87 protein-coding genes and 1 pseudogene are annotated in these 109506 nt (G+C 32.1%); 34 read left to right on the top strand and 54 right to left on the bottom strand.

The window, feature by feature from the left end; translation table 11 throughout:
• Nucleotides 1-371: 371 nt before the first annotated feature.
• Complete coding sequence (locus tag Q4Q35_RS03600) at nucleotides 372-647, top strand: helix-turn-helix domain-containing protein (RefSeq protein WP_303276564.1); 276 nt, start codon at nucleotides 372-374, stop codon at nucleotides 645-647.
• 76 nt (nucleotides 648-723) lie between these two features.
• On the top strand, nucleotides 724-1827 hold the full coding sequence (locus tag Q4Q35_RS03595; protein WP_303276563.1) for a Fic family protein: 1104 nt from the start codon (nucleotides 724-726) through the stop codon (nucleotides 1825-1827).
• 244 nt (nucleotides 1828-2071) lie between these two features.
• Here the strand turns inward: Q4Q35_RS03595 and Q4Q35_RS03590 are convergent, their stop codons facing one another.
• The 19 genes and pseudogenes from Q4Q35_RS03590 to Q4Q35_RS03500 form a co-directional block, all read right to left on the bottom strand.
• Nucleotides 2072-3676, bottom strand: a complete 1605-nt coding sequence (locus Q4Q35_RS03590; RefSeq protein WP_303276562.1) for a DUF4407 domain-containing protein — start codon at nucleotides 3674-3676, stop codon at nucleotides 2072-2074.
• Nucleotides 3673-5256, bottom strand: coding sequence for a protein kinase domain-containing protein (locus Q4Q35_RS03585; protein ID WP_303276561.1), 1584 nt, complete (start codon nucleotides 5254-5256; stop codon nucleotides 3673-3675). The genes Q4Q35_RS03590 and Q4Q35_RS03585 overlap by 4 nt, the downstream gene beginning before the upstream one ends.
• A complete protein-coding gene (locus Q4Q35_RS03580) occupies nucleotides 5237-6109 on the bottom strand; it encodes a protein phosphatase 2C domain-containing protein (RefSeq protein WP_303276560.1) in 873 nt (290 codons plus the stop codon). Before Q4Q35_RS03580 ends, Q4Q35_RS03585 begins: the two co-directional genes overlap by 20 nt.
• Complete coding sequence (locus tag Q4Q35_RS03575) at nucleotides 6110-7006, bottom strand: vWA domain-containing protein (RefSeq protein WP_303276559.1); 897 nt, start codon at nucleotides 7004-7006, stop codon at nucleotides 6110-6112. It abuts the gene before it with no gap.
• Between the two features lie 4 nt (nucleotides 7007-7010).
• Nucleotides 7011-9257 (bottom strand): hypothetical protein, encoded by a 2247-nt coding sequence (locus Q4Q35_RS03570; protein ID WP_303276558.1) that lies wholly within the window; start codon nucleotides 9255-9257, stop codon nucleotides 7011-7013.
• Nucleotides 9257-11632 carry a hypothetical protein gene (locus tag Q4Q35_RS03565; protein WP_303276557.1) on the bottom strand — a complete coding sequence of 792 codons (2376 nt, stop codon included), beginning with the start codon at nucleotides 11630-11632 and terminating at the stop codon, nucleotides 9257-9259. The genes Q4Q35_RS03570 and Q4Q35_RS03565 overlap by 1 nt, the downstream gene beginning before the upstream one ends.
• Nucleotides 11633-11645: 13 nt before the next feature.
• Nucleotides 11646-12161 carry a toll/interleukin-1 receptor domain-containing protein gene (locus tag Q4Q35_RS03560; protein ID WP_303276556.1) on the bottom strand — a complete coding sequence of 172 codons (516 nt, stop codon included), beginning with the start codon at nucleotides 12159-12161 and terminating at the stop codon, nucleotides 11646-11648.
• Nucleotides 12162-12206: 45 nt separating this feature from the next.
• Nucleotides 12207-13151, bottom strand: a complete 945-nt coding sequence (locus Q4Q35_RS03555; RefSeq protein ID WP_303276555.1) for a caspase family protein — start codon at nucleotides 13149-13151, stop codon at nucleotides 12207-12209.
• 2 nt (nucleotides 13152-13153) lie between these two features.
• On the bottom strand, nucleotides 13154-13573 hold the full coding sequence (locus Q4Q35_RS03550) for a TIR domain-containing protein (protein WP_303276554.1): 420 nt from the start codon (nucleotides 13571-13573) through the stop codon (nucleotides 13154-13156).
• 281 nt (nucleotides 13574-13854) lie between these two features.
• Nucleotides 13855-14739 (bottom strand): type I glutamate--ammonia ligase, encoded by an 885-nt coding sequence (locus Q4Q35_RS03545; RefSeq protein ID WP_303276553.1) that lies wholly within the window; start codon nucleotides 14737-14739, stop codon nucleotides 13855-13857.
• A gap of 20 nt (nucleotides 14740-14759) precedes the next feature.
• The gene (locus Q4Q35_RS03540; RefSeq protein ID WP_303276552.1) at nucleotides 14760-16082 is read right to left on the bottom strand and encodes a type IV secretory system conjugative DNA transfer family protein; all 1323 of its coding nucleotides are present in this window, start codon (nucleotides 16080-16082) and stop codon (nucleotides 14760-14762) included.
• Nucleotides 16079-17716 (bottom strand): tetratricopeptide repeat protein, encoded by a 1638-nt coding sequence (locus tag Q4Q35_RS03535; protein ID WP_303276551.1) that lies wholly within the window; start codon nucleotides 17714-17716, stop codon nucleotides 16079-16081. Before Q4Q35_RS03535 ends, Q4Q35_RS03540 begins: the two co-directional genes overlap by 4 nt.
• A 155-nt stretch (nucleotides 17717-17871) precedes the next feature.
• Nucleotides 17872-18414 carry a toll/interleukin-1 receptor domain-containing protein gene (locus Q4Q35_RS03530; protein ID WP_303276550.1) on the bottom strand — a complete coding sequence of 181 codons (543 nt, stop codon included), beginning with the start codon at nucleotides 18412-18414 and terminating at the stop codon, nucleotides 17872-17874.
• A 12-nt stretch (nucleotides 18415-18426) separates the two neighbouring features.
• Nucleotides 18427-19221, bottom strand: a complete 795-nt coding sequence (locus tag Q4Q35_RS03525; protein ID WP_303276549.1) for a hypothetical protein — start codon at nucleotides 19219-19221, stop codon at nucleotides 18427-18429.
• A 130-nt stretch (nucleotides 19222-19351) separates the two neighbouring features.
• The gene (locus tag Q4Q35_RS03520) at nucleotides 19352-19978 is read right to left on the bottom strand and encodes a response regulator transcription factor (RefSeq protein WP_303276548.1); all 627 of its coding nucleotides are present in this window, start codon (nucleotides 19976-19978) and stop codon (nucleotides 19352-19354) included.
• Nucleotide 19979: 1 nt separating this feature from the next.
• A complete protein-coding gene (locus Q4Q35_RS03515) occupies nucleotides 19980-22109 on the bottom strand; it encodes a tetratricopeptide repeat-containing sensor histidine kinase (protein ID WP_303276547.1) in 2130 nt (709 codons plus the stop codon).
• Nucleotides 22110-22182: 73 nt separating this feature from the next.
• Complete coding sequence (locus tag Q4Q35_RS03510) at nucleotides 22183-22311, bottom strand: hypothetical protein (protein ID WP_303276546.1); 129 nt, start codon at nucleotides 22309-22311, stop codon at nucleotides 22183-22185.
• 763 nt (nucleotides 22312-23074) lie between these two features.
• Nucleotides 23075-23215, bottom strand: a pseudogene (locus Q4Q35_RS03505) (transposase); the annotation flags it as partial.
• A 166-nt stretch (nucleotides 23216-23381) separates the two neighbouring features.
• Nucleotides 23382-24989, bottom strand: coding sequence for an arylsulfatase (locus Q4Q35_RS03500; protein WP_303276545.1), 1608 nt, complete (start codon nucleotides 24987-24989; stop codon nucleotides 23382-23384).
• A gap of 281 nt (nucleotides 24990-25270) precedes the next feature.
• Between Q4Q35_RS03500 and Q4Q35_RS03495 the strand changes: the two genes are divergently transcribed.
• Both Q4Q35_RS03495 and Q4Q35_RS03490 read left to right on the top strand, forming a co-directional pair.
• Nucleotides 25271-29380 (top strand): ATP-binding protein, encoded by a 4110-nt coding sequence (locus tag Q4Q35_RS03495; protein ID WP_303276544.1) that lies wholly within the window; start codon nucleotides 25271-25273, stop codon nucleotides 29378-29380.
• Nucleotides 29381-29647: 267 nt separating this feature from the next.
• Complete coding sequence (locus tag Q4Q35_RS03490; RefSeq protein WP_303276543.1) at nucleotides 29648-30790, top strand: T9SS type A sorting domain-containing protein; 1143 nt, start codon at nucleotides 29648-29650, stop codon at nucleotides 30788-30790.
• Between the two features lie 75 nt (nucleotides 30791-30865).
• On the opposite strand, the gene lpdA is transcribed toward Q4Q35_RS03490, so the two are convergent.
• The 3 genes from lpdA to Q4Q35_RS03475 all read right to left on the bottom strand — a co-directional run bounded on the left by lpdA (nucleotide 30866) and on the right by Q4Q35_RS03475 (nucleotide 35710).
• On the bottom strand, nucleotides 30866-32266 hold the full coding sequence (lpdA, locus tag Q4Q35_RS03485) for a dihydrolipoyl dehydrogenase (RefSeq protein ID WP_303276542.1): 1401 nt from the start codon (nucleotides 32264-32266) through the stop codon (nucleotides 30866-30868).
• An 81-nt stretch (nucleotides 32267-32347) separates the two neighbouring features.
• On the bottom strand, nucleotides 32348-33928 hold the full coding sequence (locus tag Q4Q35_RS03480; protein ID WP_303276541.1) for a S41 family peptidase: 1581 nt from the start codon (nucleotides 33926-33928) through the stop codon (nucleotides 32348-32350).
• Nucleotides 33929-34225: 297 nt separating this feature from the next.
• Nucleotides 34226-35710 carry a T9SS type A sorting domain-containing protein gene (locus Q4Q35_RS03475; RefSeq protein WP_303276540.1) on the bottom strand — a complete coding sequence of 495 codons (1485 nt, stop codon included), beginning with the start codon at nucleotides 35708-35710 and terminating at the stop codon, nucleotides 34226-34228.
• Between the two features lie 285 nt (nucleotides 35711-35995).
• On the opposite strand from Q4Q35_RS03475, the gene smpB reads away from it, so the two are divergent.
• Nucleotides 35996-36454: an SsrA-binding protein SmpB gene (gene smpB, locus Q4Q35_RS03470; RefSeq protein WP_303276539.1), complete on the top strand. Its 459-nt coding sequence runs from the start codon at nucleotides 35996-35998 to the stop codon at nucleotides 36452-36454.
• A 107-nt stretch (nucleotides 36455-36561) separates the two neighbouring features.
• Here smpB and Q4Q35_RS03465 read toward each other — a convergent pair whose 3' ends face one another.
• Nucleotides 36562-37731: a T9SS type A sorting domain-containing protein gene (locus Q4Q35_RS03465; RefSeq protein ID WP_303276538.1), complete on the bottom strand. Its 1170-nt coding sequence runs from the start codon at nucleotides 37729-37731 to the stop codon at nucleotides 36562-36564.
• A 285-nt stretch (nucleotides 37732-38016) separates the two neighbouring features.
• Here Q4Q35_RS03465 and Q4Q35_RS03460 point away from each other — a divergent pair, with 285 nt between their 5' ends.
• The 6 genes from Q4Q35_RS03460 to Q4Q35_RS03435 all read left to right on the top strand — a co-directional run bounded on the left by Q4Q35_RS03460 (nucleotide 38017) and on the right by Q4Q35_RS03435 (nucleotide 42986).
• Nucleotides 38017-38412: a hypothetical protein gene (locus Q4Q35_RS03460; RefSeq protein ID WP_303276537.1), complete on the top strand. Its 396-nt coding sequence runs from the start codon at nucleotides 38017-38019 to the stop codon at nucleotides 38410-38412.
• The gene (locus Q4Q35_RS03455) at nucleotides 38399-38542 is read left to right on the top strand and encodes a hypothetical protein (protein WP_303276536.1); all 144 of its coding nucleotides are present in this window, start codon (nucleotides 38399-38401) and stop codon (nucleotides 38540-38542) included. The genes Q4Q35_RS03460 and Q4Q35_RS03455 overlap by 14 nt, the downstream gene beginning before the upstream one ends.
• Nucleotides 38543-38558: 16 nt before the next feature.
• Nucleotides 38559-40412: a Xaa-Pro dipeptidyl-peptidase gene (locus Q4Q35_RS03450; RefSeq protein WP_303276535.1), complete on the top strand. Its 1854-nt coding sequence runs from the start codon at nucleotides 38559-38561 to the stop codon at nucleotides 40410-40412.
• Nucleotides 40413-40487: 75 nt separating this feature from the next.
• Nucleotides 40488-41690, top strand: coding sequence for a MopE-related protein (locus Q4Q35_RS03445; protein ID WP_303276534.1), 1203 nt, complete (start codon nucleotides 40488-40490; stop codon nucleotides 41688-41690).
• A gap of 146 nt (nucleotides 41691-41836) precedes the next feature.
• Entirely contained in the window at nucleotides 41837-42373 is a 537-nt protein-coding gene (locus Q4Q35_RS03440; RefSeq protein ID WP_303276533.1) for a Crp/Fnr family transcriptional regulator, read from the top strand.
• Nucleotides 42374-42425: 52 nt separating this feature from the next.
• On the top strand, nucleotides 42426-42986 hold the full coding sequence (locus Q4Q35_RS03435) for a DinB family protein (RefSeq protein ID WP_303276532.1): 561 nt from the start codon (nucleotides 42426-42428) through the stop codon (nucleotides 42984-42986).
• Nucleotides 42987-43003: 17 nt separating this feature from the next.
• Here the strand turns inward: Q4Q35_RS03435 and Q4Q35_RS03430 are convergent, their stop codons facing one another.
• A complete protein-coding gene (locus tag Q4Q35_RS03430) occupies nucleotides 43004-43645 on the bottom strand; it encodes a protein-L-isoaspartate(D-aspartate) O-methyltransferase (RefSeq protein ID WP_303276531.1) in 642 nt (213 codons plus the stop codon).
• A gap of 158 nt (nucleotides 43646-43803) precedes the next feature.
• Between Q4Q35_RS03430 and Q4Q35_RS03425 the strand changes: the two genes are divergently transcribed.
• The 10 genes from Q4Q35_RS03425 (at nucleotide 43804) to Q4Q35_RS03380 (ending at nucleotide 53956) form a co-directional block, all read left to right on the top strand.
• Nucleotides 43804-44763, top strand: coding sequence for a Gfo/Idh/MocA family protein (locus tag Q4Q35_RS03425; RefSeq protein ID WP_303276565.1), 960 nt, complete (start codon nucleotides 43804-43806; stop codon nucleotides 44761-44763).
• A gap of 10 nt (nucleotides 44764-44773) precedes the next feature.
• A complete protein-coding gene (locus Q4Q35_RS03420; protein WP_303276530.1) occupies nucleotides 44774-45664 on the top strand; it encodes a 3-hydroxybutyryl-CoA dehydrogenase in 891 nt (296 codons plus the stop codon).
• A gap of 57 nt (nucleotides 45665-45721) precedes the next feature.
• A complete protein-coding gene (locus Q4Q35_RS03415; protein WP_303276529.1) occupies nucleotides 45722-46087 on the top strand; it encodes a four helix bundle protein in 366 nt (121 codons plus the stop codon).
• A 57-nt stretch (nucleotides 46088-46144) separates the two neighbouring features.
• Nucleotides 46145-47383 carry a DUF1015 domain-containing protein gene (locus Q4Q35_RS03410; RefSeq protein WP_303276528.1) on the top strand — a complete coding sequence of 413 codons (1239 nt, stop codon included), beginning with the start codon at nucleotides 46145-46147 and terminating at the stop codon, nucleotides 47381-47383.
• A 92-nt stretch (nucleotides 47384-47475) separates the two neighbouring features.
• Nucleotides 47476-48144: a YggS family pyridoxal phosphate-dependent enzyme gene (locus tag Q4Q35_RS03405; protein WP_303276527.1), complete on the top strand. Its 669-nt coding sequence runs from the start codon at nucleotides 47476-47478 to the stop codon at nucleotides 48142-48144.
• A 35-nt stretch (nucleotides 48145-48179) separates the two neighbouring features.
• Nucleotides 48180-49544 (top strand): exonuclease domain-containing protein, encoded by a 1365-nt coding sequence (locus tag Q4Q35_RS03400; protein WP_303276526.1) that lies wholly within the window; start codon nucleotides 48180-48182, stop codon nucleotides 49542-49544.
• A gap of 2 nt (nucleotides 49545-49546) precedes the next feature.
• Nucleotides 49547-51505: a DUF3858 domain-containing protein gene (locus Q4Q35_RS03395; protein ID WP_303276525.1), complete on the top strand. Its 1959-nt coding sequence runs from the start codon at nucleotides 49547-49549 to the stop codon at nucleotides 51503-51505.
• Between the two features lie 24 nt (nucleotides 51506-51529).
• Nucleotides 51530-52378, top strand: coding sequence for an ion transporter (locus Q4Q35_RS03390; protein ID WP_303276524.1), 849 nt, complete (start codon nucleotides 51530-51532; stop codon nucleotides 52376-52378).
• Nucleotides 52329-53273 carry a tRNA (adenosine(37)-N6)-dimethylallyltransferase MiaA gene (gene miaA, locus Q4Q35_RS03385; RefSeq protein ID WP_303276523.1) on the top strand — a complete coding sequence of 315 codons (945 nt, stop codon included), beginning with the start codon at nucleotides 52329-52331 and terminating at the stop codon, nucleotides 53271-53273. The genes Q4Q35_RS03390 and miaA overlap by 50 nt, the downstream gene beginning before the upstream one ends.
• Nucleotides 53273-53956 (top strand): GNAT family N-acetyltransferase, encoded by a 684-nt coding sequence (locus Q4Q35_RS03380; protein ID WP_303276522.1) that lies wholly within the window; start codon nucleotides 53273-53275, stop codon nucleotides 53954-53956. Before miaA ends, Q4Q35_RS03380 begins: the two co-directional genes overlap by 1 nt.
• A gap of 51 nt (nucleotides 53957-54007) precedes the next feature.
• On the opposite strand, the gene Q4Q35_RS03375 is transcribed toward Q4Q35_RS03380, so the two are convergent.
• From Q4Q35_RS03375 to Q4Q35_RS03365, 3 genes are read right to left on the bottom strand one after another with little or no spacing between them, the layout of a single operon-like run.
• The gene (locus Q4Q35_RS03375; RefSeq protein WP_303276521.1) at nucleotides 54008-55498 is read right to left on the bottom strand and encodes a hypothetical protein; all 1491 of its coding nucleotides are present in this window, start codon (nucleotides 55496-55498) and stop codon (nucleotides 54008-54010) included.
• Nucleotides 55499-55508: 10 nt separating this feature from the next.
• Nucleotides 55509-56084 (bottom strand): hypothetical protein, encoded by a 576-nt coding sequence (locus Q4Q35_RS03370; RefSeq protein WP_303276520.1) that lies wholly within the window; start codon nucleotides 56082-56084, stop codon nucleotides 55509-55511.
• Nucleotides 56068-56619: an RNA polymerase sigma factor gene (locus Q4Q35_RS03365; RefSeq protein ID WP_303276518.1), complete on the bottom strand. Its 552-nt coding sequence runs from the start codon at nucleotides 56617-56619 to the stop codon at nucleotides 56068-56070. Before Q4Q35_RS03365 ends, Q4Q35_RS03370 begins: the two co-directional genes overlap by 17 nt.
• A gap of 336 nt (nucleotides 56620-56955) precedes the next feature.
• Here Q4Q35_RS03365 and Q4Q35_RS03360 point away from each other — a divergent pair, with 336 nt between their 5' ends.
• Nucleotides 56956-57510, top strand: coding sequence for a DUF2911 domain-containing protein (locus tag Q4Q35_RS03360; RefSeq protein WP_303276517.1), 555 nt, complete (start codon nucleotides 56956-56958; stop codon nucleotides 57508-57510).
• Nucleotides 57511-57616: 106 nt separating this feature from the next.
• Nucleotides 57617-58687 (top strand): methylmalonyl Co-A mutase-associated GTPase MeaB, encoded by a 1071-nt coding sequence (gene meaB / locus Q4Q35_RS03355; protein WP_303276516.1) that lies wholly within the window; start codon nucleotides 57617-57619, stop codon nucleotides 58685-58687.
• Nucleotides 58688-59021: 334 nt separating this feature from the next.
• Here meaB and Q4Q35_RS03350 read toward each other — a convergent pair whose 3' ends face one another.
• Together Q4Q35_RS03350 and Q4Q35_RS03345 are read right to left on the bottom strand one after the other, a co-directional pair.
• Nucleotides 59022-60176, bottom strand: coding sequence for a hypothetical protein (locus Q4Q35_RS03350; RefSeq protein WP_303276515.1), 1155 nt, complete (start codon nucleotides 60174-60176; stop codon nucleotides 59022-59024).
• 124 nt (nucleotides 60177-60300) lie between these two features.
• Nucleotides 60301-61602: an MFS transporter gene (locus Q4Q35_RS03345; protein WP_303276514.1), complete on the bottom strand. Its 1302-nt coding sequence runs from the start codon at nucleotides 61600-61602 to the stop codon at nucleotides 60301-60303.
• A gap of 217 nt (nucleotides 61603-61819) precedes the next feature.
• Here Q4Q35_RS03345 and Q4Q35_RS03340 point away from each other — a divergent pair, with 217 nt between their 5' ends.
• Nucleotides 61820-64153: a TonB-dependent receptor gene (locus tag Q4Q35_RS03340; protein WP_303276513.1), complete on the top strand. Its 2334-nt coding sequence runs from the start codon at nucleotides 61820-61822 to the stop codon at nucleotides 64151-64153.
• 21 nt (nucleotides 64154-64174) lie between these two features.
• On the opposite strand, the gene Q4Q35_RS03335 is transcribed toward Q4Q35_RS03340, so the two are convergent.
• From Q4Q35_RS03335 to mnmA, 7 genes are all read right to left on the bottom strand, one after another.
• Nucleotides 64175-64744, bottom strand: a complete 570-nt coding sequence (locus Q4Q35_RS03335; RefSeq protein WP_303276511.1) for a phosphatase PAP2 family protein — start codon at nucleotides 64742-64744, stop codon at nucleotides 64175-64177.
• A 15-nt stretch (nucleotides 64745-64759) separates the two neighbouring features.
• Nucleotides 64760-64987, bottom strand: coding sequence for a DUF8828 family protein (locus tag Q4Q35_RS03330; RefSeq protein ID WP_303276510.1), 228 nt, complete (start codon nucleotides 64985-64987; stop codon nucleotides 64760-64762).
• A 107-nt stretch (nucleotides 64988-65094) separates the two neighbouring features.
• Nucleotides 65095-65523: a DUF1330 domain-containing protein gene (locus tag Q4Q35_RS03325; RefSeq protein ID WP_303276509.1), complete on the bottom strand. Its 429-nt coding sequence runs from the start codon at nucleotides 65521-65523 to the stop codon at nucleotides 65095-65097.
• Nucleotides 65524-65552: 29 nt separating this feature from the next.
• Nucleotides 65553-66944, bottom strand: coding sequence for an MATE family efflux transporter (locus Q4Q35_RS03320; protein ID WP_303276508.1), 1392 nt, complete (start codon nucleotides 66942-66944; stop codon nucleotides 65553-65555).
• 317 nt (nucleotides 66945-67261) lie between these two features.
• On the bottom strand, nucleotides 67262-68206 hold the full coding sequence (locus Q4Q35_RS03315; protein ID WP_303276507.1) for an NAD(P)H-dependent flavin oxidoreductase: 945 nt from the start codon (nucleotides 68204-68206) through the stop codon (nucleotides 67262-67264).
• Entirely contained in the window at nucleotides 68207-69826 is a 1620-nt protein-coding gene (locus Q4Q35_RS03310) for a S8 family serine peptidase (RefSeq protein WP_303276506.1), read from the bottom strand. It abuts the gene before it with no gap.
• A gap of 27 nt (nucleotides 69827-69853) precedes the next feature.
• The gene (gene mnmA, locus Q4Q35_RS03305) at nucleotides 69854-71041 is read right to left on the bottom strand and encodes a tRNA 2-thiouridine(34) synthase MnmA (RefSeq protein ID WP_303276505.1); all 1188 of its coding nucleotides are present in this window, start codon (nucleotides 71039-71041) and stop codon (nucleotides 69854-69856) included.
• Between the two features lie 180 nt (nucleotides 71042-71221).
• Here mnmA and Q4Q35_RS03300 point away from each other — a divergent pair, with 180 nt between their 5' ends.
• Nucleotides 71222-72637, top strand: coding sequence for a fasciclin domain-containing protein (locus Q4Q35_RS03300; protein WP_303276504.1), 1416 nt, complete (start codon nucleotides 71222-71224; stop codon nucleotides 72635-72637).
• 233 nt (nucleotides 72638-72870) lie between these two features.
• Here Q4Q35_RS03300 and Q4Q35_RS03295 read toward each other — a convergent pair whose 3' ends face one another.
• The 3 genes from Q4Q35_RS03295 to pyrG form a co-directional block, all read right to left on the bottom strand.
• Nucleotides 72871-73572: a toxin-antitoxin system YwqK family antitoxin gene (locus Q4Q35_RS03295; RefSeq protein WP_303276503.1), complete on the bottom strand. Its 702-nt coding sequence runs from the start codon at nucleotides 73570-73572 to the stop codon at nucleotides 72871-72873.
• Nucleotides 73573-73767: 195 nt separating this feature from the next.
• Complete coding sequence (gene yidC, locus Q4Q35_RS03290; RefSeq protein WP_303276502.1) at nucleotides 73768-75672, bottom strand: membrane protein insertase YidC; 1905 nt, start codon at nucleotides 75670-75672, stop codon at nucleotides 73768-73770.
• Between the two features lie 99 nt (nucleotides 75673-75771).
• On the bottom strand, nucleotides 75772-77412 hold the full coding sequence (gene pyrG, locus Q4Q35_RS03285) for a CTP synthase (protein ID WP_303276501.1): 1641 nt from the start codon (nucleotides 77410-77412) through the stop codon (nucleotides 75772-75774).
• A 182-nt stretch (nucleotides 77413-77594) separates the two neighbouring features.
• On the opposite strand from pyrG, the gene Q4Q35_RS03280 reads away from it, so the two are divergent.
• From Q4Q35_RS03280 to Q4Q35_RS03270, 3 genes are all read left to right on the top strand, one after another.
• Entirely contained in the window at nucleotides 77595-78515 is a 921-nt protein-coding gene (locus Q4Q35_RS03280; protein WP_303276500.1) for an amidohydrolase family protein, read from the top strand.
• A gap of 195 nt (nucleotides 78516-78710) precedes the next feature.
• Nucleotides 78711-79142 carry an SRPBCC domain-containing protein gene (locus Q4Q35_RS03275; protein WP_303276499.1) on the top strand — a complete coding sequence of 144 codons (432 nt, stop codon included), beginning with the start codon at nucleotides 78711-78713 and terminating at the stop codon, nucleotides 79140-79142.
• The gene (locus Q4Q35_RS03270) at nucleotides 79135-79959 is read left to right on the top strand and encodes an RNA polymerase sigma factor (protein WP_303276498.1); all 825 of its coding nucleotides are present in this window, start codon (nucleotides 79135-79137) and stop codon (nucleotides 79957-79959) included. Before Q4Q35_RS03275 ends, Q4Q35_RS03270 begins: the two co-directional genes overlap by 8 nt.
• Before the next feature lie 107 nt (nucleotides 79960-80066).
• On the opposite strand, the gene Q4Q35_RS03265 is transcribed toward Q4Q35_RS03270, so the two are convergent.
• The 6 genes from Q4Q35_RS03265 to bshC all read right to left on the bottom strand — a co-directional run bounded on the left by Q4Q35_RS03265 (nucleotide 80067) and on the right by bshC (nucleotide 87874).
• Nucleotides 80067-80297, bottom strand: coding sequence for a DUF3820 family protein (locus Q4Q35_RS03265; protein WP_303276497.1), 231 nt, complete (start codon nucleotides 80295-80297; stop codon nucleotides 80067-80069).
• A 4-nt stretch (nucleotides 80298-80301) separates the two neighbouring features.
• Nucleotides 80302-80841, bottom strand: a complete 540-nt coding sequence (locus tag Q4Q35_RS03260; RefSeq protein ID WP_303276496.1) for a DUF922 domain-containing protein — start codon at nucleotides 80839-80841, stop codon at nucleotides 80302-80304.
• A 154-nt stretch (nucleotides 80842-80995) separates the two neighbouring features.
• Nucleotides 80996-82936 carry a LysM peptidoglycan-binding domain-containing protein gene (locus Q4Q35_RS03255; protein ID WP_303276495.1) on the bottom strand — a complete coding sequence of 647 codons (1941 nt, stop codon included), beginning with the start codon at nucleotides 82934-82936 and terminating at the stop codon, nucleotides 80996-80998.
• A 268-nt stretch (nucleotides 82937-83204) separates the two neighbouring features.
• Nucleotides 83205-84740, bottom strand: a complete 1536-nt coding sequence (guaA, locus tag Q4Q35_RS03250) for a glutamine-hydrolyzing GMP synthase (protein WP_303276494.1) — start codon at nucleotides 84738-84740, stop codon at nucleotides 83205-83207.
• 60 nt (nucleotides 84741-84800) lie between these two features.
• Nucleotides 84801-86171, bottom strand: coding sequence for a pyridoxal phosphate-dependent decarboxylase family protein (locus Q4Q35_RS03245; RefSeq protein ID WP_303276493.1), 1371 nt, complete (start codon nucleotides 86169-86171; stop codon nucleotides 84801-84803).
• Nucleotides 86172-86281: 110 nt separating this feature from the next.
• Nucleotides 86282-87874, bottom strand: a complete 1593-nt coding sequence (bshC, locus tag Q4Q35_RS03240; protein ID WP_303276492.1) for a bacillithiol biosynthesis cysteine-adding enzyme BshC — start codon at nucleotides 87872-87874, stop codon at nucleotides 86282-86284.
• A 307-nt stretch (nucleotides 87875-88181) separates the two neighbouring features.
• Between bshC and Q4Q35_RS03235 the strand changes: the two genes are divergently transcribed.
• The 3 genes from Q4Q35_RS03235 (at nucleotide 88182) to Q4Q35_RS03225 (ending at nucleotide 93159) form a co-directional block, all read left to right on the top strand.
• The gene (locus Q4Q35_RS03235) at nucleotides 88182-89711 is read left to right on the top strand and encodes a PhoX family protein (RefSeq protein WP_303276491.1); all 1530 of its coding nucleotides are present in this window, start codon (nucleotides 88182-88184) and stop codon (nucleotides 89709-89711) included.
• A gap of 4 nt (nucleotides 89712-89715) precedes the next feature.
• Nucleotides 89716-91524, top strand: a complete 1809-nt coding sequence (locus Q4Q35_RS03230; protein ID WP_303276490.1) for a cytochrome-c peroxidase — start codon at nucleotides 89716-89718, stop codon at nucleotides 91522-91524.
• 336 nt (nucleotides 91525-91860) lie between these two features.
• Complete coding sequence (locus Q4Q35_RS03225; RefSeq protein WP_303276489.1) at nucleotides 91861-93159, top strand: carboxypeptidase-like regulatory domain-containing protein; 1299 nt, start codon at nucleotides 91861-91863, stop codon at nucleotides 93157-93159.
• Between the two features lie 102 nt (nucleotides 93160-93261).
• Here Q4Q35_RS03225 and Q4Q35_RS03220 read toward each other — a convergent pair whose 3' ends face one another.
• From Q4Q35_RS03220 to Q4Q35_RS03210, 3 genes are read right to left on the bottom strand one after another with little or no spacing between them, the layout of a single operon-like run.
• Nucleotides 93262-95262 carry a hypothetical protein gene (locus Q4Q35_RS03220; protein ID WP_303276488.1) on the bottom strand — a complete coding sequence of 667 codons (2001 nt, stop codon included), beginning with the start codon at nucleotides 95260-95262 and terminating at the stop codon, nucleotides 93262-93264.
• A gap of 12 nt (nucleotides 95263-95274) precedes the next feature.
• On the bottom strand, nucleotides 95275-95919 hold the full coding sequence (locus Q4Q35_RS03215; protein WP_303276487.1) for an outer membrane protein: 645 nt from the start codon (nucleotides 95917-95919) through the stop codon (nucleotides 95275-95277).
• A 1-nt stretch (nucleotide 95920) separates the two neighbouring features.
• Nucleotides 95921-96418 carry a T9SS type A sorting domain-containing protein gene (locus Q4Q35_RS03210; protein ID WP_303276486.1) on the bottom strand — a complete coding sequence of 166 codons (498 nt, stop codon included), beginning with the start codon at nucleotides 96416-96418 and terminating at the stop codon, nucleotides 95921-95923.
• 312 nt (nucleotides 96419-96730) lie between these two features.
• On the opposite strand from Q4Q35_RS03210, the gene Q4Q35_RS03205 reads away from it, so the two are divergent.
• The gene (locus tag Q4Q35_RS03205) at nucleotides 96731-97849 is read left to right on the top strand and encodes a hypothetical protein (RefSeq protein ID WP_303276485.1); all 1119 of its coding nucleotides are present in this window, start codon (nucleotides 96731-96733) and stop codon (nucleotides 97847-97849) included.
• A 495-nt stretch (nucleotides 97850-98344) separates the two neighbouring features.
• Here Q4Q35_RS03205 and Q4Q35_RS03200 read toward each other — a convergent pair whose 3' ends face one another.
• From Q4Q35_RS03200 to Q4Q35_RS03185, 4 genes are all read right to left on the bottom strand, one after another.
• Entirely contained in the window at nucleotides 98345-100996 is a 2652-nt protein-coding gene (locus Q4Q35_RS03200; protein WP_303276484.1) for a DNA gyrase/topoisomerase IV subunit A, read from the bottom strand.
• A gap of 29 nt (nucleotides 100997-101025) precedes the next feature.
• Entirely contained in the window at nucleotides 101026-101205 is a 180-nt protein-coding gene (locus Q4Q35_RS03195) for a hypothetical protein (protein ID WP_303276483.1), read from the bottom strand.
• A gap of 2 nt (nucleotides 101206-101207) precedes the next feature.
• Nucleotides 101208-103067: a DNA topoisomerase IV subunit B gene (locus Q4Q35_RS03190; protein ID WP_303276482.1), complete on the bottom strand. Its 1860-nt coding sequence runs from the start codon at nucleotides 103065-103067 to the stop codon at nucleotides 101208-101210.
• A gap of 110 nt (nucleotides 103068-103177) precedes the next feature.
• Nucleotides 103178-104089 (bottom strand): DMT family transporter, encoded by a 912-nt coding sequence (locus Q4Q35_RS03185; RefSeq protein WP_303276481.1) that lies wholly within the window; start codon nucleotides 104087-104089, stop codon nucleotides 103178-103180.
• Nucleotides 104090-104423: 334 nt separating this feature from the next.
• On the opposite strand from Q4Q35_RS03185, the gene Q4Q35_RS03180 reads away from it, so the two are divergent.
• Nucleotides 104424-105713 carry a transglutaminase domain-containing protein gene (locus tag Q4Q35_RS03180; RefSeq protein ID WP_303276480.1) on the top strand — a complete coding sequence of 430 codons (1290 nt, stop codon included), beginning with the start codon at nucleotides 104424-104426 and terminating at the stop codon, nucleotides 105711-105713.
• A gap of 46 nt (nucleotides 105714-105759) precedes the next feature.
• Here Q4Q35_RS03180 and Q4Q35_RS03175 read toward each other — a convergent pair whose 3' ends face one another.
• Together Q4Q35_RS03175 and ychF are read right to left on the bottom strand one after the other, a co-directional pair.
• Nucleotides 105760-106215, bottom strand: coding sequence for an SRPBCC family protein (locus Q4Q35_RS03175; protein WP_303276479.1), 456 nt, complete (start codon nucleotides 106213-106215; stop codon nucleotides 105760-105762).
• 175 nt (nucleotides 106216-106390) lie between these two features.
• Nucleotides 106391-107485 (bottom strand): redox-regulated ATPase YchF, encoded by a 1095-nt coding sequence (gene ychF / locus Q4Q35_RS03170; protein WP_303276478.1) that lies wholly within the window; start codon nucleotides 107483-107485, stop codon nucleotides 106391-106393.
• A 316-nt stretch (nucleotides 107486-107801) separates the two neighbouring features.
• Between ychF and Q4Q35_RS03165 the strand changes: the two genes are divergently transcribed.
• Nucleotides 107802-109277 (top strand): carboxypeptidase-like regulatory domain-containing protein, encoded by a 1476-nt coding sequence (locus Q4Q35_RS03165; protein ID WP_303276477.1) that lies wholly within the window; start codon nucleotides 107802-107804, stop codon nucleotides 109275-109277.
• The last annotated feature ends 229 nt before the right edge of the window (nucleotides 109278-109506 follow it).

Raw genomic sequence — 109506 nt, 5'->3', positions numbered from 1 at the left:
ATTTTGTACCTAATCCTTTTAAAACCTCTAATATTTTATCGTAATTTGCTTTAAAGTTGTGCATCGCTAATTGTTGTGTCGTAACTACAATTTACTGCTATTTAGTAGTTTGCACAACTTTTTCTAAATGCACAACGGGTTTAATAAAATCTAATTGTTTAACTTTTGTGTAAATTAAAATATTTGAGTTACCCTTTTAGTTACTTCAAAGTCTTTAAAGAAAATATTCCTTAATTTTACTGAGAGAACCCATATAGGTTCCGGATGATGGAGTAATAGTAATATTGATTAATACCCGATAAAGAAGACAAGGACATTAGTATGGATATTTAAATTATATTTTAGAGATTTAATCATTAATCTCCGAAAATATGAAAGTAATCTGTATTGAAAAAAAAGCTTTTTACAAAATCATTGATAAAGTTATTGACCATGTTGAAAACAGGTGTATTACCAAAAATGAACAATCTAAATGGGTTAGTGGCAAGGAAGTCATGAAATTGCTCAATATTAAATCAAGAACAACTTTACAAAAATTACGTGATGAGGGAAAAATTCGTTTTTCTCAGCCACAAAGGAGAATTATTCTCTATGATCGTTACTCCATAGACGATTATCTAGAACAACATGCTAAAGAAGTTTTTTAGATATGAGCCGATTAATTTTGTTAATCGGCTCACTATTTTATGTATTTTTGAGCCAATTATGTAATATTATCGGCTCATGAAATATAATTGGCAACAAAAAAATTGGACAAAATTCAGCTATGATATAAGCAAGCTGGAAGAACGAATATATGCTTTTGCTGAAAAATCTGGTCGTATTAGTGGGATTCTAAAAACAATGCCCAAAGAAGCCCATGTGCAAACGACAATTGATATTCTAGTTGCTGAAGCCATTAAAACATCAGAAATTGAGGGCGAATATCTAAGTCGAAAAGATGTTACCTCTTCCATACGAAATAATTTAGGTCTTAATATCAAAGCAGAACAAGTTAAGGATGAAGAAGCCAAAGGTATGGCGACATTGATAACAGATGTCCAAAATAGTTATGCTGAGGCCTTAACTAAAGAAAAGCTATTCAATTGGCATAAAATGGTGTTTCCCAATGTTAAAAATATTAATACTGGGGCGTGGCGTACCCACGAAGAGCCCATGCAAGTGGTATCGGGTAGAATAGATAAACCAACGGTACATTTTGAAGCACCACCTTCTAATAGAGTGCCTTTAGAAATGGAGAATTTTATCAATTGGTTTAATGAGACTTCTCCCAGTGGAAGTAATCCAATTAAACATGCCCCCATACGGTCAGCAATTTCTCATTTGTATTTTGAAACGATACACCCTTTTGAAGATGGGAACGGTCGAGTTGGTCGAGCCATAGCAGAAAAAGCATTATCCCAAACAGTTGGTTACCCTCTACTTTTAAGTCTTTCTGTCGCTATAGAAGCTAAGAGAAAAGATTATTACAATGCTTTGAAACTTGGACAAAGTAGCAACGAAATTACAGCTTGGTTAGAATATTTTATTGATGTTATATTACAAGCACAAAGTAATTCAGAAGCTTTGATCGATTTTATATTAAAAAAGACAAAACTATTTGATATTTACCAAGACCAACTTAATGACAGGCAATTAAAAACTATAAAGCGTATGTTGCAAGAAGGCCCAAAAGGCTTTAAAGGTGGTATGACAGCGAAAAAATATATGCGCATTACCCAAACATCTAAAGCCACTGCAACGAGAGATTTAAAAAAACTGTTAGAGTTAGGTGTTTTTAAAGTTCAGGGTGATGGCCGAAGTACATCTTATCAAATCAAGTTTTAATTTTTAGAATAAGAGTAACAAACCTTTTACAATATAGGTTCAGGATGAGGGTGTTCTATGATTTGTTGCTTAACATAACCAAATAAACTTGAAATACATAAAATAAATTACCCCTATTTGTCTTTTTCAAGAAAATGATATAAATGAATATTTTAATATGAACAATAATGCTGCAACAATAAACAATATCAAAGATTTTAATTAAAGGTAGTGTCTCACTAAAAGTATCATGTAGTTTCATTAATTATTCCTCCTCTTCATCACTAGTCTCTTTTCTTATCCAAGTGGTTAAATCAAACCCCAGAATTTCTTTTGCTAATTTGATAAAATCTTTTTCTTTTTCGGCTTCCAAAATTCTTTCCTCTATTTTGTACCCCCATGAGTCTTGGAGCTTTTGCAATAAACTTCCTCGAAAGGTTTCACTTTGCTTTGTCAAATCTAAAATAAGCTCTTCATAATCTTCGTCTTCTTTTATATCAATATTTGAGGCACTATATATTAAAGAATGATTTTTACTAAAATTAGCTTCTCTCTCAAGGTCATATTCACCTTTCTTACTCATAAGTTTAACGAAAATAGGACTTGTCTCAATAACTACAAACAATAGAATTATAGCTATATTCATCCAGAACATAGAATTATTGACTTCAATATAGTCATCTTTAAGTTTCGATACCGGATTAAGATTAGATTGAGCTTTTTGATTTTTTTCATGAGTTCTAAGGCTATCTTCCAATTTTGTTGTAGAAATGGGCTCCTCTCTTTTCTGAAGTACAGTTCCAGCTATCATATTCTCTTGTACAGACACAATATTTATATTAGCAACTGGGTTAGGTCTATACTTAGTTAAATGAGCTAACGCCTCTATTTGGGTAATAAAATTTTCTGAAAAAGCTCTTTTGTTAATGCTATCATACTTTTTCAATAATTCATTGTATGTATTCTTAATATTTTGCTCATCAGATTTATTACGTTCTTGTTGCGCTTTAAGTTCTTCAATTATTCCTTTCTGCTTTTCTCTAAATTTTTCCTTTATCTCCTTTATTTTCAAATTAATATTTAGGCTATCTTTTTTGAGGTTGTCTATTCTTTTTTTTGATTTGGTTATATTACCATATGTCCCTACAATTTTGTCCCATTCGCCTTCTCTCAAATGATTTTTCTTAGTAGGACGTATCATTTGGTTTGAGATGCTATCAAAAAAAGATGGCTGACTACGCCAAAAAGTCGTTTTCTTTTCTTTAAAATTCAATAACTCTTTTCTCTCTTTTATAAGGGATTTTGTGTTTGATTTTTCTTCAGCCTTTAAATCTATAAACTCTTGGTTTTTAGGATTTGCATTCAATTTAGACTCCTCTGTCTTTATTTCAGATTTAGTATTTTCCGTTTGAGTTTTATTTTCACTCTTACCCAAAAGAATATCGAGTTCTGATTTAATCTTATTTAACTGTAATATTTCTTTATCAGCTATAACGTTGGCGATTCGATCTTCAAAAATCTTAACTTCCAATGGTTTAGCTACCACTAGTGAAATTATTATAGCTAAAATAATTCTGGGGGATGCCGCTATCAATTCCTTCCTAAAATTGTCTTGTTTTTTAATGGTCATAATAATTAACCGATCTAAATTAAATATCATAAATCCCCATATTAAGCCTAACAAAATGGCTAAAAAGGAATTATGAAATATTTTATAAAAGGCATACCCCCCAGATAGAGCAGCAAATAACCCTGTAAATAAGACAGTTATTCCCATTGCCGTATAGCGCATTATTTCTGAGGGATATTTTCGTAAAAGATTAGTGTCTGCCCCTGCACAGATACATAAAAATTTTATAATAGGTTTCATATCTGACGTATTTTTAATGGTCTTTTATATGTTCTAAGCTCAGGTTGTTTTAAAACTCTGAGCATTGCTAGCTTTTTGACTGATTTTCCAATAATATTTTTAGCAACTAGGATAGTTTCTTTGTTTTTTAAAGCTATTTGAGGGATACTCCCTCCAATATGTTCCTGTCCTCCATCAATCCAAATATTTTTATAACCAGATATTTGCCATTTTAAACACACTTCAGATCCATATTTTGATAAACATCTAGAATATCTAAATTCCTTTATACGACATCTAGATAAATCAATTTTTAACTCTATATGCTCCGATGTGGATTTCCCAAAATAATTTCTGACTTCTAATATGTAAGTGGTATTTGTACATGTTGGAAGTGATATTTCATTTAAATAACTTACATTATTACCTTCTAAGTAAATACTATAGTGATTTTCAACTTGCCAGCTAAAATTTATTTCACTTTCATTTGTAATGACCGTTGGATGTACTTTAAATTCTATTATCCTCGGTGCAGTACTAATATCTCTAAATACTTTTACCCATTGATTTAAATCACAACGTGATGTCTTGTTAAAATACCCTTCATTAAAAGTAAGTTCAAAGGATTGTTGTATAGCTTTAGGAAGTTCATTGTAGCAATACTCTTGAAATGCCCGCGTACCATTCAATTCTTCTTTGTTAATAAAAGATTGAGTACTGTCAAAATTTGGCCATTTATTCTTATTGAAATAATTTTTTAAGGTATAATCAGACATCTCATTAAGGAAATAGTAAGGGTTAAATCCAAAAAATATGTAATACAGCATTACGTTGATTGACCAAGTGTCTGAAAAAATATTGACATTAGCTTCGAGGTTTCCTGCTTTATTGGTACTTAAAGAAGCTCTAATCTCTGGAGCTAGCCAATCTTGAGCGGCACCAAAAGTCGCCGGTTTATTATTATCATTAGTATTAAAAAAAGCACCACTATCGTAATCAATAAAAGCTGCATGTGAAGTATTAATATTAATAAAAATAGCATCAGCTTTAATATCAGCATGGATATATCTCAGGTTCCATAAGAAATTGATAGCATTCACCAAATCATAGGCCATTTTAAACTTTTTTGTCCAATCATATTCGTTGTAAAAAATGTCTCGAAAATCTTCAAAATCCTCACCCTCTAATATATCCTTAAAATCAACATATCCTTTTTCTTTCAAGTCATAAGCACCATACCCCTTAACTTCTTCATTATTTATTTTACCTTCGAAACTGAATAATGGAGCTGCAATTAATGCTGGGTATTCATCAAAAAATGAGCTATTTATAGCAGTCAACTGATTTTGTTTTAATTTGAAACATTTTTGTAATTTTTGAATTGTATGATGCCCTGGATGGTTATTTTCTAGATAAATTTTTATTAAAATCGGTTTAGAAGTTTTTTTTTGATTCATTTTAACACATGGAAATATCTGACCAAAACCTCCTTTAGGGTTTTTGCTATCGTCAATTTGAATTATTATGTCTTTAATGTTTTCAAAATCAATATGAAACCCCGTAGTTAGACAACTTAATATTTCAATCTTCTCCTGTCTCATCCTGGTGTTTTTTTTGATACTTCAGAGCTGTTTCTGTAATTATTATTCCAATAGCAAAATCATCGCTCACTATATCTTTTTCTAATTGTTGTTTATAGGTTTTAAGAAATAGTTTTAAAGATGTGTTACTATAATCTCCTTTTTTTAGATAATTTCGTAGCTTGTTTAATAAAATTCTCAGCGTTATACTGCCTTCTATCCATAAATTTTCGTACTCGTCTTCACCTACTTCCAAATGATCTTGTGAACTAATACCATCAGTGCATATTACGATTATATCCCCCGCATGTTCTAAATCTTTTTCTAAACTAATTACAGTTGGGACTGTCGGCACTCCCATCTTTTTCACCCCAAAGTGTTTAAATAAGGTAGGTTTCCCTTTATCTGGAATCGTATGAGGATTGAGATAATTAACACATACCCATGGCAAATAATAAACTGTCTCCTCAAACTCTGTAAAATTTCCACGAATATGGAATATAGCACCATTACCTACATAACCTATATGAATTTTATCTCTTGTCTCAATAGCAGTTATTAATGTTGAACCGTAATCTTTTTCCGTTATAATATTTTGATCTTTATCTATAAGAATATCAAGATGCCGTTGAATTTCTGAAAAGTATCTTTTTAGGTTGACTACAGCTTCCTTTTCTTTCTTAAAATATTTTATACCTTTATTGACGATCTCCTTTGATGCTCTTTCAGAAAATGCAGAGGTTCCAATACCATCAGCAACCATAATTATATTTTTATGTGCTATACTACAATCACTTGAAAAATCTTCATTTTTCTTTTTTACAGTACCGTAGCAAGATGCTACTAGGCTATGTGTGGATTTACTCTGATTCATTTATAAGCCTTTTGATAAGGAATTCTCAAAAAATGCCCTTAAAGTATTGACATCATATGTTTTTTCGAAACTTTTACCATCTGAAGCTATATTGCGCATTAAAATTTCTGCTTCTGCATTCGTTTTTTCCAAACCACTAAAAAAAGTGGTACAAATTCTAATTCTTTCACTTTTCTTTATTTCTACGGCTGTACTTATGGTCGTTTCTGGATTATGGCATTCACCATCGGAGAGTAATACTATTACTACTGATTTAGGGATATTGCCTTGTTCATTTTCTTCAAGGAATTTTTCAGCCAAGGTTTTAGCCTTAGCTAAACCTGTATAAACTTTAGTATTGCTATTATGCCCTTTAGTTGGGTCAAAATCCAGTTTGGAGTCAATATTTAATAAAGCTGTAGTATCCAATTTTAAAGTGGCCTTATCGTCAAAAAGTACCACTGCAAATGAAAAGTTTTTGGCACTTCTACTATCTTTAAATTTCGATAGTAATTGTCTTATAGCTTTATTAACTGCATCTTTTTTTGCAATATTTTCGGTAGTAAGATCATTCATACTATAACTACCATCTAAAACAAAAACTCCCAATTGGTCAAAAGTTTTAGGTGCTTTTGGGTTTGATTTAAGTTTTGGCCTTTTTTTTCCTCCTTGACTATTTGTTACTTCTTTTTCATTATTCAGTATTTCAATAATACTTCCAGAATTCAAACCCAGTCTGTCAAAAGTTGTATTTTTATCCAATACAGTTCCATCAGGCAGTTTAAAAATATTCCCCTTACTCACTAACCCCTCATTTATCATGGTCTCTAGAATCGAATTAAGACTGTCTTTAGAATTGACTTCTGCATCTTCAATACGCCCTGTAATCGTATTTTTAAAGGTTAACTGTAGTTCCATAGTGTTACTTTTTATTTTTATTTGTCCCTTTCTTTAACTTCTTTTTTACGCCTGATGACGAATGCAATAAGTTATCTTTGGTGATTTCGCCAGCTTCTAAATCTTTATATTTAGAATCGAGTTTTTCTCTCAGACTTTCATTTAATAATACCTTTCTTTTTTCTTCCAGTTCTTCAGGGCTTTTATAATCGGTTCTAAAATCCTTTAGTTCGGTTTCACCCAAGAGTTTGATCATCTCGATGTTATTGGTATTTATGGCATCCAACTTTTTTAATTCAGCGCCTCTGATTTTTTTATTTTTTTTCCTTTTGTGTTTTCTCTCAGCCTTAAGTTCTTCTCTCATATCTTTTTCAACAGAGGTCATACCCCTGCCAATGGATTTACTGAATGTGATACCCAATCCAAAATCTTCACTAATAGACTGCGCTGAAGCTCTCAAAAACTCAAAAAACCTAGTTTTGAATTCAACGTTCTTTACGGCAACAAAATCAAATCTAAACTCATCTAAGGCCGATTCTACATTGTCTTTTATTCTTTTAGCTATATCGTCTAGCATAGCTGTGGAATCTTGCTTTCCTAGTGTATCACATTTTGCTTTAAATATGTGCCAACCATCCTTAAATACACTAACAACATCGAACCTAACTGTTTCATTAATTTCTCCCGATTTACTTTCTATTTCTACCGTTTTAGTGCGCATATGAATTTCCCTGAACTTTTTCTCCAAATTGGTTTCGAGTGATTTACATATAAATGTATTTATAGCAATCCCGTATTTTACTTCTAGAAGTTTTATAATACGTTTTGTTATTTGTTCGCTTACCGCAGCCTCATTTGTATCTGTAGAAGGGTGATCAAAATGCATATAAAAATGCTGAGGCTCCATAGCATGGATGATAAGTCTTATTTCATTTACAACAGATTTTTTAATAAGCTCTACGATATCTTTTACTGCTTTTTTAGGATGCAAAATATCCTTCATTCTTTCAATCTCATTTACCTTTCCATTCACCTGGACTCCTATTTTGACCTTTACATCATTTCGTTTAGTTTCAAATTCCAAATCATCTCCAATTTCAATTTCTATAGTATCAGGAACTACTTTTTCAAGATCAGGAATAGTAATCAGCTGTTTTATTCTATACCCTTTATTTTCCAGAATTTTTCGCATTTCATCTCTAATCCATTGGTCTTGAAAATCAATGACTAATTCCGTGAAATTGTGTTCAAAAATATAATCTTGCGTTATTCGGGTCATCTCTTTTTTAACCCACGGTACTACTTCGGTAATTCCTGAAGAGTAGTATTTTCCCAAATCTTCAAGCGTAAGTATTATGGAATGATTTATAGAAATTGGGTAGGTGTTTTTCGTTTTGCCTTCTACAGTATAGTCAAATCGTTCTCTAAATAAGGGGACATTAGGTAAGTCGATTTTTAAATGGATAAATGTGAGTCTCAAGCCTTTTTTAGAAAGGTATTTTTCTAATTTATTTTCAATTTTGCTTCGTATACTCTTATTGATATCAAAATATAGCGTGTGTAGTTTTAAATTACCTATGCTTTCGATACTTTCCCTAATCTCTTTTCTAACTTCTCGTTTCAATATATCCTTTCTGACCAGGGATAATTTACCTCTTGGGATGTTATCTTCCTTTATCTCACAATCTAGTGTATAGTTTAAAGATACCCTACCGTAGTAATCGGATGTTTTAATATCTATGACTCCACTTATCTCATCATTATTTCGGTCTTCATTATCATCTAAAAGGGCAATTTCAAGTAGGATTCCTTTAGTTCGAGCAGTATCTCTCAGAGATTGTAACAATCTTTTCTTCGCTTGAAAAAAGTCAGAAATAAAATCAGGGTTTTTACTTAAAAACTCATCTATCCATCGGTTTAATCTTGATTCAAAAAATGTATGTAACGACCCTGAAGACATGATCTCCCGAAGAAAATGGATATCAATATCTGTCAATAACCTAAAATTGTAATTTATTTTTAAGGTAATTTCCATAGCATCGTCTAAACTCTCCAATTTCCTAAAATATCCTCGTTTTCCAACTGGGATACTACTATCTACTACTAAGTATTTCCATTTTCTTGATTTAAGAGAAAATCCTGGTTTCTCAGCATATAGCTCTCCGGTTTTTTCGTCCTCAAATACTAATTTCTCACCAGTATTTGGCGTATATCCCTTATAGGCTTCGAAGTAAGGTGGATTGATGTCTTTTTTGATTAGTTTAAAAGCCATTATTTTTTAGTTTTTAATGATGTTTCTATTTCTAATTTTAGGTGAAGTACAATAGTTTTTTTAGCATTAAAATAGCGGACTACTTTTTCTTTCTCAGGTTCACTACTTCTTAATGCTTTTCCAATTTCTTTAGTATAATTCTTAGCTAGTACTCCAAGATTGATTCGTATTTCGTTTAGCTGCGTTCTTGCTAAAACTTCTAAAAGTGCTTTTATAAATGCTTCATTGATATCGGTAGCTATTGATGTCTTTTCATTTACCTCAGTTCCTTGAATGACTAAACTCCAAGATTCTAATATATAGGTAAGATACTGTGTTACAGCTTCTTTTATATCAATTTGATGTGCCTCTTGATTTGAATTAAATGAACCAATCAATAAATTGTAAGAATGCTCATTAAAAAGCCAACTTATTAAAAAGATGAAATAGGCATTGTAATCATCAGCCTCATCAAGAGATTTAAATAAAGGGTGTTTGGAAGGCCATTCTCCATATTGTTCTATTTCCAACCTTAAATCGCTTATCTGATATAGAAAAGAGAATGCAGCAAAATGCGATGCTGTTAAATTATGTTCATGACCTTTAACTTCAGAGCCAATCCAAGAATTGATTTCCTTTAGCTTCTGATAGTTTTTAGAGCTTGTATTAGCGACATCATATATAAGTATTCTTAAAACCCGATTATAAACCTCTCTTTTAGGATTGGTATCCAGTATTTTCTTTGCCCAAAATATTGAATCTATTTCTCCCGATATAACAAATTCTTCTAAGGTATATAATAAGGTAGAAGAAAATTTGAATTCAAGCAAATAGTTTAAAAATGTTGTAATACTGTCTTTATACTTATCATCACTAGATAACACCAATATAAGCGACAGAATCCTACGGAATTTCGCATGGGCTATTATATCATGATCATTCTCCTGGATGACTTCATGATACATATTAATGAGGAGTTCTGCTGTATAAGTTGCCGGATTATAATCGAACATAGTTATAATGAGCGCATGCATGTTATCTAAAGTTTGCCCAGAATACTTTGTATCAAAAAATACTCCCTCCTTCTTTAAAATTTCAAACTGTTCAATAAAATACAAGGGTAGTGCATTTTGAAAATGTGAACGAATTTCATCCGCAATCCCTATTTTTGTAAAGTCTAAGCTTAAACGACTGTTGGCAGTTTGTCTTGCTTCTAGTTTGCAATTGCTGAGTAAGTCTTCACGATGTTCTTGCCAGATATCAAAAAGTTTAATTGTTTCGGTATTTTGAATCTTTTTGACCCTATTCTTTTTGTCAACAATTTGCTTAGTTATTTCTCGCTTAATACTCCGATTCCCTAAAAGGCACTCTAGTATATTCTGAAATTCCCAAACACTGATATTTTGAAAAAAGGCTGCAGTAAAAATGATACTTTTCTGAGGTTCTTCTGCTAATGGAAGACTATCAATAAAACTCTTTTTGGATTCCTCATAACTTGCTTTACCACGTTCAATAATTAAAGCCTTTACTACTTCTGGATTACAGTTATAGCCTTTCATGATTTGGCCGTAAAGTTCCTTCTGAGTTCTCTTAGATCCCCAAAGCCCTTTGGCGTGTTGCCCTCTTAATTTTCCGATAAGTATATCTACCTCTTTAGGAAAGTGATATTCGAAAAAAGTTTCTAGAAAAGAAATAGTTTGAAAAGGAAGTAAGTAGTCATTTTTTAGTTTCTGAAGAATCTCTTTGGAAGCTTGTGCTTGCTCATAAACTTTGCTTGATAGGCAGCAAATCAAAAAGATATTATTCCTCTCAAACTCTCCTATAATAGAATCATACTGACTTTTCTCATATTCAAAAAGCGAGTTTAAAAATCCAAGATTAGAAATGTCAATTCTTATAAATGTGGGAAGTTTTCTTTTGAAACTCGGATGAATTAAGGTGTTCAAATTAATATTATGAAATTCTAAACCTGTATTTATCCCTGAATTCCCTTTATTTACATTAATAAATATCCTTCGATTTGATTGAGTAAAGTTTTCAATATCTGATAATTTTTTAATTATTTTGTCAATACTGTCATCTAACAAGGTTTTATCCTCTCCATAAAGTATGAGACCACGATGAGATTTTAATTTTTCCGCATACGCTCTTATGTCCTTCTTATGAAGACTTACAGTGCTTTTCTGTTCATTTGGTGCCCAAATGATAGTGGGATCTATAAAAGTTTTTCCATGAAAATGCTTGTTGATTTGATTGCCAATTATTTGGCCAGAGTTTTCATCAACTTCTATTGTACTTTCATTTAGATATTCGTTGTTTACATTTGATACTTTTTGAGAAATTTTCTTATCTTTTTTACCTCCTTTCTTCTTGTTTTTATCATCTTCCTCTTCCATGTAGTTTTCTGTATTAATTATTTGTTTTGCTTCCAGTGATATTACCTTCGTTATTTTTAACTCTTATGTTGTTTGTAACGCTACCTAACGACTTCCTCCTTTTTTTATCATATTTCTTTTTAGATGTTTTCTTAAGCTTAAGTAAACTAAAAACTGATATAGCCGTGTGTGATGGTTTACCCTCCCAAATCATGTATTCAGTATTACTGTGCAGGCCTTCTAATGGAGTATTATCTAACCGAACAGGAATAATGTAGTCCCAATCTCGACGAACCCCAAGTATGATTTCCCATTCTTCTTTAGCCCATTTTTTCTTTGGGTAATTTTCGGATATAATGACCAAAGCATATTTAGATTTTTTCCTATAGATTTTCCAAGTTTTTAGCTTAATATCTCTACTAGGTTTTAGCTTATCCTCAAAAAAGTAGCATTTGACTCCTAACCGCTTCAATTCTTCTTTTATTGACCGAGCTATTTCTATATCTTCAATAGCACAGGACAGCGCAATATCAAATTCATATTGTTTCACTATATATAATATTAGTAGTTTGTCAGATTTATTAAGAAAAGTGTTTTAGATTCGTTCATTCTTTACCAGAGACCAATAATGCTGTCCTAATAAGGTCAAAGCACAACATTTTGAATCAACAGCAGCATAGTACATATGTTCCGTTCCCACAGGCACTACAAGTCCCACACCCTCATATCGTTGAAGAATAGCAAACTTCTTTGTGTTTTTGGTTATCGCCTCGTCACGAGTAGGTTCATAACTGGGATCTAATTGGAATTCTGAACCTTTCTCTTTAAATAATGAAGTAATTTGCATCAAATCATTCAATGCGATAGAGGGTTGAACATTTCGCAAAGAGATAAAGTTTTCAATGTTTGTTTTGAAAAGTGGACGTTGTTGCCATGGTCCTAGAGATTGATCTATATGTGCATACACACTTCCTGGTGTTATTTTCCCCATTAAATTGGCTGCTCCTCCACTTAATGCATCAACTAACAAGGTTGTAAAAACACCAGAACCATTAATTTCAGTAGCATATTGTTCTTTTGATGATGCTGTTAGAATAGTTGTTCCTTTAGATAGAAGTGCATTTTCTGATTGAAAATCTGATCCTGTATAACCACTATGACAACAATCCAAAATGATAATTTTATTCTTTGCTTTGGAATCATTGGCTATTTTCATTAATTCACTCATAGGCATACCTTCATCTCCTTTTGAACATTCCGATGTTATTAGGTATCCTCCTGTATCTTCTAAATGACCGTGACCAGAAAAGTAAAAAATGGCGTCACTCTCACTTTTGAATAATTCGATGATTTGTTGCTTTAGTTTTCTTTTTGTGACCACATTATTTTCACCTGTTGCTGTCAATAAATTTACATTGAAATTTATAGTGCCGTCTCCATGCCTTTCCAAAACCGATTTAACGGCATAGGCATCATTAACACACCCATACAAAGAGTTTCTTTTGTAATAATTAATCCCTACAATTAATGCTTTTCTCATAATTATGTTTTTGAATGATTTCTAATTGCTGTAACAATAGACTCAGTATTCCAATTGGCTATTTTTAATGCGTTATCTTGTACCACACTAGAAACATTTACTTGTCCCCTGGGTTTGATACCTATAATTGGTTTGGGAATTAAAAACTTATTGTTAGCTATTGTAATTTCTTTATTGATCCATTTGCTATATGTTGAATAAACCCCTCCTAGTATTAATACGACATGACATAGCCTCAACCGATTGTAGATCGCCTCTGTTAATTCTTTGTCCGTACCATTGGTATGGACCGGATCATCTTTAGGTACTGAATAATTATTATAGTAGAAGTAATCCCTATTATTCAATAAGTTACATAAACTATCGTATGCATTGGGATATTGCCAGGAATGACTAATAAAAAGGTTGTGCGTTTTTGTCATGGAGGTAATCTTTAAAATTTGTTAGTACAAACTTCAATGATTCATTGGTTTAACAACACCCCACTAGTATCGAATTTTATATCCTAGAAAGTAAGGAGATTTAGTGGGACAAACTGTCAATATATACGGAATAAATCATTTTAAGTTTTGCTCTCTATACAAATTTAGACCCTGTTCAAAATGTAGAATCTATAAACAGGGAAGTCTCTTATATAATAATAATTATTATTCTTAATAGCATAAAATGCTACTACTTTAAGGAAGTAAAAGTTTGAAAAGAGCTATTCAGCCGTTTTTTTGTATTTTTCAAAATTTAAACTTAATTGTTTTATTTTTTTTAACGCTCCAAATAACGATTTAGGGAAAGGTATTAAAGATGAATATTCCCTATCATAACTATTACCCATAACTTGCTTTGGAGGATTAATTTGTTCGAATATACCCCAATAAATGGCTCTGCTAATTGCAAATATTACAGCTTCTAAATCACAATCACTTCCTGAAATTCTGTGTTCAATATGATAGCAATTATTTTTATCTTTTATTATTCTTAAGGCAGTTGTTCGATTATTTACTCCCCAACTAACATTACTTGAAACATATTGCGCATATTCAGGCACTTGTTCAGATGAAAAATAGCTTCCTGTAAAAAACCTTTTATATGAATTTTCATTTGGAGCGAAAGATGTAAAGTCATAAATCATAAAGTGACAGAGCCCTCCTATTGAAAAAAGAAGAAGGTTAGAAAGGAAATTATTGTTTTTTGTGTATTCGTTTTTATTTAACTTATTTACTAAACTCAAATGAAAATGCATTCCATTTCCTGGTCTATCGGCAAATGGTTTAGCGGCATTAATAAATTTTAAGTTGCCTTTTTCCTGAGCATATTTCTTAAGTTTAAAGATAGAATCTTGAAAAACTTTTGAAATCTCTCTTGGTTTGCCATAATTGATTATCACTTCGAACTGATTAACTCCATCCTCTTCTTCGATAGCAACTAAAGATGAATTGAATAATTCTTGTAAATCTGAAAATATTCTTATATTACTTAGCTCAATTTCCTTGTATTTTGTCGAAAAATAAAATTCAAACTCAATACCCATCTTTAATGACAAACCAAATTCTCTTTGAAGTTTATCTATAAAAATGAAAGCATCTTTTTTCATCTCAAAACTATTTAACAATCTTAATAGGGCTGAAAACCAATATTCACATAGTATGGATTCTTTGAATACTTTTTTTCAAATTCTTTATCAGATAGATAATCAAATTTGCTAGATTTCAATGGTTTTCCATTAATGACTACAATCTGTTCACTACTCTTAAGGTCCCTTATATCATCTGAATCTATTCCTATAAGTTCTGAACAATCTAATGCAACGTTAAAATTATTAGTCCCGAAAATTTGTAAAACAGCACAATTGTTGACCATTGTAGACCATCCTACATCATATAACTTTTTAATCTGACTTAAATCTTGCCAAAAAGTCCATGCTTGTAATCCATATCCTCTACTTAGGGTAATGATAGATTCTAAAAAGGGAAAAGAACCTAATTGAGCACATTCATCTAAAATAAATAGTGTCCTTTGTTTAGGAATACGCTTCCTACTCATAATGGCTTTTAAGAAGGTCCCTACCCATAGTCGTAATATAGAACTATGACTTCGTAATTTATCTGGCGGTATAATAATATAAATTGAAATGGGGTCTCCATTTACAATCTCTTTTAAGTCAAAACTGGACTTATCCAATGCTTTAAAGACCAATTCACTTGAAAAAGCTTTTAGATAAGACGTAGCAGTTGACAAAACACCACTTCTTTCCTTATCAGCTTTTTGAAGAAAAGAAGCAATCTCAGCGTATGCCATTGGATGAATTTCTTTCCCAAGTGTATCTAAAACGACTGCTAAATTGTAAACCACATCATCGCTATGCAGTACATTATATAGTTTACTGTAGTTACGGTGCTCACTTTCGAGACCGGAACTAATATAACCAATCACTCCAGATAACAAAGCACATGCACTTATATCCCAAAATTTATGCTCTGAACTAGTATTATCAAGGGACATGAGATCGGAAAGCATTTGTGCATCTGAAACCAATTCAGAATTATTCAGGGCAAAAATATCCATTGGGTTGAGTCCGTCACTTTCAGAGTCCACAATATTAAATGGATCTAACTTATAAACTTTTTGCCCCATTTCTTTTCTTCTCTTTGATGTAACCATATAGTTTTCCCCTTTAGGGTCAATGGTTATCACAGGCCCAGTATAATTTAAAAGATTCGGTATAACTGCAGATCTGCCTTTTCCTGTTCCTGTGGGAGCAATAGTGATAAGATGACTATCATCTGAATAGGTCATATTTTCTTTTTCCCTATAGGATTGTAATTTCCAAGTCAATCCCGTTCTTCTAATTGAATCTAAGTTGTAGTTTCTGCTCTTTGTTTGATTATTTTCGGATGATTTCTTACCGAGCGGCTTACCTAATAAAATTTCACTCATTTTATAAAAGTATTTGTAGTTATGTGAGATTTAAGTCTTTCATACAAGGGTTCAATAAATGTTCTCCTATCTGTTCGAGTTAATTCGCCAACTTCGTCCAAACGATTTTCAAGTTCTTCATTACCAAGCCCAATATTTCTCATAGCCTGTTCACAAAGGAATTTTTGGCTTGCACCATGACTTGGACAATCAATAGCGAGCATAATACACTTGATTACTGTTTCACGATCGATAAAATCTGGTGTTTCCCTATGCATTTCATTTACACGCCATAAATTACGTGGTTGAACAATATCAGAAATAATTTTTGCTAATCGAGCAAAACATTCTGGCTCGTCTAAATCAAGAGAGCAAGCATAAACATGAGCTTCAAGAGCATCAATCAAACACCCTGCTTCTTCTAATGCAGCTCCATACCATAAAGCGCTATAATCTCCTGGAAATTCAACATTTATTGCTTTCTTATATGCTTCAAGAACCTCTTCTAAAGAAAATTTACCTAATTTATTCATCGCTCGTGCGTGATTTCTAAGAGCAATAGTATTTTCAGGAAATTGCTCAACTAGACTAGATGTTATTTCATAGGCCTGTTCATGTTGACCATCTCGATGATAAGCATCAAGCATTATAGCTAATAAATGCGTATTTTTTCCAAGAACTGAAATATCCTTAATTATTGTTTTACTATTTTCTTGTTTTATTCTAAAAAAATTTTCTACAATCTTTTTTGCCCTTTGTCTATCGTCTTTTTCAGTTGAATGTGCCAAGTATGTTACAAATGGCGTAATTAGAGTGCTGCTCTCAGGGAATATTTCTCTACCAAACTCCAAAATAGCTCTGATAACTCTGTTTCCTGCATCAATTCTTGTGGCCAAATAATACATATCCTTGAACTCACTGTCAGTTGGTTGGAACGTATTTAAGTTTATAAATACTTTGACACACTCAAGAAATTCAATTAACCGATCACCTCTTACCGCATCTTCAGCTTCGGCAATTAACTTTTTCGGAATCATATCAGATTCAGCTTCTTCTAAAGCCTCATTGACTATACCTTCAATATCTAACTTAGTATTTTTCTGGTTTAAATCTTTCGATTTCTCAAAAGTTGAAAAATCTTCTGTAATCTCTCTTTTCTTCTTAACTTTTTTACCGAGCCAATCATGAACAGGATTGTCACTTTTGGATTTATTTATCGAACTAGCTATTTGTTTGAAATATTTACCTAACTCAGATTTTAAATGAGTCAAACCTTGAGGATCCCCCTTATATTTAATTACCCTGTAGTTTGATAAATCAAAAGGAATATTAGGTGTTTTTGATTCGTCTAATATTAAAATAGTTCCCTTACTTACTAACGAGTGTCTAATACCTAACTCGTAAAGTACATTTGGATTTAGGTTGGTTAAATCGGCTATTACAATATCTGTATTAGCTAAATGTTCAATTAGATCAATCGTTATTGACCCAGGTTCAATAATGTCATCTCCTCTTAAAGCTACTCCTTCAGATTCTTCAATCGTTGGTTTTATATAATCGGTGTAAATTGATAAAAAGTGAGAATGCTCATCTGTACCATTTTCGCTGAATGGCATAATAACAAACACTGTACTTTTCTTTTTTCGTCTTGGCATAATAATGAGAGTTTGTTAGATTAATTTCAATATATTTCACCAGCATTATTACTCTGATATTAGCAATACATGTGAATGAGTATTTCGTTTTCCTAGTTATTTCAAATAATTAAATGACTTTATGTGTTTTTGACATTTTTTAATCATTTTTAGTATCACATCAGCCATTCACCCATAGTTTTATATGAGAAAGTACTTTCATATATTCTTAGGTTATTTTTACTATAATTGTTTCTTAAAGCATCTTTCTTGATATAAGGATAAACTGAGAGGAATTCTTGATCTGAAAAAGTTTGATCTTCATAATCTGTTATTGGCAAAATAGAACAGTGTGATGTATATCCATCCATATACCCCAACTCCCATGGCATCCATTTAGATTTGGATGCATTGTCAGAAGTCGCATAAATCAAGGACTTCGACTGCTTCATTCGATTTCTAATATGATTCACTGTCCCTTTTGTAATATTACTTCTATCTAAATGTGAATCGACAATCCAATCCACATAGACCCTAAATCCCATCTTAGTTAATTCATAGAAAAGACCTTTGATGTATTTTTTGTCATTATAACTATGTGATAAAAAAATATCAAAAGAATAGCTTTTTCTTGCTGCCCTAACAGATTCATTAAATACTGTAGAATCTCCATATTGACTTGTTAATGATTCTAGGTAACTTTTTGTATAAAAACTCATTTATTATGTTTATTAATCAATTAATAATTCTTCAATCTTTATCTGTTCAAATTTTATCTTATCCTCTTCATTGAATTTGATATTTTCTATACTTCTCTCATACTTTTCAGATTCAAAAACTTCTTTCTTAAATTTTACTACATCCATAAAAACAGTCACATCATTAGACCAATCTTTTATGAATATATCACCATTCTGTTTTTTGAAATTTAACTTTGGTTGTAAAGCCATTTCAACATTCCCTGACTGTATACCTTTTACATTACCCTCTATTATAAGATTTGAAGATTTTGAGCGAGATTGAATGATTAATGCTTTTTTAGCAACTGTTACAGAAGTAACCAAATAAGTGTCTTCCCAAAGCATTTTCTTGCCTCTAGAGTTTATTTCATTTTCTAAAGACAAAAGATCATTTAGTTCTTTCTTATCGCAGTCAATAGCTAAAAAATAAATAGCTCCTTCTGAAGAAAACTCAATATTAACACCACCCTCTCCTCCTGGTAAATTATCATTTCCCAAGTCTACATTTCCATTTATTTCACTTGTAAATTTCACAGTATTTTTACTGCTAAAATGATAGGTGTCAGGTGTTTTAGAAAATTTAGGCTCATCATAATTCACTCCTAATTTTTTTAATGAGGTAATCTTTTTAAATGTACCGAAAGGCTTAGGTTTACTGAACATTGATTTTCCATTAGGAAATGTAATAATATCACCAGTAGTAAGATGTTCACCAGGTAGATAAACTGCTATTTTTCCTAATTCTTTTGCAATCTCTTTTGAATATTTTATTTGTAATTTAGACATATGGTGATAATAAGTATTAATGTTGCTAAATTGAGCCATTTAGCACTTAATACCCACCATAGTTTTATGGAAACTTTTATCCTAAGAAATAAGGATACTTTATATGGAATTCTTTAAATCAAACAATGGCTTATTCATAGCCATTCTCAAAAGCAAATCTAATCAAAGCTTTTGAATTTTTCACTCCTGTTTTTTCTATCAGGTTTCTACGATGTGAATCAATCGTTGTATTAGCCCTACATAATTGCTTAGCAATTTCAGGAGTAGAATATCCTTTAGCAATTAATTTAAGAATTTCCTTCTCTTTTTTGGTCAAGATAATTTCTCCTTCAATAAATTTTGATCGATGCCCTGATATCAATGTTTTTGTAACTTTTTTACCGAAATAATCTTCTCCGAAATATATAGTTTTAATAGCTGTAACAAACTCTTCTTTCCCTTTATTCTTAAGGATATATCCATGAACTCCAACCTCAATAGTTCTTCTAATAAAACGAGGATCATCATGCATTGTAAGAATCAATATTTTAACTTTTGGGAAGTACTTCTTAATATAATTAGTCAACTCAATACCATCCATGATAGGCATACTAATATCTAAAACAGCTATATCTACTCTATTTTTTTCTAAGAGAGGAATTACATCTTTCCCATTATTCGCTTCTCCTACAATCCTTATTCCGTCTTCAGGTTTGATAAGAGAAATTAATCCTTCAACTACTATTTCATGATCATCAGCTATAATTATATTTATCATATTAAATCTTATTTAAAGGGATATTAATTGTTACAGTTGTTCCAATATTAATTGTAGAATCGATATTTAAGTCACCTTTCAAACCATATACTCTTGATTCAACATTCTTGAGGCCTATACCAAAATCTTTATTTTTATCCATTTCAAAACCTATTCCATCGTCTTCTATAATAATATTTAGATTATCCTCTGCATTTATTAACTGTATGGTAATTAATTTAGCATTTGCATGCTTTAATACATTATTAATTAGCTCCTGGATTATCCTATAAACTGTAATTTCAATGTTACTATTCAGTCTTTCTGTTAATCCATGAATAACAAATTCAACTTCTATTTGATTACTTTCTTCTAGAACATCTTTTAAATCTTCAAGTGCAGCGATAAGACCAAATTGAGAAAGTACACTTGAAGCCATATCATGAGATATTTTCCTTACTTCTTCGCATGCACTATCTAAAAGTTCATTTGCTTTTTCATATTGCTTAACGTTAGATATCTTTAACTGCTCGATATGATCTTCAACTGATTTGAAATGAACCTTTACCATTGAAAGCATACTTCCAAGTCTATCATGAAGATCCTTTGCTATTCGTAAACGTTCATTTTCTTGACCAGTCATCATAGCATCAATAGCTTTTAATTCTTGATTTTTTAATATTTCTTTTACTTTTTGATTTTCAATCTCTTTTTCTTGCTCTAAAATTTTAATCTTTTGTTTGTTTTGCTTAGCCCTAGAAATTAAAAAAAATACGGTTATTAATAATATCGTTACAATTAACAGGCCAATTATTATAGCTTTATTACGATTATTTTCAGCAAGAGATTTTTTTAAACTTATTTCCGTTAATTCTTTGTTTTTAATTAAAATAGCCTGTTCTTTTTCATAATTTTCTTTTAAGTATATAGCTTTCACATAATCTTTCTCCAAACTGTCATTTAGTTTTAGATACTCATCATTATATTGAATTGCAATTTTATAATCTTTTAATTTGATGTAAATATTCGATAAGTTTTTAAGTATTTTAAGTTTTAAAATTTTTTTACCTGAATTTTTAGTAACCCGCAAAGCTTCTTTATAATACTTAATTGCATTTATATAGTCTTCTTTTAAAAAATATATATCCGCTATATTATTGGTAACGTCAGCATATAAAATTTGATTTTTATTTTCGTCGTTTTGAATATTGAGGCTCTTGAGATAGAACTTCAACGCTCTATCAATTTCATGCTTTCTATAATATAATGAACCTAGATTATTATAGATATATGGATCATTAAGCCCTAATTCATTTTGAATAACTATGGCTCTATTAAAATAATTCAATGATTTGTCATAATCATTTAATTTTAGATAAATAATACCAAAATTGCTATAAATTTTTTCTAATTCATAGTGATCATTAAATTTTTCAAATATCTCTTCCCCTTTTTTTAAATAGTTCAGAGCTTTAGGGTAATCTTCATTTGTCATATAAAAACCTCCCAAATTTAAGTAAGAGAATGCCAGCCCATTTAAATCATCTAGTTTCTTTCTGATATCTATACTTAAAAGAAAATATTTAATTGACTCTTCTAAATTGCCTAAGTTCTTATGTAGCTCTCCTATATTATTCGAAACTAGAGCTATTAATCTATCTTTTTTTAACTCTTTAAAAATTTGTAATGACTTTAAACTATGTTGAAGAGCTTTATCATAATCACCTATGCTTCTGTAAATTTCCCCTAATTGATTATTTGCTCTAGCGATACCATATGGATTCCCTATACTTCTCTTTAAAACCTTTAAATAAATTTCTTCAGCTTCATCAAAATTACCTTCAAAAATTGCTATTGTCCCTAATCTATTAAGACTTGTTATACTTCCTTTATCAAAAAAGATTGAGTCTCCTAGCTTTTTTGCTTTCTTAGCAAATTTCTTCGCTTTAGTAAAATCAGTTTTTCTGTATTCCCAAGACAATTCATTAAGAGTATTTACTTTTGTAGTATCATTTATTTCTTGCTCTAAATGGAAAAGTAGACTATCTATCACTACTTTGTTTTGACTGAAAGAGTTCGAAAAAAAAGATATAAAAATAAATAGTAATAGCATTTTTGGGGTATTTATTATAGTTATATTCATTCTTTTCATATAAAAGGCTTTAACAACCCAAAGATAGTAAAGCCTTTATATAGAGCGCATTAAATTTTAATAACAAAATTTGTTATTTTTTAGAATCACCTTCTTTTTGCCAAGGTTTAACTATCTCACCTGCCGGTTTAGAAGGTGTAGAAGGGTCAGAGTCTTCAGCATTTGACTTGTTTTTTTCTTGGTTTTCGTTTTGACTAATCATAATGTTTTAATAATTAATTTGTTATACACAACAAAAATCATTTAAATATGTGACTCATATCTCATTAATAAGAACCATTTTAACCTACTAACTTTTGAGGATTATTATAATATTTATCATTCTTTTAAATTCTAATTACAATCTTCAATATTATTAAATATTAATCTATTCTCTTTTCCCTAGACGAATTTGCCATTCCATTAAACATAAAAATGGTACCCAAAAAAGTATTAATGAGGAAATTATGTCTACGAATACCTAAAGGGAAAATAGATTGAATACTATAAAAATGGGAAAATAGCCAGTGAAACTAAATATGACAGCTTTGGGAATATACTTATTTGGAAATGGTATAGCAATGAAGAAAGTATCGTAATGTTTGAATTAAAAACTATTAAAAAGACACCAAGGCAAAACTCTTAAAGATTTTCTCAGCCCTAAAAAGCGCTTTGAAATATAATTAAGGCATAACAGTAAAGATTATTTTATCCTTCAAAATAATTTTCTTTAATTTACATTAAAACATTTTGATATTAAAAAAGTGGTTACCCTATAAGTTACCCTAAGGCAACTTAAAATCTGGGAAACCTTGAAAATACTGAGATAAATTAAAGAGTTGCGGAGCCTCTTTACTCCACTGAAACGATGTTTCAAAAGAAACATGAAATTTCAAAAACCCTTTAAACTCAGTGTTTAAAGGGTTTTTCTTTTTTTGACTATTTTCAAATCGCACATAAAAATGGATCATGTGCAAAAGTTGTATTTATGCAAAAATTCTGGTTAATCTGAAAAGGAAGAATCCTACATTCTTGACACCTCTGAATTGACTTCTGAAGGCTTTAATTTTTGCATTAAAGGATTCTGCGGAAGCATTGGTACTTCTGTTTATAAAGTAATTTAATATTGATGTAGTTAATACTTATGGATTAACAATAATATTGAACACTCAAGAAAACTCATTACCTTATCCCACGTGAAAAATGGTCTCACTATCTGGCCTAACAACACAATCGATATAATCTGTTTCATTTATACTTACCAAACCCTCATCATTTTTTATACATAATAAACTAGTCCACATTTAAAAAAGTTTCTTGACTAAATGTAAAAACATCTGAAGGTGTTCTTGCTTCAAGAAAAAGAGCTTCCATCTGGTCAACAATTTCAGGAAACTGCGTAGCAACATTGTTTTCTTCACCTAAATCATTAGTAAGATTATAAAGTTCTAATGGTTTATTTGGCGTCTTTAATACATTATACTTTACAGCTTTCCAATCTCCCATTCTAATGGCTTGTCGTCCACCTTTTTCGTGAAACTCCCAATATAAATAAGCATGTTTTTTTTGCTCTTCTTTATTTCCTAAAAGCTCAGGTAAAAACGAAATTCCATCTATATCAATTGGAACTTCAACTCCTGTAATATTAGCAAAAGTTGGAAAAACATCCCAAAAGGCAGAAATATGATCTGTTTTACTACCTTCTTTTATTTTCCCTGGCCATTTAGCAATCATAGGAACCCGAATACCCCCTTCATACAAATCTCTTTTAGTTCCTTTAAAATCTCCATTACTATTAAAATATTCAGGATCTGCACCTCCCTCTCTATGAGGCCCATTGTCTGAAGTAAAAATAATAATAGTATTATCTGCAATCCCAAGTTCTTCAACTTTATCCATAATCTCACCTACTTGCTGATCTAGCACATCAATCATTGCTACAAAAGCTGCATGAGATTCACTTTGAGATCCATATGAACCATTTCGATAATCGGGACCATCATCAACCCCATTAAAAACTTTTTCTGGCAAAAACTTATTTCTATATTTTTTAATTAATGCTTCTGGAGCTGCAAGTTCTGCATGAGGAATAATTGAAGCTACGTATAAGAAAAATGGTTGCGATTTATTTTGCTCAATAAATTGTATCGTTTTTTCATGAATTAAATTGGGAGCATATACTTCTTTTGATAAACCTGAATTTTCTTTTAAAACGATAGAATCTTTATTAGACCATAAATGATTTGGATAGTAGTGATGTCCTAAACGCTGACAATTATACCCATAAAACACATCAAATCCTTGACTTGTTGGATCTCCTTCAGAACCCGGAAAACCAAGTCCCCATTTACCAAAAGCACCTGTTTTATAACCTGCACTTTTCATAACTTCTGCTAATGTATAAGTGTCATCTGGAATAGGATATTGTCCTTCAGGCTGTATTTCTTTATTTCCTCTAACCACAGTATGCCCTGTATGCATACCTGTAAGTAAGGCAGATCTCGAAGGAGCACAAACAGTACTACCAGAATAATGTTGTGAAAACAACATCCCATCAGATGCAAGCTTATCTATATTAGGTGTTTTAAATTTTTCTTGACCATAACACCCTAAATCTCCATACCCAAGATCATCGGCAAGTATATATATAATATTAGGCTGTTTTTCTTTAACTATACCTTTCTGTTTTTCAATAGAGCTATCTTCCTGTTTTTTACTTGAAAAATCGCACGATATAAAAATTAAAGTAGTAGCTAAAATTATTGTTTTTAAAGAAATTTTAATCATTGATTTGATTTGATTTGATTCATCTGTTATTGTACCAATAGATAATTGCGTAGAAATCGAACTAAAAATACTACACAATAACGATAAAGTAATCGGTTTCTTATTATATTTCATACAAAATTGATAATTTTATTTTTTTGTTTACTACGCATCCAAATTTACAAACATCAATAACGACAAGATTCTCTTTTACTACCTACATATGTTGCAAATCCTTTAAAGAGCCAACTTTATTACATTGCAACATTAACACTCTTTACTTGCAACATATTTAATCATAAAAAATATCGTTTTCATCAAAAAAAGCAAGATATTACGCCCTAATTAATATATATCCACTCAATCTATATATTTAGCTTAAAGGTTTTTAGGCTTATTAATTAAATAACGGGCTCATGTTTTTTAGTAATAAAATTCGAATATTAATATATGCATCAATATACCTTTTTATAATTAGCATTACATGCAGTTATTCACAATCTAACAAAACTTATTTTCATGAATTAGAAATACAAGGCATCCCTTTTAATAAAAAAGTTAACACACAATTTGTAGATAGTTTTGGGTTTCTATGGATTGGAAGTGATACAGGATTATATCGTTATGATGGGAATAATTTAGTCACATACCAATTAGACGCCTTTGACCCATACTCTATTCCTAATAATGGTATTAATTCTATAATAGAGGATGATAACAATAACTTATGGATTGGAAGCGAAAGTTATCTAATTTATTACAATAGAGAGGAAAACAAGTTTAAAGGTTTTTACAAAAACATTACCTCAACTGTATTGCATAAATCACCCGATGGAGATATATGGGCTAATTTGAGGTATACAGGGTTGGTTAAAATCAAACCAAGTAAAGAATTTGAAGAAGCTAATTTTGACACACAATTTAACTATACTAACAAATCAAACTTATTAAGGTTTGATAGACAAGTCAATTCCTTTGTTGAGGATAGTTTTGGACGATATTGGCTAGGCACACCAAAAGGAATCTTTATATTAAATGACAAAAACGAATACATTCAAACAAACTTCAATAAAAACATCAAGTCTATAAAACTATATGAAAACAATAAAATAATAGCCCTCACTACAAAAGGTCTTTTTGTACTTGGTTATAATAAAACCGATTTTAAAATAGAAATTTTAGAACGCTATCCTGATTTCATGAAGCCTTTTTCTTCTAATGCATCCGCAACTTCATTAACACTTAGTCTAAACAACGATGATATATGGATAGGAACAACAGGAGGTTTATTTAAAGCTATACGAAAAGATAACAACTATAATTTCGTCTATTTTTCACAGACTCCATCAAAGGGTAGTTTAAAAAGCAATCATATCATTAATACAACTTTTGATTCTTTTGGGAATTTATGGATTAGCTCTTTAAAAGGCATCAACAAATACTTAGGAAGAACATCTATTTTTAATTTTAATAAAATAGAAGCGAGCAATCATATTGATAATTCAATTGCTAGAAGTGTATTATCCTATTCACCAAATACAATTTTAGTTGGAATGAATGATGGTTTGTATCACTATAATCCAGAATTAAATAATTACTATAAAATAGAAACTGGGTTTAATAATATTAATATTATTAAACAAAATTTCGAAAAAGACAAACTTCTACTAGCTAATGGTAATAGTTTTTATATAACAGATACTTATAAACCTCACAAAAAAGATTTAAAATTAACTGAAATAAAGAAGTTTAAAAATACGATAACAGACATAGCAACTATTAGTAAAAATGAAACTTGGCTTGGTCTTTGGAGTGGTGGTATAGAGATAATAAATTCAGAGAATCAAATATCAAAATTTAAAAAAGATGTCAAAATTAAACTTGCCAATAGTCATACCTCTGTTTTACTTTTTACAAAAAATAATGAACTATGGGTTGGTACTCGAGGTGAAGGACTCTTTAAGATTGATTTTAATAATGAATCCATTGAAGAATATTTACCATCAATAGAAAATGGCTTAACATCAAATGCTATTTTAAGTTTATATGAAGATATAAATGAAAATATTTGGATAGGAACCAGGGGCGGTGGATTAAACCTATATCTTAAAAACTCTAATAACTTTAAGCACTTTGGCAAATCAAAGGGGGTTATGTCAAATACAATCTCTGCCATTCGACAAGATCAAAAGAAAAACTTATGGCTGAGTACAGACGACGGCTTGATACGCTTTGATTTAAAGAATGAAAAAATCAGGCACTTTGGCTTTGAGGATGGTATTAAAGAAAGTCAATTTATATATAATTCTAGTTCTTCAAATAAAATTGGTGACAATATTTATTTTGGCTGTTCTGATGGGTTTTATACTGTTTTTACAAATAAATTTTCTCAAAACAATAAGATTCCTTCAACAGTGATAACCAGTTTTACTACTCTGGGTGCCACAAAAGCAGATCAAACAAATTCAAAATCAAATGTATCAACTGTTGTTAAAATTGATTCTAAAACCCCTATTGTTTTACCTTATAATCAAAATAATATTGTTGTTTATTTTTCCTCATTAGATCTTACTAATCCAATTAAAAATAAGTATGCATATAAGTTAGAAGGTTTAAATAATTATTGGGTTTACACTAACGCATCTAATAGAAACGCAAATTATAACGACCTTTCCCCAGGTTCCTATACTTTTAAGGTAAAAAGTTCTAATAGTGATGGTGTCTGGAATGAGACTCCTACTATATTAAAATTTTCTATTAAAGCCCCTATTTGGAAAAGTAATTGGGCTATTTTTATATATTGTTTATTAGCAGCAATTATATTTTTTGTAAGTATTCTACTTATTAGAAGATGGTATAATTTAAAAAAGAATTTAGTCAAAGAAACTATAAGTAGAGAAAAAGACAACGAGCATAACAGAATGAAAATGGTCTTTTTCACCGACATTTCTCATGAGTTACGAACGCCTCTTTCTTTAATTTTTGGCACCATAGAAAAGGTTATAAAAGAAAAGAATTTCACACTAAGCCCGCTAACTTCTCAACGTATATACAATAATACCCTTAGAATGCGTAGGCTGATAAATCAAATAATGGACATCAGAAAATTTGAAGGTGGTAAATTCAAATTAAGTATATCTAAAAATGACATTGTTAAAGATATTAGCATCATAAAAAATGCATTTAATGATTTTGCAAAAATATATAATATTAAATACGAATTTATATCAAAAGAAAAAGAAATTAAAGGTTGGTATGATGTCGATATACTAGAAAAAATACTCTTTAATCTACTTTCAAATGCTTTTAAGTACACACCAGAACAAGGAGAAATAAATGTTAATTTAGAATTAATATCCGTTGATACTAAAAACTCAAACATTCTCAAACTTAAAAAAGGAATCTATATAAAATGTTGTGTTCAAGATAATGGTATTGGTATACCAGAGGAAGATTTGCCATTTATTTTTGATCGATACTATCAGGCAACCAAAACACATACTAACAACATCCCAGGAACTGGAATCGGAATGGAATTAGTAGAAAAACTAATAGAGAGACATCATGGCACTATAGCAGTTGAAAGCAAGAAAAACACATATACCAAATTTACTTTTCACCTACCTATTAACAAAAAAAGATATAGTAAAGAAGAACGCTTAGAGATGGCCGAGCCTTTAAAAAAGAACTTTATTAAAAACTCAGAGTTTCAAGTTATAGAGGAGGTTTACCAAGCTCATGATGCCAAAACCAAACAAAAATCTAACAAACCTAAAGTCTTAATTGTAGAAGACAACAAAGACTTAAGGCACATGATTAAAGAAGAGTTAAAAAATGACTTCAATATTAAAGAAGCCTCAAATGGTAAGGAAGGATACGACACTGTTTTAAACGAAAAACCACAACTTATAATTAGTGACATATTAATGCCTATAGAAGATGGTATATCTATGCTTAAGAAGGTTAAGAACAACCCAGAAGTAAACAACATTCCTGTATTTATGCTTACTGCAAAAAACTCTGAAGAAACCAAAATTGAATGTCTAAGTTTAGGTGCTGATGATTATATAGAAAAACCATTTAGTTTGGAATTCGTAAAATGGAAAGTAAAGAATGTATTAATAACCAGAAAACAACTTAAGGAGCAATACAGCAAGGTGATTACTGTCGAACCATCTGAAATTGATACCGATTCGAATGATGATAAATTTATTAGGAAATTGGTAACTATCATAGAAGACTCTATGAATGATAATTTATTAAGTGTAGAATACCTAGCTTCTGAAGTTGGCATGAGCAGAGCTAATTTATACAGAAAACTTCAGGCTATTTTAAATGAAACACCTGTAAATTTTATTAAAAAAATCAGATTAAAACGTGCGGAACAACTTCTTAAAAAGAATGAGTTGTATCTTTCTGAAATAGCTTATATGACTGGTTTTAATAATCAAAAATATTTTGGCAAATGTTTTCAGAAAGAGTATGGAATGAGTCCTACGGAGTATATTAAAAAGCACACAACTTAAAACAAAAGTAACAGTTCCTACTAAAAAAATCCAGATTAATCTTTAATATTTGAAAAGCAAAAAAGCAATTAATCTTTTATACATTATTTAAATATGACATACAAAATTTCATTTTAAATTGTTTAAATAAATAATTACTTTAATATACTGTAAACTACAACATTATTACCCCTTTATTGATACAATACTCGCCAATAAATCATTAAAAGTTTAAATAATTTAGCAACACATTAAGCTAATTAATAAAACAATTTAAACTTTATTGAAATGAAAAAAATTTACTCAACACTTTTACTTTTAAGTATTAGTTTTTTAACCTATTCGCAAGGTCCAGAATTTACAATAGATTTTGAAGGAGCAGATCCTCTTAACAATTTACCGGCTGGAGTTACCAGTATTGATCCTGATAATACAAGAGGAAATGCCGCGCTATTTGTAAATACAAATGGTTATATGTTTGAAACAGCTGGAGGAGCTATAGTACAACAAGATGTTGCTGCAGTTGAAGACCGTGCTCAATTTGCAAATACTATTTTTAATGATGCTGGGAACAATCTTTTACAGACAGATTATACTGGGCATATCATAATTAACGAAATAGCTTTAGGTACAGATAGTTATACTGTTCGATTAAATCTTCAAGTATTTGGTCATACTCAAAGTGGTACTGATTCTGGAATTTTTACTATAGTGGGTAATAATGGAGGTACTTGGGAAGCTGATTGGTTTACTTCAAGAAATGGTGGATTTGCCAGTGGTTTTGGTGATACAGGAGGAGTTGGTGGTTCTGATGGTTTTCAATACGGTACAGTAACACCTCCATACAGAGAAATAGTAATAACTTACAATGATACGGATAAACTTTACAGGATTTATATAGAAGGAGATTTACGTATAACCTCTGAAATAGCACAAACAAGTGGCGATTGGACTAACAGGAAGTTTTATATAGGTTTTGCAGGTAGAAACTCCATAGGTACTGCAGGAACATCAGGTCTTGGTGGTTTAAGCCATTTAGATCCAGGAACAGGAGAATTCACAGCTAATGCTATTAGAGGACAGGATGGAAGAAATGCAGATTTACAAATGAGAATGGATAATATAGAGGTGTATCAAAGAGCTATATCTGATGCAGATGTTTTAACACTGTTTAATGGAGGCTCTCTTTCAACTAATAACAAAACACTAGAAAGTTTTAATGCTTACCCTAACCCAGTAAACGACCGTTTATATTTTTCTTCAAAAAATATTTACTCAGTTGACATCTATAACATTTTAGGTTCTAAAGTATCATCTCAAATTGTAACAGATGGTGCAGATATGAGCAACCTTAATAAAGGTGTTTATTTAGTTAAGATTAAAGATAAAAGTGGATTAGAATTAGGTACAGTTAAAACTGTAAAAAAATAAAAACCACATATTTTAATAATAAAAAAGTCCGATTCGTTTGAATCGGACTTTTTTATTCACAATATTTTAATATAATTATATATGCAACGCTCGGTCTTCTGTAGCCGCAAGTGCAGCTTCTTTAATAGCTTCTGTAAAGGTTGGGTGGGCATGAGACATACGTGATATATCTTCGGCTGATGCCCTATATTCCATAGCCACAACAGCTTCTGCAATCATGTCAGCAGCACGAGCACCAACCATATGGACACCTAAAATTTCATCAGTAGTTTTATCTGCAAGAATTTTTACAAACCCATCTAAATCCATACTAGCTCTACTACGCCCTAAAGCACGCATAGGAAACTGTCCAGACTTATAAGCTATACCAGCTTCTTTAAGCTGCTCTTCAGTTTTTCCAACTGCAGCAACTTCTGGCCATGTGTAAACTACACCCGGAATTAAGTTATAATCTATATGTGGTTTTTGCCCTGCTAAAGTCTCAGCTACAAAAACACCTTCCTCTTCAGCTTTATGAGCTAGCATAGCTCCTTTCACAACATCTCCAATAGCATATATATTAGAAGCACTTGTTTGTAAATGATCGTTAACTTCTATTTGTCCTCTATCGGTCAATTTCACTCCAGCTGATTCTGCATTTAAACCATCTGTATATGGACGACGTCCTACAGAGACCAAACAGTAATCACCTTTTAATTCTACTTCTTCTCCTTTTTTATTATCTGCTTTTACAATCACTTCATCACCAACGCGCTCAACAGACTTCACTTTGTGAGATACGTTCATCTTAAATTTTTGCTTCTTCAAAACTTTATTAAGTTCTTTAGATAAGCCTGCATCCATAGTTGGAATGATACGATCCATATATTCTACAACCGTAACCTCAGCTCCTAACCTTTTATAAACTTGCCCAAGTTCTAAACCAATAACACCACCACCAATAACAATTAAGTGCTTGGGTATTTCTTTAAGCTTTAAAGCTTCTGTAGATGTTATAACTCTTTCTTTATCAATGGTTATAAATGGCAAACTTGAAGGTTTACTTCCAGTAGCTATAATTGTGTTTTTTGCTTCTATTTCGGTTGTTTCTTCCCCAGAAATTGTAATATGGGTCGCATCCTTAAAACTTCCTAAACCTTGGTATACGTCAATATTATTCTTCTTCATTAAAAAATCAATACCTCCAGTAGTTTGGTCAACAACTGCCTGTTTACGAGCAATCATTTTTTCAAGATTTACTTTAATCTCTCCGGGAATATCTATACCGTGTTCTTCAAAATGCTTAATAGCATCTTCGTAATGATGTGAAGAATCTAAAAGCGCCTTACTAGGGATACATCCTACATTTAAGCATGTACCTCCTAAAGTCCCATACTTTTCTATAATGGCAGTTTTCATTCCTAATTGCGCACATCGTATTGCTGCCACATACCCTCCTGGCCCTGAACCTATTACGGCTACATCGTATGAATTCATAAAATATATTTGATTATTCTATTAAAAAATTGAAAACAAAAATACAAATGTTTTACGTGAAGGCAATAAAAAATACGACTGTTATCGTTTACTGGCAATATCTTTTAAAACCCATTCAAACTCAGGGTCTTTTTTTACATTTCTGTCAATAATTGTAGGCAAAATTTCAACATCCGGTATTACGCCATAACCATCTGGGTTTTGTTTTTGAGGAGCTTCTACCTGCATCATACCCATACGTATTTTAAGCTTGGTATTAGGTAGTTCATATATTTTATAAATACCAGCAACGGTGCCATTATAAGCACCTCCCGTTTCTTCTCCTACAAACGTAGCTCTTTTTGTTGCTTTTAGGTGTGTAGAAATTAATGATGATGCCGAAAATGAATTCCCGTTAATCAGTACATAAATCTTACCAGTAAAATGTAAAGGTCTGGGTTCTCTAACTTTAGTTTGTTTAAACCTGTAATATAACTTACCATCTCGTTCTCGTATCCTCATTAAATTCTGAACAACAATTACTGGAGAAATTATACCTGATAATAGTTTTATGCTATTAGGTGTGGTATTGCTCATTAAAAATTTTAAGAACGGCACTCGACTGGTAACCTCACTATTTTCTATAAATTTATACTTTTCCTTAGTTAGATAAGAATATAGATAATCAATTTCGGCTATTCTACCACCACCATTATCTCTTAAATCCAGAATTAAATACTTTGTTTTTGCAGAATCTAATTTGGTAAAACTTTCCTTATAGAATCTTTTATAATTACCATTAGTAAAGCTTCTCAACTTCATATAAGCTAAATCTTCACTTTCTTCTATAAAACGAAAGTTTCGTGTGTATTCCTTATATTTTTTTATGAATCCATGTTTTCGGTTAAATTTTCGCTTCTTTTTGGCTGCAAACCGATTTTCTTTTTTTTGTTCTGAAGTTAGTTTTATACGTTTTTCCGTTTTAATAGAATCTTGCTTTTTAGGTTTTTCTTTCTTTTGCAATCTTCTAAAAGTTTTAACATACAAGGAATCTTCACACTTTAAAGTAACTTTTAAACTATCCACTCGCCCCTTATCCTTATAATAAAAACTAGAAAAATGACGCCCAACATATCTATTATGTAATGTGGTATTATAACCATCAGAAGCAAAACGTGTTTTATAAATATCTATTAAATCTGCGACTGAATCTTCTTCTATCTTAACCACTTCGCATCCAACAATTGTAGAATCTTTACCCCTAGTTCTTTTAATACGAAGTTTATTTTGTAAATACTCAAAATCTAAAGCATAAAACTCAAACTTGTTCTTAAGTAATTGTTTCCGTTCTTTCTTGGTGTACCATTTATTTGCTGAACTCAACGAAATATGACCTTGTTTTACTTGAGATACTACGGGTGCTAAAGCTTTATAGAAACCTCTAGAACTCATAGGCGTTGTAATAGCTTTTTTTAAGCTATCAAACTTAAAATCTAAAACTTCTTTCGGCGTATATTGGTATAATTTAGGGTGGTGTCTTTTTAACTGATTGTAAACCTTATCTACATCTTCATGCAAATCAATAACAGCATGCAATTTCGATATCTGTTCATTATGCTTTTCAATACTCTTACAAGAACTCAAAATCAATAAAACTGAAACTACTAAAATTACCTTTTGCATATAATACCTAAATTCTTCCTGCTAAAGTAATTGTATTTATTCAAAATATATAATCAATTAACACATTGTGCATTTAGATAAAATCCTGTTAATTCTAACACTATGGATAATAATATCCTTCAAAATACACGCTACTAGTGTTTTGTGTTTTTTATTGAAAAATTAAAAATTTATGTTATAGCAAAAAGGTCGTAGTGAAAGATAAAAAGAGGTTGCTTTACAATAATTTCTCAAGCAACCTCTTTAAAATAATATTTTTTCCTCTTAGTTTAGTTTGGAAACAGATGACTATACTATTTATAATTTGACAATTTTTTTAGTTAGTTTTTTAGATTTACTGTTTATCATTAAAACATAAATACCACTATATAGCTTCGACAAATCAAGTTTAACCAGATTGCTACTAGGTTTAGTTTGTATAACTTTTTGTCCGTTAACAGAATAAATTTCTATAACGGCATCCTTACTATAAGCATCATTAAGCTTAATAGTAAGCTCATTATTTACCGGGCTTGGAAATACATTAAAATCATCTATGTTCTCATCTGTTTCTTCAGTAGAAAGTTTTTCTCCAGAATTTTTGGATGTACTAACAGTATCAAATCGCCATTGCTGATTTTGATTCGTACTGCTTGAGGTCCATAAATAAACATTTTGATTAATGGCTCCTTGATTCCCTCCATCTATCGAGTAACTAGGAGCATTTCGCTTTTGCAAACGGTAATGGCCATTTCCTGCATTAATTTTTAGCCAATGTTGGTTTTGATTATTATTTCCACATTCCCACAAATAGACATCCTGCCCATTTGCTCCATTATTTCCTCCATCAATGCAGTAATTAGTACCATATTTTTGATAGGAATAGTACCCGCCGCCTCTATCTATTTCTATCCATCTTAAGTTATTATGGTTTATATTAGTGTATAATTCAATACTCTGACCATTAGCGCCTCCACTTCCTCCATCTATGGCAAATCCCGTAGAGTTACGCTTCACAAGTCGAAAGTTATTACCACTAGCAGCAGAAGGGTTCACTATAGAATAACCATTAGAACCACTGTACCAACTCACATTATCGTAATATACCGTTCGAGTTTCGTTATTAGTATAATTTGGGTCATCATAATTATACTGACCTATTTTTAAATCAACGTAAGAATATTGACTGGACTGTACATCGTTAGTCCAGCCTTCGGCATAACCAAAGTTTATATTATTCGCATAATATTCGCTTACACCATTAACCCAAATTTGGATTAATCCGTTATTTGAAGCCGATAATACAAAATGAATAATGATATCCATATTGGTGTTTTTTGGAAAATTAGGATAAATTACGGCATTAGTATTACCGCTTGTTCCGCCATTAGATCTATGTGTGATCTGTAGATCGCCATTAATAATATTTATCAATGCCGCCCATGACCAAAAAGTAGAACTATAAAACTGAAAAATTTGGGCGACCCCTGCCGTTTTATTAGTGGGGTAATCTGGGCCTAAATTCATAGTAAATCCCATCCAACCCTCTTTTCTGGTATTCCAATTATTGGCGCATACTTCAGCTCCTTTTGTTGTACGTGTACCATTATAAGATGACTCTTGCCAAAAGGTCTTTAACCGATTATTTACAACCGATGCATAATTTGGACTTTGCGTTGTGCAAACGAGAAAATCCCCAAGTCCGCCGTTGTTAAAATCATGAGACGCTAGTATTTGAGCCTGTAATGATTGGATAATACCAATTACGAACGAAATAGCAATTACTAGATATTTTTTTTTCATAATATAAATACTTAAAAATTAAACAATAATGGCCTACTCTTTTTTACAGGTTTTCAGCCTTAATCCTGACTGCTGTAATATCTAGTATATGACATAAAACTTATCTGTAACGGATAAAAACATGTTTTAGAAGGATAATTTATTGAACTATAATGATTTACAAACCTATTAAGATTGTACAAATGCGTTATAGCCGAATTTTAATTGAAGTTTTTGGCTATTATAAATACTTTGCCCTATTTTACTTTTTAAATCTATAGATAAATTTATGTAGTTTTGTCCTCCATGCAAAAAACCATTAACATACAGAACAAAAAGGCACGCTTTCAATACGAAATATTAGATAAGTATACAGCAGGAATTGTACTAACCGGAACCGAAATTAAATCGATACGTAGCAGTAAAGCATCTATTGCCGAAAGTTTTTGTGAATTTAATGAACAAGGGGAGCTTTTTGTTATAAATATGACCATTCAAGAATACGCTTTTGGAAATTACTACAATCATAAACCTAAAGCTACTCGCAAACTTTTACTAAATAAAAGAGAACTTAAAAAACTTAATAAAGAAGTTCAAAACACAGGACTTACCATTATTCCATTGCGTTTGTTTATTAATGATAAGGGCTATGCAAAAATGGACATTGCCTTAGCAAAAGGGAAGAAACTGTATGACAAACGAGAAACTATTAAAGATCGGGATAATAAACGTGATTTAGATAGAATCAAGAAAAACTTCAAATAATACCAATAAATTTATCGTAATAAAGTATTCATTTTTAAGATCGGTCGGTCATTAATCTTTTTTTGATTCTATCTAAATCATACTATTTTTATTTAATAAAGAAGTGTTTACTTTTTTACTATTTTTTTGCCAACAGACCCCATATCGGTTGTTATAGATACAAAGTATAAACCTTGAGACAGATTGGATACATCTATCAAATTGCTTCCTTTTATTAATTTGCCTTTTTGAAGTAATTGACCATTTACATTAGTTAATATATAATTGGCTTTTTCATTAAGAGCAATAGTGAAACCATTTGTAACAAATATAGGATACAAGCTAAGGGCAGACATATTATAATCCTTTGTACTTAAAGCTGCACAGTTTTCACTAAAGGTATGTGCGGGATCAATAGATGTCCAATTTGTTTCAGAATACGTAACATCATCTACTTCTATACAGGTTAGATTGGGGTTATTCAAACTTGTAAATAGAGTTAAATTTGTATTATTTCCATTTTTAACATTTAAACTTGTTAATTCATTATTATGACAATATAACCGCCTTAAGGCTGTATTTTGACTCAAGTTCAAGCTAGTTAATTCATTGTTGTAACAATTCAGAGTTGTTAATGCTATATTCTGACTCAAATCTAAACTTGTTAATTCATTATTATAGCAGGTTAACTGCGTTAAGGCTATATTCTCGCTCAAATCTAAACTTGTTAATTCGTTATCATAGCAGATTAACTGCGTTAAGGCTGTATTCTGGCTCAAGTCTAAACTTGTTAATTCATTATACTGAAGATTAAGGGTTTTTAAAACTTCATTTTGACTCAGATCCAAACTTGTAAATTCACATCCTTGACCAATAAACCTTTCTAATGCTATATTTTTACTTAAATCTATACTTGTCAATGGGTTAGAAAAACAAGTTAACTCGGTCAATGCTGTATTTTTACTAACATCTAAGCTGGTTAATTGAGTATCTTGACAATGTAATCTGGTTAATGCTATATTTTGACTTATATCTAAGCTGATTAATGCGTTAGAATAGCAGACCAGCGTAGTTAATGCAGTAAAATCTTCAATTCCCGTTAAATTAGTGATATTCTTACTTGCAACATCTAATTCCTTAATGGCAGCTATATTGACTGTAGGTACCGATCCGTCTACAGTACCTGTATCATATCCTTTATCAATCAATGCTTGTTCAAAATTAGAATCTGGTATCATGGTGGTTTGAGAAAAGCCTATAAAGTCGATTACAAATAATGTAATTAAAAAAAATCTCATTTTCATTTTTTGAATTATTTAACTGTTCAAAACTAATTTGGATCAAAAATACCATAAGCCATAAAGCTTTTTATCACTGTTTTCAGTGATATTGCGTAGAGTAAATACTTTTTCAATTGTTCAATTCTAAGTACATAATAGTATTCTCATTTTAAAATTAAGAGTTCCTCAATGTTAGAGTATTGATGAAATATTTTTAAATTTTAAATTTAAGAAAGCCTTAACGTTTCAAGACTAACAAAATATTTACTTTGTTAATCAAAAAAAGATTTACCATATTTAAGGATGAAAAAAATTATACCTATTATAGTATTGTGTGTTGTTTCACTATCTGTACAATCACAAGAAAAAACAAAAGACCACTCAGAAAAAGTACAAACATTGGATAGCACCATAAAAACACTATATGCCGTTATTTCCGGAGAAAAAGGCGTTGAAAGAGATTGGACGTTATTTAAATTTTTATTTAAACCAGATGCTAAATTAATTCCATCTGGAAAGAATAAAGAAGGAAACTATAAAGTACGTTACATGAAACCAGATGATTATATTAAAAGCTCTGGGAAATGGCTGGTTGAAAATGGTTTTTTTGAAAAAGAAATACATAGAGAAGTTGATATTTTTGGCAACATCGCACAAGTATTTAGTACTTACGAAGCTTTTAAAAGTGAATCGGGATAAACCGTTTATGAGAGGTATCAATAGTATTCAACTCTTAAATGATGGTGATCGCTGGTGGGTTATCAATATTTACTGGACCCAAGAAACAGAAGCAAAAACGATTCCGATAAAATATCTTCCAAAAAAATAATCCCTAAACAAAAAACATGAACAAATCTCTTAGGCTAAAGCCTATATTATTAGCTGGTACATTATTTATTATTAATGTCTTTTTAAGTATAGGGCAAGGGCCAACAACAAAAGCAACCCCAATTTTTAAAGATGGTGAAGCTCAAATCGTACCAGCATTTAAAAATCCTCTTAAATGGATTAGGCATGACTTATGGGTAGAAACAACTTTTGATACCGATGGTGATGGTAAATTAGACCGTATGCATGTAGCCGTTACCAGACCCGAACAAACAGAAAGTGAAGGGTTAAAACTCCCCGTTGTTTATATTTCTAGTCCTTATTTTGCAGGTGTAGCCCCTAATGTTGAAGGGCTTTTCTGGAATGTTAAACATGAACTTGGAGAAACCACCAAAGCCCGTACCCATGTTGAAGTAACACGCGTAGGTAAGCGACCTGTTATATCGCATTCCCATATAGCAAAATGGGTACCTAGAGGTTATATTGTTGTGCATTCATCGTCTCCCGGTACCGGATTATCTCAAGGAGCTCCAACTGTTGGAGGTAATAACGAATCCTTAGCCCCAAAAGCAGTTATAGATTGGTTATGCGGTCGGGTAAAAGGCTACACAGAACCTTATGGAGACAAAACTGTAGAAGCCTTTTGGAGTACCGGTAAAGTAGGAATGACCGGAACATCTTATAACGGAACCATTCCTTTAGCAGCTGCAACCACTGGTGTTGAAGGCTTAGAAGCTATTATTCCTATAGCACCCAACACATCTTATTACCACTATTATAGATCTAACGGATTAGTACGTTCTCCGGGAGGCTATCTAGGTGAAGATATTGATGTTTTATACGATTTTATTCATAGCGGAGATGAATCTAAAAGAGCCTATAATAATGCCAAAATAAGAGATACCGAAATGAAAAATGGTATGGATAGAATTACTGGCGATTATAACGATTTTTGGGCGAAACGTGATTATTTAAATCATATGAAACCTATGAAAGCAGCTTTGCTAATGTCTCATGGGTTTAATGATTGGAATGTTATGCCAGAGCACAGTTATCGTATTTACAAGAAAGCCAAAGCCATGGGGTTACCAACGCAAATATATTACCATCAACTTGGGCATGGTGGCCCACCTCCAACTAAAATGATGAATCGTTGGTTTACACGTTATTTGCATGGTGTGGAAAACGGAGTGGAAAACGATGCCAAAGCATGGATTGTTCGCGAAGAGGATGAAATATCCGAACCCACAGCATATAAAGATTACCCCAATCCGGAAGCTTCCAATGTAACACTGCATCTAACATCTGGAGGGCCTAATATTGGTGCATTAATTCCTACCAAATTAAAAAAACAAGGAAAAGAAACTTTAATAGATGACTACTCTTTTTCAGGGGCCGAATTGGCCAAAGCGAGCAATTCCAATCACCGTTTGTTATATGTTACCCCAAAGTTAACTAAAGACGTTCATATATCTGGAACACCAAAAATAACTGTAAATTTAGCGAGTAGTAAACCTGCAGCTAATCTGTCTGTTTGGTTGGTATCATTGCCTTGGAACGAGCAGGAAGATGCGGTCATTACTGATAACATTATAACACGTGGTTGGGCAGACCCACAAAATCACAAATCGTTAACAGAAAGCAAACCTTTAAAACCAGGAAAATTTTACGAGGTATCGTTTAATTTAATGCCGGACGACCAAATTATTAAAGCTGGACAACAAATAGGCTTAATGATTTTTTCTAGTGATAAAGAGTTTACATTGCATCCTAAAGCTGGAACCGAATTAACTGTTGATTTGGATAAAACCAGTTTGACGTTACCTGTGGTTGGTGGTACCAGTACCTTAAATAAGGCGTTGGGCAACTAAAGTTATCTATAAGTAATTCTAAGTTAAGCTAGCAATAACACCAAATAAATCAGTTATTTTTATCACAAAAATTCAATGAAAGAAAAAGCCCTATTTCTCTTATTAACTAGCGCATTGCTTTTTGCCTCTTGCAGTAATAATGAACAATCCTCTAATAGTGATGACGAACCTAGTTGCCAAGAGCAAACATGGTATCAAGATGCCGATAATGATGGGTTTGGAAACGAAGAAAATCAACTAAATTCATGTATCCAGCCAGATGGCTATGTTCCAAATAATGATGACTGTGATGATACCAATAATTTAATTCACCCAGACGCTCCAGAAGTTCAAAATAATATAGACGACAATTGCGATGGGATTATAGAACCTGCAGTAATTGAATGTAATTCAGACAGTGAATGTGCTGGAGTTTGTCTCAATAATGTCTGTGTCGATATTTCCACGCCTGTTCCTAGTGAATTTGTTAAACACTATTTCACACACGATTTAACCAATATAAATATCCCGTATCGCTTTTTCAGGCCACAAGGAGCCGATACAGCTAATACTGAATACCCTTTAATCATAAGCTTGCACGGGTCAGAATTTTTTGTAAGTCCAGAAAATATATTTTTGCAAGGCGATTTTGCTACCTATATGGCATTAGCCTGGATAGAAGAAGGTAATCAAGAAGAATATCCTGCTTACGTATTAGCTCCTAACCTAAACAGCAGTATAATAGGTGAAAACAGTGATTATTTGGGGTGGGGCACTAATATATCTTCAGATTTTATTGAAAAGTTATTGGATTTTATCATTCAAAACGAAAATATTGATGAAAGTAGAATCTATATAACTGGGCATTCAACAGGAGGAGTTGGTGCTTGGCAACTAGGCTCAAAGATGCATGATAAAATCGCTGCTATTGTGCCTCTTAGTAATGCATTTACCCCTAGTAGTCCGACTTTTGATGAAGTAGCATCTCAAATAGAAAACGATATATTTGAAAACCTGCCCGTATGGAGCTTTAATCATAGAGCAGACGATGGCTCTCCCGGTTCCAGAGCACTTTTTGAAGCATTGTCTAACAAAGGATACAATACAATAAACACGCATTGGGTAGACAATGTTGAGTATAACCTGTCTGAAAATGATATTCGAACACATATAGAAGCAGGTGAAAAATATTTTCAAACAGAATATAGTTATGCATGTTCTAATTGCCATTATGCCATGGACGTAGCATTAAAAGCCCCCTTACTATTTGAATGGCTTTTTAAGCAAAAAAAAGAATAAGCCTATTAGGAATACTGAAAAACGAAATTTATTTTAGATTTCTGTTCAGTTCCAAATAACCTAAAATTGGTACAGAAAAACATTTTCTGAATTTAAAAGTTATTGTATTCTGCAACTTATGAAATACCTAAAAAATCACTTTTATAATGAACCCAATTTCAACTCTAATAGAAAAACTAAACAGCCAAAATTTATGGCATAAAACATTAGAGTTAAAAAGAAACGAATACCTAAAAGTAAAAGGAAGTATAGACACCAATTTATATCTGGTTGTGACTGGTGCAGTAAGAATTTTTGTTTTAGATGAATACGAAGAACACACCATCAGATTTGGTTATAAGAATAATCTAATAGCAGCGCTTGATTCTTTTTTAAGCGAAAAACCATCCGATTTATATATCCAAGCTTTAAAACAGACTTCATTAAAAGTTATGGATAAAAATACTTATATGAATTTTGTATCAAGTTCTGTAGAAAACACCAAAATATGGCAACTTATTTTAGAAAATTTTGCACTACAACAAATGGAACGAGAGCGCGATATTTTAACAACATCTCCTGTAGAAAGGTATAACCGTGTTTTAAAACGGAGCCCTCAGCTTTTTCAGGAGATACCAAACAAGTATATTGCTTCATACCTAAGAATGACCCCAGAAACACTTTCAAGAATTAAAAAATCTTAATTTGAATCAATGTTTATATTGGTTTTAATTAAAATCTTTGTAAAAAAATATTATGAAGGTAACATCAGAAGCATTAATTTCAGAATTAATAGAAAAAACAAGGCAAAACATTAATCAAGTTGAAGCATTAAACCTAAAAGTAATTGATGAGCTTAATTGGAAAGCCAATAAAGATACTTGGAGTGCCTTAGAGTGTATTGAACACTTAAACTTATACAGCGACTATTATCTACCAGAAATAGAACAACGGATTATTAAAAGCACATTCAAACCCGAATATTATTTTAAATCGGGTGCTTTAGGTAACTACTTTGCTAAAAGTATGATGCCTAAAGAAAAGCTTAACAAAATGAAAACGTTTAAGGATAAAAACCCAAATGGTAGTAAACTCGACAAAACTACTTTAGAACGTTTTTTAATACAACAAGAAAAAATGCTTGAACTCTTAGACAAAGCAAGAAACGTAAGTTTAAACAAAACAAAAACAAGCATTAGTATTACTAAACTAATCAAACTTAAACTAGGAGATACCTTTAGAGTTGTTATTTATCATAACGAAAGACATATGGTTCAGGCCTTAAAAACATTGGGGAATTATAAAACGAATAATTGAACTTTCTAATTTTTTGGCTAATTCTTATCCTCCAACAAAGGCACAAAGCGAAATTCACCAAACTCATGCTGTTCAAATTCTTTAAGACCTTTTCTAATTAATAGTGTCATAATTTGCACATCTTCACCCACAGGAATTACAAGCCTTCCTTCTGGTTTTAACTGACTCAATAAAGGTTTTGGTACAAAAGGAGCACCCGCAGTAACAATAATACTATCAAATGGCGCATCATCAACCAAGCCTTTATAACCATCTCCAAAAATGAGTTTCTTAGCACGATAGCCTAGTTTAGGTAAAAATTTACTGGTTTTTTTAAACAATTCCTGTTGACGCTCAATACTGTAAACCTTAGCACCTAATTCACACAAAACAGCCGTTTGGTAACCACTTCCTGTACCTATTTCTAAAACTTTATCCCCTTTTTTAACTTTCATCAATTCACTTTGAAAAGCTACCGTGTAGGGCTGCGAAATAGTTTGATCGGCAGCAATAGGAAATGCTTTATCTTGATAGGCATGGTCTAAAAAACCAGAATCCATAAATAGATGTCTGGGTATTTTACTTATAGCGTTTAAAACATTTTCATCTGTTATTCCTTTGGCCTTTAAAATGTTAACCAGTTGTTGGCGTAAACCTTTATGCTTAAAAGTGTCTTTCAATGTTAGGGAAGTTTATAACGCTAAAATTAGTTAAACATTTGCAAGATGAAAACAAAATAAGCAAAATTTATTTTCGACATTGAATAAGCTAAAAAATTAGCTGTAAATAATCAAATTCGTGTTGTAAATATCTTATTTTTGTGGAAAACGTAAAATATATGCTTAAAATTGGTGTACTTGGTGCTGGTCACTTGGGTAAAATTCATTTAAGACTCCTTAATCAGTCTGAAAAATATGATCTTGTAGGCTTTTATGATGCTGATGAAACGAACGCAAACAAAGTAGAAACAGAATTTGGCTATAAATTTTTCAATTCCATAGAAGCACTTATTGATGCTGTTGATGTAGTAGATATTGTTACCCCCACACTCTCACATTACGACTGTGCAAAACAGGCCATATCTAAGGGTAAACATATATTTATTGAAAAGCCAATAACAAACACCGTAGAAGAAGCAGAACATATTAGAGAGCTACTGGCAGAACATAACCTTAGAGGACAAGTAGGCCATGTAGAGCGTTTCAATCCTGCTTTTATTGCTGTAAAAGGCGATATAAAATCTCCCATGTTCATCGAATCACATCGTCTAGCAGAATTTAATCCCAGAGGAACCGATGTACCAGTTGTCTTAGATTTGATGATTCACGATATCGATATTATTTTAAGCCTAGTAGGTTCTAAAGTTAAAAATGTGTCAGCCAGTGGTGTTTCAGTGATTAGTGATACACCAGATATTGCAAATGCCCGAATTGAATTTGAAAATGGCTGCGTAGCCAATTTAACTGCTAGTAGAATATCTTTAAAGAAAATGCGTAAAACGCGTTTCTTTCAAAAAGACGCTTATATCTCTGTAGATTTCCTAGAAAAAAAATGCGAAGTCGTTAAAATGAAAAATGCACCGGAACAACCCGGAGATTTTGACATGATACTTCAAAATGCCGAAGGCGTAAAAAAACAAATCTATTTTGATAATCCCAATATATTAGAAAACAACGCTATTCTTGACGAATTAGAAACGTTTGCTGATGCCATAAATAATAATACTCCCCCAATTGTAACGCTTCATGACGGTACAGAAGCACTAAGAGTAGCAACTCAAATAATAAATTGTTTTTAAAAATATTTACATGAAAAACATTGCTGTTATAGGAGCAGGTACCATGGGGAATGGTATCGCTCATACTTTTGCACAAAGTGGTTTTAAGGTTCAACTTATAGATATAAGTGAAACGTCACTCAAAAAAGGCTTAGAAACCATTACCAAAAATCTGGACAGAATGGTAATCAAAGAAAAAATTTCTGAAGCCGATAAAACCAAGACATTATCAAACATTACAGCGTTTACCGATATTTCGGAAGGTATTGCATCTGCCGATTTAGTGGTTGAAGCGGCCACCGAAAACGTGGATTTAAAGCTAAATATCTTCAGGCAATTAGACGACACCTGCTCTAAAGACACCATTTTAGCTACAAATACATCTTCGATATCAATTACGCAAATAGCTGCCGTAACATCCAGACCCGATAAAGTGATAGGGATGCATTTTATGAATCCGGTACCTATTATGAAATTGGTCGAAATTATTCGTGGCTATAATACCAGTGACGATGTAACTAAACGCATCATGGATATGTCTAAAACTTTAGGTAAAATCCCTGTTGAAGTTAACGACTACCCTGGATTTGTGGCAAATCGTATTTTAATGCCTATGATTAACGAATCCATTGAAACATTATACAATGGCGTGGCAGGAGTTAATGAAATTGATACGGTTATGAAATTAGGTATGGCACATCCTATGGGACCATTACAATTAGCAGATTTTATTGGTTTAGATGTCTGCTTGTCTATACTTCACGTGATGTACGACGGATTTAAAAACCCTAAATACGCTCCTTGCCCATTATTGGTGAATATGGTTAGAGCTGGTAAACTAGGCGTGAAATCTGGTGAAGGTTTTTATGATTATTCCGAGAGTAGGAAAGCGGAGAAAATTGCTTCGCAATTTTTGAAGTAATATAGTCGCAGTGGTCAGTGGTCAGTGGTCAGTGGTCAGTAAATGTAAAATTTTTTAATGAAATTTCAGGATTTATTAGCTTATAGAAAATCGTTTGATTTAGCAATGAATGTTTTTCATTTATCTAAATCGTTTCCTAAAGAAGAAACATATTCGCTTACAGATCAGGTTAGAAGATCTTCCCGAAGTGTTTCTGCTAATATTTCGGAAGCGTATCGCAAAAGACTATACCCTAAGCATTTTATAAGTAAATTAATGGATAGTGATGCAGAAAATTCAGAAACCCAAACATGGTTAGAGTTTTCTCTTTATTGTGAATATATTTCAAAAGAAACCTTCAGCGAACTTATGAGTAAAAGTAACGAAATTGGAAAGTTAATCAACTATATGATTCAAAACCCTGAAAAATTTGGATCTAAGTAGTTAATTGGCTGTTTACCTATAATCGAACACTGCTTACTGAACACTGAATACTAAAACATGGCTAAAATAATTCCATTCAAAGCTGTAAGACCAACTCGAGACAAAGTAAGCCTAGTGGCGTCTCGTTCTTACCAAAGTTATACTCAAGCAGAACTGGAAGCTCGTTTAGATTATAATCCGTTTTCATTTTTGCACATAGTAAATCCGGGTTACAAATATCATAAAGATATTACCGGAAAAGAACGTTACAACTTGGTTAAAAATCGGTATTTAGAATTTAAAGAAGATCATATTTTTATTCAAGACGAAACACCTTGTTACTATGCCTACAAAGTTGTTAATCGAGATGGTAATATGTTTTCTGGTATAGTAGCTGCTGCTAGTGCAGAAGATTACAAAAACGATGTTATTAAAAAACATGAAGACACCATAGAATATCGTGAAAATATTTTTAAAGACTATTTAAAAACGGTTGGCTTCAATGCAGAACCTGTGCTCCTAACCTATTCGGGTAACAGTACAATAAATAGTATTATCTCCGAAGTTCAAAAAGAACGTGCAGAATACGAATTTACAACGCACTTTAGAGACACACACTATTTATGGGTTATCGATAATGAAACGTCTATAAAAACCATCCAAAAAGAATTTGAAGATATAGATACGACATACATTGCAGATGGGCACCATCGATCTGCTTCTTCTTATTTGCTTTCAGAAGATTTAAAATCTGAAAACAAACAGCATACAGGAAACGAGGCTTATAATTATTTCATGGCCTATCTAATTCCAGAATCTGACTTAAAAATCCATGAGTTTAACAGGCTTGTTAAAGATTTAAATGGATTAACCAAAGAAGCTTTTTTGATACAGTTGGATAGATTATATCGTATAGAAAATAGAGGTAACGAATTATATAAACCAAATAAAAAACACCATTTTAGTATGTATCTGGATGGTGAGTTTTATTCTTTGTATTTAAGAAAAAGTAATTATACATTTAACAACGCTTTAGATGCTTTAGATACTCAAATTCTTTACAAAACCATTTTAGAGCCTATTTTAGGAGTTTCAGATTTACGTAACGATACACGAATCGATTACTCACATGGTAAGAATGATTTAGTTACTATAAAAAGCAAAGTAGATAGTGGTATATTTAAAGTAGGATTTGGCCTGGTTCCTATTACTATTGAAGAAATGAAAGCCATTGCAGACAATCATTTAACCATGCCCCCAAAAAGTACTTTTATAGAACCAAAGTTACGAAGTGGTGTTGCTATTTATGAATTCTAGTTCCTACGACATATGCTAAACTTGTTTCAGTAAAGCAGGAATCTCATCAAAAGAAACCATAATGTAATTATTATGACAAATTTCATTTAATAATGAGTATACAACAAAACCTTAAAAAGATAAAGTCATTATTGCCAGAGCACGTAACACTCGTTGCTGTTTCGAAAACAAAACCTGTAAGCGATTTAATGGAAGCTTATAATGCAGGGCAACGTATTTTTGGAGAGAACAAGATTCAGGAAATGGTGAATAAGTATGAAAACATGCCCAAAGATATTGAATGGCACATGATTGGACACGTACAAAGCAATAAAGTAAAATATATGGCCTCTTTTGTACATTTAATTCATGGTGTAGATAATTTTAAGCTATTAAAAGAAATAAATAAACAAGCTATAAAACATGGCAGAGTTATTGATTGTTTACTTCAAATAAAAATAGCAACAGAGGATTCTAAATTTGGAATGACACCAGATGAGGCTTCAGAAGTTATAAAATCAGATACATTTTCAGAATTAAAAAATATTAAGATAGTCGGACTCATGGGCATGGCGACATTTACCAATGACGAAAATCAAGTAAAAAAAGAATTCGATTACTTAAAAAGTACTTTTGAAAATTTAAAGCTGATAAACACCCACAACTACCAATTAAATACTATTAGTATGGGTATGAGTGGCGATTATCAATTAGCCATTAATTGTGGGAGTACTATGGTTCGTGTGGGAAGTAGTATATTTGGAGCAAGAAATTATAAATAAACATGTTTAAACAAAAATAAACGCATAAATATTTTTTGTACGCAATATTAGACATAGAAACTACTGGAGGTAAGTATAATGAAGAGGGCATTACAGAAATTGCAATCTATAAACATAATGGTCATGAAGTAGTCGATCAATTTATAAGCCTTGTTAATCCAGAACGTGAAATACAGCCTTTTGTAGTAAACCTAACAGGTATAAACAGTAATATGTTGCGCCATGCACCAAAATTCTATGAGGTTGCCAAACGTATCGTAGAAATCACTGATAATTGTATTTTGGTAGCCCACAACGCCCAGTTCGATTATCGCATTTTAAAAACAGAATTTAACCGTTTAGGGTTCGATTTTGAAAGAAAATCACTTTGTACTGTCGAGCTTTCAAAAAATTTAATTCCCGGTCAACCTTCCTATAGCTTAGGTAAATTAGTCAGATCTCTTGGTATTCCTGTTACAGATAGACATCGAGCCTCTGGAGATGCATTAGCAACAGTCAAACTGTTTAAAATGCTTTTAGATAAAGACACGTCTAAAAGTATAATTCAAAAATCTGTACGGTTAAATCCGAAACACCAATTAGAACCAAAGCATATAGATATTATAAAAGAATTACCTGCCATTACAGGTGTTTACTATATACATAAAGCGAACGGCGATATTATATATATTGGAAAAAGCAATAATATAAAAAAACGTATCAATCAGCATTTTACAAACACAAATCCAAAATCAAAAAAAATACAAGCACAGGTTGCCTCTGTAACTTACGAAGCCACAGGGAGTGAGCTAGTAGCTCTTTTAAAAGAAAGTGAAGAAATAAAACGTATTAAGCCTATACTTAACAGGGCATTACGTCGAACAATTTTTACTCATGCTTTATATAGTTTTAAAGACGAAAACGATTATATTAATTTAAAAATTGATATTGCCGACATGCGTAAAAAACCAATTACCACTTTTAGTAATAGACATAGTGGTAAAAATTTTATAATTAAAGCTATTGAGGAATATAGCTTATGCCAAAAGCTAACAGGTATATATAAAACAAATAACAGTTGCTTTAATTACGATATAAAAACGTGTAAAGGAGCTTGTGTACAAAAAGAACCTACAGAGTCTTATAATAAAAGAGTAGAATTATTATTGTCTAAAAACTGTTATTCCAACAAAAACATGGTGCTTATAGATAAGGGTCGCGATGTAGATGAACGTAGTGCCATACTAATAGAAAATGGTGTATTTAAAGGCTTAGGGTTCTTTAATCTTAACTATCAAATAAATAATATTGAGATTTTAGAGTCTATTATTACCCCCATGAACAACAATAGAGATACTCAGCATATTATTCAAAGTTACTTACGTAAAAACAAAAAAGTAAAACAAATTATATTGGATTAAACATGAAACAAATTACCCTGTTTTTTTTACTTCTCCTTAATCAAATGATTTTTTCACAATCAGATTTTAATTCTGAATCGTACAGAGTTAATTTAAGTGATATTGAAACTAATAGTTTTAAAAAAGATTCTACAGCTAATGCTTTAATAATATATGAACTCGGAAATAGTTATGTTGATAAAAATGACTATCGCTTAAGAACCGAGATTAAACGAAAAATAAAAATATTAAATAAAGAAGGTTTTAACAAAGCCAATGTTTCCATTCATTTATATAATAAAAAAGAAAGAAAAGAAAACGTAAAGAAAATTGTCGCAACAACTTATAACTTGATAAATGGTGAGGTCACTAAAACTAAGCTACAAGAAAAAGATATTTATAGAGAAAAATACGATGAAAATCATACCCTAGTTAAATTTACCTTGCCCAATATTAAAGAAGGTTCTGTAATAACCTATAGCTATACACGTATCTCTCCTTTTATGTTTAAGTATGAGGGATGGAATTTTCAAAGTGATATCCCAACTTTATACAGCGAATACAGAACAAGTATTCCAGGGAATTGGTACTATAATATTAAGTTAGTAGGTGGTAAAAAGTTAATCACAAATACATCAGAAATAAAAAAGAACTGCCTTGAAGGTGGTAGAGGTGCCAGTGCAGATTGTGGCAATAGTGTTTATGCCATGAAAGATATACCTGCTTTTATAGAAGAAGATTATATGACTGCTGAAAGTAATTATTTGGCACGAATAGAGTATGAATTACAAACATTTAAAGGTTTTGACGGTACAGTAAATGATTATACAAAAACATGGAAAACCGTTGATAAAGAATTTAAAACAGATAAAGATATAGGTAAACAGCTAAGAAAATCTATAAATATAGAAGATATACTGCCTGTTGAAATTATTAATGAAACCGATTTATTAAAAAAAGCAAACGCCGTTTATAGGTATGTTCAGGAAAACTACATATGGAATGGGGATTACAAAATATTTCAAGATGTTTCTATTAAAGATTTAATTAAAAACAAATCTGGAAACGTATCCTCAATAAACATTTTACTGCATAATTTATTAAAAGAATGTGGCATTATTGTAAAACCTATGTTGTTATCGACTAGGAATAATGGGTTTGCAACAACAATTTTTCCGGTTATTTCAGATTTTAACTATATAATCGTTCAGGCAACCATAGACGATAAAACCTATAATTTAGATGCTACAGACCCATATTTAAGCTTTGGTGATCTGCCATTTAGATGCCTAAATAATTATGGCAGACTTATGGATTTTAAAAATGGTAGTGAATGGATAGATATAGAACCTGCCAGGCCTTCAAACGTTATGTATCAAGTAAAATTAGAACTTGATGAAGATGAAGCTATTTCAGGAAACATCATATCAAAACGAACAGGATATCATGCCATTAATCATAAAAAATCATACTATCAAAACAACCAGGCATACCTTGAAAAACTGGAAAACAACTATCCATACATTGATATTTCAGATTTTGAAGTAACCAGTGATGGCACAACAAGTCAAGACTTTAAAGAATCATATCACATAGGTTATAATTATGAAGACACAGGAGACCATATTTATTTAAACCCCTTTTTTGTCACCTTTTTTAATGAAAACCCATTTAAACTTCAAGAAAGAACATATCCTATTGATTTTGGCTACAAAGACTCTTATTATTATGGATTTAAGCTTCATTTTGATGATAATTATACCATAGTAGAATCACCTAAAGACAAACAGATAACCTTACCCAATAACTCAGGCACAATCCTTTTTTCATCTCAAACTTTAGGTAATACTATTAGTATTATACTAAATATAAAATTCAATAAAGCTATTTATGAGCCGGAATATTACCCTTATTTAAAAGAGTTTATGAGCGAAATTGTCAATATTCAAACAAATTCACTTATACTTTTAAAGAAAAAGTAATCTATCTTTCTTACATTTGAATTCATGGATAAGCCAAAAAAAAAGCATTGGAAAATAAGACTTCATGACGTTATTTATGAAGCCGACACTTCCGCAGGAAAGCTATTTGATATTATTTTACTTGTAACTATTATAGCAAGTATTATCTTGGTGATGCTGGAGAGTGTTAAAACTTTCGATACTAAATATCACGATTTTCTTAACATATCAGAATGGGTTATTACCATACTATTTAGCTTAGAATATATTGCCAGAATAGTTACTGTAAAAAAGCCCTATAAATATATTATTAGCTTTTATGGTATAGTCGATTTATTAGCCACCATTCCAAAATATATATCACTAATCTTTGGAGGGGTTCATGCTTTAGCTGCTTTACGCGCCTTACGTTTGTTACGGGTTTTTAGAATTTTAAAATTAGCCCGCTATTTGGGAGCCTCTTATACGTTAATTAAAGCTTTAAAAGCCAGTCGTGTAAAAATTTCTGTTTTCCTGTTTACTGTCATTATAATTTCTATTATTCTAGGAACCATTATGTATTTGGTTGAAGGTGACGAAGCCGGTTTTACAAGCATTCCAGCCAGCGTTTATTGGTGTATTGTAACACTTACTACGGTTGGGTACGGAGATATTTCGCCTGTAACACCACTTGGTCAATTTATAGCATCTATTGTTATGATATTAGGATACGGTATTATAGCTGTACCTACCGGGATTGTATCTGCCGAGTATGCCACACAAAACAAAGCAGATAAAGAACTGGATAAAAACGTACCGCTAAACTCCCAATCTTGTGTAAACTGTATGGCTGAAAAGCATAAAGATGATGCCGAATTTTGCTATAAATGCGGATATAATTTACATGATGAATAAAACGCTTATTTCTATAGTAGGCCCAACTGCAATTGGTAAAACTGCTTTAAGTATTAAGTTGGCTCAACATTTTAACACCGAAATACTATCGGCAGATTCGCGACAATTTTTTAAAGAAATGCAAATTGGCACTGCGGCGCCAACACCCGAAGAGTTAGCTGCTGCGAAGCATCATTTTATTCATCATAAATCGATAAAAGACCATTACAATGTTGGTGCTTTTGAAAAAGATGCTATTAATACTTTAGATACCCTTTTTAAAACCCATGATATTGTTATAATGGTTGGCGGTTCTGGACTCTATGTTGATGCTGTTAATAAAGGCTTAGACGATTTTCCTGAAGTTGCAAGTAGCATACGGGAGAGGCTTAATGCCGATTTAAAAACCAAAGGACTTACACATTTACAAGAACAATTAGAGCTGCTTGATACGGTAGCTTATAGCACGATTGCCATAGATAATCCGCACCGTGTTATTCGTGCCTTAGAAATTTGTATTGGTACAGGTAAACCCTATTCTTCATTTTTAAAGAAAGGAAATGTAAAACGTTCCTTTAAAACGATTACTGTTGGATTAACTGCCGAAAGAGAAACCATATACAACCGTATTAACAAACGGGTTGACATAATGATGCAAGAAGGCTTATTAGATGAAGTTAAAAGCTTGGTTCCTTTTAAAGACTTAAACGCTTTAAATACAGTTGGCTACAAAGAATTATTTAATTACTTAAATGATGAATGGTCGCTTGATTTTGCTATTTCTGAAATTAAAAAAAATACACGACGCTTTGCAAAACGTCAACTAACTTGGTTTAAAAAGAATGAAGGTACCTTATGGTTTGATTACAAGGCGCCTATAGATGAAGTTATTAAAAAATTAAATACTCTTTATTAATGTCAATTTTAGAAGATGCATTAGATAATCCTGTTTGGTTTTCTTTAACCGATACTCATTTTAATGCCTGTATCGATTATGGTAATGTGAAATTTTTTCATACAGATTACGGGCCATTTGGAGCCTTTATAAATAATGAGGATACCAGTATTGCTATAGAAAAACATGGTAAATTAATAACAGATTTTTTTATTGTTGGGGAAAAGCCTAAAATGCCATTACATTATGACGAACCTATAGAATATACAGGTTTACAAATGATTATATATAATAAGATAGACTACCCCATAACAGAAACAATTATTGAGTTAACAGAAACTCATTATGATGATTTAATTGATTTGGTAAAACTGGTGTATCCCGAATATTTTAAACCAAAAACCAACCAATTAGGGCCGTATTATGGAATTTATAAAGACCAAAAACTGGTTGCTGTAACCGGTGAACGTATGCAAACTAATAATTTTATTGAAATTAGTGCTGTAATAACACACCCCGATTATACTGGTAAAGGCTATGCAAAACAGCTTATAACACACACTGTTGAAAGGATTTTTAAAAAAGATAAAATACCGTTTTTACACGTAGATCAAACAAATTTAGGACCTATACAACTATATAAAAAATTAGGGTTTACTGTACGAAGAAAACTTAATTTCTGGAAGATAATTGGTAAAAAATAATGAAGCTTATAATTAATTTAACTATAAGTAAAAATTTAATTATAAGTAAACTTACTTCATAGCCACGTTACTATATTTAGCATTAATAACAATGCTTTTTCCACTACTTAAATTACCAGTTGAAAAAGTAGAAATATTACCAGTCGTTTTGTTAGGATGTTTAAAACGTGTGCGGTTCCCTTTATACTGTAAATTATGAGCTACTTTAGGAAGTGAAATATCGGCATTACTATTTTGAATGATAATATTTAAGTTAGAAAAAGCATCATCAATATCTAAAATCTTTAAATCACCAATATTACCGTCAATTATGGCGCTTCCTAATAAATGTTTAATAGTTGTATTAGATGAATTTGAATTCAAAACCATATGCTTTACATGGGCTAGTTCAACGTTTTCTGTATACCGTAGATTTAATTCTCCTAAATTCCAATAATTTACATAAACCGGAGAATAAGAAGCATTAACGGAAGTAGAACTTCCATTAATGCTATATGCTGTAAACTTTGTATGCGACAATTCAGCTTTTAAATCGTCAACATTTGCAGCGAATTCTATTTCACCATGCCTTACATTAACCTTTAACTTAGCTTTTTTTGGCATTTTAATTTTAATGGTTTTTTTAACCTTAGAACGTGATTCCCCATTTACCATTTTCTTAATTAAAACCCGTCTTTCTCCTGCTAATTTCTCGCGTTCCTTAGCATGCTTTTTGCGCTGTTCTGCACGTCTTTTAAGTATTTCTTCCCGCTTTTTGTGTATCGCTTCCATACGCTCAGCTTGTGCTTCAGATCGCTTTGCCTGTGCTTCTACACGTGCAGCTTGCCTTTCCATTTGTTTTGTAAATCGTTTACTCAAAACTTCCATTTCCTTTTCGTACTTTTTTTCCCACTCTCCATCAAACCTTTTAGCCCATACTTCCATTTTTTTAGCATACTCATCGCCATATTTCGATTCAAATTTTTGGGTATACTCTTCTAAGTACTTCTCACCATCTTTTTTGTAGGCTTCATAATCAAAATGAAAATTATGTATCCCTTCCGGCAACTCCGGTAATTCAGGTAGTTCCGGCATTTCTGGTATTACAAGTATATCTGGTACATCTGGTATTACAAAGTCTTCTTCTTCAATTATGATTTCCGGCAAATCTGCTAATTCAAACTTTAACTCTTCTAAAACGGCATGTACAGCTGCATTATCTTCATGTCCATGATTATACGTCCAAGCAGTTGCTCCTGTTCCTTTTGTTCTAATTTTCACTTGTTTACCCGAAGCATCTATATCTACATCCCAATGTTCCAATGCGTTTTCTAATGCTTCTTTACTTAAGCCATCACCTTCAATATAAGCTTCAATTTCAATGATATCTTTATGCCATGTATCAAATACTATATTACAATTACTTGTGTTTAAATCTATTGTCACATCTTTATCTACATTAATAGATTGAGATACTTTAGTTAATTTTTGCTGCGCCATGAGCCCTCCAGTAATAAGAAAACTTAAAGCTAATAGCTTTATTTTTATAATACTCTTGTTCATTTTTTGATTTTTAGATTGATTGTTCTACGTCTTCACCACTAGTATCCGAAGTATTTAACTCCTTTAACTGCGCTCTTAAACGATACAAAAGATTTAAACGAAACTTTAAATTGTCAATTAATGCATTTACCGTTAACTCACTAGGTCCAGATTCTGTTAATTCTACAGAAAGCCTTTGGTATTCTTTATCAAGCTCATCCAATTGCAATAAATACCCATCAAAAAGATCTTTGGTTTCGGGCGTATATTTCATTTTAGATAACTCTAAATTAATACTCGCCAAATAATAATCTTCCACTTTTTTAAGTCCAGGAGAAACATCTCCCAAAGTTTTTGTTTCAACAGTTTTAGTCGTCACTACCTCTGTTGGTTTATTAACTTTTGGTTGAAAATACTTGAAAGCACCAAAGCTTAAACCTATAAACAGTACAACACTTGCTGCTATACGTATCTTATTAAATTTAGGTTTGGTTGCCAACGGCATAGCTTTATCTAATTTTTTAAGAAACCGCTCTTGATGATTTTTAGGCATTGTTTCATGCGACATTTTATCATCTTTAAATAACTCTCTAATATCTCGTGCCATGTTTTTTAAGTTTTAACAGTTCTTGTAATTTTGCTTTACCTCTAGATAATTGAGCGCGCGAAGCGACTTCAGAAATACTTAAAATCTCAGAAATTTCCTGATGGTCATATCCTTCAATTAAATACAGCATCACTACATATTGATATTTATCCGGTAATTTATTAATGGCAATTTTTACATCATTTAATGTCATTGCGTCGTCTACTAACCATTTGTCATCAAGTGTTGTATCGATCACTTTTAGGTGCACCTCATCTAATGCAATAAGTTGTTGCTTTTTAGATTTTAAGAAGTCGATACTTTTATTAATAACAATACGTTTTAACCAAGCTCCAAAGGTAACTTCAGCTTTATATTGATGTAATTTAGAAAAAGCTTTAATAAAAGCTTCTTGTACAACATCTTCGGCCTCAGCAGTATCTTTTAAAAATCGTTTAGCAACAATATACATCCCATCACAGTACTGGTTGTATAACTGTAATTGTGCTTTGCGATTGTTTTGTTTACATTGTTCAATAATGTCAACCTGAAACATGCTTATCCTACTTTTGGTTCTTAGTTAGTCCGTTTTAAAGACGGTAAAAAAAATACAGTGTGACAAAAAAAATATTTTTTTTTAAGATACGAACTCATTTATAGTTTTTCAATTGGCTGCAAAATGTTTTTTTATTCCAATATTTTATCTTTTTCTTACTACGTAACAATGCTATGTAGTGCAAAAAAGCTATCATCTTGAAATAAAACATCTATTTTTCGCTTCAATCAAAAAAATTTAAATGAGTTCGCATAAGAAAACTTAAAAAATCTGCGTTTACTTTATTAGTAATTATTACTTTTTGAAGTATATTTATGACCTCTTAATATTCCTTATATGAACACTTTTTTAAAACGCATATTATTTCTATTATCTATCATAGCATTAGGGCTATTTTTATATTCGTTTTTTGTTGAAAATATTTTTTCACAACGCTTAAGTCCTAAAGATACAGTAGAGTTTAAGCTTAATGATTTAAAGCTTGAAGTGTTTTATAATAGGCCTTATAAAAAAGACAGGGCGATTTTTGGGGCTTTAGTTCCTTTTAATAAAGTATGGCGTACAGGTGCTAATGAGGCTACCACGTTTGAAACCAATCAAGCTCTCGACGTACAAGGCATGCCACTTCCTATGGGCAAATACACGCTTTGGACTGTACCTAAAGATACAACTTGGACCATTCTTTTTAACTCCAAGCAATATCCTTGGGGTGTGAATTCTGATATGGAACCTATGTGGGATCCTAACTATGATGTTTTAAATATTGAGGTTCCTGTACAAAAATTACCATCAGCTGTAGAACAATTTACTATTGCTTTCGATAATTCTACCGATAACTTGTTTTTAACCATGGCTTGGGACGATGTAAAAATTGCTGTGCCGCTTAAGTAAGTTCTCAGTATTCAGCGTTCGGTGTTAAGTTGCAGTAATCTATTTTCTCAAATAAAATAGTAAATTAGACAAACATTTGTTTATTTCCCGAAAAGCGGGACTAGCTATGACAAAAAATAAAAAATCTGCACTTAAAGAAAAAAAAGGTGTTTCAATTTCTGAAATCACCAATCAATCTACCATTAAATCTATTAAAGAAAAACGTCGATCTGAAATTAATACAGATAGCTTAGTAGCATCTATTTTAAATAAAGACATAACGGCTTTAAGCAGAGCTATCACTTTAGTTGAAAGTAAAAATCCAGCACATTTAAAAAAGGCAAATACCATAATAAAAGCATGCTTACCGCATGCTAATAAATCGATTCGTATTGGTATTACTGGGGTTCCTGGAGTTGGAAAAAGTACGTTTATTGAAACCTTTGGTAAACATCTTACAGCTAAAGGAAAACGCATTGCTGTTCTGGCTATAGATCCAAGTAGTACACTTACAAAAGGTAGTATTTTAGGTGATAAAACCAGAATGGAAGATTTAGTAAAAGATGATAACGCATATATACGTCCATCTGCTTCTGGAGATTCTTTAGGAGGTGTTGCAAGAAAAACCAGGGAAACTATTATTTTATGTGAAGCTGCTGGTTTTGATGTTATTATTATTGAAACTGTGGGCGTTGGACAAAGTGAAACCACCGTACATAGCATGGTCGATTTCTTTTTATTATTAAAATTAGCCGGTGCTGGCGACGAATTGCAAGGGATAAAACGGGGTATTATAGAAATGGCAGACACCATTGCCATTAATAAAGCCGATGGTGATAACTTGAAATCTGCCAAACTTGCAAAAGTAGAATTTAACAGAGCACTTCACCTCTACCCTGGTAGATCATCTAACTGGCAACCTAAAGTAAGCATTTGTAGCGCCCTTAAAAATGAGGGTATTGATGCTATCTGGGAATTGATCTTAGATTACGTAGCCATTACTTCTAAAAACAATTACTTTTACGAGAAGCGAAATGAGCAAAATAAATTTTGGCTCATTCAAACTATTGAAGAACAGTTAAAGTCAGATTTTTTTAATACACCAAAAATCAAAAAAGAACTGGAAAATCAATTGCAACTTATAGAAACCAATCAAACCACTCCTTTTGCTGCTGCCGATTATTTATTAAAAATGTGATTTTTTTCTAATAAATAATTTCTTAAAAACAATTATTCCTGCTTGTCAGCTGCTACGGTGTACCCAGATCTTTTTTAAGTATTATGACTGCAAACTAAACTCTGAGCATTAAACGATAATTAAGCCACGAATTGCACAAATCTACACGAATAGAACCTCAATGTATTTGAAATCTCTATGCCTAGCATAAACACGAATCAGACTTTCAGTCTATCATAATACCTATACAGGTTAGAAATCTGCCGGTAGGCAGAAAAATTCGTGAAATTAGTGTCTACCTTTTATATAGTATTATTTTTAAGTATAACAAATCACCAACAAGCAGTTCGCAATATTATTTAATAATATTTGCAGTTACTGTTACTTCTACTGGTTCAAACAAATCATCACTATCAAAATCATGATATATTCTGGTATAAAAAACAGCTGTTGTTTTATAAGTTCCTTCTGGAAAATATTGAGATACCCTTACATTTACATTGGCACTTTCTCCAGGTATTAACCCACCACTAGGCAATGCTCTATCTACAGTAATTACATTCGTTGTTGGTGTAATAACCGGACTTATATCTTTATAAATTGTGGCCTTTTGAAAATTAATTTTATGGTTTCCCTGATTGACCCATTTCGTTACACCAGGAAAATATTCTGATGTTCCTTCTGTTGCATCTGGAGATGTAACAGATACCGTTTCTATTCTTACAGGATTTACAACATCAACAATTACATTGGTTGTTCTAACATTATCACCATTCCTGTCTTTAACTGTTAAGTATAAAGGCTTTGGGTATTTTAAATCAAAACTGGTATCTACAGTAGGGAATTCAACATTAGTATTTAAGTTGTTTTCTTGAGTATAATACAGCGTTGTGCCATCATAAGCAATGGTTGGTACTAAATCTGTAAAATCGGTTCCTAAAGGCACAAAAAGGTATATTTTATCTATCCCACCGTCATCCTCAACTGTTTTTGTAATTGTAATATCGTTGGGCAGGCTTGGGTTTTTGCTTTTTTCGAATGTAAATCCTGTTATTTTTAAAGTCTCAGGAACAGGTGCTACTTCCTTAATAATACTAACATTGTAATGCAATAATGCTTCTTGATCTCCTGTAGCTGCACTAATAGTAAATACATGTACTTTACCATCTTCAAAAGATAAGTTTACACTATTACTGGGCGAAATACTAAACTTACTTAAATTAAGTTCTTTTGAGGTAATAGATGCACTTATATTCTCTAAAGACGTTATGGTGCTTGGCAGCGTAATTTTTATCTCTCCATAAGTGACTTCTTTATTATCTACAATCTCAGGTTGTACAATTTCTATTCCTGTAGGTTCTATTGCAAATAATGGAAAATCTAAAAGTTTAGCTTCTTCTATATTAAGAACTGAGGTTGATGGGCTATTATTATCATCAGAACAACTCATCGTAAAAAGCATAGAAAATAATATGATTCCTATACTTTGTAATTTAATAATCTTTTTCATTTAATTTTTTGAGGCATTTAATCTTGTAAGGGCAAACTTATAAAATTATGGTTGAATTTCTAAAGCAAAATGGGGTTTTTTTCATTTATATGTTAGCATATATAAAATAAATTTATCCTACTAATTATTGAGGGTTTTTAACCCTAACAGAGCCAATAATTAAAAACAATAAAAATGCTAATGCGATATAACTTATATAAATATAAGACCCTAAACTTGTAAAAGAATAACTAAACAAACTGGGGGCAATAGCACTGGCTACCACTAAAAAACTCATGATTTTCCCTGTTATAGACCCCAAATATTTTCTACCATAAAACCGTGGCCATGTTACTGCATTTACAACAGCAAACAAGCCACTATATGCCCCTAACCCTATTATTATAAGATATACCCCAAAGGTATTAGACAATAATAAAAGCCCTAAAGATGCTAAAACACCACTAAGCAACATAAGGTATAAATAGACTTTGTGTTGAACGTAATCACTCAAAATATTGCATAAAGTAGATACAGATATGGCTATAATTGAAATGGGGATAAAAATTGCTATTGCCTGGTTTTTTGGGTAATCATGACTTGTAAAAATAGACACCACATGAAATGTAAAACCTGTTGAGAAAAAACTACTAAAGGCCAATGCAAAACCAAACATCCAAAACGCTCTGGTTTTTTTAGCTTCTTTTAAAGTAAAATCGGTTTCTACATTTTCTACCTTAACGTCATCACTTCCTTTAGTATCACCGTCTGGTAGCATATTAAAATTTTCCGGTTTATTTCTATATAGTTGTAAAATAAGCAGACTAAAAATAAACAGACAAATGGCAATAATCTGCCAACTCACCTGCCACCCATTATTGTCTATAAGCTTGTTTATAAAAAACGGAGCACTGGAAAAACCAAGAGACACAGTAATACTACTAATAGCATTTATTTTACCTCTATTTTTTTTAAACCAAATCATAATCATATTCCTAGAGGCCATAGTTAAAACACCCTGTCCGCTAAACCTTACGAAGAAAAACAAAACGGTTATTAACAGAAAAGGTATTAACCAAGAATCAAAATTTAAAAGTGATTTTATATACTCACTAATCTCAACAGAAACAGAACATATTAAAACTGATAGCCCTAAAAGCAATGCTGCAAAAAAAGCGACATATCTGGCACCATAAGTATCAAACCAAACGCCAGCTTTTGCAACTAGTAGTGCACTTAAAAGCGTTCCTATCATGTAGGCATTACTAAATTGGTTTCTGGTAAGTCCTAAGGCATCCTTTACCGGGTCTGTGAAAACAGAAATACCTATGGTTTGTCCCGGAGCACTTGCTAAAACACCAATGCTTCCAATAAAAAGAATAACATATCCATAAAAAAAAGGAAACTTTTTAGGGTTTATAAATGAAAATTTGTTGGGGTTGGACATATGCAATTTTAAACCATCAAAAGTAATAGTTATTTATCTATCATTGCTATAGATTCCTTTTTAAATTTTTAGATAACGGCTTTCAAATTTTGGGTTAATTTTAACATTTAAAACATCTTACTTTTAACAGCCTTGCCAGTATCTTTGTTATTTGTTTTTGTGATTATTATTTATGAGTTTCAAACATTTACATATTATACTATATTGCTGTTTTTTAATGATTTGCAATCATTTAACAGCTCAAAACACGACATTAGAAATTACAGGAAAGGTTATAGAAACCAATAGTAAACAACCTATAGAGTATGCCACTGTAACAATACTAAGTAACAATAACAAAAAAACTATAACAGGTACTGTAACTAATACAGACGGTATTTTTACAATGGATACCAAAGCGACTAACTTTTACATTGAGATAAGCTTTATAGGTTTTGCAACTCAAACATTCAAAGATTTTAATATTTCCAATAATAAAATAAATCTGGGAGTCATCTCTTTATCTGAAGATGAACAAGCCTTAAATGAAGTTGTAGTTCGTGCAGAAAAATCGCAAACAGAATTTAAGCTGGACAAGCGTATTTTTAATGTTGGTACAGATTTAAGCTCAACAGGTGCTAGTGCTCTGGAAGTACTAAACAATGTACCCTCGGTAAATGTAAATATAGAAGGCGAAATTAGCTTACGAGGTAGCCAGGGCGTACAGGTTTTAATTAACGGCAAGCCTTCCGTTTTAACAAATGCCGATGGAAATGCACTGGGTACCATTACTGCAGATATGATTGAAAAAATAGAAGTTATTACCAATCCTTCTGCTAAGTATGATGCCGAAGGTACTTCTGGAATTATTAACATCGTTATTAAAAAATCTGAAAAAAAAGGGCTAAACGGTGCTGCTAGTCTTAATGCAGGTTTTCCGGCTAGTAATAGCTTTGGTTTAAGCCTTAACAAACGAACGGAAAAATTTAATTTATTTAGTCAATTAGGTTTTGGCAAAAGGTTATTTCCCAGAGAATCAGAAACCATTAATAGCGATTTAGTAAACAACATCACAATAAGCAGTAACGGTGAAAGTGATTTTAACGAAAAGTTTGGAACCATTTTAATTGGCACCGACTATCATATTAACGATTCTAACGTGATTACTCTTTCGGGAACTTACGCTTATGAAGTTGAAGATCAATATTCTACTACCAATTACAATACCACAGATGCTACTAACGCAATAACTGATAGCTGGATACGTGAAGAAACTACCGAAGCGACTAACCCGAAATTGAGATACGAATTACAGTATAAAAAAGACTTTAAAAGACATAAAGATCAAGACCTGTTATTTAGTGCTTTAGGAAGCTCTTTTCGTAAAGATCAATCTTCAGATTTTTTAAATACTATACTAACAGGAACTGATACGGATTTGCAGCAGGAAACCCGAACAGATTACAAACTTGAAGATTATATCTTTAAATTAGACTATACACACCCTTTTTTAGAAAAATATACGATTGAAACCGGCTCACAATATGCCATAAATATTGTTTCGAATGATTTTGCCGTTAGCAACTTAGAAAATGGCATTTGGGTAGACGATGTTGATTTAACTAATATTTTCGATTTAGACCAAAAAGTCTTTGCATTATATACTACTGCTGCTTACGAGGGTGATGCATGGGGTGTTAAATTAGGACTAAGAATGGAAAATACCGATTTAAACACGGTATTAATAAATACCAATGAAACCAATAGCCAAGATTACACTAATTTGTTTCCCAGCTTACATACATCATACAAAATAAATGAGAATTTTTCTTTACAGGCAGGATATTCCAGAAGGATAAACAGACCGGGGTTGCGTAGTTTAAATCCGTTTTCTAATATTCGAAATAATTTTAGCATCTCGACAGGTAATCCAGATTTACAACCAGAATATACTGATTCGTATGAATTTACAAGCATTCAAAAAATAGGCAAGGCTTCTTTAAATTTAAGCTTGTACCATCGTTATACTACCGATGTTATTGAACGTATAGCAATATTTATAGATAATGTTAGTATATCACGACCAGAAAATATAGGCACCAGCAATACAACGGGAATAGAGCTTAATGGGAAATACTCGCCTACTAATTGGTTTTCTTTAAATGGTGATTTTAACCTTAACTTCTTTGATAGAAAAGGCATCTATGAATCTGAATCTTTTGATTTTAAAGGCAATAAATGGTCTACAAGTATGTCATCAAAATTCAAACTTCCTTTAGAGTTTGAAATAGAAATTTCGGGAGATTACTTTTCTAAATACAAAACCTTACAAGGGGAAGTCGCTGATATTTTATATGCCGATATGGGTGTTAGAAAGAAAATATTAAAAGGTAAAGTGATCTTAAATGTAAGTGTTCGTGATGTATTTGCATCACGAATTTTTGAAAGTGAAACACTTCAAGATGACTTTTATTTATTTGATAGTAATCTACGAGGTCGTTTTGTAACCTTTGGCATTAGCTATGGTTTTGGTAAAGGTGAGGCTATGGAGTTTTCGGGACAGCGTCGTTAAAAAATGTTTTTTAATTTAAAACTAAATTTTGATAAATCTTTTTAGCGAATAATTTCCAAGTTTATAAAACATAAATCCAGAGATAGCTCCAAAAGTAAGTCCGCAAACAATATCTAAAGGATAGTGAACACCAACATAAATTCTACTATAAGCCACGATAGCGCTCCACAATAATAAAATAAATATTAGATTTTTATAATATGGTTTTAGCATTAAACCAGCAAATACGGCTGCTGCCATAGAGTTCGATGAATGTCCTGAGAAAAAACCATACTTTCCACAACGCACTGCTATAAAACGCATTTGGTCTATTAGATCTGCTTCACCACAAGGTCTTGGACGTTGAAAACCTCGTTTAAAAACATTGGTTATTTGATCCGTGAATGTGATCATTAAAGCAACAACTACGACAAAAACAAGTAATGATTTTAGTCCGTATTTTTTATAAAGTAAGAACAGTAATATAGCGTACAATGGAATAAAGGTAAGCTTGTCTGTTATTAATAACCATAAATTATCCCAAAACTCAGAACCCAAATTGTTTAAAAACAAAAACAGTTCGGTATCATATTTTAAAAGTTGATCAATCATATAAAAAACTTAAAATTAATCTTCGTATTTAGCTATTTCTTCGTCGTAAAACTCGGTTGCCAATTTTATAGCATTTTCCGTTTCATTTTCCAGTTCTTTTTGGTCTTCGGCATCAAAATCTTCAAACCATTCTACTTCGTCATTTTCAAGATTAATAATAAATCTTGGAAATTCTGTATGAATTACAAAAATAGCATTCGGGTAATTCGTATTATCACCGAGAATAAACTTTGGAAGTGTCATTTTTTTTCTTTTTTATTTTTAAAAATCCAAATTCAAATTTGGAGATCTTTGCAAATAAGCACATAGCTTTGGTTTCTGCACTTATTAGATATGTTTTATAGCATTTTTTAGGTGCCAGTTTTTATTTCAGTTGTAGGTAATAATCGGGAATCTTCTAATCCGGCAGTCCTATGTCCTGCATTTTTTAAATAATCTTTATTTTGAGCAAATTCCATAAACTTCAATACAGATTCGTGTTCGACTAGTAAAACTGCATCCCATTTTTCGGACTCTGGGCCTATTAGAAAGTTTTTACTTTTTCCATAATAAATTATTCTACTACCTGCTTTTTCTATTTCGGGCAAAGTATATTTCATATATAATTTATATGCCTCTTCTCCACTTATTTCTTTTTCAGGTTTTAAATGTACTAAGTTTGAATAGTCAGCTTTTTGCCTGAATTTTAATAAATTTAGCATTACGATTTTTCCTTTGTCGTGAAAGTCTTGATAAAATTTCTTTCCAGATTCAGGGTTCACATCTATATATTTTTCCATCTTATTTTTCGTCTTCACTTAAATTACATCTAACTCCTAGCCTTTAGGTGTTCTGTATTAATCAACTTTTTAGTTAAATAATTAAATCGAATATACAACAAAATGGCTGCAGTGGTTAAACCGGCGAGCAATCCTAGCCATATACCAAAACTACCATAAGCATCTTCTTTCCCGAAAAACCAACTTACAGGGAATCCTATTAACCAATAAGACACAAATGTAATAATAGTTGGTATTTTAACATCTTGTAATCCGCGTAAAGCACCTAAAACTAAAACTTGAATACTATCACTTATTTGGAATATAGCCGCTGCTATTAACAATTTAGATGCAATAGTAATAACTTCTGTATTATCTACTAAATTTTTAGCATCATCAAAATCTACATACAATTTGGGCAAATGATTATGTAATGCAAAGAAAATGATAGCGAATCCAAAAGCAAGCATGGTTCCCATTAAAAACAAAGAGAATGCTATACGGCGTAATTCAAAATATGCTTTTAATCCTTTTTGGTTACCAACACGAATCATAGAAGCTACACTTAAGCCCGTAACTACCATAAATGTCATAGACGATAAATTAAGTGCTATTTGATTTGCTGCTTGCGGGTTTTTACCCAGTAAACCACTTAGCCATATAGCAGCTGTGAAAATAGCTACCTCAAAAAACATTTGCATGGCACTTGGTGCGCCAATATTGATGATTTTTTTAATCATTAATTTATTAAGTATGAAAAACTTAATATTGGTTACATAGGCTTTCGACTTTTCTTTTCCTCTTAATAAAAACCACAGATACCAAACCATTATAAATCGAGACACTAATGTGCCATAAGCGGCACCAACAATACCCAATTCTGGAAAGCCAAATTTCCCAAAAATTAATACATAATTTAAAATAACATTTATAATATTAGCCAATACGGTAGCATACATTGGGTATTTCGTCATAGACAGTCCGTCACTAAACTGCTTAAAACCTTGAAAAACAATCAAGGGAATTAAAGAAAAAGCAACTAAATCTAAATATGGAATGGCTAACTCTACAACCTCTTCTGGTTGTTTCATTAAATACATAAGAGGTTTTGCAAAAAATACCATTAGGAATAATAATATTCCTAAAACGGTGCACAAAAACAGACCATGTTTAAAGGAAGATTTTCCTTTTACAAAATCTTTTGCAGCATCAGCTTCAGCTATTAGAGGAGTTATGGCTGTAGAAAAACCAATCCCTAAAGACATGGCAATAAACATAAAGCTATTACCTAAGGATACCGCAGCCAATTCTGCTGTTCCCAATTGCCCTACCATAATATTATCGACAAAACTAACAAACGTATGTCCTAACATACCAAGCATAACTGGAGAAGCTAATTTCCAATTATAGCTAAATTCTTTGGTATAGTCTTTTAATTGCATTCGGTAAAAGTAATCTTTCGGCTTTATTTTCGCCAATTTTGTAACATTCTTTTAGTTTTTTTTAGAAATTAACAATTGTTAATAAGTCTTGATAAATCTATACAAATTTTAAGTTATTTTAATGAAGTCTTTTCATACATTCGCATCGCTTTTAAAAAGCAACTAAACTAAGAATTAACGATTTAGCAGAAACAGTTAGCTTTCAAATTTTAAAGGGATAAAAAATTATATAAGCTTAGAAGTTTCAAAAATTTAAAGGAGGCCACTTATAAAGTGCCTCCTTTTAAATTAATTATCTTTTTAGAAAAGCTATAGGCTTATAAACCATCAACCATCTTTTTCGCCTCTTCAAATTCTTGCACTATATCTTCAACAATTTTTGATACCGGTTTAATATCATGTATCAAGCCTGCAATTTGTCCTATTTCTAATTCGCCTTCTTCCAATTCACCTTCAAACATGCCTTTTTTTGCCCTTGCTCGACCTAGTAAAGTTTTAAGAGCCTCAACAGTCGGTCCTGTTTTATATAAGGCTTGTATATCGTTATAAAATTTATTCTTTATTAAACGTACTGGTGCCAGTTCTTTTAATGTTAATTGTGTATCTCCTTCTTTAGTATTAACCACTACTTTTTTAAATGCTTCATGTGCCGAACTTTCTTCACTGGCTACAAACCTACTACCAACCTGTACCCCATCGGCTCCTAAAATCATGGTAGCTAACATCGCTTTCCCTGTAGCTATACCGCCTGCAGCAATTAACGGAATATGAATTTTTTCTTTAACCATAGGGATGAGTGTCAACGTGGTTGTTTCATCTCTACCATTGTGTCCTCCTGCTTCAAACCCTTCTGCTACAATAGCATCCACACCTGCTTCCTGAGCTTTTAAAGCAAATTTTACACTACTAACAACATGTACTACTGTAATGCCTTTTTCTTTTAACCATGGCGTCCATGTTTTAGGATTTCCTGCAGAAGTAAATACTATTTTTACACCTTCTTCCACAAGAATGTTCATGATTTCTTCAATATTAGGATACAACATAGGCACATTAACTCCAAAAGGATTATTAGTCGCTTTTTTACATTTTTGTATATGTTCTCTTAAAACATCTGGATACATAGATCCCGCTCCTATTAAACCTAAAACACCCGAGTTACTTGCCGCCGATGCTAATCTCCAACCACTATTCCAAATCATACCTGCTTGAACTATTGGATATTCAATATTGAATAATTTGGTAATCCTATTATTAGTCATTTAATGCTTTATAAGTTTTATTGTTTTTGAAATGTTTTCTGATTGTACATTAACAATATATATGCCTTTTGAAAACGAAGATAGATCTATTTGATTATTTTCAATTGTAATTGTAGATTCTAGTATTTGTTTTCCAAAAATATTAAAAATAATAACAGATAATTCGTCTTGATCTAAAGGAAAACTAAAGTGAACTATGCCTTTTGTTGGATTAGGAAACAGTTGTAAATCTTGACTTTCATCATCTCTATTTGTTGTACTTAAAGCAGTATTTAGTGCTGTTTGCAAATTTGGAATACCATAGCCCAAAAAATAATCGGGAGAATTATATTGTGAAGCAGATTCTCGAACTAACTGCATTATTTCTGCATTTGTTTTATTAGGTAGTGCCTGCCATAAGCATGTAATGCCTCCTGCCATAATGGGGGAACTAAAAGACGTTCCGTTAAGTGTTCCCATAACATCATTAGTACCTATAACAAAACTTGCCTCACCTTGCGCTACCACATCCGGTTTTTGAGTTGGTTGTGTACTATTGCCTTTTGAGCTAAACACCGCATATGTACCATTTGCTTGAACGGCTCCAATACTAAAAACACCAGCAGCATCTGCAGGTGCTCCAACGATTCCCCAACTTTTATTTCCTGAGTTTCCAGCAGAATTCACTAATAACATCCCCTTCTCAAAAGCAATATTTGCCCCTTTGGTAATAAAAGCGGTATTACCGTCCATATCTGCTGTTGTATAACTATAATTAGCATTATCATAAGTGGTATACCCTAAAGAGGTATTTATAACATTTACCCCTAAACTATCGGCACGTTCTGCTGCTTCTACCCAATAACTCTCTTCTACTGGGTTTTCACTTGATGCATCTTCGGTAACAAATAAATAGTAGGATGCATCTGGAGCTGTTCCTACATAGCCACCTTCAATATATCCTGCCATGGTACTTAATACCCAAGTACCGTGACTGCTGGTAGTATTAGTATATACGTCGGTATCTCTATTAACAAAATCATAGTCACCTAAAATATTTCCAGCTTCTCTTAATCTTTGAAATGACGACATGGTATTTACATTAGGAAAACCTGCATCTATAACAGCAACTGTCATTCCTGTACCTGTATAATCTGCTAAATGCAATTCGTTTCCTTTTATCATTTCTATTTGGTTGGCAGCATTACCATAAATGAATGTAGTAAAAACAGTTTCTAATTTAGATTTGTTTTTTTGTTGAGTAAGTTTAAGTGTGTTTAAACTTTTATTAGCAAAGTCTATATAATCTATAAATGAAAATGTGGCTGATAAATTATTAATATCTGTTTCACTACCCCTAACATGCACTGCGTTAAACCACTTAGACTTTGCCATAACTGTTATACCTGTAGCTCCTTTAAGTTGAGAAATATAATTCTCATTAACAGGCACATCTCTTTCATCAATTATAACATTATGCGCACTTTTTCTATCAATTGCTTTTTGGGTTAGTATGGAAATAGGGTTGGCTATTGAAGCAGTAACGTTTTGTTTATCCTTTATATATACCCAAGCATCTTCCTGCGAAAATATAGTAAATTGGTAACATAACAGTATGAGAAATAGTAGGTGTTTTTTCATAACTAATATGGTTTTAGTTATTGCAATTTAAGAAATTACTCCAGAACCTACTAGTTCTTCTCCTAAATACCAAGCTACAAATTGTCCTTCGGTGATAGCTGATTGAAATGCTTCAAACTCGACATATAAACCACTTTCTACTTTATGCAATATGGCTTTTTGAAGTGATTGCCTATAACGAATTCTAGCCATAACCTCCATTATACCATCTAAGTCTAGTTTTAAATCTTCCCGAATCCAATGAATTTCATCGTTTGTTACAAACAAAGCTTTTTTAAATAAGCCGGGGTGTTCTTTACCTTGCCCTGTATAAATAACATTCTCATCTACATCGGTATCAATTACGAACAAAGGTTCTAAAGTGCCACCCACTGCAAGTCCTTTACGCTGCCCCTTTGTAAAATAATGGGCGCCTTGATGCTTACCGACTATTTTTCCATAATCGACTCTATAATCAATCTTACGAGATAAATATTTTAATTTCTCTTCTTCTGAATTAAATGTTGTCTCTACATGGCTAAAAACCTCTTGTTCTTTAGGTATTTCGACTATAACGCCTTCTTTTGGCTTTAACTGTTGCTGAAGAAAATCAGGTAATTTTACTTTACCAATAAAACATAAACCTTGGGAATCTTTCTTTTCGGCAGTTACCAAATCTAACTTGGTCGCTAACTCACGCACCTCTGGTTTTGTTAACTCCCCTATTGGAAATAACGACTTAGCTAATTGATCTTGAGATAACTGACATAAAAAGTAAGATTGATCTTTATTATCATCTATTCCGGCCAGTAACTGATAAATCTCTTTTCCTTCTTTTTGAATCGTTCCTTTTCTACAATAATGACCAGTAGCTACATAATCTGCTCCAAGTTCTAAAGCAATTTTCATAAAGACATCAAACTTAATCTCTCTATTGCATAGTACGTCTGGATTAGGTGTTCTGCCTTTTTCATATTCATGAAACATATAATCTACAATACGTTCTTTATACTGCTCACTTAAATCTACCGTTTGAAATGGTATGCCTAATTTTTCGGCAACTAACATGGCATCATTACTATCATCCAACCAAGGGCATTCGTTAGATATCGTTACAGAATCATCATGCCAGTTTTTCATAAACAAACCAATAACCTCATACCCTTGCTGCTGTAATAAATAAGCTGCAACACTAGAATCTACACCTCCTGAAAGTCCAATAATGACTCGTTTCATTTCTTAATAATTTAGCTACAAAGATACATATAATTGGATAAAATAAGGTGTTACAAATAGCATACTAAATGGTTTAGTGAATCGTTTTTGTTTATCATTATTTAAAATAAATTAAACAAAAATTAGTTTTTTGTTTAACTTTTATATATTTTTGTTAAACAAAATAAAAAAACTACACAAATGAAAAACTTAATTCCATTAAAAAAAGTATCATTACTTATACTGGTAATGGTAGGTACCTTATCATGTAATAATGATGACGACAACATAGTTTCTTTTTTACCTGAAACTATAGCAGAATTGGCTGAAGCAACACCCGATTTGAGCAGTTTAGTTGCGGCACTTGATAGAGCAGATCTAGTGACTACCTTAAATGGAACAGGTCAATTTACCGTATTTGCTCCAACAAATACTGCTTTTAATACATTTCTGGCTGCCAATAATTTCGCAACATTAAATGATGTTCCTGTGGCATTATTAAAAGAAGTTCTTTTAAACCATGTCATTGATGGCGAGTTTCCTTCTACTGCTTTAAGTACCACTTATGTTAATACCATGGCAACACAATCAGAAACAGGACTAAACCTGAGTATGTTTATAGACATTTCTAACGGTGTTACACTAAACGGTGTTTCTAGTGTAGATTTAGACAGAGCAGATATAGATGCGACCAACGGTATTATACATGTCGTTGATGCTGTTATTGGGCTACCAACTGTTGTTACCCATGCGCTTGCTAATTCCAGTTTTAGTAATCTAGTCGCAGCTTTAGGGGCTGCAGATGGTGATTTAGTGACTGTTTTAGGAACCGCCGGTCCTTTTACGGTATTAGCACCAGATGATAATGCATTTGTCGATTTTTTAGATGGCACACCTTTAAATCAAGTACCTACAGATGCTTTAGCAAATATTTTATTAAATCACGTTATTGGAGATGCCGTAAGTGCTACTAATTTAATTGATGGTGTTGCTGGTTATACCAATACGCTTGCTACAGATTCTAATATGAATAATTTAAGCTTGTATTATAATACTTCTGATGGTGTTACATTTAACGGTATATCATCTGTTGCTGTTGCCGATGTTGTTGCAAGTAATGGTATTATTCATGCTGTTGATGCTGTTATTGGAATACCAACTGTTGTTACTTTTGCTACTGCCGATCCTAATTTTTCAACATTAGTTTCTGCTTTAACAACATTAACTCCTGAAACACCTTTTGATGTTATTTTAAGTAGAACTGAGACAGGTAATAGTGACAGTTTAGACCCTCCTTTTACTGTATTTGCACCTACTAATGATGCTTTTGCTGCTATAACAGTTCCAGAAGAATCGGTTTTAACACAAGTATTGCTACATCATGTTGTAGGAGGTTTAAATGTACAATCAGATGGTTTAACACCTAATGGAGATACAGTCGCTCCTAGTTTACAAGGCGATAATCTTACAATTACCTTACCCGGAACTGGGGATAATATTGCTGATATAACGGATGGATCTGGAGCTACAGATATTGGCATAGTAGCTGTAGATGTGCAGGCAGGAAATGGTGTAATACACGTAATTAACAAAGTAGCCATACCAAATATTCCTTAGGGCTATAAAAATTAGTTTGGTTTGTTGATGGTATAGACAATTTTTAGTTATAATTTAATTTCCATAAAATTGTCTATAAAAAAAGGCTCCTTGATAATTAACAAGGAGCCTTTTACAATAAAGAATTTCTTGAAACCAACTATCCTCGAGGCAGTCCCGATAGCTATCGGGATTCACGGGAATGACAATTTCAACGGAAACCCCGAGGCAGAGCCTCGAGGAATTCTTTTCGATTAATTTTTCTTTTTGAATTTTCCTTTAGGAGTAAAATCTTTTTCTTCTACAATTGTCCCTCCTTCATAGTATTTCCAGATACCATGCTTTTTACCTTGTTTATATTGTCCCTCAACAATTAACTCACCTTTTGAGTTATAAATTTTTGAAATGCCATGCAACTCGCCATTCACATAAATAAACTCTTTTAAAACAACATTATTAACAGAATACCATATGGAAACACCATTTAATTCTCCATTTATATAATTCTGTTTTTCTGCTATTTGTCCGTTAGGATAATATACCAAACGTTCCCCTTCTAAATTTCCTTTATCGTTATAATGCTCTAAAGTCAATAAGTTTTCTGAGGTTTTTTGATAGTACTTCCATTCGCCTACATAGCTTTTACCATCCATTTGTCCTTCGCTTATAAGCTTTCCTCTGGATGAAAAAAACTTAACGTAGGCTTTATTATCATTTTCATTAAACTGCTTACTGGCTGTTAATACCGCTTTCTTCCTAATGTTTTTATAAAACTTAAATAAGCCTATTTCTTTACCATGAGAAAAAGCGCCTTCATATCTTAAAATATTGGTGCCTTCAAATGTTTTTTTCCAAATACCATGACGTTTGCCTTCTTTGTCAAATTGGTTTATAGTTTGAGAAAAACTTAAGTTGTAAACAAATAAAATAAACAATGTTAGTATTCCTTTTTTCATTTTAAAAATTCTCCTTTAAGACTTTAATATTAAACAAACGAAAATATTATTTTCAAATTGTATAACAAAAAAGTTGCCATGCTTAAATACATGACAACTTTGTATATAATTCTCTCACTTTTCAATTTAATAAAAATTGAAACCCACCTTCCCTTACTTCAACTTGGCTCAGCAACCAAAAGAAAGTGTTTATATTTATCTTTTCTTTTTTTGTTGTGCTTGTTTTTGTTTTTCTGCCTGCTCCATCATTTCTTGCATTTTTGCCTGAAATTTATTTTGTTTTTTAGGCTTCTTTTTGTTTTCCTGCATTTGTGCATGAATTTTATCTTCATCAAGAATATAGTTTTTAATAACTAAGATGATTCCAATACTAATTAAATTAGAAATGAAATAGTATAAACTCAATCCAGACGCATAATTATTAAAGAAAAATAGCATCATTATTGGTGAGAAATACATCATATATTTCATCATTTTCCCCATGTCTGGCATACCTTCTTGTTGTGGCTGTGTTGCTACTTGTTGCCCTGTCGTTAATCGCATGTAAAAGAAAATAGCAATAGACGCCAATATTGGAAATAAACTTACGTGATCTCCATAAAACCAAATATTAAATGGTAATTCTGCTATAGTATCATAAGATGATAAATCTTTTACCCATAAGAAACTTTTCTGTCTTAAATCGAACGCCGATGGGAAAAACTGAAATAACGCATAAAATACCGGTAACTGTACCAATGCTGGTAAACAACCCGCCATAGGACTTGCCCCTGCTTTAGTTTGCAGTGCCATAGTTTCTTGCTGCGCTTTCATTTTGTTATCCTTATGTTTTGCACGAATAGCATCCAATTCTGGTTTTAGAATTTTCATCTTAGCCTGTGATAGGAATTGCTTATACTGCACAAAAGACATTAATAATTTTATTAATATCGTCATAACAATAATCGCAATCCCATAAGGTAAAAACCCACCTAAGAAACCAAATAAAGGAATAAAAAGGTATTTATTAATCCATCCGAAAATACCCCAACCAAGTGGCACAACTTCGTCTAAATTTCTATCGTATGCGTTTAATATTTTAAAATCACTTGGTCCGTAATACCAATCCATTGTCTTAGAAATCTCTCCACCGGCAAGTTCCAAAGGTAATTTCGTAGCAAATGCTTTTGTATAAACAGTATCTACTTCTTCGTCTTGCACCAAATTTTCAGACTCAAAAGCAGCTGTTTTAAATGGCGCGTCTGCTAATAAAATAGATGTAAAAAAGTGTTGTTTAAACGCTACATAACTAACATCCTCTGCAGTATCTTCTGTTTTTGCCTGTTGCCCTAAATAATCATCCTTGCCATCTTCATATTCAAAAATTACTTCGGTATATCTGTTTTCGTAAGAAATACTTTTTGCATGACGATATGTTTTAAGATTCCAATCTAAATTAATTGCTTGCGAGTTGTTTATAACATCACTTAATCCCTGTGAACGAATGGTAAAGCCAATCATATAATCGCCTTCTTTTAACTCGTAACGATATTCTAAAAACTTACTTTCAGACACCTTTAGTTTCATTGAAACTATCGTATTGTCACCATTTCTAGTTACTGTAGGTTCAAAATGTAGATCAGCACTTTCTGTATTTAAAATACGATTATCGTTTGTACCAAAATTAATATTGAAAGAGGCATTATTATCCTTTATTAAATAAATAGGCTCGTCATTAAAATCTACAAATTCTTTTAGTTTAACTTCTGATAGATATCCATTTTCACTATTGAATTTTAAAGCTAATAGATCTGTCTCGACCAAAGTTTCTTTAGTAACAGTTGATGCTATTTCTGCAGCATAAGAAAATGTACCATATTTGTTTTTTAATCTGATCTTTTGAAGTGAATCTGAAACTGGAGCAAGGTCTTCTGGTGTTATAACTTTGGTTTGATCTTGCTCTTTGGCTTTCTTCTCTGCTTCAACCTGTTCTTGTTTTGCTTTTTCCTGAGCTTCTAACTCTTCAGGTGTTGGCTGGTTTTGCCAAAGCATATACATTAATATTCCGAAAATAAGTATAAACCCTATGACCGAATTAATATCTAATTTTTTTTCTTCCATTTAATATCGTAATAGCTAGTAAACTATCTTTAGTTTTAAATTATTGGGTACTGCTCTAAATTTGGAACAACAATTAACTTATCAATAAACTATCCAATTTTAATTTTGTGCCATACTGACACCTTTTTGATTTTTTTTGTGATTTAAAGCTGCTTTTACAAAAGCAACAAACAGCGGATGTGGGTTTGCAACGGTACTTTTATATTCTGGGTGGTATTGTACTCCTACAAACCATGGGTGCTTTGTAATTTCGATAATCTCCACCAAACCGGTTTCAGGATTCAAACCTGTTGCTTGCATGCCAGCTGTTTCTAATTGCGCTTTGTAATTACTATTAAATTCGTAACGATGTCTGTGACGTTCTTTTATAGTATTGTTCTTATAAATTTCATGAACTATACTTCCTTTTTTCAGCTCACAAGACCAAGCTCCTAAACGCATGGTACCTCCTTTATCTGTTATGCTCTTTTGCTCTTCCATCAAATCTATTACAGGATTTGCAGACTTAGTGTCCATTTCGGTTGAGTTAGCATCTGTTAATCCTAAAACATTGCGTGCAAATTCAATAACTGCCATTTGCATTCCTAAACAAATGCCTAAAAACGGAATGTTATTTTCTCTAACAAATTTTACTGCTGTAATTTTCCCTTCTAAACCTCGTTCTCCAAATCCGGGAGCTACTAAAACACCGTCTAAATGGCCTAGTTTTAGTTTAATATTATCTTCATTTAAATATTCCGAATGAATAGATTCTACTTTTACTTTAACCTCGTTCTCTGCTCCTGCATGAATAAAGGCTTCTAAAATAGATTTATAGGAATCTTGTAGTTCTACATATTTTCCAATTAATCCAATAGTAACATCTGTTTTTGGGTTTTTATGGCGGTGTACAAAATTATTCCATCTGGTAATATCTGGTGAAGAGCATTCTAAATCTAACTGATTTAAAACAACTTTATCTAAACCTTCTTCCAACATTAAATTAGGAACATCGTAAATAGTAGAAGCATCTATAGATTGAATAACCGCTTCTTCTCTAACATTACAGAATAATGCCAATTTACGACGTAAATCTTTTGGTAAATTATGTTCTGTTCTACAAACCAATATATCTGCTTGTACTCCACTCTCCATAAGTGTTTTAACACTATGTTGTGTTGGTTTGGTTTTTAATTCGCCTGCTGCCGATAAAAATGGTACCAAGGTTAAATGAATAACAATAGCGTTATTTTTTCCCAAATCCCAACGAAGTTGACGAACAGCTTCTATATATGGTAACGATTCAATATCACCAACAGTTCCACCTATTTCTGTGATTACAATATCATAATCTCCCGACCTTCCTAATATTTGCACACGGCGTTTTATTTCGTCGGTAATATGAGGAACTACCTGTACTGTTTTTCCTAAAAATTCACCACGACGTTCTTTTTCTATAACGCTTTGATAAATACGTCCTGTGGTGACATTATTAGCTTGACTTGTTGGTACGTTTAAAAAGCGCTCGTAGTGTCCTAAATCTAAATCCGTTTCTGCACCATCTTCAGTCACATAACATTCCCCATGTTCGTATGGATTTAATGTTCCTGGGTCTACGTTAATATATGGATCTAATTTTTGAATAGTAACTCTATAACCTTGAGCCTGTAATAGTTTAGCAAGTGATGCTGCTATGATGCCTTTTCCTAAAGACGATGTAACTCCTCCAGTTACGAAAATGTATTTTGTTGCTTGTGTCATGTTGCGCTTATAAACGCAGGCAAATTTACAAAATTAAAATAGTTATTTGAGAATTAGTTTTTAGTTATTTAAAGGGAGTTTTTAACAATAGATTTTTGATATAGAATAGAAAATAAACTAATTTTGTTTATCTCATAAAAATCTATAACTCATTTACCTTAAATCATTTAACCTATTTAAAAATGAGAACACCTATACATATAATTAAATTAGTCATTTTATTTCTTCTTTTTAATTTAAGTTATAATTGTAATAAAAAAGAGGATAGTACGGATACCGAAGAAGAAACTATTGTTAATTATGAAAAATATAAAGATATCTTTATTGTAGACATTCATAATCATGATGCTTCTGGATATAAATATCAACAAAGTTTAGTAACTTGGACTAAATATGGAATTGACAAAATTGTTTTATTTGGAGATATTTCTGAACCCTCGGCTATAACAACCGATGAAATAGCATTTGAAGCTTACGAAGCTAATACAGATAGGTTTTTTCCATTTATTGCAGGAATAAACATTTTTGATACGTCGTGTTTAACCTATATCCGAGAGCGTTTTACTGCCGGCGTTTATGGTATTGGGGAAGTAGCAGCTGCATCTACTAATTCTCCTGTGGTATCTAACTTACCCTGGAAAGGCGAACATCCTCTTGATGGTTACTTTTCCGAAATTTATGACCTCTGTGCTGAATTTAAAAAGCCCATTTTATTACATATCGACCCACCTAGTGGCTTCCCAATTACGAAACTAAAAGAGGCTGCCACACTATATCCTGATACTAATTTTATTTTTGGACATGCCAATGCTTATAATAGTCCTTCGGAAATAGAAAGCTTAATTGCTGCTCATGATAATATTTATATCGATTTTTTTGCAGGGTTTACAGCTTACAATAAGGATAGCAATTTCAAATTAGAAAACTATGTTGCACTAATTAAAAAATATCCGTTAAGGTTTATGGTTAGTAGTGACTCTGGTTATGGCATTACTTACGATCAAGCTTATTTAGCCATATTTGAGTTGTTTGAGTTGCTTGATACAGCAACCGTAGAAAAAATTGCAGGGCAGAACTTTTTGGGTTTAATTAATAACAATTAACAAAGATGCGTATGATTCATGCTAGACCTGAAGTGGTCAATATCAAGATTTTTTTATAAATTCATAGTTTCGATAAACGAAATCGCATTAATTCCCAATTCTGTACAAATTATACGTCAACATGTTGGTGATAATTTATAGAATGATCATTTTAATTTACTGGTTCGTCTTAATAAAGAATCAAAAAATATTAAAATGAATACACAAACTTTAAAACAGAAGGAAGTTTTTGAAACTTCTGCTAAAAACCTCTTTGACTTATTAATGAATGAATCCAAAGTAGTTTCGTATTATGGCCCTGGTCAAATTGGTAGAGAAACAGGTGATTCTTTTGCACTCGGAGGAATGATTTTTGGCAAAAACGAAAAAATTGTTCCAAATAAACTCATCCAACAGGCTTGGAGAATCGTTATTCCTGGGGTATGGCCAGAAGACCATTTTTCGAACTTAACAATAGAATTAACGGAACAAGATGACAAAACCATCTTACATTTAGAACAAGAAGGTGTTCCTGAATTATGTTATACCGACCTTAATTTAGGCTGGAAAACTTATTATTGGGATAGAATTAGAAAAGTACTCAAAGGAGAAAAAATACCTACTGAAGAATTGATTAACAATGTCTAATAAAACAAACCAAAATGCCTCAGACATAAAAATTGGGGCATTTTACAAACAGTATAAACCTTTTCAAAAAGAACTGAAATCTTTTTTGTATCGAATTTTGGCTAATAGGCAAGATGCAGAAGATATTCACCAAGATTGTTTTGTTAAAGCCTTTGAGAAGCATCATACTTTCAAAGGGACTAGTTCTCTTAAGGTTTGGTGTTTTTCCATCGCACATAACCTTGCTTATGATGTTTTAAGAAAGCGAAACCGATGGTCGTCTGATACTAAAGACAAAGCAAGGGATTATGCTGAGTCTCACCCCGAATTTATTAGATTAATCGAACAAACACATGCTATGGATCCAGAAGGAAAGTTTGTAATAAAAGAACATATTGATCATTGCTTCACTTGTATCTCAAAAAGCTTGATAATAGAGCAACAAATTAGCCTTATACTTAAAGATATATATGCATTTAAAATAAAAGAGGTCGCCTTGATTATCAATAAAGGAGAAGCAGCTGTAAAACACTATGTTCGTCTAGCAAGAAAAACCATGATAAAGATATATGATGATCGCTGCTCTCTAGTTAATAAAAATGGTATGTGCCACCAATGCGCAATGATTAACCACTCCTTAAACCCTGAACAAAAAGAACATCATGAGTTAATAAATATTAAAATGTTTGCAGAAAGAGAACATGCTTCTAAAAAGGAATTATATAAAATGAGAACGGCTCTTATTAAATCAATTAATCCTTTGTATTCGAAAGGAACAAATATTCAAGAAATATTCATGAGTTTAAATCGAAAAATAGTAGGAGAAATAGATAAATAACAATACAGTACACAACAATAATAACTGTTGGGCAAAGCTATCATAAAATAAAGCCCCCAGATAAAAGCTTATTTTTAAGATGTGTTTGCCATTTAGGAGACAACCTCCTATTTATTAGGATACTGCTTTTTAATATTGCGAATTAAATCTTCTAACCCGTTTAATTTAAGCTCATAAACCTGTGTAAGCATATCTCCTAATTTTCCTTTGGGAAAACCTTTATTATGGTACCAAACCACATAATATTCAGGCAAATCTATTAAATAACGGTCTTTATATTTACCAAAAGGCATTTTAGTATGTGCTAAATCTATAAGAAATTGTTTGTCTGGAAGCATGTATTTAATCGACCGATTTATATTTGGATAACTTCTTTAATTCATTGGCAATATATGTCTCCCATGCTGTTTGCGCTTCAACATTTCTAGAATAATTGGTTTCGGAATCATATTTATTTTGCGTCTGTGAAAGTTCTTTATTAATAGTATTATGCAGGTTTTTTAATTGTCTTTTAACATTATTAGATACTTTAATTTGGCCTATTCGTTGCCTAAATTTACGCGTATATAATTCGGTAATATTAAAATGTAATTGTTCATGAGCCAAAACATGGGCATCCGCCTGTTCTTTTTTATACCATGATTTTTCTGGGTAAAAATGTGTGTGAACCTGAGATGTAAAGCTTACAACCCGATTATCTTCCTCTCTTATAGAAAAGCCAAACGTAATTCCTGATGCTGTTACGGCTACTGCACTGGTGTTTTTATTGGGTGGCCCCTTAAAATCGTTCCATGATAGCTTATAAGATTCGTTCCATGATATGACCGGTTCTTCTTGTTGAATACAAAGAAAGCTACATATAATAAAGAGGGTTCTAATCACAGGGTTTTATAAAAATAAATTTGTTATCGCTCGTTTCTACAAAATATGGATTTTCGTAAATCATCCACAGATTGTCATAATAGCTCCAATAACTATAGGGACTCTTTTACAATGGCGTGTATATTTTGATATGAAAAACGCAAAACTACGATGCTTATTGTTTTACCTCAACAATAGTTAAATCATCGTACTTCACTAAATAAACCGTATCGTTATAATACCCTCCAAAAAGTTTCTTTTTGTATGCAAATTTATTTTCTATATACTCGGTAAGCGGAGCTTCTGTTACAGACATATATAGGTCTTCTGATGATACTAAACGCAATACAACGTCCATAGTTAAATCGAAACCTTTAACAGCTCTACTACTTGGTGTAATATTATAAATTTGCTTATATTTTTTTACAAAGGGATTATTATTTTCATTGTATGTTCTCGACATGGTTGCAAAATGAAATTGCAAGTCCGATAAATGTGTATAATCTACAGCATCACCTTCAAAAGCAGCATTATTATTAGTGGTAACCAATACAATGTCTATAGCCTCTTTTTCTTCTTCTTTATTTTCTTCTTGAATTAATGCTGCTAAAACACTTGTTACATTAGAAACGAACCCAGCATCTTGAGTTTCTAAAAACACAATGTTTTTCCCCGGTTTTAATTCCTCCTGAATATCATCTCTACTCACAAAATATTTATCTACATCTTCTTTATCTTTTCTAGAAAATATTTGTTTGGCTCTATTAAACTCATGCTTAATATCGTTCGATACCTTTTTATTTTTAGTATCTGAAATAATTATAATATTATCGACTAAAGTGTCTGCTTTTACAAAATTTACAATTTTCTTTTTTAATAAATCCTGAGATGGTCTGGACTGAAATACATTCTCGTATAATTTTAAGTTAGAATTTATTGGAGAAATAAACATAACCGGTGTATTATACTTTCTTAGTTCTGAAGCTACTTCATCAAAATTATCGGGCATTAACGGACCAATAACAGCATCTATATTTTCAAAATCATTTTCATCAATAATATCTTTTACTTCACTTACTTCTTTTTTAGTATCGTATACATCTACATTAAGAGAAATCCCCAACGTCTTTAAAGAATCTATCGCCGTTAAAACTCCAGAATAAAAATCTAGTGAGGCATTTAAATAGGGATCTTTTTCAATACTTTTCTTGGTATCTGGTTTAGAATCAAAGTCAACACGATTTAGCCTAAAAGGTAACATAATTGCTATGTGCTTAGTATTAAAATCGGTGATACTATCTATAAGATTAACCTTTTTAGAATCTAACCCGGAAAGACCATCTGCTAAACTATCATACGGGATTTTTAATACCATACCAGCTTTTAACCCACCTTCTTTTAAAATTGGGTTTAAAGCTTCCAGTTCTTCTTGTTCCAAATCTAATTTAATTTTTAGTCTATAGAATCCTTCCTTTGGTAATACTTTATAATAGCTATACCTTTCGTCTATCACCTTTTCTTCTTCATCTCCTATATTTGGTACATTTAGTATCTGGCCTTCTTGTAAAACGGCTCCCATTTCTGGGTTAAGCTCTTCTAACTCTTCAACCGTTATTCCAAATTTATAAGCAATACCCCATTTACCTTCTTTGGGAAGTACTGTATATGTTTTAGTAAGTTCATTTACTTCCTCAACTTCTGTTACTTTAAATATTGGAATTTGAAGTTTATCTCCTTTTCTTAAAGGTTCTGCATATAAAAATTTATTATGCTTTTTAATCTCCTCTATCGTCACATTATACTGTTGTGATAAACCATAAAGTGTTTGCTTTTTTTTAGTTCTATGCTTTTTAAAACCTTCTAATTCTCTAACTACAGTTATTTTAGGGGTATTTGAAACTTTAGGCTTTGGAATAATTAAAACCGAATTAATTCTTAACTCCTTTTTAGCATCGGGATTTAAACCATAAATATCTGAAGGTGTAACATGGTATCTTTTTGCAATACTCTCGATGGTTTCTCCTTCTCTAACTTTGTGAGTGCTATAATTTTGAGCTTGTAATGTACTAAAGCTAAACAATAGTAATAAGCATAAAACGGGGAAAAATTTATTCATTTAATCTGTTTTTAAATTGTGTTAAAGGTTACTGTCCCTCTAATCCACTCTCTCTGGCAAACGATTTTTTTCTTTGTAAATTATGCATATAGTATGCCAAAAAAAGAAAAATATAGTTTTATAGCCTGAAAATATTTTTTTGAATTCACTTAAATTATATACGGTTATTTGTAATTATTAAGATGATTTCAAATAAAAATTTCGTTTTGTTCTATTTAAACTGTTCTTAGTTTAAGATACAAAGTAACATAAAAAGTCACTATAATTATTATTCCCATTCAATAGTAGCCGGTGGTTTAGAGCTAATATCGTAAACGACTCTATTAACACCTTTTACTTTGTTTATTATATCATTTGATGTTTTTTGCAGAAACTCATAAGGTAAATTTACCCAATCTGCCGTCATACCATCTGTACTTTCTACTGCTCTAAGTGCTACGCATTTTTCGTAAGTACGTTCATCTCCCATAACACCAACACTGTTAACAGGAAGCAACATGGCTCCTGCTTGCCAAACTTTATCATACAAATTCCATTCTTTTAAACCATTTATAAAAATAGCATCAACTTCTTGTAGAATACGTACTTTTTCTGCTGTTATATCACCTAAAATACGAATCCCCAAACCTGGTCCCGGAAATGGATGACGCCCTAAAAGTTCTGGGTCTATTCCCAACGTAGCTCCAACACGTCTTACTTCATCTTTAAAAATAGCTCGTAACGGTTCTACTATTTTAAGTTTCATAAAATCTGGTAAACCTCCTACATTATGATGGCTTTTAATCGTTGCTGAAGGCCCTCCTGTTGCCGAAACACTTTCAATAACATCTGGATAAATAGTACCTTGTGCCAGCCATTTTACATCTTTTAATTTATGTGCTTCATCATCAAAAACTTCAATAAACGCATTTCCTATGGCTTTACGTTTTTTCTCAGGGTCTTCTATACCTGCCAGTGCATCCAGAAAACGTGCTGACGCATCAACTCCTTTTACGTTAAGCCCCATACCTTCGTATTGATTTAAAACATTTTGGAACTCATTTTTACGAAGCAAACCATTATTTACAAATATACAATACAGGTTTTTACCTATGGCCTTATTAAGCAAGACTGCTGCTACTGTAGAATCTACACCTCCTGAAAGCCCCAATACTACTTTATCGTTTCCTACTTTTTCCTGAATCGCTTCTACAGTTTCTTCTACAAACGAATCTGGTGTCCAATCTTGATGTAATCCAGCTATACTAACTAAAAAGTTTTCTAATATTTGTTTTCCATCTGTGGAATGATATACTTCTGGGTGAAATTGAATGGCATACGTTTCTTCACCATCAATTCTATAAGCTGCATTTTCGACATCATGTGTGCTTCCGATTAAAACACCATTGGTTGGTAATTTTTTAATTGTATCTGAATGACTCATCCAAACCTGACTACCAGTATGAACATGAGCAAAAAAGGGCTCGTTACCTTTAATGAAAGATAAATTAGCTCGACCATATTCTCTGGTATTTGAAGGTGCTACTTCACCACCAGAAAAATGCGCTAAATATTGCGCACCATAGCATACTGCTAAAAGCGGTTTTTTACCACGTATTTGAGATAAATCCGGATGTAATGCTTCCTCGCCTCTTACAGAGTAAGGGCTACCGGAAAGTATCACGGCTTTATAGTCTTCTATGTTTTCTGGAATCTTATTAAATGGGCGTATTTCGGAATAAATGTTGAGTTCCCTAACTCGACGAGCAATAAGTTGTGTGTATTGCGATCCGAAGTCTAAAATTAGTACCTTGTCATGTTGCATGCGCAAAAGTAATAATTGATTTTAGAATGACGAATTATGACTATCGATTTTTTTAAAATTTTATAACATAGAATCTAAAATCATCTTGATATCCTTTTCTGTTGTATCGGGGTTTATAAAACAGAAACGCGAAACAGTCTCAAAAGTATCACCTTGCTTCCATTTTGTCGGAGTTACTAATGCAAAGCCTTTCCTATGGTTTTCGTATGTCCACTGCGTATAATCTTCCGGCTTCCAACCTATTCTTCTATATAATACACAAGACAAGCTTGGTTCTCTAACTAATTCTACATGGGAGTTTTCGGTGATCATCTTTCCTGCTATTTGAGCTAGTTCTATACCGCGCTCTACAGCTTCTTTATAACTATCTGTACCATGGGTTGCTAAAGAAAACCACAAAGGTAACCCTCTTACTCGTCGTGTTAATTGTATTTGGTAATCGGTTGGATTAAAACCATGCGAACCTTCGTCTTTAAAAATCTCTAAATAAGAGCCTTCTTGAGAATGGGCTTTTTTAGCCAAATCAGGATTTTTATAAATCACCGCTCCACAGTCATAAGGTGAGAACATCCACTTATGGGGATCTATGGTAATACTATCGGCTCTTTCAATACCATTAAACAAATGTCTTACAGAATCTGCAGCTAAAGCACCACCTCCGTAAGCAGCATCGATATGAAACCAAAGGTTTTCCTTTTCACAGATAGCGGCTATCCCATCTAAATCATCAATAATTCCTGCATTAGTAGTACCTCCGGTTGCTACAACAGCAAATAAGCTTTTGCGTTGATGGTCTGTTAAAGAATCTATACATTCTTTTAATTCATTACCATGTAACACATCTTCGGTATCCACCAACAACACATCAACATCGGCAACTTTAGCCATTGCTTTAATTGAAGAATGCGCCCCAATAGAAGTTATTATCAAACCTTTTTCGCCTTTAAAAGCATCATCTTCGCGCCAGTGTTCTCTTGCTGTAACAATTGCCGATAAGTTTGCGGCAGTACCACCACTAGTAAACACCCCAAAGGCGCCTTCTGGTAATCCGGTTAAAGAAACTATCCACGACATGGCTTCGTTTTCACAAAAAATGCCACCAGCACCTTCCATCCAATAAGCACCATGAATACTTGAAGCTGAAGTTACCAAATCGAACATAATGGCCGCTCTTGTTGGGGATGCAGGAACAAATGCTAAATGACGTGGGTGATCTACTGGCACACTAGCCTTTGATAAGTATTTCTTCCACATTTTAAATGCATATTCACCTCCAACTCCTTCCCGCGTAACTGTTTCTCCTACTAATGCTTTTAATTCTTCTGCTTTTTGGGGCTTCCCTATTTTGCTTTTGGTGGCCGAAACTCTACCTATGGTGTATTTCATGACATCCATAGTCATTTCAACTAAATCTATATCTATTTTATGCATTGCTGTATTTTTAAATAACCGCCTGCAAAGTTATGATTATCTAAATAAAAAGATTGAAATTATAAGAATCTTTTAACTATAAAAATCCAATTATTTTAATCTGAGAACTTTTATAGTGTTAGAATAGAAAACTCCCCTTTTAAAGGTTTTAAATTTTCAATAAGATTGGGAATAAGCGATTCGCCGTATTGTAAATAAAATTCAGAAAAATTGGTGTTACGTTCTTGCAAACTACCATTAGGAAACAATTCGTTTTGAAGTTCTGTCATTCTAGAAACTTGGTCTGATAAAACTTTCTTTTGTGCTTTAAGTAATCGTTTTTCAAGTTTATCAAGTCCTTTTAACTGTTTTGCTTCTTGGGCTTTTACTGCCCCCAAAAAAGACTTGTCAGTTTGTTCTGCCAGTTTATACAAGCCTTCAAATTGCTGTTTTAAGGCTTCTTCTTGTGGTGAGAAATCAATATCAATATTAGATATTTCTCTTACCTTTTTATTGATAAACGCATCTCGCTTTAAGAAGATATCTTCTTTTGAAATATTTAAGCTTTTTAATTTTTTTTGCTGATTTTCAGTTTTAATTAAAACCGAATTACGTAATAACAAGATTGGAAAAGGAACCTCAACTTTATTGAAAAATTTCTTTAGTTGAAACCAATAAGCCAACTCGCCACCTCCCCCAATATAACAAAGGTTTGGCAAAATAACTTCTTGATACAACGGACGCATAATCACATTCGGTGAAAACCGCTCCGGCACCTCATAGAGGTGTTTTAGTATCTCACTCTTACTCCATGAGATATTGGTGTTTAAGACCTTATAAACTTCATCTTCAAAAACGATACGTTCTCTTAAACCCTCTGTTAAATAAAACAAATTGATTTCCCTCGGGTTAACTTGAATATTATATACTCTAGAAAGTTCTTGATTAGTTTCTGAAACAGATTTAAATGATGTTTGGTTCAACAATTCATCTTCTACAAAAGGCGCAAATTGCTTTTTTAAATTGGCATCATTCGCATCAATAATTACTAAACCATAATCTTTAAATAGTTCGTTAGCAAGATAACGTGTAGCATCTGCTAAATTAGTATGGTTTATATAAGCATTATTAAATAAGTTTCTTAAAAAATCGGCGTTTTTACTTGCTCCTAATTCTTTTGAGTATAAATTAAACACATCGTCTAAACCTTCTAGCGATAATTCTCCAACGGCACCTTTAGAGTCCCTGTTCCATTGTACCTTCTTACCTTTAAAATTGAAATAATTGATTTCTTCAAAATCATGATCCTCTGTCGCCATCCAATAAACCGGTACAAAATGATATGTTGGGTATGCCTCTTTTAATTCTTTACAAAGATTAATAGTAGATATTATTTTATATAAAAAGTATAAAGGACCTGTAAATAAATTTAGCTGATGCCCGGTAGTAATTGTAAACGTGTTTTCTTGAGTTAAAGCATCTATGTTTTTATGCGTTAAATCTGATGCATCAATATCGTTATATTGTTGTTTTAAACTATCAACCAAAATAGTTCTGGACTGCGCACTAACAGACAGACTTTTTTCTTCTATCTGGCTTTTAAAATTCTCAAGCTTTGGAAAGTGGTGATAAAACGCCTTTAATTCTGGTTTCTCATTAAGATAATCGCAAATTAATGAGGAAAAATAGCCTGTTTTTTTAAATGAGATACAGTCTGATGGCATAAGTAATATTGAAAATTAAGAATGTAAAGATACAGATATTCAATTTCGAAATTCTAAAAAATTCGTTAAGAGTTTATACTTATCCCTGTTGTTTCACTAGTCTTTTTAATTTAAAAAACATAACAAAAAGACCTAACTTAATTAACAGATAATATTAACTCTATTCTGTTAATATTCGTATAATCTTATTAACCTTACTATAACTCTAAGTTAATAAAACAACATTATTTACTTAACAGATTTTACGTGATCTAACAATAGTTTTGAAACCAAAATAATAACCACTAAAAATTATAATATTTAGATTATGAAAAAATTACTTAAACTTTTTTTATTACTTGTAGCTATAACAACTACAAGCTTAACAGTAATAAGCTGTGACATTGAAGATGGAAAAAATGGCGTTAACGGTGTTAACGGTGAAGATGGTACTGACGGTGAAAATGGAGAAAATGGAGAAGATGGCCAAGACGCTTCTGTTTTTTTAACTTCATCTAAAACTCCAAACTTTCTTAAAGTAACTAATGATTTTGTAGGATTAAAAATCACTCCTATTTTATCTTCAGAAGATATAATTCCTAATTCACCAGACTTTGTTTACGGTTCTATGGCTGATGGTGCTGGCTTATTGGCAGAAGATGATGGCACATTTACATTAATTAATAATATTGAAGCTGATTATTCTATTGCTAGAATTACATTGAACGAAAATTTAAGACCTACCTCTGGGGAATATATCTTAAATGCTCAAGCCACTGCTGAAACTGCTCAATGTTCTGGTTCTATGATTACACCTAATGAACATGGATTTGGTCCGTTATACCTTTCTGGTGGTGAATGGGGTGGTGCCTCAAAAGGTGTTTTTGTTACAGATCCTTATAAAGAAGCTTCTGCTGCAGGTTCTGCAACTATGTTACCAGCTCTGGGACAATGGTCAACAGAAAATGCAGTAGCTATTCACCAAGATGCTTACGCTGGTAAAACAGTTGTTTTTATTGGAGATGATCATAGTGATGATTTAGTTCCTTCTGGTCATTTAGGTATGTATGTTGGAGATCAAGGAGATTTATCTGGCGGTCAATTATATGGTTTAAAAGTTACTACTAATGGTGTCGATTATGAAATGGATATGGATGAAGGTGTTGATTATGACGCTGAGTTTGTTGCTTTAGATGAAACCGAAATTAATGCTTTAGATACAGAATGTAAAGCGAAAGGTGTTATGGGCTTCTCTCGTTTGGAAGATATCGATTGGCGAAGAGGTTCTGCTGCTAACAATAGAGAAATTTATTTTGCTGTTACCGGTCGTGACAAAGCTGATTTAGTAGGCAAAGGAACAATTTCTGGACGTATTTATAAAGTGACTTTAAATGACACAGACCCTACTGGAGCTGCAAAAATTACTTGTGTCTTAGATGGTGATGTAGTTGGCGGTACTGCCGAAGAGTTTTTGTCTCCAGATAATATTTTAGTAACAGAAAACTATGCCTATATTCAAGAAGACCCTGCCATTTCCGGAACTGGTAATAAATCACACTATGCAAGATTATACCAGTATAATTTAAATACCGGGGTGTTAAAAGTTGTTGCAGAATGTGATCAATTAGGAGCAGAAACTAAAGGGTATGGCGTTTCTACGAGTAGATGGGAAATTACAGGAATGATCGATGTTACAGAAATTGTTAACAACGGAAAAAACACATTCTTAGCAATGACTCAAAACCATGGGTGGGAACCTGCAGATGGTACCTCTTTTACAGATCCGTTGGCTAACCCTGATTTAGCAAATAGAAAGCAAGGTTCAGTTTTACACATGATTACAGGATTAGAAAGATAAAAAAATGACTCTAAAAATATTTAGTCAAGCTAAGACATACCTTTGTGTATGTCTTTTGCTTTTAATTGTAGCATCTTGTAATAATAAAAATGATGCCCACAAGACAACTAACCAAGCTACTAAAAAAATTGAAAATCTATACGTTCATTTTCTTACTAATGCAATTAAAAATTTAGATAGTATTGAAGGGAAGTCTATAAAAGAACAAAAAAAATATTATGCTTTAGCTAGAAAAAACTTCAAGTTATTAGAACCCATTTTAGCTTATACAGATAAAAATAATTATAAAACCTTAAACGCACCCAATATTACTATTGTAAAAGGTGAAGTGAGTTTCGACACCAAAGTTTTAAACCCTATTGGTTTTCAGGTCATAGAAGAAACTTTGTATGAAGAACCGTTAGACACCATTGCTTTAAGGCATACAGTAAGTATTACTAGTGGTAGATTAAAGTTAATTAAGAAAAATCTTTTACTAAAATTAAAAGACTACCATATAATTTGGTTGCTTAGAGATCAATTGGCCAGAATTGCAACTACAGGCATTACTGGTTTTGATTCGCCGGTTTTAAACCAGTCGCTACTAGAAAGTAGTTATACTTATCAAACCGTTATCGATATTTTAAAATATCATGAAGCCAACTTCACATCTAAAGAGTTACTAGATACATTCATTACATTAGTAAAAAAAGCACAAGAAGCTTTACAACACGATTTTGACACTTTTGATAGGTTTGAATTTATAAAAAACCATATTCATCCACAATTAGAAACATTAGTGAACATACAAAAGGATTGGAACGTTAAGTTTCCTTTTGAAATGGCATTGTCTAACAACGTCACGTCACTTTTTTCTAAAGAAACTATAAATCAAGATTATTTTACAGATTATTTAAGTGATACCATACAGTTACAAAAGAAAATAGATTTAGGCAAAGAATTGTTTAATGACACATCACTTTCTAAAGATTATACTATGGCTTGTGCCACCTGCCATGTTAAAGATTTAGCGTTTACCGATGGAAGGAAAACCTTTGATAATCGGCAAACAAGAAACACACCTACCGTTACCTACAGTGCATATCAAAGAGCTTTTTTTATGGATGCCAGAGCGGGAAGTTTAGAAGGACAAATAGTAGGCGTAGTAAAAAATCACAACGAATTTAATATCTCTATGGATACTATCATAAATCGTTTAATGAAAAATGAAACGTATAAAGAAAAAATAGCTACTTTGTATAATAATAAAAGAGTTGATTTTAATATCCGCCATGCAATTGCATCATATATAAGAACTTTAAATACGTTCGATTCTAAGTTTGATAGAAACATAAGAGGTGAAGAAAATACTCTAACTGCTCAAGAAAAACTAGGGTTTAATTTATTTACAGGAAAAGCTTTATGTGCAACGTGTCATTTTGCACCAGTTTTTAACGGAACCGTTCCTCCTTATTTTAAAGACACCGAATTAGAATTTATAGGAGTACCTGCAACAACAGACACAATTAATCCAAAAATTTCTCCAGATTTAGGACGCTATAACTTGTTTAAAACAGAAGAGCGTAAACATTTTTTTAAAACTCCTACTGTTAGAAACATAGCAAAAACAGCTCCGTATATGCATAATGGTGTGTATAACACTTTGGAAGAAGTCATGGAGTTTTATAATAAAGGAGGCGGTGCAGGTTTAGGCATTGAAAATGAATATCAAACCTTACCTTTTGATAATTTACAATTGTCTGAAGCAGAAATACAAGCTATTATCACTTTTATGAAAACACTCACCGATGATAATATATCTGAAAAGCACTAAATAGTATCATAGATAATAAAAAGTAAAATATTTAAAATAAAATCACTTTAAGTTTCGAAAAAATTATGAAGCGTACCAATAATTATTTTTTCTGATTATCCGTTTTGTGTCATAACAATGTTTTTTGGCGTCATGCTGAACTCGTTTCAGCATGACAGTGGGCTTTATGATTGATTACGGACATTCAATTTATTTTTTAATCAAATTATAAATAATTACTTACTAAAGTAAAAATAACATCGACTAACTGTTTATGTAAAGTGTTAAAAAATAGATTAGTAACGATTATTTTTACTTTTTTTTGTATCTTAATTCGATTTAAATGTATTTATAATTATGAAAAATAGTATACCCCTAACTTTAAGAGCCTTAACTATTCTGTTTATTTTCAGTCTTTTTTTTATAAATGTAGAAGCACAAGAAAATCAACCCGTAAAAGAAATTAAAGGTTTAGTTATTGACCAAAAAACTAAAGATATTTTAGTTTTTTCAGACATTGTTATTACTAATTCCAATATTAGTACTGTAACTAACACAGATGGCGAATTTCTTTTAAAAATACCACATGACCTATTAGAAGGCACTTTAGTTATTTCTCACTTAGGCTATGAAAAGAAGGAAATTAAAATTTCAGACTTAGAAAATAAGGTAAAAATAGATTTAACACCAGCCATTACAGAATTAGCAGCTATTGAAATTGATACTTACAAAGATGCTAAAGCACTTTTAGAAGCGGTTCTTAAAAACAAAAGTTTGTTATACAATAATGATAATACATTAATGACAGCTTTTTATAGAGAAACCATTAAAAAGAGAAAAAGAAATGCATCACTATCTGAAGCTGTTGTACAAATACATAAACGTCCATATAATAGTCAAAAGAAGGATGCTATAGAGCTTATTAAATCTAGAAAAAAAACAGATTACACTAAGCTTGATACCCTTGCCGTAAAATTACAAGGAGGTCCTTTTAGTAATTTATACACAGACATTATAAAGTACCCGGAATATATTTTTACTCAAGAAGATATTCCTCTTTACGATTTTAGTTTTGGTAAATCAACTCAAATAAATCAAAATTTAGTTTATGTCATTAATTTTAAACAAAAGCCAAACGTTATCACTCCATTATACTATGGTAAACTTTATGTTGATGCTAAAACCTTAGCCCTTACAAACGCTGTTTACAGTTTAAATGCGGAAAACAAGAAGGAAACCAGTAAAATGTATGTACGTAAAAAACCTGGAGCAGCACAAGTTTACCCAACAGAAGCTACTTATAGGGTAAATTACAGAACTAAAAATGGCAGATGGCAGTATGCATACAGTAATATTTCATTAACCTTTAAAGTGAATTGGAAAAGAAAATTGTTTAACAATGTCTATACGCTCAATAGCGAAATGGCTGTTACAGATTGGCGTATTAAAGATGCAGATATTGAAAGACCTAGAAATAAAATGATGCGACCAACTACTATCTTAGTTGACGCTACTTCTGGTTTTACCGATCCTAAATTTTGGGGTGTATATAATATTATAGAACCAGAAAAATCAATAGAATCTGCTATAAAGAAAATAAAAAAGCAATTATCAAAAAAAGCTAAAGAAGAGAAGCAAGCGAATAAAAAAGTATAAGGCTTCGTTTCCTTTTCTATTTACGACTTATAAAAAAACCTTTTCTTTTTATTTTAAGAAAAGGTTTTTATTTATTTAGCTCTAAAAAATGCCGTAATAATATTATTTCTTTAAAGCATTCGGATATCTTTTTTCAAGAGATTCCCAAAGTGATGGTAAATAATTTCCTGAATGCATGTCTTTTAAAATTTTCTTAGGGTTTTCGAAAAAATCCTTGATTTCCGGGTATTTCGATAAATCGATTCCTGCTTTTTCAAAATGGGCTCTCAAGGGAGATACTTTTTCTTCGAATATATAGCCATATTCTTCTAACCATTCATCAAACTCTACTTCACTGAACCGTTTTGCTGTTTTATTACTCTTTTGCTGTTTTGCTGATAAAGGAGATAATGCATGTGTTTGATTTACTTGTTCTCCTTCTCTTTTTTCTTTACTTTCATCATTGTTTTCTGGTTCCTCATTATCAACTTCCTCTTGATTTAACATTGCCAAAACTTGTTGCATTTGGGTTTTGAGTTTGGCAATTTCTTCTCCTTGCTTAGCTACTTTTTCTGAGATGTCATTCGCATTTATCCCTATAGCTACATTGATTTCATTGGCATGTTCTCCTTTTGATTCCTCCCAAGCTACTCCTAATATATTACGATAATCCAATACCCCCATTTCTTCGGTGCTTTTGGCTATTCCTAATCCGTCACCATTCCCTGATGGCAATATATAATCTCCTATTTTTACTTTTCCTATTACACGCACTGGTACTTGACCTAAAAATGCCACCTTCTCATAATATACCAAGTCATCTCTCTTTTTAGAGTTACCAAGAACTATCGGGTTTGTTGATATGACCATGATATGATCTACATTATCAGTTTGCTTACTTATATATCCACCTTTTACGCCTACTATTTCTCCTGGGTAAAATTGCTCTGTCCTAGACTTTTTAGGTAACCACTCTGCATAATCTGCCCCACCTGTTTTGAAAGATACGCCTACATTATTCTCTGCATTTAGAACTAGTTCTATTAGATTCGCATAAGCATTGGCTCCTTCCACTCCCATAACTATTGCTTCTGCAAAGTCTAATTGTCCTGCACAAGCTACTCCTTCTGCTAATACAAAAAGCTCTTCGGCTAATGCCTGTGCTGCATCCCATATATAGCGAAAGCTATTTTGTAATTCACTTAATGTCTGCCCTTCTACAGCACCATGTTCTCCAGAAGCATCAGAAAATGTAATAAAGTTTTTGGTACTATTACGTCCTCCATTAACATCAATCCATATACCTTGATTTCCTCCTCTTACTTCCAATGGGTAAGATGTTGAGGCTCCTTGCCCACCAGTAAGTGGTACATCAATAACAACACGTCCGTTTAAATTTGAATTTTGGGCTACCGTAATATTTTGAAAATTACCATCTTGAAACGTGGATGTTCCCTGTACTATTAAATCTCCCGAAAGATTTGTTGTAGCACCATTATTTACAAATAAATTATTATTTAAATTGGTGATACCGTCTACTGTTAAATCTGCATATAGTTGTGTATCACCTCCTACTTCTAAAGGACCATCAAATGCGACCAGACCATCTACTGTTAAATCGCCTGTTAAGTAAGTTGGACTTTGATTATTTACTGTGAAATTGCTGTTTAAATTTGTATCTCCATCTACATCTAACGTAGAAGTGGCAACAATTTCACGATGTCTTACATACGGAATATAGGTTAACTCTTGGTAACTAAATTCTACCATGCCGTCTCCGTTATTCAAATCTATTTCTACTCTTAAATATTTTGAATTATTCCAATAAACCTGATCGAATGCCCCTATTAACGGTGTCCCTTTTCCTATTACCAAGTTAATCATACCATAAGGGTCGGTTGTCGTGTTATGCGTTTCTTGATATTCTTCACTACCAGTATCATCTACAATAGTAAACCTAACTTGTAAATCTGTATTTGGTAAATTATTTGCTGGTATATCTACACCCGGAATTTCTTGTGGGTTATTGTCAATAATCACAGCTTGGTAGGTAATACCATCTGTTTGAGAAAAGCCTAAAAAATAAAAAAAGGCGACTATTAGAGTTAAAACTATTCTTTTCATAAGTTCAATGGTTTAAAAATCGCAATCACAATTTGGTAAGTTTATAATAAAACCAATTCCAAATTGATGTGTGTTTAAGTTTAATTTTTCTGCACTTATTCCGCTATTAAGCAGAACTGTTTTTCCGTAAGTATAATTTGCAAAAATGGCTGTATTATTAGAAATAGGATATTGCACCCCAAAACTTCCTTTTAAAGAAAATATGGTGTTGTTAAATTCATCTTCGCCAACCAAATTGTATACTTGATTATTTATGGTTTGATTTCCTCTAATTAAAAACTCTGTAGCTATACCTCCCTTTGCATAAAAAGTAAAATCCCGTAATTGGAACAAACGTATATCTAAACCTGCATTAAGCCCTAAATAGCTAACATCCCACTCAAAATAATTATCTAATCTATTATCACTACCTATAGCACCATAACCAGCATACGAAGCACCTATAGATAAAAACAGTGTTTTATCGCTATTTATATTATCTCTATATCCTATACCTATATAAGATTTAGATTGTGATAAAAGATTATCTAAAGATTCTCCTTGCGAATTTTTATAGTCGAAAGATGAAACGGTAGTCCCATATTCCATATAAAATTGTTGGCTAAATCCTGAAATACTTGATATTAAAATGAGGCTAATTAGTAATTGTCTCTTCATATTAACGCTTAATGATTTTTGATTTTAGCACTTTAGACCGCATACGTATATGAACTAAGTAACTACCAATAGTTAAGTGACTTAAATTTAAAGTAATCAATTGCAGGGGGTCATACTGTTGACTTAAAATAATTCTTCCTAAAACATCTCTAATTGTAACTTGTAATATATCTATAACAGGTTCCTTAAATTTAATTTGTACTTCTGAAGAATATGGATTAGGAAAAATAACTGCTTTAAAATCTGTATTAAAACCATTAACAACTATAGAAGCAGAAACCGGTTGTATATATCCTTGCCTTAAAGAATGGTTATTAGCATTAAAAGTATTAATAATACTAGCCTGTCCAATACTTTCAATAATATAGTAACTTTTATTATCTGCGAAAACTACATGCGAAGATCCTTGACTTGCCAAAGTTTGTTTTCTTAACACCTGAGCATTACTCAAATGAAAAACACATACAAAAACAATAAAAAACAAGTATTTTTTTGGCATAGTAAATGGTTAAAACGCGGCCAAAATAAATTGCAACTCACTATAAAGCAAATAAATACTTCAACATGCACATTTAGTCTACAAAATTATTTTTTGGTTCAAAATTCTGACATAAATCACATAAAACTCAAAAAAACAATAGCATTTACTATTTATACACGCCATCTAAAACCTTATATTAAAGAATAAATCATCCACTCAATTCTGGTATAATAACAGTATTTACACCAAAACTAACTGTAAGTCAAAATTATAAAGCATAATCTAAAAACAGTCTTGCCAACGTATATACGTTTTTAACATATATCGCAGATGAAAAACTTAACCTACAAAATCATCAAGAGTATATTAACTATAACTCTTGTTTTCACTTTTACCAATTGTTCCAAAGAAAATGATACTCATTTGGATACTATTCACAATCCACTTGAAAATCCAGAAAACGGCCCTGCTGCCGGAAACCCAGACGGTGATTCACCCATTCCTGTTGAAGCTAGCTTAGAAGATGTTACAAATCCTGATATTGTTATAGGAGATGGTACACCAGAAAGTTGCACCTGTGAAGCTGTTGTAAATGCTGTAGCTCAGGGCGGAAAAATAGTATTTGATTGTGGACCAGACCCACATACTATTGTTATGGATGAAACCGCAAAAGTATTTAATAATGCCAATCCCGATGTTATTATTGATGGTGGTGGACTCATTACATTAAGTGGTAATGGAAACACACGTATTTTATATATGAATACTTGCGATCCCGATCAAGTGTGGACAACAGAGCATTGTCAAAACCAGGATCATCCAAGACTAACTGTACAGAATATAACATTTGCAGATGGTAATTCTACCTCTGAAACCGAATACGATGGTGGTGGTGCTATATGGGTTCGCGGTGGACGATTTAAAGTAGTAAATTCTCGTTTCTTTAATAATGTTTGTCAAAGTACCGGCCCCGATGTTGGTGGTGGTGCTATTCGTGTTTTTAGTCAGTATAACGATCAACCTGTCTATATTGTAAATACTACTTTTGGTGGTGACGATGGTTATGGCAATGTTGGTTCTAATGGAGGTGCTTTAAGTAGTATTGGTGTGTCCTGGACAGTTATAAACAGCTTCTTTTCACATAATAGTGCTATTGGTAATGGAGGAAACCCTGCAATATCTGGTACCCCAGGAGGTGGTAGTGGTGGTGCTATTTATAATGATGGCAATACGATGACTTTAACTATACTTGGAACACGCATTGAAGAAAACGAGGTAAACGCTTTTGGGTCATCTATTTTCTTTGTTAGTAATGACCATTCTGGAAATATCATTATCGATAATTCAACCATACAAAATAACATAGGTGGATCTTGGTATCCTGTTTATCCTAGTATTTCTATGCATTCAGATACACCGATAGCGGTGACAAATTCGGTTATTGAATAGTGTTTGTTACGAACTAACTGAATGTTAGACAATAGAAAATCAGATATTGGATTTTAGATACTTAAATGTATTACTAATACCTGATTTTCTTTATCATTCTAAGGAGCGCTAAAGCGAGACGTGAGAATCTGTTTAATTCAAAACTGCCCTTAACTTTTACCTATATCACTTTGCAAAGCAAAGAATGAAGTAAACAATGTTATCTTTTAACCTTTTCCTCCTTCTCAGATTTAATATAGAGTAGGTTTCACCTAAATGATGCGATATCTCAATCGTGCCTCATTTCGATATGACTAGGAATTCCTATTTGACTATTTTGTATCACCTGAGGACTGCCAAAGCAAGACATGAGAAGCTGTTTGTTATTTACTCCTTTTATATTTTAGTTCTTGATAAGCAGATTGTCACGGTCGTCCCAATAGTTCCCGATAGTTATCGGGACGGGACTCCCACACAATGACTGTTATTTTTAGATTTAAACGACAATTAAACTATCTAAAACAAGGTTACCTGCCCTTCGTCTTCTCCGTTAGCATCATCATCTTTAGATAATTTAATATCCTTTTCGGAAGTTTCACCTGAGACTTCGGTTTCATCAACAACCTCTATATCTTCTGCATGTACTTCTTCTGGAGCTTCATAAGGTAAGGGGTCTAATAAATTAACCTGGTTTACTTTACCTCTTGTTAACTGGTTCCCTAAAGCAGCGACACCTTTAATAGAAATAAATTCTTCAAGGTTTATTTCTAAATTGGCTTTTCTATCTTTTCCTCGTTCTTTTGCAAATACAACTTCTGCCATAGGTTTCCAATCTGTAGATACAATTTCTAACTGTGAATTAGGATGATCTGAAATAAATGATTCTTCCCTTAATTCATTTTCAATTAAAAAACGTTTTACGTAATAAAGTTCTTTTTCGCCATTATAATAAATAGCAGATATAGGTTTTTTAGGAACCCATTTTTCCATAACAATCATATTGCTATCAAAATGCATGGTAACTTCCGGTGTTACTGTTTTAACAATTCCGGATTGGTTAATAATAAGCAATTTGTCTTCGCCTCTAAATTCTCCAATTAGTTCACCCCTGCCATCTACGTTTAAACGCTGTACAGCATCATCAAACCATATTTTACGTGGTTTTAATGTAGAAACGCCTTTTTCTTTTAATTCAACTCGTTTTATAGTGTATTTGGTCACTAAATTTCCTTTAGATACTCTACCTTTTATAAGTATATCTGCAAAATTAATGTCCCATTTTAACTTCTTAATACTACCGGCTTGTCGTAATAATATGGTAATAACTTCGGCTTCTCCGTTCGGATTAGCAGAGAAATAAAGCACTGAAGATCCTTTATTCCCATTAGTTAAATCGTACTCCCTATCTCTTGTTACACCAGTAACAGCAAACCTTTTTATGTATGAAGGTCCGCTTTTACCATCTCGATAAATTAAATTATAAATAGTGCGTTTGTCCTTCTTTTTAAAGACAGCCACATGCATAATATCTTTACCTATAAAGGTTTTTGTATCTACTTTAGTAACCACCATTTTACCGGCTTTTGTAAATACGATAATATCATCTATATCGCTACAGTCTCCAACATATTCATCACGTCTAAGTGATGTTCCTATAAAGCCTTCTGCCCTATTAACATAGAGTTTCGTGTTTCTTATAACTACTTTAGTGGCATCTACATCATCAAAAGTGCGAATCTCTGTTTTACGCTCTCTTCCTTCGCCGTACTCTTTCTTTAATCTTTTAAAATATGCAATAGTATAATCAATAAGATTTGCTAAATGATGCTTTATTTCAGCTATTTGCTCTTCTAAAGCTTCTATTTTTTGTTGTGCTTTATCTATATCGAATTTTGAGATACGCTTTATTCGAATCTCCGTTAATCTAACAATATCTTCTTCTGTAACAGCACGTTTTAAATGCTTTGTATGTGGTTTCAAACCTTTGTCAATAGCACTTATAACACCTTCCCAGGTTTCTTCCTCTTCTATGTCTCGGTAAATCCTGTTTTCAATAAAAATACGTTCTAAACTTGCAAAATGCCATTGCTCTTCAAACTCTCCTAGTTTAATTTCAAGTTCACTTTTTAGAAGCTGAACTGTATTATCTGTAGAGCGACGTAACATTTCGGAAACCCCAATAAATAAAGGTTTATTGTCTTCAATAACACATCCTAAAGGTGAAATAGACGATTCGCAACTGGTAAATGCATACAGAGCATCAATGGTTTTATCTGGTGACAATCCAGAAGGTAGGTGTACTAAAATTTCAACTTCTGCTGCTGTATTATCCTCTATTTTTTTAACTTTTATTTTCCCCTTATCATTGGCTTTTAAAATAGAGTCTATAAGCGATGATGTTGTTGTAGCATATGGAATTTCTGTGATGACAAGTGTGTTTTTATCTAACTGAGAAATTTTAGCGCGCACCCGTACCTTACCTCCTCGTAATCCATCATTATAGTTAGAAAAATCGGCAATACCTGCTGTTGGAAAATCTGGTAATATGGTAAATCGCTTTCCTTGTAAATGCTTAATCGAAGCCTCTATAAGTTCGATAAAATTATGTGGTAATATTTTTGTTGACAGTCCTACCGCGATACCCTCACCTCCTTGTGCTAACAACAAAGGAAACATAACGGGTAAATTAACAGGCTCTTTACGCCTGCCATCATAACTGGCTTGCCACTCGGTAATTTTGGGGTTATATACAACATCCAACCCAAATTTAGAAATACGGGCTTCGATATAACGAGATGCTGCGGCACTATCTCCTGTTAAAATATTTCCCCAGTTTCCCTGTGTGTCTATTAATAAATCTTTCTGACCAATTTGCACCATCGCATCTGCAATACTAGCATCACCATGTGGGTGGTATTGCATGGTATGACCAACTATGTTTGCCACTTTATTGTAACGCCCATCATCCAAATCTTTCATAGAATGCATGATACGGCGTTGTACTGGTTTAAAACCATCTTCAATAGCTGGTACAGCTCGCTCTAAAATAACATAGGATGCGTAATCTAGAAACCAATCTTTATACATTCCCGTAACCCGGGTAATGGTTTCTTGAGACTCATCTTGTTCATTAATTAAATCATCGTTAGGGTCTTCGTCTTCAATCATGCTATATATCGGTTCTTAGTAGGAGAATCTTATTTCTTATTTTTTCTAAGTTGTTTTATACCAAAAATGATTAATAGTACCATTATCAAAATTCCCAGATAAGCAGTACTATTATTCTTGTAACTCAAATCATTATAATCAACTTTAAAAAGCCATGCGACTAATAAAATGGCAGAAATTATAGTAATTCCTAATCGTGCTTTATACATAGTTAATTCGCTTCTTCAATTAAATCCATTTCAACTTTCAGGTTTTCGATGATAAACTCTTGCCGCGTTGGTGTGTTCTTGCCCATATAGAAAGACAATAATTCTTCTATAGACATATTATCGTCCAACATAATAGGGTCTAATCGAATATCGTCACCTATAAAATGTTTAAACTCATCTGGTGAGATTTCACCCAATCCTTTAAATCGGGTTATCTCTGGTTTTGGTTTTAATTTATTAATGGCATTTATACGTTCTTCTTCTGAATAGCAATAAATGGTTTCTTTTTTATTTCTCACACGAAACAAAGGTGTTTGCAATATATACAAGTGGCCTTCTTTGATGACTTCTGGGAAAAATTGAAGAAAAAATGTGATTAACAGCAAACGTATATGCATCCCATCTACATCGGCATCGGTAGCAATAACGACATTATTATAACGCAGATCTTCTAAAGATTCTTCAATATTTAAAGCTGCTTGTAAGAGGTTAAACTCTTCGTTTTCGTAAACAATTTTCTTGCTTAATCCGTAACAGTTTAATGGTTTTCCTTTTAAACTAAAAACGGCCTGTGTATTAACATCACGCGACTTTGTGATACTTCCGGAAGCCGAATCTCCCTCGGTAATAAATAAGGTCGTTTCTAAATTACGTCCATTTTTTGTATCACCAAAATGAACTCTACAATCGCGTAATTTTTTATTATGCAGACTGGCTTTTTTGGCACGGTCTTTCGCTAATTTTCTTATACCAGAAAGTTCCTTGCGCTCTCTTTCTGCCTGTAATATTTTACGTTGAATGGCTTCTGCCGTATCTTGATTTTTATGTAAAAAATTATCTAAATGTCTTTTTACAAAGTCGTTTATATAGGTTCGAACGGTTGGCAAATCGCCTCCCATATCGGTAGAGCCTAATTTTGTTTTCGTCTGACTTTCAAAAACAGGCTCCATAACTTTAATTGCTATGGCACTTACTACAGATTTTCTAATATCGGAAGCATCATAATTTTTACCATAAAACTCTCGAAGCGTCTTAACTAGTGCTTCTCTAAAAGCATTTAAATGCGTTCCTCCCTGTGTGGTGTTTTGTCCGTTTACAAAAGAATGATACTCTTCGCTATATTGGGTTTTACTATGTGTTAACGCCACTTCTATATCGTCGCCTCTTAGGTGAACAATAGGATATAGCCTATCTGTCTCATTAATATTTTCGCTTAACAGATCTTTTAATCCGTTCTCACTAAAATATTTTTCGCCATTGAAAACTATGGTTAATCCCGGATTTAAATACACATAGTTTTTAAGCATCTTAACGATATACTCATTTCTAAATTTATAGTTTTTAAAAATGATTTCGTCCGGTATAAAAGATACTTTTGTTCCTTTTCTTCTCGAAGTATCTTCTAATAACTCTTTATTAATGAGATTACCTTTCTCGAACTCCGCAGAAGCAGATTTGTTATCTCTTGTAGATTCTACTCTAAAAAATGATGACAGAGCATTTACGGCCTTTGTACCTACTCCATTTAATCCTACAGATTTTTTAAATGCTTTAGAGTCATACTTACCACCTGTATTCATTTTAGAAACCACATCGACCACTTTTCCCAAAGGAATACCACGTCCATAATCGCGAACGGTAACTTTGGTACTTTGAATGGATATTTCGATGGTTTTTCCGGCTCCCATAACATACTCATCGATAGAGTTATCTAAAACCTCTTTTAATAAGATATAAATACCATCATCTGGAGACGATCCATCTCCAAGTTTACCAATATACATCCCCGGACGCATGCGAATATGTTCTTTCCAGTCGAGTGAGCGTATATTATCTTCAGTATAATTGGATTCTTGGGCCATAGAATTAAGCAAAATGTTACGATAGAATGCTAATATAAGACAACGTTCTAAAAAATAAAACCTCCGTTACACAAAGTAATTAACAATATATAACTGTTTTTGTTGAGAACCTATTCTTTTACTTTTGACTTGTTTGAAGACACCAACAAAATGCCTCCTATAACTACCAGAGCACCAAAAAATTGTAATAGGGTTAGTGATTCATTTAAAAAAACTGATGCCAATATAATGGTAGAAATTGGTCCAATTCCTGCTATGATTGCAAAATTCGACGAACTGATCATTTTTATAGAAGCCGATACTAAAAATGATGGAATCACAGTTGCAAAAACAGCAATTAGAAAACCAATAAAATAGACTTCCCATGAAAAACTAAATAGATCAACTTGACTTATTATACTATAATGAATAAATACGCATACACATGAAATAATCATAGCGTATGCTGTAAATTTCATAACCCCGAATTTAGGAATTAACCAACCGCTCCCAACCAAATATGAGGCATATGTTATTGCACTAAGTAAAATGAAAATACCACCTATATAGGTATCATTTCCAGAAATGGCAACCTCATCCCAAAAAGCAATAACAATCCCTAAATAAGTTAAGGCAATAGCACCTGCTTGAATTTTAGTGATTGGCTGCTTTAAAAAGAATCTATTTAAAAGAATAACCATGGTAGGGTATAAAAATAAAATGATACGTTCTAAACTTGCTTTTATATAGGTAAGCCCTATAAAGTCGAAATAACTTGCCAGGTAATATCCAACAAATCCAAAAAAAACAACCCAGACATAATCTTTATTTTTTATAGCTATATCGCTGTTTTTATTTCGATATAAATAGGCGATAGCAACATAAAAGGGAAAAGAAAATAACATTCTAAGAAGCAAAAGACTAATCACATCAACCTTGTATTGATAGGCTAATTTTACCATTACCGCTTTCGAGGAAAACAGAACAATTCCCAATATTCCCAATACGATGCCGTATATAAACGTTTTTGTTGTTTGTTTCATAAAACGAATATATAAGAAGTGGATTTAAACAATTTTTGCCTTACTAAAACAATACGATGTCCAGAGTATACTTTAAAAGAATCTTACATCCAATTATTATGTTTTTTTATATATTGCAGCACCAGAATACCTATTCTCATATCGAACTCGTTTAAACTTTTTGGATTTAAGCGAAAATTAGAAGTTTTTAGTTCTGTTGAAGGCTTTTTTGAGTTGCATATCAGAGCTATGGAAGGAAAAAAAGACAAAAACAGAGTTGAAAACAGCAATTTTTTAGCAAATTGAAAAAGTTTAAACGAGTTCATCATAAATAAAGCCCTTTAAATACAACCAAATGAAAAAAATATTTTTTCTTCTTATCACTTTCTTTTTAGTTATAGCTTGTCAATCAAAATACCATGATATTCCAGACACCTATCACTCACTTTTAGATGCTGCGCTTATAAAAGCCAATGCTAATGCTCCGGAAATTTTAAAAGTATTAACCGATGCCCCTAAAAATCAAAAAGAAGGTTTAGCTTTTCTTATTAGTTATATGCCAGAAAGAGATTTAACAACCTTATCTGCTTCTTTTCTTTTAGAAAATGCAGCGTATGCCTATAAAGCAAGAGAAAAATATCCTTGGTGCAAAGCCTTACCAGATTCTATCTTTTTTAATGAAGTGCTGCCCTATACAAATGTTGCTGAAACACGAGACCCATGGCGAAAAGATTTTTACGAACGTTTTTCAAAATATGTCGAAGATAAAACCAGTTTAAAGGATGCTATTTTGGCTATTGCAAAACCTATTAAAAATGAGGTGAATGTTGAATACAATGTGAAACGTTCTATCGTAGATTCTAGTCCAAAAGAAGCTATGGCAGAAAATATGGCAACTTGTACGGGCTTATCTATTATTTTAACGGATGCGTTTCGTTCTGTAGGGATTCCATCAAGATTAGCCGGAACGCCTATGTGGACTAATATGAAAGGTAACCATACTTGGGCTGAAGTTTTTATTGATAATGAATGGAAATTTATAGAATATTATCCCGAAGACCTTAATAAAGCCTGGTTTTTAGCTAATGCTGGAAAAGCAGACCCTAATAACCCATTGCATTGGATTTATGCGGTTTCTTACAAGCCAACAGGTCAGTATTATTATGCGGGACGGGCTGTAAAACATTTAATGTACAAAATGGATACGACCAACATTCCTCCTAAATTAAGAAAAAGATATACACGTGCTAAAGAAAAATATGATGTAAATGACAAACCTTATATCTATGGTGTAAACGTAACACAGCGGTATATAGATTTATATGAAAAGTCTTTGGAAAACAGTAAACTTGCCGATGATGAACTAATAACAAGTTTTGCGATATTTAAAGACAATAATCTTGCGAATAGTGATTCGAGATTAGACTGTCGTGTTGAAGTTTTTAAGGATGATAAAAGGGTTAATTTTGGGTATTCTCCAAGTGCTACGGATGATATGAATAAGTTTTTAAAAATAAAACTAAAAAAGAATACTGATTATAAGGTTATGGTTAGTCATATTAAAAACAATATCGAGCAGTCTTTTTCAATAAAAACCGATGATACTCCTTCTCAGGAATTTAAATTGATATTGGGTGTGGAATAGTGTTCAGTTGGCAGTGTTCGGTGTTCTGTAAGCAGTGGATACTGGATTAAAAAATAGCTTCTGCCTTCTCTTTTAAAAACATATTTCTCGTTTTTAAGAGGTTGTACACATATTTTTTAAGAAATAGCCAGTCTACAAATTGACCAAGAATTCCAAAAGGCGATTTATAAAAGAACTTATCTATCATTATAGTTTTATCTCTACTTTTTTTGAAATGATGTTCATGACGAAATGATTTAAAAGCTCCAGATACCATTTCATCTACAAAAAAGCTTGGAGATTTAAGCTCAGTGATTTTAGAAGTAAGTTTTTGTTTAATCCCAAAATGAACTGCTTCCCAAGTAACCCATTCTCCTAGCTCGATTAAACCAGATGTTTTTCCTGCTATAGCTTTTTCATTGGAATGCTTTAATGATTCTTTATGGAAATCAATATTCCGTGATAAATCGAAACAAATCTTAATATCTGCATTAATTTTGGTTTCGATTATTATTACTGGCATGGGAAATTAAGTTTAATAACAGATTCTTACACTTAAAAAAGCCCAGAATGAATGTTCCTGAAATTACTGTTCTGTGTTCAGTTAACAGTGTTCGGTGTTCAGTAAGTAGAAGGGCTAGTCTATGGTCATTGGTCAAAAACAACTCCTAACTTCCTGCTTCTAACTCTCAAAAAACCTATACGTTAAATAGGAAGTGCATCACATCGCCATCTTTAACAATGTAATTTTTACCTTCTACCCGCATTTTTCCGGCCTCTTTCACTTTTGCTTCACTACCAAAAGAGACATAATCATCATAAGCAATCACCTCGGCACGAATAAAGCCTTTTTCAAAATCGGTATGTATTACACCTGCTGCTTGTGGCGCACTGGCTCCTATATCTACTGTCCAAGCACGAACTTCTTTTACTCCTGCTGTAAAATAGGTTTGCTGATTTAATAATTTGTAAGCAGAACGAATTAATTTGGCAGATCCCGGTTCTTCCAGTCCTATATCTTGTAAGAACATTTGGCGTTCCTCATAATCATCCAATTCATTAATATCTGCTTCTGTACCAACAGCCAATACTAAAACCTCAGCTTTTTCGTCTTTTACAGCTTCTTTTACTTCTTCTACATAAGTATTACCAGAAACGGCAGCTCCTTCATCTACGTTACAAACATACATAACGGGTTTATCGGTAATAAACTGAGATGGTTTCACAAAATCTCTGTAATCATCTTCACTAAATTCTAAAGCACGAACCGATGTTCCTGCCTCTAAACCTGCTTTTATGGTTAATAGTACCGCTTCTTCTTTTTGTGCGTCTTTATTTCCGGTTTTAGCGGCTCGTTTTACTTTATCTAACTTCTTTTCTGCTGTTTCCAGATCTTTAAGTTGTAATTCCATATCGATAGTTTCCTTATCTCGTATTGGATTTACATTTCCATCGACATGTACAATATTATCGTTATCAAAACAACGCAATACGTGTAGAATAGCATCGGTTTCCCTAATATTTGCTAAAAACTGGTTCCCTAACCCTTCTCCTTTACTCGCTCCTTTCACCAATCCGGCAATATCTACAATCTCTACGGTAGCTGGTTGTACTCGCTCTGGATTAACTAACTCTTCTAATTTTTCTAAACGTGGATCTGGTACATTTACAACCCCAATATTAGGTTCTATTGTACAAAACGGAAAGTTTGCACTTTGCGCTTTGGCATTTGATAAACAATTAAATAACGTTGACTTTCCTACGTTTGGTAATCCTACAATTCCTGCTTTCATAATCCTATTCTTGGCTCTTTCCTTAGGAAAGTGCGTATATGGGTTATTTTAATTAATATTTATAACTATCATTTAACTCCGTTTATAATTTAAGAATTAAAAGGATGTTATATTTAGCGAGTGCAAAGATATATTATATTATGAGTATTTTATAATTTTATATTATGAACTCATAATTTCTTTAAGCATTATTTTAATGAATATTTTTCTTACGATTTAATATATGTTTACTTTTGAGTAAATAAATAAATTTTATTGAAATTTTACATGTAACATTATTGTAGTCTAATCGTTTATTTTATGTAACCTGTCAGCTATGAAAAAAATAATCTTACTTACTATTTTCTTATTGATCGGCTTTTATGTTAATTCTCAAAACATTACAGCTAGATTAGTCGATAATAAAGATAAAACTCCCATACCGTATGCCACAATAAAAACAGGTAAATATAGCGGTGTTATTTCTAACGAAGAAGGCTACTTTAGTTTGAATTTAGAAGATATTCAAAACAAAACCGTTACGATTTCCTGTATGGGATATCAAAACAAAGAGCTTAATACAGATGCTATTAAAGCTTTAAAGTTTATAATTCCGCTGGAAGCTGCCATTAACCAACTTAATGAAGTTTATGTTAGCAACAGAAGGCCAAATGTCGATTCTATTATTACCAGAGTAAATGCTAAGCTTGATAAAAACTACAATATCAACCTTCATAAATACGATGTCTTTTATAGAAGTACTGATTATGCTGATTTTAAAAGTTTGGACTTTGATATTGAAAAGGCTTCTCATGTAAGTTCTAAAAACATGGCGAAAGCTAATAAAAGTATGGACTCGCTCTCAAATCATATTATATCTAGTAATATCATTCATTTTTCCGACTTTAAGGGGACATTAATGAGTTTGGATGGAGATAGCAGCAAACTAGTCGTTAATAAAGCCACTAAACTTTTTGACCATAAGAATGATTTTTCTATCGATGCTGTACAGGAAAAAGCACAAGCTTTAACTTTAAAGTATATTGATACCATGAAAACCTATAAGGTAAAAACGGGATTATTTAAAGTTACAGATTCATTATCAATTAGAAATCAGGATTTTAAAGAAAAGATGAAAAACGAATATGATGTATCTTTTCTAAATAACACAACGGGATCGCTATTACGTAATGCCATGTTTACCAGTAATTCTTTTTTAAGAAACGTTTTAAATTCCAAATTATACGATTATACATATATAGATGCCGCTTTTAATAATGGTAACCTCACCTATATTATAGGTTATAAACCCAGAAAAAGCAAGGCCAAATACACAGGCACATTATACATTTCGGATGAAGATTATGCTGTTACCAAAGTAGATTATAAATATTACGGGTCGAGATACGGTAAAAAGGTGAACTTAAAACTAGTATTGGGAGTCAAGTTTATTGAAAATGTTAGCGAGGGTATGTGTATCTATGAAAAAAACAGTGAGGATACATACCAACCTAAATATATTAAAAGAACAAAGGGTGTCTATTTTTACGTAAACAGAGGTTTAAAGTTTATTGAAAATAGCCCGCAAAAAAATAAGATTGGTATGGACTTTAACATTGAAGGGAATACCCGCAATAAAGAGGAATTACTTTTTACCGATTCTAGTGATATCACTTTAGAAACGTTTGCTGCAATAAAACAGGAAAAAATGGTACCGTTTACCTTGTTAAATACTTTTGAAAAATCTACATGGCAAAACGAAGAAACTTTAGAACCTTTACAAGAAATGAAACACTTTGGAAGTAGCGACTAAGTTTTATTAGAAATTAAATTACACTTGGGTTTTGTGTAACACTATTTTTAGGACGAGACAAATTCTATAACTAAACCACTCCTATGGACTGGAAGTCCATAGGTTCGTTTTGGCAGACTGAAAGTCTGCTTCGTGAAATATGGTAAAACTGAATTCGTGTGAATTCGTGAAACCTGCCAGCCGGCAGGCTGGTTCGTGTCAAAAGTTTTTAGAAGCTGAAAGCGACATA

Source organism: Flavivirga aquimarina (assembly GCF_030540835.1).
Lineage (GTDB): Bacteria > Bacteroidota > Bacteroidia > Flavobacteriales > Flavobacteriaceae > Flavivirga > Flavivirga aquimarina.
The sequence above is the reverse complement of the archived record's forward strand: the minus strand, read 5'-3'. Positions and strand labels throughout refer to the sequence as shown.

What these genes read in the sequence shown, in the direction of transcription:
- mnmA (WP_303276505.1), bottom strand. Translation starts at nt 71,041, where the DNA reads ATGAAACGAGTCATTATTGGACTTTCAGGAGGTGTAGATTCTAGTGTT.
- Q4Q35_RS03365 (WP_303276518.1), bottom strand. Translation starts at nt 56,619, where the DNA reads ATGTTTCAGGTTGACATTATTGAACAATGTAAACAAAACAATCGCAAA.
- Q4Q35_RS03370 (WP_303276520.1), bottom strand. Translation starts at nt 56,084, where the DNA reads ATGGCACGAGATATTAGAGAGTTATTTAAAGATGATAAAATGTCGCAT.
- bshC (WP_303276492.1), bottom strand. Translation starts at nt 87,874, where the DNA reads ATGCCATCAGACTGTATCTCATTTAAAAAAACAGGCTATTTTTCCTCA.
- smpB (WP_303276539.1), top strand. Translation starts at nt 35,996, where the DNA reads ATGCAAAAAACCATTAACATACAGAACAAAAAGGCACGCTTTCAATAC.
- guaA (WP_303276494.1), bottom strand. Translation starts at nt 84,740, where the DNA reads ATGCAACATGACAAGGTACTAATTTTAGACTTCGGATCGCAATACACA.
- Q4Q35_RS03500 (WP_303276545.1), bottom strand. Translation starts at nt 24,989, where the DNA reads ATGAAATATAATAAGAAACCGATTACTTTATCGTTATTGTGTAGTATT.
- Q4Q35_RS03390 (WP_303276524.1), top strand. Translation starts at nt 51,530, where the DNA reads ATGGATAAGCCAAAAAAAAAGCATTGGAAAATAAGACTTCATGACGTT.
- Q4Q35_RS03535 (WP_303276551.1), bottom strand. Translation starts at nt 17,716, where the DNA reads ATGCCAAGACGAAAAAAGAAAAGTACAGTGTTTGTTATTATGCCATTC.
- Q4Q35_RS03540 (WP_303276552.1), bottom strand. Translation starts at nt 16,082, where the DNA reads ATGAGTGAAATTTTATTAGGTAAGCCGCTCGGTAAGAAATCATCCGAA.
- Q4Q35_RS03165 (WP_303276477.1), top strand. Translation starts at nt 107,802, where the DNA reads ATGAAAAAAATAATCTTACTTACTATTTTCTTATTGATCGGCTTTTAT.
- Q4Q35_RS03320 (WP_303276508.1), bottom strand. Translation starts at nt 66,944, where the DNA reads ATGCAATTAAAAGACTATACCAAAGAATTTAGCTATAATTGGAAATTA.
- Q4Q35_RS03575 (WP_303276559.1), bottom strand. Translation starts at nt 7,006, where the DNA reads ATGGAACTACAGTTAACCTTTAAAAATACGATTACAGGGCGTATTGAA.
- Q4Q35_RS03525 (WP_303276549.1), bottom strand. Translation starts at nt 19,221, where the DNA reads ATGTCTAAATTACAAATAAAATATTCAAAAGAGATTGCAAAAGAATTA.
- Q4Q35_RS03435 (WP_303276532.1), top strand. Translation starts at nt 42,426, where the DNA reads ATGAAGGTAACATCAGAAGCATTAATTTCAGAATTAATAGAAAAAACA.
- Q4Q35_RS03185 (WP_303276481.1), bottom strand. Translation starts at nt 104,089, where the DNA reads ATGAAACAAACAACAAAAACGTTTATATACGGCATCGTATTGGGAATA.
- Q4Q35_RS03345 (WP_303276514.1), bottom strand. Translation starts at nt 61,602, where the DNA reads ATGTCCAACCCCAACAAATTTTCATTTATAAACCCTAAAAAGTTTCCT.
- Q4Q35_RS03215 (WP_303276487.1), bottom strand. Translation starts at nt 95,919, where the DNA reads ATGAAGAGACAATTACTAATTAGCCTCATTTTAATATCAAGTATTTCA.
- Q4Q35_RS03585 (WP_303276561.1), bottom strand. Translation starts at nt 5,256, where the DNA reads ATGAGACAGGAGAAGATTGAAATATTAAGTTGTCTAACTACGGGGTTT.
- Q4Q35_RS03375 (WP_303276521.1), bottom strand. Translation starts at nt 55,498, where the DNA reads ATGAACAAGAGTATTATAAAAATAAAGCTATTAGCTTTAAGTTTTCTT.
- Q4Q35_RS03380 (WP_303276522.1), top strand. Translation starts at nt 53,273, where the DNA reads ATGTCAATTTTAGAAGATGCATTAGATAATCCTGTTTGGTTTTCTTTA.
- Q4Q35_RS03175 (WP_303276479.1), bottom strand. Translation starts at nt 106,215, where the DNA reads ATGCCAGTAATAATAATCGAAACCAAAATTAATGCAGATATTAAGATT.
- miaA (WP_303276523.1), top strand. Translation starts at nt 52,329, where the DNA reads ATGATGCCGAATTTTGCTATAAATGCGGATATAATTTACATGATGAAT.
- Q4Q35_RS03590 (WP_303276562.1), bottom strand. Translation starts at nt 3,676, where the DNA reads ATGAAACCTATTATAAAATTTTTATGTATCTGTGCAGGGGCAGACACT.
- Q4Q35_RS03520 (WP_303276548.1), bottom strand. Translation starts at nt 19,978, where the DNA reads ATGATAAATATAATTATAGCTGATGATCATGAAATAGTAGTTGAAGGA.
- Q4Q35_RS03405 (WP_303276527.1), top strand. Translation starts at nt 47,476, where the DNA reads ATGAGTATACAACAAAACCTTAAAAAGATAAAGTCATTATTGCCAGAG.
- Q4Q35_RS03580 (WP_303276560.1), bottom strand. Translation starts at nt 6,109, where the DNA reads ATGAATCAGAGTAAATCCACACATAGCCTAGTAGCATCTTGCTACGGT.
- yidC (WP_303276502.1), bottom strand. Translation starts at nt 75,672, where the DNA reads ATGGAAGAAAAAAAATTAGATATTAATTCGGTCATAGGGTTTATACTT.
- Q4Q35_RS03550 (WP_303276554.1), bottom strand. Translation starts at nt 13,573, where the DNA reads ATGACAAAAACGCACAACCTTTTTATTAGTCATTCCTGGCAATATCCC.
- Q4Q35_RS03330 (WP_303276510.1), bottom strand. Translation starts at nt 64,987, where the DNA reads ATGACACTTCCAAAGTTTATTCTCGGTGATAATACGAATTACCCGAAT.
- Q4Q35_RS03600 (WP_303276564.1), top strand. Translation starts at nt 372, where the DNA reads ATGAAAGTAATCTGTATTGAAAAAAAAGCTTTTTACAAAATCATTGAT.
- Q4Q35_RS03315 (WP_303276507.1), bottom strand. Translation starts at nt 68,206, where the DNA reads ATGACTAATAATAGGATTACCAAATTATTCAATATTGAATATCCAATA.
- Q4Q35_RS03360 (WP_303276517.1), top strand. Translation starts at nt 56,956, where the DNA reads ATGAACACTTTTTTAAAACGCATATTATTTCTATTATCTATCATAGCA.
- Q4Q35_RS03350 (WP_303276515.1), bottom strand. Translation starts at nt 60,176, where the DNA reads ATGAAAAAGATTATTAAATTACAAAGTATAGGAATCATATTATTTTCT.
- Q4Q35_RS03200 (WP_303276484.1), bottom strand. Translation starts at nt 100,996, where the DNA reads ATGATTGAAGACGAAGACCCTAACGATGATTTAATTAATGAACAAGAT.
- Q4Q35_RS03570 (WP_303276558.1), bottom strand. Translation starts at nt 9,257, where the DNA reads ATGGCTTTTAAACTAATCAAAAAAGACATCAATCCACCTTACTTCGAA.
- Q4Q35_RS03425 (WP_303276565.1), top strand. Translation starts at nt 43,804, where the DNA reads ATGCTTAAAATTGGTGTACTTGGTGCTGGTCACTTGGGTAAAATTCAT.
- Q4Q35_RS03275 (WP_303276499.1), top strand. Translation starts at nt 78,711, where the DNA reads ATGAATACACAAACTTTAAAACAGAAGGAAGTTTTTGAAACTTCTGCT.
- Q4Q35_RS03415 (WP_303276529.1), top strand. Translation starts at nt 45,722, where the DNA reads ATGAAATTTCAGGATTTATTAGCTTATAGAAAATCGTTTGATTTAGCA.
- Q4Q35_RS03555 (WP_303276555.1), bottom strand. Translation starts at nt 13,151, where the DNA reads ATGAGAAAAGCATTAATTGTAGGGATTAATTATTACAAAAGAAACTCT.
- Q4Q35_RS03245 (WP_303276493.1), bottom strand. Translation starts at nt 86,171, where the DNA reads ATGCATAAAATAGATATAGATTTAGTTGAAATGACTATGGATGTCATG.
- Q4Q35_RS03205 (WP_303276485.1), top strand. Translation starts at nt 96,731, where the DNA reads ATGAAAAACTTAACCTACAAAATCATCAAGAGTATATTAACTATAACT.
- Q4Q35_RS03300 (WP_303276504.1), top strand. Translation starts at nt 71,222, where the DNA reads ATGAAAAACTTAATTCCATTAAAAAAAGTATCATTACTTATACTGGTA.
- Q4Q35_RS03210 (WP_303276486.1), bottom strand. Translation starts at nt 96,418, where the DNA reads ATGCCAAAAAAATACTTGTTTTTTATTGTTTTTGTATGTGTTTTTCAT.
- Q4Q35_RS03595 (WP_303276563.1), top strand. Translation starts at nt 724, where the DNA reads ATGAAATATAATTGGCAACAAAAAAATTGGACAAAATTCAGCTATGAT.
- Q4Q35_RS03235 (WP_303276491.1), top strand. Translation starts at nt 88,182, where the DNA reads ATGAAAAAATTACTTAAACTTTTTTTATTACTTGTAGCTATAACAACT.
- Q4Q35_RS03255 (WP_303276495.1), bottom strand. Translation starts at nt 82,936, where the DNA reads ATGAATAAATTTTTCCCCGTTTTATGCTTATTACTATTGTTTAGCTTT.
- Q4Q35_RS03335 (WP_303276511.1), bottom strand. Translation starts at nt 64,744, where the DNA reads ATGATTGATCAACTTTTAAAATATGATACCGAACTGTTTTTGTTTTTA.
- Q4Q35_RS03225 (WP_303276489.1), top strand. Translation starts at nt 91,861, where the DNA reads ATGAAAAATAGTATACCCCTAACTTTAAGAGCCTTAACTATTCTGTTT.
- Q4Q35_RS03530 (WP_303276550.1), bottom strand. Translation starts at nt 18,414, where the DNA reads ATGAGTTTTTATACAAAAAGTTACCTAGAATCATTAACAAGTCAATAT.
- Q4Q35_RS03460 (WP_303276537.1), top strand. Translation starts at nt 38,017, where the DNA reads ATGAAAAAAATTATACCTATTATAGTATTGTGTGTTGTTTCACTATCT.
- lpdA (WP_303276542.1), bottom strand. Translation starts at nt 32,266, where the DNA reads ATGAATTCATACGATGTAGCCGTAATAGGTTCAGGGCCAGGAGGGTAT.
- Q4Q35_RS03545 (WP_303276553.1), bottom strand. Translation starts at nt 14,739, where the DNA reads ATGAAAAAAGATGCTTTCATTTTTATAGATAAACTTCAAAGAGAATTT.
- Q4Q35_RS03340 (WP_303276513.1), top strand. Translation starts at nt 61,820, where the DNA reads ATGATTTGCAATCATTTAACAGCTCAAAACACGACATTAGAAATTACA.
- Q4Q35_RS03395 (WP_303276525.1), top strand. Translation starts at nt 49,547, where the DNA reads ATGAAACAAATTACCCTGTTTTTTTTACTTCTCCTTAATCAAATGATT.
- Q4Q35_RS03265 (WP_303276497.1), bottom strand. Translation starts at nt 80,297, where the DNA reads ATGCTTCCAGACAAACAATTTCTTATAGATTTAGCACATACTAAAATG.
- Q4Q35_RS03220 (WP_303276488.1), bottom strand. Translation starts at nt 95,262, where the DNA reads ATGAAAAGAATAGTTTTAACTCTAATAGTCGCCTTTTTTTATTTTTTA.
- Q4Q35_RS03270 (WP_303276498.1), top strand. Translation starts at nt 79,135, where the DNA reads ATGTCTAATAAAACAAACCAAAATGCCTCAGACATAAAAATTGGGGCA.
- Q4Q35_RS03480 (WP_303276541.1), bottom strand. Translation starts at nt 33,928, where the DNA reads ATGCAAAAGGTAATTTTAGTAGTTTCAGTTTTATTGATTTTGAGTTCT.
- pyrG (WP_303276501.1), bottom strand. Translation starts at nt 77,412, where the DNA reads ATGACACAAGCAACAAAATACATTTTCGTAACTGGAGGAGTTACATCG.
- Q4Q35_RS03420 (WP_303276530.1), top strand. Translation starts at nt 44,774, where the DNA reads ATGAAAAACATTGCTGTTATAGGAGCAGGTACCATGGGGAATGGTATC.
- Q4Q35_RS03180 (WP_303276480.1), top strand. Translation starts at nt 104,424, where the DNA reads ATGAAAAAAATATTTTTTCTTCTTATCACTTTCTTTTTAGTTATAGCT.
- Q4Q35_RS03230 (WP_303276490.1), top strand. Translation starts at nt 89,716, where the DNA reads ATGACTCTAAAAATATTTAGTCAAGCTAAGACATACCTTTGTGTATGT.
- meaB (WP_303276516.1), top strand. Translation starts at nt 57,617, where the DNA reads ATGACAAAAAATAAAAAATCTGCACTTAAAGAAAAAAAAGGTGTTTCA.
- Q4Q35_RS03475 (WP_303276540.1), bottom strand. Translation starts at nt 35,710, where the DNA reads ATGAAAAAAAAATATCTAGTAATTGCTATTTCGTTCGTAATTGGTATT.
- Q4Q35_RS03515 (WP_303276547.1), bottom strand. Translation starts at nt 22,109, where the DNA reads ATGAAAAGAATGAATATAACTATAATAAATACCCCAAAAATGCTATTA.
- Q4Q35_RS03565 (WP_303276557.1), bottom strand. Translation starts at nt 11,632, where the DNA reads ATGGAAGAGGAAGATGATAAAAACAAGAAGAAAGGAGGTAAAAAAGAT.
- Q4Q35_RS03510 (WP_303276546.1), bottom strand. Translation starts at nt 22,311, where the DNA reads ATGATTAGTCAAAACGAAAACCAAGAAAAAAACAAGTCAAATGCTGAA.
- Q4Q35_RS03195 (WP_303276483.1), bottom strand. Translation starts at nt 101,205, where the DNA reads ATGTATAAAGCACGATTAGGAATTACTATAATTTCTGCCATTTTATTA.
- Q4Q35_RS03445 (WP_303276534.1), top strand. Translation starts at nt 40,488, where the DNA reads ATGAAAGAAAAAGCCCTATTTCTCTTATTAACTAGCGCATTGCTTTTT.
- Q4Q35_RS03490 (WP_303276543.1), top strand. Translation starts at nt 29,648, where the DNA reads ATGAAAAAAATTTACTCAACACTTTTACTTTTAAGTATTAGTTTTTTA.
- Q4Q35_RS03450 (WP_303276535.1), top strand. Translation starts at nt 38,559, where the DNA reads ATGAACAAATCTCTTAGGCTAAAGCCTATATTATTAGCTGGTACATTA.
- Q4Q35_RS03190 (WP_303276482.1), bottom strand. Translation starts at nt 103,067, where the DNA reads ATGGCCCAAGAATCCAATTATACTGAAGATAATATACGCTCACTCGAC.
- ychF (WP_303276478.1), bottom strand. Translation starts at nt 107,485, where the DNA reads ATGAAAGCAGGAATTGTAGGATTACCAAACGTAGGAAAGTCAACGTTA.
- Q4Q35_RS03310 (WP_303276506.1), bottom strand. Translation starts at nt 69,826, where the DNA reads ATGAAAAAACACCTACTATTTCTCATACTGTTATGTTACCAATTTACT.
- Q4Q35_RS03495 (WP_303276544.1), top strand. Translation starts at nt 25,271, where the DNA reads ATGTTTTTTAGTAATAAAATTCGAATATTAATATATGCATCAATATAC.
- Q4Q35_RS03325 (WP_303276509.1), bottom strand. Translation starts at nt 65,523, where the DNA reads ATGGAAAAATATATAGATGTGAACCCTGAATCTGGAAAGAAATTTTAT.
- Q4Q35_RS03440 (WP_303276533.1), top strand. Translation starts at nt 41,837, where the DNA reads ATGAACCCAATTTCAACTCTAATAGAAAAACTAAACAGCCAAAATTTA.
- Q4Q35_RS03410 (WP_303276528.1), top strand. Translation starts at nt 46,145, where the DNA reads ATGGCTAAAATAATTCCATTCAAAGCTGTAAGACCAACTCGAGACAAA.
- Q4Q35_RS03280 (WP_303276500.1), top strand. Translation starts at nt 77,595, where the DNA reads ATGAGAACACCTATACATATAATTAAATTAGTCATTTTATTTCTTCTT.
- Q4Q35_RS03295 (WP_303276503.1), bottom strand. Translation starts at nt 73,572, where the DNA reads ATGAAAAAAGGAATACTAACATTGTTTATTTTATTTGTTTACAACTTA.
- Q4Q35_RS03465 (WP_303276538.1), bottom strand. Translation starts at nt 37,731, where the DNA reads ATGAGATTTTTTTTAATTACATTATTTGTAATCGACTTTATAGGCTTT.